General features: G+C 42.8%; 103 protein-coding genes (1 of these 103 cut by a window edge). 62 read left to right on the top strand and 41 right to left on the bottom strand.

Annotation, left to right across the window (positions count from 1 at the left end; translation table 11 throughout):
• Window positions 1-38: 38 nt before the first annotated feature.
• The gene (locus DXK30_RS04530; protein WP_114700628.1) at window positions 39-752 is read left to right on the top strand and encodes a pirin family protein; all 714 of its coding nucleotides are present in this window, start codon (window positions 39-41) and stop codon (window positions 750-752) included.
• Between the two features lie 227 nt (window positions 753-979).
• Window positions 980-1591, top strand: a complete 612-nt coding sequence (locus tag DXK30_RS04525; RefSeq protein WP_114700627.1) for a nitroreductase family protein — start codon at window positions 980-982, stop codon at window positions 1589-1591.
• A gap of 197 nt (window positions 1592-1788) precedes the next feature.
• On the opposite strand, the gene DXK30_RS04520 is transcribed toward DXK30_RS04525, so the two are convergent.
• The 3 genes from DXK30_RS04520 to nadR all read right to left on the bottom strand — a co-directional run bounded on the left by DXK30_RS04520 (window position 1789) and on the right by nadR (window position 4363).
• Complete coding sequence (locus DXK30_RS04520) at window positions 1789-2223, bottom strand: Mpo1 family 2-hydroxy fatty acid dioxygenase (protein ID WP_114700626.1); 435 nt, start codon at window positions 2221-2223, stop codon at window positions 1789-1791.
• A 222-nt stretch (window positions 2224-2445) separates the two neighbouring features.
• Window positions 2446-3177 carry a nicotinamide riboside transporter PnuC gene (gene pnuC, locus DXK30_RS04515; RefSeq protein ID WP_114700625.1) on the bottom strand — a complete coding sequence of 244 codons (732 nt, stop codon included), beginning with the start codon at window positions 3175-3177 and terminating at the stop codon, window positions 2446-2448.
• Between the two features lie 127 nt (window positions 3178-3304).
• A complete protein-coding gene (gene nadR, locus DXK30_RS04510; protein WP_114700624.1) occupies window positions 3305-4363 on the bottom strand; it encodes a multifunctional transcriptional regulator/nicotinamide-nucleotide adenylyltransferase/ribosylnicotinamide kinase NadR in 1059 nt (352 codons plus the stop codon).
• Window positions 4364-5108: 745 nt separating this feature from the next.
• On the opposite strand from nadR, the gene DXK30_RS04505 reads away from it, so the two are divergent.
• The 4 genes from DXK30_RS04505 to DXK30_RS04490 all read left to right on the top strand — a co-directional run bounded on the left by DXK30_RS04505 (window position 5109) and on the right by DXK30_RS04490 (window position 9489).
• Window positions 5109-5321 carry a PspC domain-containing protein gene (locus DXK30_RS04505; RefSeq protein ID WP_057761485.1) on the top strand — a complete coding sequence of 71 codons (213 nt, stop codon included), beginning with the start codon at window positions 5109-5111 and terminating at the stop codon, window positions 5319-5321.
• 475 nt (window positions 5322-5796) lie between these two features.
• Window positions 5797-6798: a glycine--tRNA ligase subunit alpha gene (gene glyQ / locus DXK30_RS04500; protein WP_114700702.1), complete on the top strand. Its 1002-nt coding sequence runs from the start codon at window positions 5797-5799 to the stop codon at window positions 6796-6798.
• A gap of 9 nt (window positions 6799-6807) precedes the next feature.
• The gene (gene glyS, locus DXK30_RS04495) at window positions 6808-8901 is read left to right on the top strand and encodes a glycine--tRNA ligase subunit beta (RefSeq protein WP_114700623.1); all 2094 of its coding nucleotides are present in this window, start codon (window positions 6808-6810) and stop codon (window positions 8899-8901) included.
• Window positions 8902-9198: 297 nt separating this feature from the next.
• Window positions 9199-9489 carry a hypothetical protein gene (locus DXK30_RS04490; protein ID WP_227670816.1) on the top strand — a complete coding sequence of 97 codons (291 nt, stop codon included), beginning with the start codon at window positions 9199-9201 and terminating at the stop codon, window positions 9487-9489.
• A gap of 77 nt (window positions 9490-9566) precedes the next feature.
• Here DXK30_RS04490 and DXK30_RS04485 read toward each other — a convergent pair whose 3' ends face one another.
• Both DXK30_RS04485 and DXK30_RS04480 read right to left on the bottom strand, forming a co-directional pair.
• Window positions 9567-10028, bottom strand: a complete 462-nt coding sequence (locus DXK30_RS04485; protein WP_114700622.1) for a cell division protein ZapA — start codon at window positions 10026-10028, stop codon at window positions 9567-9569.
• A 108-nt stretch (window positions 10029-10136) separates the two neighbouring features.
• Window positions 10137-10577, bottom strand: coding sequence for a hypothetical protein (locus tag DXK30_RS04480; protein ID WP_114700621.1), 441 nt, complete (start codon window positions 10575-10577; stop codon window positions 10137-10139).
• A 212-nt stretch (window positions 10578-10789) separates the two neighbouring features.
• On the opposite strand from DXK30_RS04480, the gene DXK30_RS04475 reads away from it, so the two are divergent.
• The 3 genes from DXK30_RS04475 to DXK30_RS04465 all read left to right on the top strand — a co-directional run bounded on the left by DXK30_RS04475 (window position 10790) and on the right by DXK30_RS04465 (window position 13655).
• Window positions 10790-11443, top strand: a complete 654-nt coding sequence (locus tag DXK30_RS04475) for a UPF0149 family protein (protein WP_057761477.1) — start codon at window positions 10790-10792, stop codon at window positions 11441-11443.
• 48 nt (window positions 11444-11491) lie between these two features.
• On the top strand, window positions 11492-12760 hold the full coding sequence (argE, locus tag DXK30_RS04470) for an acetylornithine deacetylase (RefSeq protein ID WP_227670817.1): 1269 nt from the start codon (window positions 11492-11494) through the stop codon (window positions 12758-12760).
• Window positions 12761-12929: 169 nt separating this feature from the next.
• Entirely contained in the window at window positions 12930-13655 is a 726-nt protein-coding gene (locus DXK30_RS04465; RefSeq protein WP_114700620.1) for a LysE family translocator, read from the top strand.
• A 202-nt stretch (window positions 13656-13857) separates the two neighbouring features.
• On the opposite strand, the gene miaB is transcribed toward DXK30_RS04465, so the two are convergent.
• Window positions 13858-15351 carry a tRNA (N6-isopentenyl adenosine(37)-C2)-methylthiotransferase MiaB gene (miaB, locus tag DXK30_RS04460; RefSeq protein WP_114700619.1) on the bottom strand — a complete coding sequence of 498 codons (1494 nt, stop codon included), beginning with the start codon at window positions 15349-15351 and terminating at the stop codon, window positions 13858-13860.
• Between the two features lie 347 nt (window positions 15352-15698).
• Here miaB and DXK30_RS04455 point away from each other — a divergent pair, with 347 nt between their 5' ends.
• From DXK30_RS04455 to DXK30_RS04440, 4 genes are all read left to right on the top strand, one after another.
• Entirely contained in the window at window positions 15699-17831 is a 2133-nt protein-coding gene (locus tag DXK30_RS04455; protein ID WP_114700618.1) for a lytic transglycosylase domain-containing protein, read from the top strand.
• Window positions 17832-18325: 494 nt separating this feature from the next.
• A complete protein-coding gene (locus DXK30_RS04450) occupies window positions 18326-19006 on the top strand; it encodes a T2 family ribonuclease (RefSeq protein ID WP_227670818.1) in 681 nt (226 codons plus the stop codon).
• A 368-nt stretch (window positions 19007-19374) separates the two neighbouring features.
• Window positions 19375-20364, top strand: coding sequence for a malate dehydrogenase (locus DXK30_RS04445; protein WP_179797575.1), 990 nt, complete (start codon window positions 19375-19377; stop codon window positions 20362-20364).
• 294 nt (window positions 20365-20658) lie between these two features.
• The gene (locus tag DXK30_RS04440) at window positions 20659-20898 is read left to right on the top strand and encodes a DUF2789 domain-containing protein (protein WP_114700617.1); all 240 of its coding nucleotides are present in this window, start codon (window positions 20659-20661) and stop codon (window positions 20896-20898) included.
• Window positions 20899-20976: 78 nt separating this feature from the next.
• Here the strand turns inward: DXK30_RS04440 and ribF are convergent, their stop codons facing one another.
• Complete coding sequence (gene ribF / locus DXK30_RS04435; RefSeq protein ID WP_114700616.1) at window positions 20977-22044, bottom strand: riboflavin biosynthesis protein RibF; 1068 nt, start codon at window positions 22042-22044, stop codon at window positions 20977-20979.
• Window positions 22045-22259: 215 nt separating this feature from the next.
• Here ribF and DXK30_RS04430 point away from each other — a divergent pair, with 215 nt between their 5' ends.
• Window positions 22260-22880, top strand: a complete 621-nt coding sequence (locus DXK30_RS04430) for a GNAT family N-acetyltransferase (protein WP_114700615.1) — start codon at window positions 22260-22262, stop codon at window positions 22878-22880.
• Window positions 22881-22891: 11 nt separating this feature from the next.
• On the opposite strand, the gene DXK30_RS04425 is transcribed toward DXK30_RS04430, so the two are convergent.
• The 3 genes from DXK30_RS04425 to ampD form a co-directional block, all read right to left on the bottom strand.
• Window positions 22892-23515 carry a hypothetical protein gene (locus tag DXK30_RS04425; protein ID WP_114700614.1) on the bottom strand — a complete coding sequence of 208 codons (624 nt, stop codon included), beginning with the start codon at window positions 23513-23515 and terminating at the stop codon, window positions 22892-22894.
• A gap of 129 nt (window positions 23516-23644) precedes the next feature.
• The gene (murJ, locus tag DXK30_RS04420) at window positions 23645-25195 is read right to left on the bottom strand and encodes a murein biosynthesis integral membrane protein MurJ (protein WP_057761456.1); all 1551 of its coding nucleotides are present in this window, start codon (window positions 25193-25195) and stop codon (window positions 23645-23647) included.
• 112 nt (window positions 25196-25307) lie between these two features.
• A complete protein-coding gene (gene ampD, locus DXK30_RS04415; protein WP_114700613.1) occupies window positions 25308-25937 on the bottom strand; it encodes a 1,6-anhydro-N-acetylmuramyl-L-alanine amidase AmpD in 630 nt (209 codons plus the stop codon).
• 151 nt (window positions 25938-26088) lie between these two features.
• Here ampD and DXK30_RS04410 point away from each other — a divergent pair, with 151 nt between their 5' ends.
• From DXK30_RS04410 to lpxC, 12 genes are all read left to right on the top strand, one after another.
• Window positions 26089-28257: an Lnb N-terminal periplasmic domain-containing protein gene (locus DXK30_RS04410; RefSeq protein ID WP_114700612.1), complete on the top strand. Its 2169-nt coding sequence runs from the start codon at window positions 26089-26091 to the stop codon at window positions 28255-28257.
• A gap of 125 nt (window positions 28258-28382) precedes the next feature.
• On the top strand, window positions 28383-29222 hold the full coding sequence (locus tag DXK30_RS04405; protein ID WP_114700611.1) for an SDR family oxidoreductase: 840 nt from the start codon (window positions 28383-28385) through the stop codon (window positions 29220-29222).
• An 80-nt stretch (window positions 29223-29302) separates the two neighbouring features.
• Window positions 29303-30337: a hypothetical protein gene (locus tag DXK30_RS04400; protein ID WP_114700610.1), complete on the top strand. Its 1035-nt coding sequence runs from the start codon at window positions 29303-29305 to the stop codon at window positions 30335-30337.
• Between the two features lie 62 nt (window positions 30338-30399).
• Entirely contained in the window at window positions 30400-31113 is a 714-nt protein-coding gene (pyrE, locus tag DXK30_RS04395; RefSeq protein ID WP_114700609.1) for an orotate phosphoribosyltransferase, read from the top strand.
• Window positions 31114-31178: 65 nt separating this feature from the next.
• Window positions 31179-32150, top strand: a complete 972-nt coding sequence (gshB, locus tag DXK30_RS04390; protein ID WP_114700608.1) for a glutathione synthase — start codon at window positions 31179-31181, stop codon at window positions 32148-32150.
• A gap of 296 nt (window positions 32151-32446) precedes the next feature.
• Complete coding sequence (murG, locus tag DXK30_RS04385; RefSeq protein WP_114700607.1) at window positions 32447-33532, top strand: undecaprenyldiphospho-muramoylpentapeptide beta-N-acetylglucosaminyltransferase; 1086 nt, start codon at window positions 32447-32449, stop codon at window positions 33530-33532.
• A 66-nt stretch (window positions 33533-33598) separates the two neighbouring features.
• Complete coding sequence (gene murC / locus DXK30_RS04380) at window positions 33599-35038, top strand: UDP-N-acetylmuramate--L-alanine ligase (protein ID WP_101205772.1); 1440 nt, start codon at window positions 33599-33601, stop codon at window positions 35036-35038.
• Between the two features lie 23 nt (window positions 35039-35061).
• A complete protein-coding gene (locus DXK30_RS04375; protein WP_227670819.1) occupies window positions 35062-36066 on the top strand; it encodes a D-alanine--D-alanine ligase in 1005 nt (334 codons plus the stop codon).
• Between the two features lie 369 nt (window positions 36067-36435).
• The gene (locus DXK30_RS04370) at window positions 36436-37224 is read left to right on the top strand and encodes a cell division protein FtsQ/DivIB (RefSeq protein WP_114700606.1); all 789 of its coding nucleotides are present in this window, start codon (window positions 36436-36438) and stop codon (window positions 37222-37224) included.
• Window positions 37225-37388: 164 nt separating this feature from the next.
• Window positions 37389-38681, top strand: coding sequence for a cell division protein FtsA (gene ftsA / locus DXK30_RS04365; protein ID WP_114700605.1), 1293 nt, complete (start codon window positions 37389-37391; stop codon window positions 38679-38681).
• Window positions 38682-38947: 266 nt separating this feature from the next.
• The gene (gene ftsZ, locus DXK30_RS04360; RefSeq protein WP_114700697.1) at window positions 38948-40153 is read left to right on the top strand and encodes a cell division protein FtsZ; all 1206 of its coding nucleotides are present in this window, start codon (window positions 38948-38950) and stop codon (window positions 40151-40153) included.
• Window positions 40154-40477: 324 nt separating this feature from the next.
• On the top strand, window positions 40478-41395 hold the full coding sequence (lpxC, locus tag DXK30_RS04355) for a UDP-3-O-acyl-N-acetylglucosamine deacetylase (RefSeq protein WP_201507834.1): 918 nt from the start codon (window positions 40478-40480) through the stop codon (window positions 41393-41395).
• 297 nt (window positions 41396-41692) lie between these two features.
• Here the strand turns inward: lpxC and DXK30_RS04350 are convergent, their stop codons facing one another.
• The gene (locus DXK30_RS04350) at window positions 41693-42208 is read right to left on the bottom strand and encodes a hypothetical protein (RefSeq protein WP_114700603.1); all 516 of its coding nucleotides are present in this window, start codon (window positions 42206-42208) and stop codon (window positions 41693-41695) included.
• 248 nt (window positions 42209-42456) lie between these two features.
• Between DXK30_RS04350 and DXK30_RS04345 the strand changes: the two genes are divergently transcribed.
• Entirely contained in the window at window positions 42457-43185 is a 729-nt protein-coding gene (locus tag DXK30_RS04345) for a CHAP domain-containing protein (RefSeq protein WP_114700602.1), read from the top strand.
• 197 nt (window positions 43186-43382) lie between these two features.
• On the opposite strand, the gene DXK30_RS04340 is transcribed toward DXK30_RS04345, so the two are convergent.
• On the bottom strand, window positions 43383-44156 hold the full coding sequence (locus DXK30_RS04340) for a DOMON domain-containing protein (protein WP_114700601.1): 774 nt from the start codon (window positions 44154-44156) through the stop codon (window positions 43383-43385).
• Between the two features lie 216 nt (window positions 44157-44372).
• Window positions 44373-44684 carry a YhbY family RNA-binding protein gene (locus tag DXK30_RS04335; protein ID WP_057761426.1) on the bottom strand — a complete coding sequence of 104 codons (312 nt, stop codon included), beginning with the start codon at window positions 44682-44684 and terminating at the stop codon, window positions 44373-44375.
• A gap of 334 nt (window positions 44685-45018) precedes the next feature.
• Between DXK30_RS04335 and DXK30_RS04330 the strand changes: the two genes are divergently transcribed.
• From DXK30_RS04330 to DXK30_RS04305, 6 genes are all read left to right on the top strand, one after another.
• Entirely contained in the window at window positions 45019-45651 is a 633-nt protein-coding gene (locus tag DXK30_RS04330) for an RlmE family RNA methyltransferase (RefSeq protein ID WP_057761424.1), read from the top strand.
• Between the two features lie 401 nt (window positions 45652-46052).
• Window positions 46053-47948: an ATP-dependent zinc metalloprotease FtsH gene (gene ftsH, locus DXK30_RS04325; RefSeq protein ID WP_114700600.1), complete on the top strand. Its 1896-nt coding sequence runs from the start codon at window positions 46053-46055 to the stop codon at window positions 47946-47948.
• A gap of 165 nt (window positions 47949-48113) precedes the next feature.
• A complete protein-coding gene (folP, locus tag DXK30_RS04320; protein ID WP_114700599.1) occupies window positions 48114-49007 on the top strand; it encodes a dihydropteroate synthase in 894 nt (297 codons plus the stop codon).
• 127 nt (window positions 49008-49134) lie between these two features.
• Window positions 49135-49416 carry an FAD assembly factor SdhE gene (locus DXK30_RS04315; protein ID WP_057761419.1) on the top strand — a complete coding sequence of 94 codons (282 nt, stop codon included), beginning with the start codon at window positions 49135-49137 and terminating at the stop codon, window positions 49414-49416.
• Window positions 49417-49468: 52 nt separating this feature from the next.
• On the top strand, window positions 49469-49927 hold the full coding sequence (locus tag DXK30_RS04310; protein ID WP_114700598.1) for a hypothetical protein: 459 nt from the start codon (window positions 49469-49471) through the stop codon (window positions 49925-49927).
• Window positions 49928-50168: 241 nt separating this feature from the next.
• A complete protein-coding gene (locus tag DXK30_RS04305) occupies window positions 50169-50882 on the top strand; it encodes a YidB family protein (RefSeq protein ID WP_114700597.1) in 714 nt (237 codons plus the stop codon).
• A 203-nt stretch (window positions 50883-51085) separates the two neighbouring features.
• Here DXK30_RS04305 and DXK30_RS04300 read toward each other — a convergent pair whose 3' ends face one another.
• The 3 genes from DXK30_RS04300 to trmB all read right to left on the bottom strand — a co-directional run bounded on the left by DXK30_RS04300 (window position 51086) and on the right by trmB (window position 55168).
• The gene (locus DXK30_RS04300; RefSeq protein WP_114700596.1) at window positions 51086-52177 is read right to left on the bottom strand and encodes a RecX family transcriptional regulator; all 1092 of its coding nucleotides are present in this window, start codon (window positions 52175-52177) and stop codon (window positions 51086-51088) included.
• Between the two features lie 40 nt (window positions 52178-52217).
• Window positions 52218-53270, bottom strand: coding sequence for a recombinase RecA (gene recA, locus DXK30_RS04295; protein WP_101205782.1), 1053 nt, complete (start codon window positions 53268-53270; stop codon window positions 52218-52220).
• A 1058-nt stretch (window positions 53271-54328) separates the two neighbouring features.
• Window positions 54329-55168 (bottom strand): tRNA (guanosine(46)-N7)-methyltransferase TrmB, encoded by an 840-nt coding sequence (gene trmB / locus DXK30_RS04290; protein ID WP_114700595.1) that lies wholly within the window; start codon window positions 55166-55168, stop codon window positions 54329-54331.
• 201 nt (window positions 55169-55369) lie between these two features.
• On the opposite strand from trmB, the gene DXK30_RS04285 reads away from it, so the two are divergent.
• Window positions 55370-56299: a DUF2628 domain-containing protein gene (locus tag DXK30_RS04285; protein WP_114700594.1), complete on the top strand. Its 930-nt coding sequence runs from the start codon at window positions 55370-55372 to the stop codon at window positions 56297-56299.
• Between the two features lie 58 nt (window positions 56300-56357).
• On the opposite strand, the gene DXK30_RS04280 is transcribed toward DXK30_RS04285, so the two are convergent.
• From DXK30_RS04280 to gmk, 8 genes are all read right to left on the bottom strand, one after another.
• Window positions 56358-58244, bottom strand: a complete 1887-nt coding sequence (locus DXK30_RS04280; RefSeq protein ID WP_114700593.1) for a monovalent cation:proton antiporter-2 (CPA2) family protein — start codon at window positions 58242-58244, stop codon at window positions 56358-56360.
• 91 nt (window positions 58245-58335) lie between these two features.
• The gene (locus DXK30_RS04275; protein ID WP_114700592.1) at window positions 58336-59040 is read right to left on the bottom strand and encodes a hypothetical protein; all 705 of its coding nucleotides are present in this window, start codon (window positions 59038-59040) and stop codon (window positions 58336-58338) included.
• A gap of 306 nt (window positions 59041-59346) precedes the next feature.
• Entirely contained in the window at window positions 59347-60513 is a 1167-nt protein-coding gene (locus DXK30_RS04270; RefSeq protein ID WP_114700591.1) for a cation diffusion facilitator family transporter, read from the bottom strand.
• A 217-nt stretch (window positions 60514-60730) separates the two neighbouring features.
• Entirely contained in the window at window positions 60731-63019 is a 2289-nt protein-coding gene (locus tag DXK30_RS04265; protein WP_114700590.1) for a primosomal protein N', read from the bottom strand.
• 161 nt (window positions 63020-63180) lie between these two features.
• Entirely contained in the window at window positions 63181-63561 is a 381-nt protein-coding gene (locus DXK30_RS04260) for a RidA family protein (protein WP_057761400.1), read from the bottom strand.
• 109 nt (window positions 63562-63670) lie between these two features.
• Entirely contained in the window at window positions 63671-65869 is a 2199-nt protein-coding gene (locus DXK30_RS04255; protein ID WP_114700589.1) for a RelA/SpoT family protein, read from the bottom strand.
• Between the two features lie 339 nt (window positions 65870-66208).
• Window positions 66209-66469 (bottom strand): DNA-directed RNA polymerase subunit omega, encoded by a 261-nt coding sequence (gene rpoZ, locus DXK30_RS04250; protein WP_068403827.1) that lies wholly within the window; start codon window positions 66467-66469, stop codon window positions 66209-66211.
• A gap of 174 nt (window positions 66470-66643) precedes the next feature.
• Complete coding sequence (gene gmk, locus DXK30_RS04245) at window positions 66644-67270, bottom strand: guanylate kinase (RefSeq protein WP_114700588.1); 627 nt, start codon at window positions 67268-67270, stop codon at window positions 66644-66646.
• Window positions 67271-67643: 373 nt separating this feature from the next.
• Between gmk and ispH the strand changes: the two genes are divergently transcribed.
• From ispH to DXK30_RS04190, 11 genes are all read left to right on the top strand, one after another.
• A complete protein-coding gene (gene ispH / locus DXK30_RS04240) occupies window positions 67644-68600 on the top strand; it encodes a 4-hydroxy-3-methylbut-2-enyl diphosphate reductase (protein ID WP_114700587.1) in 957 nt (318 codons plus the stop codon).
• A gap of 53 nt (window positions 68601-68653) precedes the next feature.
• Complete coding sequence (locus tag DXK30_RS04235; RefSeq protein ID WP_114700586.1) at window positions 68654-68902, top strand: hypothetical protein; 249 nt, start codon at window positions 68654-68656, stop codon at window positions 68900-68902.
• 54 nt (window positions 68903-68956) lie between these two features.
• On the top strand, window positions 68957-69772 hold the full coding sequence (locus DXK30_RS04230) for a thioesterase family protein (RefSeq protein WP_114700585.1): 816 nt from the start codon (window positions 68957-68959) through the stop codon (window positions 69770-69772).
• A gap of 534 nt (window positions 69773-70306) precedes the next feature.
• The gene (gene htpG, locus DXK30_RS04225; RefSeq protein WP_114700584.1) at window positions 70307-72268 is read left to right on the top strand and encodes a molecular chaperone HtpG; all 1962 of its coding nucleotides are present in this window, start codon (window positions 70307-70309) and stop codon (window positions 72266-72268) included.
• A 320-nt stretch (window positions 72269-72588) separates the two neighbouring features.
• Window positions 72589-74070 (top strand): C13 family peptidase, encoded by a 1482-nt coding sequence (locus DXK30_RS04220; RefSeq protein WP_114700583.1) that lies wholly within the window; start codon window positions 72589-72591, stop codon window positions 74068-74070.
• A gap of 112 nt (window positions 74071-74182) precedes the next feature.
• A complete protein-coding gene (gene fghA / locus DXK30_RS04215) occupies window positions 74183-75073 on the top strand; it encodes an S-formylglutathione hydrolase (RefSeq protein ID WP_114700582.1) in 891 nt (296 codons plus the stop codon).
• A 229-nt stretch (window positions 75074-75302) separates the two neighbouring features.
• Complete coding sequence (locus DXK30_RS12900) at window positions 75303-75584, top strand: TIGR03643 family protein (RefSeq protein ID WP_390178022.1); 282 nt, start codon at window positions 75303-75305, stop codon at window positions 75582-75584.
• A 114-nt stretch (window positions 75585-75698) separates the two neighbouring features.
• Entirely contained in the window at window positions 75699-76388 is a 690-nt protein-coding gene (rpe, locus tag DXK30_RS04205; RefSeq protein WP_057761380.1) for a ribulose-phosphate 3-epimerase, read from the top strand.
• A gap of 211 nt (window positions 76389-76599) precedes the next feature.
• Window positions 76600-76998, top strand: coding sequence for a hypothetical protein (locus tag DXK30_RS04200; protein ID WP_227670810.1), 399 nt, complete (start codon window positions 76600-76602; stop codon window positions 76996-76998).
• Between the two features lie 124 nt (window positions 76999-77122).
• Window positions 77123-77434 (top strand): hypothetical protein, encoded by a 312-nt coding sequence (locus DXK30_RS04195; protein WP_057761376.1) that lies wholly within the window; start codon window positions 77123-77125, stop codon window positions 77432-77434.
• Window positions 77435-77656: 222 nt separating this feature from the next.
• The gene (locus DXK30_RS04190; RefSeq protein ID WP_101205798.1) at window positions 77657-77968 is read left to right on the top strand and encodes a hypothetical protein; all 312 of its coding nucleotides are present in this window, start codon (window positions 77657-77659) and stop codon (window positions 77966-77968) included.
• Window positions 77969-78153: 185 nt separating this feature from the next.
• Here the strand turns inward: DXK30_RS04190 and rpmG are convergent, their stop codons facing one another.
• Window positions 78154-78309: a 50S ribosomal protein L33 gene (rpmG, locus tag DXK30_RS04185; protein ID WP_010201403.1), complete on the bottom strand. Its 156-nt coding sequence runs from the start codon at window positions 78307-78309 to the stop codon at window positions 78154-78156.
• 128 nt (window positions 78310-78437) lie between these two features.
• Window positions 78438-78674 (bottom strand): 50S ribosomal protein L28, encoded by a 237-nt coding sequence (gene rpmB, locus DXK30_RS04180; protein ID WP_057761372.1) that lies wholly within the window; start codon window positions 78672-78674, stop codon window positions 78438-78440.
• A gap of 484 nt (window positions 78675-79158) precedes the next feature.
• Here rpmB and DXK30_RS04175 point away from each other — a divergent pair, with 484 nt between their 5' ends.
• Both DXK30_RS04175 and purU read left to right on the top strand, forming a co-directional pair.
• Window positions 79159-81288, top strand: coding sequence for an Ig-like domain-containing protein (locus tag DXK30_RS04175; RefSeq protein WP_162799510.1), 2130 nt, complete (start codon window positions 79159-79161; stop codon window positions 81286-81288).
• Between the two features lie 204 nt (window positions 81289-81492).
• Window positions 81493-82413: a formyltetrahydrofolate deformylase gene (gene purU / locus DXK30_RS04170; RefSeq protein WP_227670811.1), complete on the top strand. Its 921-nt coding sequence runs from the start codon at window positions 81493-81495 to the stop codon at window positions 82411-82413.
• Window positions 82414-82498: 85 nt separating this feature from the next.
• On the opposite strand, the gene DXK30_RS04165 is transcribed toward purU, so the two are convergent.
• A complete protein-coding gene (locus DXK30_RS04165; RefSeq protein WP_201507838.1) occupies window positions 82499-83290 on the bottom strand; it encodes a cytochrome C assembly family protein in 792 nt (263 codons plus the stop codon).
• Between the two features lie 425 nt (window positions 83291-83715).
• Between DXK30_RS04165 and ffh the strand changes: the two genes are divergently transcribed.
• The 7 genes from ffh (at window position 83716) to DXK30_RS04130 (ending at window position 90275) form a co-directional block, all read left to right on the top strand.
• On the top strand, window positions 83716-85269 hold the full coding sequence (ffh, locus tag DXK30_RS04160) for a signal recognition particle protein (RefSeq protein ID WP_114700580.1): 1554 nt from the start codon (window positions 83716-83718) through the stop codon (window positions 85267-85269).
• 270 nt (window positions 85270-85539) lie between these two features.
• Window positions 85540-86241: a tRNA (adenosine(37)-N6)-threonylcarbamoyltransferase complex dimerization subunit type 1 TsaB gene (tsaB, locus tag DXK30_RS04155; RefSeq protein WP_114700579.1), complete on the top strand. Its 702-nt coding sequence runs from the start codon at window positions 85540-85542 to the stop codon at window positions 86239-86241.
• Between the two features lie 158 nt (window positions 86242-86399).
• Window positions 86400-87242 carry an undecaprenyl-diphosphate phosphatase gene (locus DXK30_RS04150; protein WP_114700578.1) on the top strand — a complete coding sequence of 281 codons (843 nt, stop codon included), beginning with the start codon at window positions 86400-86402 and terminating at the stop codon, window positions 87240-87242.
• A gap of 100 nt (window positions 87243-87342) precedes the next feature.
• The gene (locus DXK30_RS04145) at window positions 87343-88224 is read left to right on the top strand and encodes a class I SAM-dependent methyltransferase (protein ID WP_390178021.1); all 882 of its coding nucleotides are present in this window, start codon (window positions 87343-87345) and stop codon (window positions 88222-88224) included.
• Between the two features lie 91 nt (window positions 88225-88315).
• Complete coding sequence (locus DXK30_RS04140) at window positions 88316-88558, top strand: hypothetical protein (protein WP_114700576.1); 243 nt, start codon at window positions 88316-88318, stop codon at window positions 88556-88558.
• 129 nt (window positions 88559-88687) lie between these two features.
• Entirely contained in the window at window positions 88688-89605 is a 918-nt protein-coding gene (gene ubiA / locus DXK30_RS04135; RefSeq protein WP_114700575.1) for a 4-hydroxybenzoate octaprenyltransferase, read from the top strand.
• The gene (locus DXK30_RS04130; RefSeq protein ID WP_114700574.1) at window positions 89598-90275 is read left to right on the top strand and encodes a DUF4112 domain-containing protein; all 678 of its coding nucleotides are present in this window, start codon (window positions 89598-89600) and stop codon (window positions 90273-90275) included. The genes ubiA and DXK30_RS04130 overlap by 8 nt, the downstream gene beginning before the upstream one ends.
• Window positions 90276-90425: 150 nt before the next feature.
• Here the strand turns inward: DXK30_RS04130 and DXK30_RS04125 are convergent, their stop codons facing one another.
• The 6 genes from DXK30_RS04125 to ispZ all read right to left on the bottom strand — a co-directional run bounded on the left by DXK30_RS04125 (window position 90426) and on the right by ispZ (window position 95293).
• On the bottom strand, window positions 90426-91070 hold the full coding sequence (locus DXK30_RS04125; protein WP_114700573.1) for a hypothetical protein: 645 nt from the start codon (window positions 91068-91070) through the stop codon (window positions 90426-90428).
• An 82-nt stretch (window positions 91071-91152) separates the two neighbouring features.
• On the bottom strand, window positions 91153-91587 hold the full coding sequence (locus tag DXK30_RS04120) for a secondary thiamine-phosphate synthase enzyme YjbQ (RefSeq protein WP_114700572.1): 435 nt from the start codon (window positions 91585-91587) through the stop codon (window positions 91153-91155).
• Between the two features lie 101 nt (window positions 91588-91688).
• On the bottom strand, window positions 91689-93740 hold the full coding sequence (mnmD, locus tag DXK30_RS04115; RefSeq protein WP_114700571.1) for a tRNA (5-methylaminomethyl-2-thiouridine)(34)-methyltransferase MnmD: 2052 nt from the start codon (window positions 93738-93740) through the stop codon (window positions 91689-91691).
• Between the two features lie 124 nt (window positions 93741-93864).
• Window positions 93865-94314, bottom strand: a complete 450-nt coding sequence (locus tag DXK30_RS04110; protein WP_227670812.1) for a hypothetical protein — start codon at window positions 94312-94314, stop codon at window positions 93865-93867.
• Window positions 94311-94637 carry a YciI family protein gene (locus tag DXK30_RS04105; RefSeq protein WP_057761353.1) on the bottom strand — a complete coding sequence of 109 codons (327 nt, stop codon included), beginning with the start codon at window positions 94635-94637 and terminating at the stop codon, window positions 94311-94313. The genes DXK30_RS04110 and DXK30_RS04105 overlap by 4 nt, the downstream gene beginning before the upstream one ends.
• Window positions 94638-94741: 104 nt before the next feature.
• Window positions 94742-95293, bottom strand: a complete 552-nt coding sequence (gene ispZ / locus DXK30_RS04100; protein ID WP_101205812.1) for a septation protein IspZ — start codon at window positions 95291-95293, stop codon at window positions 94742-94744.
• Between the two features lie 291 nt (window positions 95294-95584).
• Here ispZ and DXK30_RS04095 point away from each other — a divergent pair, with 291 nt between their 5' ends.
• On the top strand, window positions 95585-96493 hold the full coding sequence (locus DXK30_RS04095) for a PHP domain-containing protein (RefSeq protein ID WP_114700569.1): 909 nt from the start codon (window positions 95585-95587) through the stop codon (window positions 96491-96493).
• Between the two features lie 253 nt (window positions 96494-96746).
• Complete coding sequence (locus DXK30_RS04090; protein ID WP_114700568.1) at window positions 96747-98201, top strand: GGDEF domain-containing protein; 1455 nt, start codon at window positions 96747-96749, stop codon at window positions 98199-98201.
• A gap of 56 nt (window positions 98202-98257) precedes the next feature.
• On the opposite strand, the gene truD is transcribed toward DXK30_RS04090, so the two are convergent.
• Window positions 98258-99568, bottom strand: a complete 1311-nt coding sequence (gene truD / locus DXK30_RS04085) for a tRNA pseudouridine(13) synthase TruD (RefSeq protein ID WP_114700567.1) — start codon at window positions 99566-99568, stop codon at window positions 98258-98260.
• Between the two features lie 246 nt (window positions 99569-99814).
• On the opposite strand from truD, the gene DXK30_RS04080 reads away from it, so the two are divergent.
• On the top strand, window positions 99815-101464 hold the full coding sequence (locus DXK30_RS04080; protein WP_227670813.1) for an FAD-dependent oxidoreductase: 1650 nt from the start codon (window positions 99815-99817) through the stop codon (window positions 101462-101464).
• Between the two features lie 267 nt (window positions 101465-101731).
• Window positions 101732-102355 (top strand): GNAT family N-acetyltransferase, encoded by a 624-nt coding sequence (locus DXK30_RS04075; protein ID WP_114700565.1) that lies wholly within the window; start codon window positions 101732-101734, stop codon window positions 102353-102355.
• Between the two features lie 44 nt (window positions 102356-102399).
• Here DXK30_RS04075 and DXK30_RS04070 read toward each other — a convergent pair whose 3' ends face one another.
• From DXK30_RS04070 to DXK30_RS04055, 4 genes are all read right to left on the bottom strand, one after another.
• Window positions 102400-102561: a hypothetical protein gene (locus DXK30_RS04070; RefSeq protein ID WP_227670814.1), complete on the bottom strand. Its 162-nt coding sequence runs from the start codon at window positions 102559-102561 to the stop codon at window positions 102400-102402.
• A gap of 300 nt (window positions 102562-102861) precedes the next feature.
• Entirely contained in the window at window positions 102862-104226 is a 1365-nt protein-coding gene (gene gorA / locus DXK30_RS04065; RefSeq protein ID WP_114700564.1) for a glutathione-disulfide reductase, read from the bottom strand.
• 174 nt (window positions 104227-104400) lie between these two features.
• Window positions 104401-104853, bottom strand: coding sequence for a threonine/serine exporter family protein (locus DXK30_RS04060; RefSeq protein ID WP_114700563.1), 453 nt, complete (start codon window positions 104851-104853; stop codon window positions 104401-104403).
• A gap of 1 nt (window position 104854) precedes the next feature.
• A complete protein-coding gene (locus DXK30_RS04055; protein WP_114700692.1) occupies window positions 104855-105643 on the bottom strand; it encodes a threonine/serine exporter family protein in 789 nt (262 codons plus the stop codon).
• 264 nt (window positions 105644-105907) lie between these two features.
• Here DXK30_RS04055 and DXK30_RS04050 point away from each other — a divergent pair, with 264 nt between their 5' ends.
• Entirely contained in the window at window positions 105908-106189 is a 282-nt protein-coding gene (locus tag DXK30_RS04050; protein ID WP_114700562.1) for a DUF503 domain-containing protein, read from the top strand.
• A 26-nt stretch (window positions 106190-106215) separates the two neighbouring features.
• Here the strand turns inward: DXK30_RS04050 and DXK30_RS04045 are convergent, their stop codons facing one another.
• The 3 genes from DXK30_RS04045 to uvrA all read right to left on the bottom strand — a co-directional run bounded on the left by DXK30_RS04045 (window position 106216) and on the right by uvrA (window position 111616).
• Window positions 106216-107994, bottom strand: coding sequence for a P-loop NTPase family protein (locus DXK30_RS04045; protein ID WP_114700561.1), 1779 nt, complete (start codon window positions 107992-107994; stop codon window positions 106216-106218).
• Between the two features lie 127 nt (window positions 107995-108121).
• Window positions 108122-108397: a hypothetical protein gene (locus tag DXK30_RS04040; protein WP_114700560.1), complete on the bottom strand. Its 276-nt coding sequence runs from the start codon at window positions 108395-108397 to the stop codon at window positions 108122-108124.
• A gap of 312 nt (window positions 108398-108709) precedes the next feature.
• A complete protein-coding gene (uvrA, locus tag DXK30_RS04035; RefSeq protein WP_114700559.1) occupies window positions 108710-111616 on the bottom strand; it encodes an excinuclease ABC subunit UvrA in 2907 nt (968 codons plus the stop codon).
• Between the two features lie 668 nt (window positions 111617-112284).
• On the opposite strand from uvrA, the gene DXK30_RS04030 reads away from it, so the two are divergent.
• From DXK30_RS04030 to ssb, 3 genes are all read left to right on the top strand, one after another.
• Window positions 112285-113649: an MFS transporter gene (locus DXK30_RS04030; RefSeq protein ID WP_114700558.1), complete on the top strand. Its 1365-nt coding sequence runs from the start codon at window positions 112285-112287 to the stop codon at window positions 113647-113649.
• A 141-nt stretch (window positions 113650-113790) separates the two neighbouring features.
• The gene (locus tag DXK30_RS04025) at window positions 113791-114402 is read left to right on the top strand and encodes a DUF3833 domain-containing protein (protein WP_114700557.1); all 612 of its coding nucleotides are present in this window, start codon (window positions 113791-113793) and stop codon (window positions 114400-114402) included.
• Window positions 114403-114742: 340 nt separating this feature from the next.
• Window positions 114743-115343, top strand: partial view of a single-stranded DNA-binding protein gene (gene ssb / locus DXK30_RS04020; protein WP_101204383.1) — the 5' portion only. 23 nt of this gene lie beyond the right edge of the window; only the first 601 of its 624 coding nucleotides appear in the window; the start codon lies at window positions 114743-114745; its stop codon lies beyond the right edge, outside the window.

Genomic DNA, 115343 nt, shown 5'->3' with positions numbered 1-115343 from the left:
TTATAGGTAATTGGCTTATTAAACACTGAGGATAAGTTATGAAAGCGATCTATCATGCAGCAGACTCACGTGGCGATGCCAATCATGGCTGGCTTAAAAGCAGGCATACCTTTAGCTTTGCTAATTACCATAATCCTGAGCGCATGGGCTTTGGTGCCTTACGCGTTATTAATGATGATTTTGTCATTGGCGGTCAAGGGTTTGGCAATCACTCGCACCGAAACATGGAAATCATCAGTATTCCTCTATCCGGCAAGCTCGCTCACGGCGATAGTATCGGTAATGAGGGCGTCATAGAAACTGGTGAAATTCAAGTGATGTCAGCGGGTACAGGCATTACTCATAGTGAAATGAATGGTGACGATGCAGAGGCTGTGAGGTTTCTGCAGATTTGGGTAATACCAAACAAAATGAATGTCGCACCGCGTTATCAGCAAGTGCATATGGGCGATATCATGCGACCTAACGAGTTTAGCCAAGTGCTATCACCTGATGCTGATGATGCAGGGGTTTGGATTCATCAAAATGCTTGGTTTAGTATAGGTGATTTTGATAAAGGTATGTCGCCAACTTATGAGCTGAATAATCCTAATAATGGTGTCTATCTATTCGTTATTAGTGGTGAAGTAGTTGTAAATAATAATGTTTTATCCGTACGTGATGGCCTTGGTATTTGGGATATTAAAAATTTCAGCATGAAGGTAGAAGAAAGTGCGAAAATCTTAGTAATGGAGGTGCCGCTCTCTTTATAGTGACATTTCACAGTATGTTGTACCGGTCATAAGTTGCGATGAAACAACTGGTACTGCTACATGTTCTTTTAATAGAACATATAGCAGTACCACTAAAAATGTTGGTCCACTTTTTTTGATAACAGTCTTATGGCATTGTGTATTGATCATTATATGAAAGATGGGTAGTAAACTGCCTAGAGCACAGAAAATGTAAATTATTCCTAATAATAACCCGGAGAAGTATTATGTCAAATCTAAAAACACTACAGCAATTAGCAGAAAAGCGTCGCTCTATCTACGTGTTAAACAATCAGTTGCCAGTTGCTAACGAAGAAGTGGTCAATTTGGTTGAGCATGCTATCTTGCACACACCGTCTTCATTTAACTCACAATCAACACGCATTGTTGTATTGTTTGGAGATGATCACAAAAAATTGTGGGACATGACGGAAGATACATTGCGTGCGATCGTTGGTGATGAAGAAAAATTTGTTTCTACCAAAGAGAAGATTGGTAGCTTCCGCCACGGTGCTGGAACAGTGCTATTTTTCGAAGATCAAGCTGTGGTTCGAGGCATGCAAGAAGCGGCGCCGTTATATGCTGATAATTTCCCAACATGGGCAAGCCAGAGCAATGCTATGCATCAGTATGTTATTTGGACTGCGTTAGCTAGTATTGAGGTAGGTGCTAATCTACAACACTATAATCCAGTCATTGATCAAAAAGTGGCAAGCACTTGGAATATTGATCAAGATTGGGAATTGATGGCACAAATGGTCTTTGGCGGAATAGAGCAGCCAGCGGGCGATAAAGAGTTCAAGCCAGTTGAAGAGCGTATGAAAGTTTTTGGTGCTTAATATAGGGTAGTCTATTCTATATAGTCCTAAAAACTAAATAGCTCGAAAGCTTACGTAAAACAAAAAGGGCCACTCAGTAATTTCTGGGTGGCGCTTTTTTATTGGTGATATTTTCTTGTTGAGGGTGAGAATTGTAGATTTTATCAATATCCTACAGCTAAGTTAAGCTCCTGAGAAAATTACGCAAGAATTGACAGCTATTTACGCTGCATTAAACTATTAGCAACCCATGCTGGACCAATGAGTAAAAACTGTAAATCTTTAAAGAAAGAAGGTTTTTTGCCCTCGATTTTATGACCGATGAACTGGCCAATCCATGCCACGACAAATACCGCTGCCCACGCTTTAAAGCCCCACGGCATCGCTGCCATTACTGACAAACAAATAAGAATAAACATTCCCATTGCTAAAAACAGCGGCGTAGATAAGCGTAAATAAAACAATAATACCAATGCGCTTAGTACCAAGGTAAACCACACGGATAATGACATGCCCATACCTAACAGGCTGACAAAGATGGTTGGCACACATAGCCAATGGATTTTTTTATTGACCAAGTTTTGATGACTGACAGAGTACTCACTAAGCCATTGCTCTAGCGTACGTTTGGACATTTTAGGTTGACGAGACATACTAACCTCCCTGTTAGTAAATAAAATGAGTAACTCATACTAGCTAATGGACTCGCTACTGATCTCAGTATGAATATGATTGTTAACATCAGTTGTAGCACTAATTGCGCCTGTCTACCATGTTATCTGATAGACGGCACAGTCAATTTCACTCGTACTATCGATGCTATATCAGCAAGATTTTATTCAAATTCGCAAGGGTTATTTTCTACAAGAGACACGTTATCCTTGCTCACTACGGTACCATTCATAAAGGCCGATAAATGCGTTTACTTGATACACCATAGTCTGAATAGCAAAAATATAGTTACCAGACATGAGGTTCACAATGAGCCAGACAAAGTTAACAATGATCCACAGCCACCAGTTAAATGAGTAACGCAGAATCATAGCTGCCTGAGCCGTGATAGATAGCACAAAAGCAATCACGTTGATCCAAAAGAAAGAAATAAACCCTAAAAACAGACTGTTATCATCTTCTACGACCGCATAACCATAGCTCGCCAGTAGATCATTGACGGTTGGGAAAAGGGCGAGGCCTACAATAATAAATGCAGCAGTGATTAACCAGACAGCCTTACTCGCTGATTTGGGTATCATGTCGCCATCAGGATCGGTGTGCTTCGACCAATAAAAGATACCGTAGACATGGGTAAAAAAGTTAAATAGTGGAGCAAGCATCAAACCAACTGCACCAGACGTTGCCTGTACGATGACTTCGCCAGCCGTTGCTCCCATACCAAAGCCATTGCCCATGACGTTTTTGCGGAATGACAATGACACCACGCAAACCAAACCAATAAACGAGACCGCTAAATAAAACCAATCAAGCGTAGTATGGTCTGTGGTGAGCCAAAAACCTGCGGACAAGGCAATAACACCGCAAATAAACCAAATGATAATCCATTGCATCGCCCATTTTCCGGTGATGTTGTCCAATAGTTGGATACGCATAGTTTCTTCCTCTAAAGTAAATACTGATGTCAATATAGTGCTAACTGTCATGCGCTAGTTGAATAACATGTGCTAGTTGAATAACATATGCTAGTGAATAAATTATTATAAATATGCTTAGTACAGTTTATGATTTTTTGCCATAGACATATTGATCAATCAATAGTAATGCTTGCTGATAGCGAGCATCATAGTCGGGCTGATCGATCATATACGGCGTAATATCGTGACGCGCAAAAATATCTATCAAACGCTGCTCAAAGCGTCCACGAGCTTCAGGCGTGCCCAAAGATCGCATACCATCATCAATCCATGGCGTATTGTTGTCTAGTATGATGGTGTGGTCTAAACGAAACTCATCAATACAAGCAGCCACAAAAGGGTGCGTGCGACCCTCGTATTCTTCACAAAATGCTTGCGTAGTGACAAAGTCAGTATCAACGATAGTAATAGGGGCCGTTGCATTGGCTTTAGCTTCTCGGATTGCCTCAGCATGATCAAGACATATAGGGCCATAATCACTGTACTGTAATCCAACCTCGCTACCGCCCAAATCCGTACCGACATACAGACGACCCATTTCTAGGGCAAAGCTGGCACCGTAATAATTGGCAAGCTTATGGACTAGCGTCGTCTTGCCTGAGCTTTCACCGCCGACGATAGCGACAGTCTTGGTATAGTCGACGCGCGCTTGCGGATGAAGTGCTGACCAGTGGGCAACTGGATCACGCGCAATCGCATAAGAGTCAAACTCAGACTGTAGCGGCGTAGTAACGACTGGCAAAAGCAACTGCTCTTGTATGTCATTGTGAGTGAGCGGATGGTTGTCCGCCATAAACAATACAGTCTCTGCTGACAGTGATAATGCGTCTATTAAACGTTGCAATTTGGCATTACTAGCAGCGACATCAATACTGACATCCTCATTAGCATTGTAGAGGTGTTCGTGCAGCGGCAGCTCGATCTCATGAGTGGTGTGAATATGAATAAAGGGTAAATCGGCACAGGCCATCTGTAGCCAACGCGCTTTGTCTTGTAAGGTAATGGTAAAATCTGGATGCGGCGCTGGATGCGCCATAATAACGATATGTAAGGTTTTGGCTTGTCCTGCTGCATCCAATATGCTGCGCATCTGCCCTAAATGTAGGGGCTCGAAATGTCCAATCATCAATCCAGTGTCGTACATAGTTATCCTTATTATTTTTTTATTCTAATCTCAGTGTTCCATGTCTATTCCAAAAAATACGGTCGATGCTGTCTAAGTTGAATGATCCAAACTAGACATCTATCAAGATCCAAATCAGCAATCTATTAAGAACAGTAATACCAACCACGTTCTTTACTTCTACTATTCTTCGTAAAGGTATTTTTATCTAATAGTTGAGCGGCGTCCTAGTTTTTATTATAGAACGTCTGAAAACCTAAGTTGTTTATCAGCATGGTATAAAGGTTTTAGATGATTTGCAGGTGGGTTATTGTAAAAATACGGTATATCGCACGTACACGGAATCGCAGGTTTTTTAATTGAGGATTTTTTAACTGAGCAAAGTTGGTTAGCTAAAAGGTTATTCAGACTATCAAAATTTTGACTCGATTTTAGCGTTGTAAAGCAAGCTTATCTCTTTGATTAAATTAAAAATAACAAGATATGTGAGGCTAGATTGCAAGGTTGTAGCAACAAAGATGGTTTTGAAACATTTTGAAATAACTATTTAAAATCAGGGGTTTGCGTGGTGTTTTGACAGGTTAGGGTAAGCTTGAGTAGCATAAACTCACAAAGTACTGCTATACCTTCAACAGATAAATCCTGAATTATTGATATACTGATTCGTAAGTTAGCAAAGCAAGATAATGTTTTAGCTGAATACTTAAGATAACTAGAAATATAGAATAAAAAATAAACAAGAATAGAAAATAGAGAGGTATTTGATTTGGCTAAGTTAGCAAAATTACATCGCTCACCAAACAATCGCATGATAGCAGGTGTGATGGGTGGCATTGCAGAATATGCTGGTTGGTCGCCAACATGGGTGAGAGTATTATTCGTAATCATCTCATCGTTAAGCGCAGCAGTACCAGGTATTTTGATTTATATCATCTTATGGATAATTATGCCAAAAGCCAATAGTCAGTCTTATCAATAATGGGAGCCTGATAGTTATTTCTAAAATCAGATTTTTTAAAATTAGGTTTTTTGAACCAGTTAAAGAGTCAAGTTTAAGTTAGACGTAGCTGCTAAAAACAGTAGACCTCCAAAAAATAAAAAGCCTGATCAATCAGGATGCCCAAGATACAATTTTCCTCCTGCCCGAATGCTAGCGCATTTGGGTATTTTTTTATTCATTATATTAGTGCGAATTCTATGATGATTTGCCTGCAAATACGCTATACAACCGAGGTTTTGTGCCCACTATGCAAATTTAGTTGATGTAAATATGGATAAAATAGTCAATTTTTAGTAAGGTGAGCAGGCAGATAGAGTCGTTGCCGAATAGGTCGCGCGTGCGCTATCAGAGATTTATTTAATAATACTCATTTCACAGTGGCTTTACTATGAAAACCGAAACTATGACATCCCAAGCGATAACCCCGATGACACAAGATAAAGACTCTCAACCGATGACTTTTCAAGATTTAATCTTAACTTTGCAAAATTATTGGGCCGATAAAGGCTGCGTTGTATTGCAGCCCTACGACATGGAGGTCGGTGCAGGTACTTTTCATACCGCGACTTTTTTGCGCTCACTAGGTCCTGAGCGCTGGAATGCGGCCTATGTTCAGCCATCACGTCGTCCCACTGACGGGCGCTATGGTGATAACCCTAACCGCCTGCAGCATTATTATCAGTTCCAAGTCGTGCTAAAGCCAAATCCACCGAACATCCAAGAGCTGTATTTGGACTCACTACGAGCCATTGGTATTGATCCGTTAGTGCATGATGTGCGCTTTGTAGAAGACAACTGGGAATCGCCAACGCTTGGTGCGTGGGGACTTGGTTGGGAGATTTGGCTAAACGGTATGGAAGTCACGCAGTTCACGTACTTCCAGCAAGTCGGTGGTATCGAGTGCTTCCCAGTCACTGGCGAAATCACTTACGGACTTGAGCGTTTGGCCATGTATGTACAGGGCGTCGATAGCGTTTATGATTTGGTCTGGGCAGATGGTGAGTTTGGCCGTGTCACCTATGGCGATGTCTTTCATCAAAACGAAGTCGAGCAGTCTACCTACAACTTTGAGCACGCTGATGTGCCAATGATGGGCGAGATGTTTGATTTTTATGAGCAACAAGCAGACAAATTGGTCGATGCAGGATTGCCGTTACCAGCTTATGAGATGGTATTAAAAGCATCTCATGCGTTTAACTTGCTTGATGCACGTGGCGCTATTTCAGTGACTGAACGTCAGCGTTTTATCCTGCGTGTGCGTACGCTTGCTCGTAAGGTTGCTTTTGGTTATGTCGAAGCTCGTGCCAAATTGGGCTTTCCGTTGGCTGATGAAGAGCATCGCCAAGCCGCGCTCGATAAGTATTTACCAAAAGAAGACGTGGCAGCAGACAGCTTAGCAGCAGACGGCATAGCAAAAGAAACTACTGACACTAACCAATCTACTAACTATAAATAGGAGCATCCCATGAGTATTATTCTATTTGAACTGGGGTGTGAAGAGCTACCTCCAAAAAGCCTAAAACCACTACGTGATGCGCTACAAGCCAGTGTTACTGAGCAATTAACTACAGCAGATATAACCTTTGATAGTATCAAAGCCTTTGCTGCTCCGCGACGTTTGGCAATTCAGATTCAAGGTATTAGCGATAAGCAGCCTGATCGTACAGAACAAAAACGTGGCCCTGCGATCAAAGCGGCGTTTGATGCAGAGGGCAATCCAACACGTGCGGCCATGGGTTTTGCCAAAGGCTTAGGTATTGAAGCTAGCGAGCTTACGACGATTAATACCGACAAAGGTGACTATGTCGGTTTTGAGCAGACTATCCGTGGTCAAGCGACCACTGAGTTACTGCCTGCTATTTTTCAGACCGCGCTAGATAATTTGCCAATTGCTAAGCGTATGCGCTCAGGCGCTAGCCGCAACGAGTTTGTACGTCCAGTACAGTGGGCAGTATTGATGCAGGATGATACTGTCATCGATGCCACTATCCAAGGTCATCAGACTGGTACGCAAACGCGTGGTCATCGCTTCCACAGCCCTGACTACCATAACATTGCTCATGCCAATGACTATGAAGAATTACTAAGTGGTTTAAAAGTAGTGGCAGATTTTGATAAGCGTCAAATGCTGATCAAAAACCAAGTAAAAGCATTGGCAGATGAAGTTAATTCTGATGCCATCGTACCGCAAGATTTATTAGACGAAGTCACCGCATTGGTTGATTTCCCAATTGCGCTACGAGCAAGCTTTGAAGCGCGCTTTTTACAAGTACCGCAAGAAGCGCTTATCTCGACCATGCAAGCGGATCAAAAGTATTTTTGCTTGACGGATAAGAATGGCAAGCTGCAGCCGTATTTCATTTTTATTACCAATATTGAATCAAAAGACCCTAATCAGATTATCGAAGGTAATGAAAAAGTTGTACGTCCACGTTTGGCTGATGCAGAGTTTTTCTTCTTGCAAGATCAAAAGCAGCCATTGTTTGCACTCACAGAGAGCCTAAAAAATCGCGTATTCCAAGACAAATTGGGGACGATTTGGGAGAAGTCTGAGCGTATTGCCAAGCTGGCAGCATTCATCGCCACGTTGATGCAGCAGCAAGGCCACGATATAAATGTTGATGAAACCGTACGTGCAGGCATTTTGTCTAAAGCAGATTTGGCCAGCTCACTCGTTGGTGAATATCCTGAACTGCAAGGTATCGCAGGCACTTATTATGCACGCCTAAATGATGAGCCAGCAGCGGTCGCCGCCAGTTTGGAGGAGCAATATCTGCCTAAGTTCAGTGGCGATTTGCTACCACAAACGCCGATTGGTATTTGCTTAGCGTTAGCTGATCGTTTAGATACATTGGTTGGGATTTTTGCGATTGACCAAGCGCCAACGGGTTCAAAGGATCCGTTTAGCTTACGTCGTTCTGCTATTGGTATCTTGCGTATTTTGATTGAAAAGCAGTTGCCGATTAATTTGGTTGCGCTTGTTGAGCAAGCGATTAAAGGCTATAGTGATGCTGAAGGTAGCAAGATTGCCAAAATGGGTGATACCTTTACCCAAGTCATGGCATTCCTAAACTCGCGCTACCGTGCGATGTATACAGAGCAGGGCGTTAACGTCGATACGATTCAGGCAGTGCAAGCGATTAACCCGCATATGCCGCTTGATTTTGATCAGCGTATCCGTGCAGTGCAAGCATTTAGCGAGCTATCACAAGCGTCGATGTTGGCTGACTCAAACAAGCGCGTTTCTAATATATTGGCCAAGTCAGAAGTGAGCGTGGCTGATACAGTCGATGAAGCGCTACTGTCTGAATCTGCTGAGCAAAACTTATATGCAAATGTGCAGCAAGCACAGACAGTGGTACAACCATTGCTTGAGCAAGCGGACTATACGCAAGTATTGCAAACGCTTGCTAGCTTAGATGAGCCGTTGACACAGTTCTTTGATCAAGTAATGGTCAACAGCGAAGATGCTGCACTTAAAAACAATCGTTTGGCATTGCTAAAGCAGGTTCGCGCCTTGTTCTTGACGGTAGCCGATATCAGTGAGCTACAGCTGTAATCCTGTTAAAGCCTGATCGTTACTTTAACCTGATTAGTGCTTTAACTTGACGGTTACTTTTAATAAAAAACCTGGCTTATCGAGGCCAGGTTTTTTGTTATACAGTTGACTGGTTTGCTAGTACAGTTATCCAGTAGGTATAACTCGTCCGTTAGCGCAATTAGCAATTAAACGGCAAAGGCATTGTATTGTTACTATTATTGACGGTAAAATTTATGCTATCAAAACGTATTAAATAATCTTATTTAGTAGATTTCGTTATTTCTCACGTTTACCCGTAATCGAAGGAGCACTGCCGTGTTTGCTGTTATTATTGTCATCCTTATTATTTGGGCTTCAATGTGGGCTTTTTATAAGTTTATGTACCCGCGTGCGCCTAAGAGTATGATGCCAAAAGAAGGGGATGTGACCACTCCGCGTCAGTGCAATTTCTGTGGCAACAGCTTGGCTGAATATCGCGGCGTACTTGAAACCAAACCAAGTACAGCTACCGATGGCAGCGTTGAAGCGAACCAAGAGTTATTCTTTTGCAATTATGAGCATCAGGCAGACTTTCACGCAGGCAAGACCTACACGCCTTATGCATAAATAGATAAATAATTGACCAAAAAAAGCGCCTAACTTTATTAGCTAGGCGCTTATGTGTTTAATACAGTACGATGCATCTATAGAATAGAATGAGCATCTTTCATAATTTTATTGAGCAATGCCTCGGACTGTTTGTCTTTCTGCAAGCGATCTTCATCACTTCTTTGATTGGCATGGATTTTTTCATACAAGTTTAAGCAGCACAGTACCAGTATGCTTTCTTGACTGAGGCTTGGCGCATCTCTTTTTAGATCGAGCGCATAGTTGTTGATATACGAAACCGCTGACAGTAGCTCTTCTTGCTCATGTACAGGACAAAATATCGGATAAGTAACCCCAGCAATCGCAATATCTACTTTTTTGATTTGTGGTTCTGGCGCTTTAGGTGTTTTGGTATTAGATTGTGCCATGGCGCTTGATATATCTGATGCTGCTGGTGTCGTTTTTTGCGCTGGTACTGGCGCACTTGTTACTGGTGCACTTGGCGCTTGAGTATTTTTTGGTTGTTTTTCTATCGATTTGCTTTGGTCATCGGTCATGATAAATCCTACAATGTTTGGTCAGTGAAATGAGTGATATCAGATTTTACAAATAGCATTTGGCAGTTTAATAAGCAGTACGTCTTTGCTATCTGCTACAAGAAAACGTTAGACTTCTGCTTGATCGATACGGGTTAGGCGCTGTAATACGACTTGCGTACGCTCGGCTGCCAATTGGTTCTTCTTTTGTAGTTCACTGTTTTGTTGTTTGATATCGCTATACTGCTGTTTTAGCTCATTATTGTGTTGTTGCAGCTCGCTGTTTTGTTGTTGTAATTGACTGATCTGTTTTTGCAGTTTGTCTTGTTCTTCACCGATCATATGGTGCGCTTCTGCAAGACTTTGATAGCGCTTGTCGAGATCGTTCAGTTGTTTTTTGGCACCGTCACGTTCGTTATGACTGTTATCTAATTTGGTTTTTAGGGCGGCAAATTCTTTGGAATCAGTAACAGGGTGTTGTTTTAAGCTGCTAAGTTCAGCACTGACAAGCTGATACTGTTTTTTGATGTCGAGTACCATTTTTTCTAATATTCTAAGTTGATCATACATAGTCAGTTTTTATCCTTAACAAGTAAGCGTGAATGAATTTTGTTCGCTGCATTTAATAATGCCATAGGTGACCGCATAATATCTATATCAACAAAGTAATTACAAGCATCAGGCTTTGTCTTTTCACTTTTATTTATCGATGATTTGTCCATGACATTTTATCGCGACTATTTTTATTTTATGAGCAGTAATCAATTACTAGGACATCTATTATGAATGATAATATCTCTGGCTGGAATACTTGGCTGACTGCGTTTGATGATTGGACTGACGTGTCTATCAGCGAAGTGCATGGCATGATGACAGGGCTTATGACGGCTTGTAATGCACCCGACGAAGCAACTTGGGCTAAGGTGTTTGAAGAGCTCAGCTTTGCCCCGCTACCAGAGCCTGCATTGACCTTGCTGACAGAAGAAGCGGAAGACATCGTGTTTCAGCTAAAAGACAAAGATGATGCCTACGCGTATATGCCGCTCATCCCCGATGATGAACATGATTTATACGAGCGCGTGATGGCGTTGAAACAGTGGGCAAACGGTTTTATGACCGGTTTTGGTATTACTGATTGTGGTTTGACCAGCGAAGAAAACGAGATGCTATCTGATTTGGCTAAGATTGGCGCAATTCGTCTCGAAGATGATGAGGATTTTGAAGGTGGTGAAGAGTCTTATCTTTATATCTATGAATTTGCTCGTATGGTACCAGTAAGCTTTGCCACGCGTAAACGTAAGGCTGTCAAAGATATCGCGCTCATCGCGGGTTTATCTATCGATGCCAAAACAACCAAAGAGCTACAAGCAGAAGGTAAGCTACCAAAACCAATGCCGCCAGTGGTTGATGTGATGAATCATAACAATCCATCGTAAGGCAGCTCTGTCACAGCATAGTTCTGAAAATTGTAGTAAGGATATTTTATGATCCAAATTAACAGTAGTAATAGCGATAATGTGAATAGTAGCAGCGATGTCCAGCTGAAAAGTGTCGAACATCCTACTCAAAGCCTTGATTGGCTAACACGTCTCATCGCCTTTGATACGGTCAGTCGTCACTCTAATTTGGCTTTGATTAATGATGTAAAGTCGTACTGTGAGCAGTTAGGTTTGACGGTAGATTTGACCTTTAATGAGGCTAAAACCAAAGCCAATTTGTTTGTGACCGTACCAGCTGGTGAGAATGCTGATACTATCAATAACGGTCTGGTCTTATCAGGTCATACTGACGTTGTGCCAGTTGATGGACAAGCGTGGTCTTCAGAGCCATTTACCGCGACGATACGTGGTGATAAGCTATATGGTCGCGGTGCGTGTGATATGAAGGGCTTTATCGCTTGTGCGCTAACAGTATTGCCACAAGCCGTGCAGTTATCGAACAGCGGTCAGCTACGTCGTCCATTACATTTAGCATTGTCGTTCGATGAAGAGGTTGGCTGTTTGGGTGCGCCATTGATTTTGGCTGACCTAAAAGCACGTGGTATCACGCCTGATTATTGTATCGTTGGTGAGCCGACCAATATGGCTATGGTAGTTGCACACAAAGGCATCGCAGTTTATCGTTGCCGTGTACATGGCAAGTCGGCGCATTCTTCATTAATTGCACAAGGTGTCAATGCTATTAGCTATGCTAGCAGATTGGTCGGCTACGTAGATACGCTTGCTGAAGAGCTGAGCGCTCGTGATGATAACGATGCCTTATTTACGGTGCCATATTCGACATTGTCAGTAGGTACCATACATGGTGGCACAGCGACCAATATCGTGCCCAACTTATGCGAGTTTACTTTCGACTATCGTAACCTGCCGCACATGACGCAAGACGATATACTAGCGCCCATTCAGGCAAAAGTTGCTGAGCTAAATGCGCAAATGCAAGCACGTGCACCTGAAACGGGCATCGAGCTGATGCAAGAAGAGAGCGTTCCTGCCATGATGGATAATGACAGCGCTGAGCTACAGTCATTAATAGCGGCGCTGACTGGTGACGACGAGCGTCATAAAGTCGCTTACGCGACTGAAGGCGGTCAGTTTACCAATGCAGGTATCCCAACGATTATCTGTGGCCCTGGTAGTATTGAACAGGCACACAAAGCGGATGAGTATGTGGAGCTTAGCGAAATTGAACGCTGCGATGCGTTCTTAAAGAAGTTGTTAGATAGCTGTACGACTCAGCCGTCCATGCAGTCATAATTATTCAGAAGAATGCGTGTCGTTCCTTTAACAACTTTTGCGAGACTTTTTGATATATAGGTATAAATAACACCGTCTCAATGGCGGTGTTTATTTTTTAGTCGCATATTTAAGTCGTATAGCCTTTCGTATTAGAACCATTTACACATGACAAAGTAGGGGTGGGTTGATGTCTTGGCATCTGTTTGCAGTGTTTTTCGCAAGTACGTTTTTTATCTCGGCGACCCCTGGTCCTAATATGCTGCTGGCATTTCAGTACGGCATGAACTATGGTGTCAAACGAACCTTATGGACGCTAGCAGGTCTGAGCCTTGGTTTGTTTGTATTACTGCTATCGACACTGCTTGGTTTGGACGTAATTAGTCGCCAGTCACCTTGGCTACTGACCATTATCAAAGCCGTGGGTGCGGCATATTTAATCTATCTAGGTATCAGCTCATGGCGCGATGCTGACGACGGTAGCTTGATGAGTGATGCCAAAGAGTTAAGTGCCGAGGTAGCAGCAGACTATGCTGCTACTGATGGAGCGCCTACATCGCAGCCGCGTTCGCTCTCTAGTGCTGCTACTAAAATAGCGCCGAGCAATACTACCTTGTTTCGTACTGGCGTTTGGGTGTCACTATCTAATCCGAAAGCCATTTTGTTCTTTGCGGCCTTTTTTCCTAAATTTATCAATTTTAGCGCGCCACTATGGCCACAATATGTCCTATTGACCATCGGCTTGTTTTTGAGTGAAACCATTTGGCAAATCGTATATACACTAGGTGGCAAAAAGCTAGCAAGTTGGCTTGATGTTGGTAATCGCTTAGCGTGGCTCAATCGTGGTTGCGGGGTGATATTTATAATTATTGCTGCCGCTTTATTGGCTGAAGTGATAAATAGTTTTATGGTATAAAAGGTGGTATTCACGAAAAAAAAGATATCGATATTGTCCGAAAAAAACATCGTCGCGAGACCAAGCAAAAATTGCGACGGACAGATTGGTTATCAGAATAGTGATAGTTAATATTCACGCACAAAAAAGCCGTTCGCTATACTAGTGAACGGCTTTTTTATTCTTACTCAAAATTATAACTTAACTACTGTTACCTTAACCACTATGCTAATACTTCGATTAGCTCACCTTTCACCATGTGCGGGCTGACAAAATCAGTAATACGTACGCTCACAAGTTTACCTAATAGCTCATCCATTTTCTCGACATCATGAGGGAACATAACGGTACGAGTGTTATCTGCCGTACCGATTAAGCAATCAGGATGACGGTTGGCAACTTGTTCAACCAAGACGCGTGTCGTCGTACCGACCATTTCATGCGTTTTAGCAAGTGTTGAGTCAATGATGACTTTCTGAAATTCAGCCAAGCGGGCTTTTTTGGTCGTGAAGCTTACATCATCTGGCAACTCAGCGGCTGGCGTACCTGGACGCTTCGAGTAGATAAAGCTGTAAGAGTGATCGAAATTCAATTCTTTTGCCAAGTTCAAGGTATCTTGGAAGTCTTGTTCGGTCTCACCTGGGAAGCCAATAATAAAGTCGCTCGATAAGTGAATATCAGGACGAATGGCTTTAAGCTTATTGATCTGATTGATATACACATCAATCGTATGGTTGCGCTTCATCGCTGCCAAGATAGCGTTTGAGCCACTCTGAACAGGTAAATGTAAGTGTGAAACCAGCTCTGGCAATTGTGCATACGCATCAATGATGTCATCAGTGAACTCTAGCGGATGGCTAGTCGTATAGCGAATACGCTCAACACCGTCGACATGTGATACATAGTGCAATAGCTCAGAGAAACGGCAAATGCTGCCATCGTCTTTTTCACCGCGATAACCGTTGACGTTTTGACCTAATAGGTTGATTTCACGGATACCTTGAGCGGCAAGGCTGTCAATCTCAGCCAATACGTCATCAAGTGGACGCGATAATTCTTCACCGCGCGTATAAGGAACGACGCAGAATGAGCAATACTTTGAACAGCCTTCCATAATAGAGACAAATGCTTTGTAGCCTTCTACTCTTGGCTCTGGCAAAAAGTCAAACTTCTCGATGCTAGGGAATGACACATCAATCGTACCGATACGGTTTTTAGGCGCGATTTCACGCTGTTCGTTTGATTGATCGTACAGCTCTGGCAGGCGATGCAAAGTTTGCGGGCCAAATACCATGTCGACATAAGGCGCACGTTTTTGAATATTATCGCCTTCTTGTGAAGCCACACAGCCACCAACACCAATGACGAGGTCAGGGCGTTTTTCTTTTAGCTTGCGCCAGCGACCCAATTCTGAAAAGACTTTCTCTTGCGCTTTTTCGCGGATAGAGCAGGTGTTCATCAGTAGTACATCGGCCTCATCGATATCATGAGTCACTTCCATACCATGTGAGTCGCCTAGCACGTCTAGCATTTTGCCAGAGTCATAGACATTCATCTGACAGCCTTGGGTGGTGACAAAAACCTTTTTTGTCGCTGCTTTTTCGACAGGCGCTTGGGCTGAACTTGCTTCTTTGAGTGCAGTGACAGCACGTGCGGTGACAGTCGTCTCAGCAACAGCATCGTCATCGATGCGGGGATTGAATACAGTAACACTCATAAGGATAAGTCCATGATTGACCAAAAATATAGCGGAGTAGCCGATTAACAGGTGGCGTATTTTATCACAACCCTGTGCCAATGTGAAAAATTAGCACGAGCGATAGGTCCTCAATATGATAAATAATTCATAGCAGTATCAATTATTTACTGTCGTTCATATTACTATTCATAGAAACTGCGGCTCATTATCACTTCTATGTTACACCGTGCTGTCCTATTTATTAACAAAAGGTAAAGGAGATAGTTGAAAGCACAATGAGTATAGTATGATGATTGCTATACCCTTGGCGGTACTTAGCGAACCGTTATTCACATATTTGTAGAGATATCATAAAGAGAGTCAGTATGACAAAGTTGCGTGTTGCGCATAGCATCAAGGATGAAGAGTCTATCAGTCAAAAACACGCGTCAAAGCGAATCACAGTAGGTACGCTACGGTTGAGCGCGTTGAGCGTGGCAACAGCGGTAAGTGCACTTGGTGTGTCACAGGTCGCTTGTGCCGAGTTGACGTGGGGCGATGAGGAAAGCTACCAACAAGAAAATAACTATCAACAAGATTATCAGCAAGACAGTAGTATTGACTCATTTATGGCAGCCGCTATCGCCGCAGATCGCGGTGATGTGAGCGCACTTTATAACTATGAGCAAGTCATGAGTGGCGGCTTGTTTGCGATGTATCCGACTTATTGGCGTATGAGTCTAGATCTTAATTCACAGAGTTCAGCGGCGGTCTCGCAGTTTGTGCGTCAGTATCCAGATACGGTTATGGCTGAGAAATTGGTTGCGGATTTTGCGGAGACCAAAGCGGGGTCAAATGATTATGCATCAGTACGTCAAGTCGCGAATTTAATTACCAATGCGGATGCCAGTGAGCGCTGTGCCGTTGCGCTTGGGTTTAATAATGGCGGTGATACTATGCGTGCCATTGCAGCCAAATCTGATGTTTGGCTAACCACTAAAAAGCAACCAGCATTATGCGATCAGCTAGCGATGGAAATGAACAACAATGCACTGATTAGTAACCAAGATCGTGCGGCTCGTCTCAAGCGTATGCTACGTAAAGGCAAGACCGGTGATATTATGGCATTGTCATCACGCCTTGGTACGCCAATTGCTTATTCGGCGCTCAGTGAAATTCAGCTAAACCCATCTTCTTTCTTTAGCCGTTTTGGTCGTGAGCCTGCTAGCCAAACCAATCAATACCTATATATGTACGCAATCGGCCGTATGGCTGACAAGTCTTATCGTGAGGCGGCGTTACAGTTAGATTTTGATATCAAACAAGATAATCAGCGCGCGGTCAAATTGTTGAATGACGAAACCCGGCGCTATGCTTATCGTACGCTTGGCGTACAGCGTATGAATCACAACACTGACGATGGCTTTAACGCTGAAGCAGTCGATTGGTTCCGCAATAGTTTGGACAATGACTTTAATTTTGAAGAAGCTGAAGACTACGCTATGGCAGCGATTCGTTTCGGTCGTTGGGATGATGTGGTAGAAGCTATCTCAAAAATGGATGGTGAAACCCAAAAAGAAGCCCAGTGGCAGTATTGGCTAGCTCGTGCGTATGAGCAGTCAAGCGATAGTAGCAAGCGCAATACGTCTAAAAAAATGTATCAGAACTTAGCAAAAAGTAATGACTACTATGGCCTGATGGCAAAAGATAAAATAGGGCAGCGTTTTGATGCTAGCCGTTTAGGCGGCAGTAATTTGCCTAATGTTAGTACCGCTGATCGCGCGCGCGTCATGCAAGACGCCAATTTTGCTCGTGCGTTTGCGTTATATAACTCTGAGGCTAGTCGTGCTTATGCCAACCGCGAGTGGAACTGGGCAGTTAAGCAAGCTCGTGATAATCGTGATGACAATTTGATTATTGCCGCTGCTCGTCAAGCCTATGATATGGGCTGGCTCGATCGAGCGATTTATGCGGTTGATAATACTGATAGAGTGGATAGCTTAGCACTTTCGCATCCAATGCCGCATCAAAGCGCAGTTGTGCGTTATAGTGAGTCAGCAGGTATTGATCCAGCATGGGCGTACGGTATTATGCGTCAAGAAAGCCGTTTTGTATCCTCTGCGCGCTCAAACGTGGGCGCAAGTGGACTGATGCAAGTCATGCCTGATACCGCAAAATATATCGCTCGTAACCTAGGCGAGACTTATAGTGCGAGCCGTGCTAATAGTGGTGATACCAATATTCGCTATGGTACGTGGTATATGGGTGATATTTTGGGCAAACTCAATTATCAGCCAGTATTGGCAACCGCAGGCTATAACGCTGGTCCTAATAACGCCAAACGCTGGCAGCCAGTTTATGGCTCACTTGCTGCAGATCAGTATGTAGAGTCGATTGCATTTCCTGAGACACGTAACTATGTCAAACACGTAATGGAAAACGCCACTATTTATAGCAGTCTGTTGGGTCGTGGTCAGCCGATTACTCAGCGTATGGGTACAGTGCCAGCTGGTTTTTAATCACTGAACTTGTATTTGATAAACCACTAATGATTTATTGTTAGTGGTTTATTTTTATCTGCTGGTTTGTTTAGCTAATTGTCAATTGATCAAATCTGATTTGCCAAAGCAGAACTCATCTGGCTAAGGTAGGTTTTGAAGCCATTATTTTCGATATTTTATCGACATTTATCGATCTTCCTGACGATATCGTCAACGTTTACGTTTTTGCTATAGATTAAAAAAAATGTTTTGTTACCATTGCCTTAATGTAGAACACTTTTTTTCAGTCTTGCTCTTAGGTCAATACGTGTTTCATGTATCGCGTCTAATGATTTAAGTTATAGCCTATGTCTTATCATTGCTAACTAACTGCCTTCAGTCCTATGATCAAAAAATATTTTAGTTTGTCTACGTCACCAAAAACCAAATATTCGTTATCTAATCGGATATGCTCTTTATCGAAGGTAAATACAAAGATAGCGACAAACCTGAGCAATAAGGTCGCTAACTCTATGATGCAATTGCGTTCAGGTTTGGCTAGCAAACATAGCGTAGGTAGTATCAAAGCAACGATGAGTTTCGGCGCTTTACTGCTGTTGCAAGGCGTTGTGCTGCTGCCAGCACAGGCGGCTAGTACAGTTAAGACTGGTCAGCGGGTATTGATGATTGAGATGACACCAGCATTATGTAATATGCAGCCAACGCGGGCACGTATGCGTCAGTGTTTAGAAGGTTATTCATTGACCGTATCTGGTCTAGATATGGGGTATAGTGAACGCTGCGGTCGTGGCAGTGAGCCACGCCTTACACCGCTACAGTTAAAAGTCGTCAACCGCATCATGCCTGACACAACGGTACGTAGCCAAACATGGCAACGCTACGGTGTCTGTAGCCCGCTCAGTGCCAGCAGTTATTTTCGCCAAATTACCAACTATGCAGGTGGATTAAAATTACCGAACGAGCTGAATACTGGCAATAGCTATACGGTTTCTAAATCCCGCTTCATCAGTCAGATGACACGCCTTAATAGTGGCATGTCTTCTAATAGTGTGGATCTTATCTGTCAAAAAGGCAGTCGTCGCCAATCAATATTAACTGATATACATATATGTTATGAAGGTAACGATTTTGGCAATTGTCATGACATTGTAGACAGCTGTGGTAGTAAATTTATTATTTCAGGTGGACAATAACCTTTATTTGATCACCTTATCAGAATTTTTTTAGCGTCATTTCCAGCATTATTTAGTCCAATCTAATAGTGCAAATTGCCTATTTTGCCCATTATATCTACGTATAACACAGTGATAAAGTGCTTTAGTTATCACGTTATAAAATCCTCTAACGCTTTATTCATCAGCGCTTAGCCTCTATAGAGCCCCTCTCGTATAAAATGTAACAATATAATCCCTGACGGGTCTATGACTGTATCTAGACGGTCACTGCGATGAAGTGCTACACTAGCTCTCGGTTTATACATGCTGCTATGCGGCAAACAAGTCGATATCTAAAATGATAATCGTTCATTAGAATTATCTAATAATTAATTAGGGAGTATTCAATGTCAATGAAACAGCCTTTACGTGTTGCCGTCACTGGTGCCGCTGGTAATATCAGCTACGCGATGCTATTTCGTATTGCATCTGGCGAGATGCTAGGTAAAGATCAGCCAGTTATTTTGCAATTACTTGAAATTACGCCAGCTCTTGACGCCCTAAAGGGTGTGGTCATGGAACTAGAAGACTGTGCATTCCCATTGTTGGCTGGTATCGTCCAAACTGATGATGCTAATGTCGCATTCAAAGATATCGACTATGCTTTACTGGTTGGTGCACGTCCTCGTGGCCCAGGTATGGAGCGTAAAGATTTGCTAGAAGCCAACGCTGCGATTTTCTCAGCACAAGGTAAAGCATTGAACGAAGTCGCTAGCCGCGATGTAAAAGTATTGGTAGTCGGTAACCCTGCCAACACCAATGCACTTATCGCTCAGCGCAATGCACCAGATCTTGATCCACGCAACTTCACTGCAATGACTCGTCTAGACCATAACCGTGCTATGGCGCAGTTGGCTGGTAAGACTGACAGCACTGTAAATGACGTGAAAAAAATGATCATCTGGGGCAACCATTCGTCAACTCAGTATCCAGATTTAACTGCTTGTACGGTAAACGGCAAGCCTGCTCTAGATTTAGTTGATCGCGAATGGTACGAAGCAACTTATATCCCAGAAGTACAACAGCGCGGTGCTGCAATCATTAAAGCTCGCGGTGCATCATCTGCGGCTTCTGCTGCCAACGCTGCTATCGCACATATGCGTACGTGGGCACTAGGTACTGATGAGAACGATTGGGTATCTATGGGCGTTTACTCAAACGGCGAATACGGTATTGCTGAAGGTTTGATCTACTCATTCCCATGCACATGCACTAACGGCGACTGGTCTATCGTAGACGGCGTTGACGTATCATCAGATTTCTCTAAAGAGAAAATGGCTGCCACTGAGCAAGAGCTTAGTGAAGAGCGTGATGCAGTAGCACATTTACTACCGTAAATCTAAGCTGCTATCCAGTAAGGTATGATTTAAGTAGTAAAGATAAGTAGTATAAAAAAGCCCTCTTAAATGTGAGGGCTTTTTTATGGCTATGAGAAATAGGCAAATGAAAGCAATTTAGCTTACTGTCTTAAATGAATAAAAGCAATTTACCGTTAATACAATTGATAACGTTAGATAAACGTTGATTAACAGCTATTAAAATAAAGCTTGCTACAATGAATGTGTCAATTTGAATAATAAGCACATTAAACAATAAGTACGACTATATTCGTATCATTTAAGGAGAAAGTTATGTTGGGTGAACCAGAATACAGTATGAATGAGTTATTTGCTCAGTTAGGTCTAGACAGCTCTGATGAAGCAATTGATAATTTTATTGCAGCAAACCAACTAGCTAGCGAAGAAAAACTGATAGAGGCTAGTATTTGGACGGATAATCAGCGCATGTTCTTACAAGAAGAATGGCAAAAAGATGCAGCATGGGTAGAAACCATCGATGAGTTAAATGTCCGTTTGCATCCTGATGCATAAATATTTATAGACATATTTAAAAACCCCGCGATAGTATCAATATCGCGGGTTTTTTTATATCTGAAGTAACACTAAATTTTAAACTTGCTTTTCGCGCCATTCGAGTAAGTCAGCAACGTCTTGATGAATACCCGCTTTTAATGCTTCTAGTCCATCATAGCGACGTTCACCATGCAAGAAGTGTAGGAAACTTACGTGTAAGTTCAATCCGTATAAATCGGCTTGCAACTGCGGAAAATGGACTTCTAGTCGCCAGTCATCACCTTTATCAACAGAAGGTCTTTTGCCAATATTAGCCGTGCCAAACAAACTATGCGGACGTAAGCCAGCAACACCTGTATGACCATCGGTGGCAAGCGCAGTCAAACCATCAGCGATCACATCACCATTGTCATCTAAGCTCACCGCATCGACTGCAAAAATACCATGTAGGGCAGGTTTTATTCGTTGCAAATCGATATTTGCGGTAGGGAAGTCTATCGTACGACCTATCTGGTCGCCGCGCACAACCACTCCTGTGATTGCATAGTCACGACCCAGTAATCTGTTGGCTGCTTGAAGATCACCTGCCAATAGTAAATCACGCACACGAGTAGAGCTGATACGGGCAGCGTCGTTATCGGTCGTATCAACACTGCCGCTATCAGTACTATTATCAGTGACCGTATGCAGGTTGGTCACATCCAAGCCATAATCACGCAAAAACTGACTGTCGCCAGTACGATCATGGCCGAAGCGGAAGTCATCGCCCAGCACCAATGCTTTGACGTTCAAACGCTTGGCTAATATATCAGCAAATGCTTGTGCTGATAGCGATCGAAATTCTGTATCAAAACCTGCTACGATCAATGTTTCAACACCATATTCTGCTAGCAGTGCTTGCTTCTCTGCCAGATTTGTCAGACGCGCAGGCGCTTTGGCAGGTGCAAAAAACTCGCGTGGCTGCGGCTCAAATATCATGACCGCCGCACCCAAATTTTGGGTATGCGCAATTTCACGAACTTGGGCTAGCATGGCTTGATGACCAAGGTGCACACCGTCGAAATTGCCGATAGTGAGCACGCAAGATGCCAACTCTACTGGGACAGTGTCCGGAGATGAAGTGTGTGGCGACGAAATCAGTTGCTCAAGAAAATAGGTTTTCATAAGTTTTCAGCTATGATGAGACCAAATAAAAAACGAAAAAACACATCTATGCTTAAAATTGATGTGTCTAAAACCAGCCATTATAAAGTAAAATAGCCACACTAACATCCTATAGTCTACGTGTAATGCAAGTATGGCACGTAGGGTAGCTATTCTTTATTGCGAATGATGATAATAGTAATCCTAACAACAATCCCGACAACGATGGAGATCTTATGTCTGCTGCTGCTTTAAATACTATACCAACCGACCTATCGACATATCAGCTTACCGATCAGTTCGTTGTGCAGCGTGCAAATAAAGAAGATTTAGCAGAAGTTTTAGCCATTTATAATCAAAGCATACCGGGCAAACAAGCAACAGCCAATCTTGCATTGGTTACGCTAGAGGAGCGTGCTGCTTGGTTTAATAAACATTTGGATAGCACAACCAGACCGATATATGTGGTCAAAGTACTACCATCAGATGATGGAGCTCAGACAAAGGCGCCAATAGTCGCATGGGGCAGCTTTAGTGATTTGTACGCACGTACGGCCTATCATATCAGTACCGAGATTAGCATTTATCTAAATCAAGATTATCAAGGCAAAGGATTAGGCAGTTTGCTGACCCGTTGGATGTTGACGCAAGCACCAAGCCTAGGTATTCGAAATATCATCGCCCTTGTCTTTGCTCATAACCATCCAAGCTTAGGATTATTTCGTAAGCTTGGCTTTGAACAATGGGGTTATATGCCCGAAGTTTGCGATATGGAAGGGTTCATCGCTGATGTCGTGATGCTTGGTAAATCAGTGACATCAGACGATATCTCAGATAAAGCGCCTGAGGCAATCTAACTTAAGATGCTCTAACCTAAAATCTTCCATTGACCTTCTATCTTCTGTAGCTGGTAGGTCAATGGTGCAGGTTCGCTCTGTCCTTTTAGCATCAGCTCGCCAGTAATGGTGGCACGAGTTTTGTCATCATTGTATTTGGTATTAGTAATCGTAACGCCATCCACCGTTTGTTGAAATGCAGACTGGGTGTTGGCAAGCTCTTCTTCAAAGTTTGCCATGTCGACTTGGTAATATGACGCCGCATCCTTCACGTCACCATAATATAAGCTGTTTAGGGCTTGCTTGACAGTATCCTCTGGCGTACCGACTTGAGTTGGATTGGTTACTAAGCTTTTCTGTTTGGTCGCATCGGTGACTGGATTAACATTGTCACTATCAATCGCTGTCTTATCTTCAGCGCTATCTGTAATTTCGTCAGTCCCGCTAGCACTGTCCTCATTCATCGCTTGGTCAGTTGTATCATTGTCTAATGTGACGTCTTCTGAGGTATCAACGGTCGCTGCCACATCTTCATTATCGGTAGCAGTTTCAGCCGTTTCATTATTGCTACAGCCGCTAATAAGGAGTCCAGTGCTTAGTACACCAGTTGCCAGCAAAATTGGTAAGCGCTGAAAGATTGGCTGTTTCGTTGTCATATTAAACCTCAAATGTCATTTATTCATTAGTGATCTATTATGACAATTATTAGCAGCGTGCAGTGTCATTTCTCATAACAGGCTTGTTTTGGTTTCGTAAGCCCGTCATAAGTTTGCCTATACGTTACCCTAACCGTGCTTTAGCTGACGCGGACGGAACCCTGTCGCTAGCAATACCACACCGTAAACCAGCGCCCCGACGGCACACATAATAATCAGCGCGACGATACGCTGCCACTGAGCCTGATCGGTAGGGAAGTAAGGGAGCATAAAATAAAGCACGCCAATCATAGAGCCAGTCGAGATAGCAAACTGCGTAAACAGCTTTTTCCAATGAGGACCAAAACGGAAAATATCACGCTTGTGCAAGAAGTAATATAGCAAGCCTGCGTTTACAAAAGCAGCGCCAGTCGTAGCCAATGCCAGACCACCATGTAACGGTATCTCTAAGAAATAGAATATCCCGATAAAAATAACGCTAAAGATCATATTGGCGATGACAGAGATGATGCCGATTTTGACAGGGGTTCTGGTATCTTGCCGCGCAAAGAATGCAGGAGCAAAGATCTTAATAAGCATAAATCCTAAGATACCACCTGCCATACTACGTAGGGCCAGTGAGCTCATCTGGGCATCACGTAAGGTAAACTCACCGCGTAAAAATAGTGCTTGCATCAATACATCTGCCAGTACAAATAGGGCAGCCGAGGCGGGCACACCGACTAAGATGATAAGGCGTGCTGCCCAGTCGATGGTTTTTTTGAAACTGACGTCGTCTTTTTGAGCTTCGCTTTTTGATAGGCTTGGTAATATGACGGTACCAATCGCCACACCAATCAGACCCAACGGCAGCTCGCTCATACGTTCAGCTGCGTAGAGCCAAGAGACGGAACCGCCAATCATTAACGAGGCAAAGATGGTGTTTAATAGTAAATTAATCTGAGTAACAGAAACACCAAAGATAGCAGGTAACATCAGTTTCAAAATCCGACGAACGCCTTCGTGCTGAAAATCAATCTTTGGTGCGACAAGCAGCTTTTGTTGCCAGAGCTGCGGCAGTTGAATCAAAAACTGTAGCAAACCTGCGATAGCAACGGCATAGCCAAGCGCCATGATGGGTGTATCAAACATTGGCGCAAAAATCAGCGCCCCACCAATCATACACAGGTTCAATAACACGGGCGCAAAGGCGGGTGCGGCAAAACGACCGTAGCTTTGCAGAATACCACTCGCAAAGGCTGTCATAGAGATGAATAGCAAATACGGAAAGGTAAGACGCAGTAATTCAGCAGTGATGGCAAATTTGTTGGGTTGATCGGCAAACCCAGGGGCAAACAACGTCACCACCCAAGGTGCGATTAAGATGACGACTACCGTAAGCATCGATAGCACTAGCAATAATGCGCCCGAGGTTCGACTGACCAAAATCTGCACTTGCTGTAAGCTGTACTTTTCTTTGTATTCGGACAGTACTGGCACGAAAGCTTGGCTAAACGCACCTTCTGCAAACAATCGTCGTAAGAAGTTTGGAATTTTGAAGGCGACCAAAAAGGCATCCATCAAACCACCTGCACCGAAAACCCCTAGCAATACAACATCACGTACCAAACCTAAAATACGCGATAACATGGTCATACTGCTGACCACCATGGTTGAACGAAATAACCGACTTTTTGCCATGAGAACCTATCTTGCTAAGTTGTATATTGAGTTATGTGCTGATGTGATATGGATAAAAAACTGACGAATTATATCACTTTCACCATTGAGATAAATGGATTGAGTGTGGAAATCACTTATGCGAGGGTGTATCGTTTTTCGTTGCATCAGCCACTAACTGGCGCAACCTTGCCCATTCAAAATAATCACCAGGGTCAGTCTTACGCCCAGGCGCGATATCGCTATGGCCTGTTAAGTGGCGACGTGTTTTGGGATAGGCCTTATAGATGGCGGCAATTACTTCGGCTAGCTGCTCATATTGAGCAGAGGTGAAGGACACAAAATCCGACCCTTCAAGCTCGATACCAATGCTATAATCATTACATTCAGGTCGACCCAAATAGCTAGACCGCCCAGCATGCCACGCCCGTTCGTTGAAATTGACAAACTGAGTGATAGCGCCATCACGTTCGATAAACAAGTGCGCTGATACTTCTGCGCCTTTAATTGTTTGAAAGTAAGGATGATCATCCCAGTCTAATTGATTGGTAAATAATGCTTTTACATAATGCGTGCCACTAGTGTCGCAGGCGCCAAATTCATTCGGTGGTAGGCTGATATTGTGTACGACGATGGCGTCAATACTTAAACCTTTTGGCCTTACATTGTAATTAGGTGAGGCTAGCCAAGTGGCTGCTGATAGTAGACCATCTTTGATAGTCATTGGCGACGTAGATGATGAGTTTGGCAATGATGCAGGCATAATGCTCTCTTTTTATACTAGTATTGATAATGGTGCGATAGACAATCTATCTAAATAGCTAAACGATAGTGGACGACGTGTTTAATTTTTTGACCCAGAAACTTTAATAACGCTGATAGCGTATGAATAATAACGTGCGAGATTTTAACTCATGTCTATAAAACTGACGTCCATACCTATCGATTGTACGCTAATGACCATTGGCCTGCGAGCACGTCTACCACTGGCTATAGCAGGGCTGTTACTCTCAGCTCAAACGCAGGCATTTCTACCAACGCCGCTGTCTGTCCTTGAATCAGATGCATTGTCACCTGACGCATCTAGCACAGCACCTACTTATTCTAATTCAGATGCATTATCTGAGCCGGACAATATTAATAGTACTGAACCTAATATTCAAAATAGTACTGAACCTAACATTCAAAATAGTACTTTATCTGAATCAAGCTTAGCGACAGAGCAGCTGCTATCAACATGGCGTCAACAAGTAAAAGCAGACAAGTTGGCACAGCATACAACATGGCGACGCTTATTGTATTTTTACGATAATAAAAACAGTGTATTCGGTAAAAAGAAAACCGAGAGTTTGGTTGATGATCCGAGCTTTTTTTTAAGTAAAAATGGTCAACGAGATTCAGGTGCAGAGTTAGACGCGATGCTCGTAGCACTTGCGCAAGAGTTGGCATCATCAGCGACTGATAACGACCAAGCCAAAACTGATACCAATAATAATTCTGTCTTATGTCGTTTTCCAGCACGAGTGGCGTGGTTAGCAGAGGTGCTAGCGATCGATGCTGCAAGTCTATCTGCTGAGTGTCCAGAATTGGATGAGTGGATGCAGACCATTGCACCTGAGCAGCTATCTATTATGTTTGCGCAGGAGTACTTGGACAACCCGCTCTCTGCATTTGCTCATACGCTGCTACGCATTGACTCAAAAGTGAGTATCGCTGATCCAAATCAAATCGATAAGGCTTATGCGCTGAACTATACGGTAGACGGTGATCCAAACGACAGCTTCCCGATATATGCTACTAAGTCAATGATTGGTAGTTACAACAGCGCTATCGAAATTGACCCATATCCAGAGATGCTAGCGAAATACCTGCAAGATGATGAACGTGATACGTGGACATATCAGTTGAGTCTGACGCCCGCGGAAGTGCAGCAGATTATGCGCCACGTTTGGGAAACCAAATCGTTAAAGATGCCTTATTATTTCACCACGGATAATTGTGCTTCTGAGATTCTACGTCTTATTGATGTGGTCCGTCCGCAGCAAAACTTACTGAGCCAATTGTCTTACGCAGTCGTGCCTTCTGATGTGATTCAACTATTAAATGATGAGCAGTTGCTGGCAAGTACCATTTATACGCCTGCTGATAATACCGTACGTCAAGCTCAGCTTAATGAGAAAAAACAACAGCGTGCGCAGTTGGGCTATCATAATAGTGCTAAACAAACCTTGAATGAGATCAAGTCTGCGCAGCTTAACCCTCTATCGAGCATGTCAGCCGATGGGCAAACACTACTCAAGCGTCAAATCGACGTATCGGATAATAATCCAATAGACAGGCATCCGCTACAATTGGGCACGATAGGTATAGGGCAGCGTGGCGACGATGACTATATGGATATTGGGTTTCGAGCGGGGTTTCATGATACGCTTGACCACGCCTCAGGGTATCCACAATTCTTTAACTTAGAAGGGCTGGCTGCGACATTACGACTGTATGACACAGATGACAGTAAGCCCAACCAGCCAGACAGTGTGGTCTTGCAAAATGTCACTTTGATTCGAGGCCGCTCTTTTAATCCAGTCAATGCAGCCAAAAAAGGCAATACTTGGGGCGCTAGTATCGAGGCGAGGCGAGTAAACGATGGATCGCAAGAGGCAGGTACGGATCATTTGGTCGGTAGCGTGGGTTACGAAAAAGGCTGGTCATGGGCATTTGGTACACCAGCCGCAGGTACTGGTGAGATACCGCCGCAACTGTGCTATACGTTTTTGGCAGGTACAGGGCAAGTAGGACGAGGTATCAATAAAGGTTTTCGTCTAGGCGCAGGCATCAATGCTGGCTGCCGTTATCAGATTAACAATCAGTTACGCGCGCAAGCTGAATTGCAATTGCCATATTGGTATCATGGCAGCAGCGATGAAACCAACGTCCGTGGCCATTATTGGCAACCAATCTCAAGCTTAGGGCTGCAATACGACATTGATAAAAAACAAGCCCTACGTATTAATGCAAATTACGAATGGCAAGAACGTATCGATGCCAACGATGATATACAGCTATCGTACAGACGGTATTTTTAGGCACTGATTTAGATATTGGTTTAGACACTGATTTAGCCGTTGATTTAGGCATTAATTTATACAAAATGGCTTCTAAGTGCTGTAATGGTTGTATAAAGGAAGTTGTATAAAGGAAGACATGCTTTATGAGTACGCAAAATTTACTAATTATTGGGCAAGGTGATATTGGCCTGCCAGTGACCAATAAACTTGCCCAAGATGGCTATTGTGTGACTGGGCTGGCTCGTAGTGAGCGCCACCACTATGAGTTGCTAGATAGCGCCGATTTTGTGCAGGCTGATGCGTTGACGCTGACGACTGAGCAACTGCAAGCATTTACTCATATTGCTGTTATCGTCACCCCTGACGAGTATTCGACCAGCGGTTATCACAATAGTTATCTAGCGATTATTCAGCATTTGGCAACGCTTGCTCCACAGCTTACCAAACTTGACCGTGTGGTATTCATTTCTTCTACTGGTGTCTATGGTCAAGACAATGGTGAGTGGATTGATGAGCATACTTCACCTGTCACGCCAGCGCGCGCTGCGTCAAAGGTCATATTGCAAGCGGAACAAGCGCTGCAACAAGGCTTTGATGATAAAGCTATTATTATTCGCCCTAGTGGTATCTACGGTCGCGAGCGCTTAATGCGGCTACGCAAGGCTCGTGAGTCAAATAAAGAGCCAGTGCCAGCTGAGCATTGGAGCAATCGCATTATGGATCGCGACTTGGTCAATATCATCACTAAAGTGTTGACGATAGAGACACCAAAGTCTGTCTATCTAGCGACGGACTATCGACCTGTTACTACGTTTGAGCTAGGGGTTTGGCTCAGTGAGCAGGTTGGCGAGACACCTCCTACTATTGATAATACAAAAACTTCAGTGACAGGAAAACGCTTGCACAGCAACATTCCGTTAGCTTGGCTTGATTATGCTGATTGGCAGACAGGCTACCGAGATATCTTAAATCAACAAGAGTAAGCCTTTATAGTTAAGCCCTACAGAGTAAAATAGCCCTTGGTGTAATCGTTTTTATTTGTTTTATAGTTTATGGAGATTTCATGTCCCAGCCTTCTACTTCTGATGACCGTTTGTCTCATGCTAATCTGGCAACAGAAGGCGGGCAGCTGGCAGAAGGTCATGTCCAAAAAAAGGCTGAGCAATCGTCTAGATTAGCTGATTCGCAGCAACCTGCGATCGTACATCCTAACTTTGATCCCAAACAATCTCCTCTTGACCCTGCCAGACCATTAAGTGATATTCCTGAGCCTGCTCGTCGCCTGAATGGTCAATTGCGCAGGCTTTATGGTAACTCTACGCGGTTCTATCAGCCCAATGCAGACAGCTTATCGAAATGGTCGCTGATTGCTTCAGAAGCACTGGCTGAGCATTTATCATTGCTTAATGCGGCACAGCTTATCGAATTGCCGGATAGCTTTTATCAGAATCATAGTGAGCAGCCACTAATACCGACATTATCGGATATGACATTGTTAGACATGTCGGATATTCAACAGGCAATTCGGGCTTATCCAAAACTGAACCGTTATGGGTTTTTGCCGACTGATAGCGCTACAGGGGTTGAGTCAAACAACGATTCAGATAATGACTCAAATAATGACAGCAAAGCTCAAAATCCTGCATCATCTATGCGCGCATTGACCAAACGTTATAATCCTGATGAGCTGCTCAATAGTCTGTATGCCGACGATTGGCAAGTGATACTACAACCGCAGCAGTTTGAAACAGGCGAGGGCAGTTTGGCCACGGATATCATGGCATGTAGTGTGGCCGTCCATGTGCTGAAGCAATGTAGTACCCGTAAGAGTATCAATCATAGTTATAGCGCCGCAGAAATATGTCAGCATATGCGTAGCTATTTGCTCAGTCAGATCATTTGTGAGCCGTCACAGCGCCACGCATATCGTCAGATTCGACTATTTGCTGGTCATATTATTGTTGCCGCTTATCATTTGGGCTGGGAGATACAAGTCCGAGCAGATGGACAAAGCTATTTTAATATCTCATCGCGTAGTGGTTTGCTGAATCGCTATGCCAATATGCAGGATTATGAGATCAATGGTTGGTCAAGCTGATCAATAATGCGTACAATAATGCAAATTTTTTGTCCCCTCTTTTTGCTGATAGGAATGTCATAATGTCTCATGTAACACGCCCTCAAGACCCTACGTTTTCATCTCATCAATTTATTCAACTGGCTCTCGACAACCAAGTACTTAAATTCGGTGAGTTTGTCCTCAAGTCTGGTCGTATCAGTCCGTATTTTTTTAATGCAGGTTTGCTTGCGACGGGCGAGATGCTGTCGTTACTAGCGCGTGGTTATGCAGATGCCTTAGCTGAACAAATGGGTGCAAATAATGGCGATAATGAGCAAGAGCTGGTCATCTTTGGTGCGGCTTACAAAGGTATCCCTTTTGTCGCAGCGACAGCGCAAGCGTTATGGCTACATCATGGCATTAATGCCAAATGGGGCTATAACCGTAAAGAAGCCAAAACCCACGGCGAAGGCGGCAATTTGGTAGGTGCTGACGTAACCGGCAAAGCAGTTTGGGTACTTGATGACGTCATCACAGCGGGTACAGCCATGCGCGAAGTGGTCGAGATTTTAGAGCAAGCAGGCGCAAGCGTTGCTGGTATTATCGTCGCACTTGATCGTAAAGAAAAAGGTCAAGCAGAGCACTCTGCTATTCAAGAGCTTGCCGCGACACTAGAAGTGCCCGTACGTGCATTGGTCGATATTGATGATTTAATCAGTTATTTGGCCGATGACCATGGTGCACAAAACGGCCAGCATAAAGACGCGACCCAGTTAGCCAAAATGCAACACTACCGTGAGCAGTACGGCGTATAGTTGGGCACTGATGTTGTTTAATAGGTGTATTTCATATCAACAATATAACGTAAGTGAGTCTTATCATGAGCCAACGAAAACAAGAAAAATCGCTAAAAATACTCGTTATTATGGATCCTATCGAGCGAGTCAATTATAAAAAAGACACCAGTCTCGCTATGATGTGGGCCGCTCAAGACCGTGGCCATCAGCTTGGTTACTGTCAGATTCATGACTTGTGGTTGAACCGTGGTCAGTTGATGGTTGATACGCAGCCACTGACAGTAAAGCGTGATCCTGCAGATTTCTATACGTTGGGTGAGAAAGGCACAGGGCCAGTCAGCGACTATGACGTGATTTTGATGCGCAAAGATCCACCGTTTGATATGCGCTTTATTTATGCCACTTATATGCTAGACCATGCCAAAGCAGCAGGCATACTCGTGGTCAATGACCCACAGGCGATTCGCGACTGCAATGAAAAGTTATTTGCGACGTGGTTTAGCGGTTATATGAGCCCAACGATTGTGACTAGCAAACAAGCACACATTCGTAAATTCATCGCTGAACATCAGGACGTCATCGTCAAGCCATTAGATGGTATGGGCGGCACTGGCATCTTTCGTTTAACTGCTGATAGCCCAAACATCGGAGTGACGTTAGAGATACTGACTGAGCTTGAGACTCTGCCCATCATGGCGCAGCGTTATTTGCCAGAAATCAAAGAGGGCGATAAACGCGTATTGATCGTCGATGGAGTCGTGGTAGATTATAGTTTGGCTCGTATTCCAACCAAAGGCGAGACCCGTGGTAATCTAGCAGCTGGTGGTAGCGGTGTTGCCATGCCATTGACTGATATTGAACGTCAAGTAGCAGAAGTTGTGGCACTAATCGTCAAAGAAAAAGGCCTAATGTTCGTTGGTCTAGACTTGATCGGTGGACGTATCACTGAGATTAACGTCACTAGCCCAACGTGCGTACGTGAGATTGATGACCAGTGCGGTACAGATATCGCGACCGACTTTATCATGGCGATTGAGAATAAATTTACTGCGTAGCTTTCGCTATGTTCAGGAAAGTTTTGAGTTCAGGAATATTTTGACTACGTAAAACCCATATTTTGAGGTATTGTTAGTCATTGATTTTCCTTACCGTTTATTAGCATTACACGACGCCAAGCCGTGACCGATCATGGCTTGGATTTTTGTTATTTTTGCTGCATAAAGTACTGTATATAAGACAATGATTTCCTCTATACTATGCGGGCTTTGGCTAGGTCATTATTTTTCATAATTGTTACCGCCGCAGTGAGATAAACCCTTCATATAAATAAAGTAAAGATAGGCAGGCGTTCATGAAAACACCGCACATATTGATGATGGCAGCTGGTACGGGCGGGCATGTTTTTCCAGCGCTTGCAGTGAGCGACGAGCTGACCCAGCGCGGTGCGGTGATTCATTGGTTAGGAACGCCAAACGGTATGGAAAACGGTTTGGTTGAGCCGACGGGCTATCCTTTTCATGCTATTAATATGCAAGGGCTTCGTGGTAAAGGCGTTGGTCGACTATTAAAGCTACCAATGACTCTGTTATCCGCAACGATGGCAGCCGTAAAAGTGATTCGTAGTAATCAGATTGATGTGGTCGTTGGATTCGGTGGTTATGTCACTGCACCCGGCGGTATCGCTGCACGTATGACTAATACCCCGTTGATTATCCATGAGCAAAATGCCATCGCTGGCATGAGCAACCGCTACCTATCTAAACTGTCGACCAAAACATTACAAGCGTTCGAGAATACCTTTGCTAATAGTCAGCAAGATGCCAAGCTTGAGACAGTGGGCAATCCTGTGCGTAACGCCATTACTGGTGTCGCAGAGCCAACGGTACGCTACGATGTAAATGACAGTTCACCGCTTAAGCTGTTGGTAGTCGGCGGTTCACTTGGCGCTCAGGTATTAAATGATACAGTACCAAAGGCATTGGCATTACTAGATCAGCCATTTGAAGTCCTACACCAGTGCGGACGCAACAATGAAGCAGCCACGCAAGCGGCTTATAGCGAGCAAAACCTAAACAACCATCAGTTTACTGTACAGCCCTTTATTAATGATATGGCTGCGGCGTATAACTGGGCAGACATCATCGTTTGCCGCGCAGGTGCATTGACCGTGACCGAAATTCAAAACGTCGGCATCGCCGCTATTTTTGTACCGCTACCGCATGCAGTGGATGACCATCAGACGGCCAATGCCCGCACGCTGACCTCACATGATGCTGCAATTCTATCACCGCAGTCAGAGCTAACTGCCAAGAGTCTAAGTGATGAGCTTGGCGCACTCAATCGAGAGAAATGCTTAGCCATGGCAAAAAAAGGCCACGCATTGGCCAACCGTAGTGCGAGTAAACAAGTTGCTGATATCATTTGGCAAGCGCTATAGTCTGTCGCTCATACCCCTTATTTGAATTTACTAAGTTTTATTGACCTTTAATAAAGAGAGATCCTTATGCCTACCTCTGCGAAAGCTCTACCTAAGCGTTTGATTGAAATACCAGAAATGCGCCGCATTCAGCATTTGCATTTCATCGGTATTGGTGGCTCAGGCATGTGCGGTATCGCTGAGGTGATGAATAATCAAGGCTATCAGGTCAGTGGTTCTGACATCGCAGAAAGCTTGGTGACTAAACGATTACAGCAGATTGGTATTGAGATATCGATTGGCCATGACTCCAAAAATATTGCCAATGCCGATGTTATCGTTGTCTCATCAGCGATTGATCGTAGCAACCCTGAGGTAAAAGCAGCGCTTGAAGCTCGTCTGCCGGTGGTACGCCGCGCCGATATGCTTGGTGAGCTAATGCGCTATCGTCATGGTATTGCGGTTGCGGGCGCGCATGGCAAAACGACAACGACAAGTTTGCTCACCACCATGATGGCAGAAGGACAATTAGATCCGACGTATGTCATCGGCGGTAAGTTAAATGCGTCAGGCAAAAATGCGGCATTGGGTAGCAGCCGTTTCTTGGTAGCAGAGGCTGATGAGTCTGATGCATCGTTTTTGTCATTGCATCCGATGGCCGCGATTGTGACCAACATCGACCAAGACCATATGGAAACCTACGAAAACAGCTTTGATAAATTAAAAGCCGCTTATATCCAGTTTTTACAAAACATGCCGTTTTACGGTTTGGCAGTGGTCTGCGGTGATGACCCTGAGCTGTATGCAATGATTGATGATATCGGTCGTCCAGTATTGACCTTTGGTCTTGAGCCGTTCAATGACGTACAGGCTGTAGACTTAGTGACAGAAGGAACCAAAACTCACTTTACCGTATTGCGCCGTGACCGTGAACCATTACGCCTGACGTTGAACATACCTGGTACACATAACGTCTATAATGCTCTTGCTGCAATTACGATGGCGACCGATGAAGGCGTTGATGATGCAGCTATTGAGCGTGCCTTGCAAAAATTTGAAGGCGTGGGCCGTCGTTTTGAGCAGCACGCTTCTGTCGACATTGATGATGGCAATGTCTTACTGATTGATGATTATGGTCATCATCCAAAAGAAGTTGATGCGACCATTAAAGCCGCTCGCCAAAGTTTCCCTGATCGTCGTTTAGTGATGCTATTTCAGCCGCATCGTTATAGCCGTACCCGTGATTGCTACGATGATTTTGTAGAAGTGCTATCGAGTGTTGATGAGCTATTATTATTAGATGTTTATTCAGCAGGTGAGAGTCCGATTACGGGCGCTGATACCAAGTCACTAGCGCGCAGTATCCGTTTGCGCGGTGAAGTTGAACCGACTATTATTGATAAAGACAATCTAGCCCCTGTTATGCAGCGTTTGTTAAAAGCCAACGACATGCTGATTACCCAAGGCGCTGGTAATGTCGGGCAAATTGCTATCGATTTGGCTGCCAATAACCTTTATATTAAGTAAGCTAAAATTTAGGGACGATCCTCATGACAACTGATAATAAAGACAATAATAGCACTCAAAATACAGCTACCAATGATACATCTTTAGACACGACGACTCATGCAAAAGACGCCAGTCAGTTTGGCAAAGTAGCCGTTATTTATGGTGGCAGTAGCAATGAGCGTAGCGTGTCTTTGGACAGTGGTGCGGCAGTATTGCAAGCGCTTCAAAACCAAGGCGTTGATGCCACTCACTTTGATCCAAAGCATCAAGACATTACTGAGCTACGCAAATATGATCGCGTGTTTAATGTTTTACATGGTCGTGGCGGCGAAGATGGCTTGTTGCAAGGCGTATTACAGTGGTTTGATATACCTCAGACAGGCTCAGGTATTCTAGCTTCTGCACTAGGTATGGACAAAGTACGTACCAAGCAACTGTGGCAAGGCTGTGGCCTCTCAACTGCACCGTTCTCATTGCTGACAGCTGATACTGACTGGCAGCAAGTAGTTAACATGTTAGGTCTGCCGCTTATCATTAAGCCAGTTCATGAAGGTTCAAGTATTGGCATGACAAAGGTCAATCACCTTGACGAGCTGCCTGCTGCTTATTCAACTGCAGTGGAATGTGGTGATGCGGTGATGGCTGAGCGCTGGATTACAGGACGTGAATTTACGATTGTGATTATCGATGACGAAGCCTATCCAGTTATTCGTCTCGAACCAGCTGACATTACTAATTTCTATGATTTTGAAGCCAAGTATAATCGTAACGATACCAGTTACTACATCCCCTGTGGATTGAGCGCTGCTGATGAAAAGCACTTGCAAGACTTAAGCCTTGCGGCATTTCGTGCAGTAGATGCAAAAGGGTGGGGGCGTATCGATGCCATGCAAGACGAAGCAGGTAATTTTTGGTTACTCGAAATCAATACCGTACCAGGTATGACCAGTCACAGTTTGGTTCCGATGGCAGCCAAAGCTCGTGGATTGGATTTTGACGCGCTATGCTGGCATATTTTAGCGCAAACGTTGCAGCTATTAGATTGATTGTATTCAATTGAGAAATGATTATATTTGTGTCAGTAGAGCTTCTATAACACAGCTTCCTGTAAACTTGTGTAAATTCACTGCTGCTCGCTAGCGATAGGCTATTGTTTCACCACAAAATACGTTAATATTGTAAGAATAAGTCTATTTTGGTGCTATTGATTTCTTTTCCATATATAACTGATAACTTATTCATGATTTAAGAAAAGTGTTACGTTTAAATGGGTGTCGCAACGGTATATAAGCCATATTTTTAATAAAATTTGATAAGATACCGACTTAATTAGCTTCTGCTAAAAGTGAGCAGATTTATATCAATAAATAGCATGATCGGTTTTATGCATATCATATATAGGGACAAAGGTCGTTATGGCTCAAACTGTCAACGAGGTAACTGACTTGATGAGTGATAAAGCCGGTCGCCCAAAGTCTAATCTCCAAGTACCGGCAACGGTAAAGTATCTATTTATGATACTAGTCTTAGGTTTGTTAGTGCTAATATTAATGATGGGCGGCAAAGCATTGCGTGATGCACCGCCAGCAAACATTTATGTGAGTAATCAAGGTTTGTCTGCTGCTCAGTATCGCTCATTGCAAGAAGTGATGGAACAACAACAAATAAGTAGCTTCTTTACTTCTGATTTGCAGGCATTGCGAGACATTACGATGGGCTTAGCTTGGGTAGACCAAGTGAGCATCTCTCGTGATTGGCAACGTGGTATCGTCGTCAACGCACTGCCAAAACAAGCAGTTGCTAATTTTGGTACAGAACGTTTGGTCGATGCAAAAGGGGCTGTATTTGTTCCTGCTGATAGCAGAGATTTAACACAAGAACGTTTTGCGACCTTACAGGGCGAGATGTCTCAAGCGCCAGTTATTATGCAACAGATGCAGCAAGTTAATGATTGGTATGCACCGCTTGGTATGCAGGTCGAAGATATCATTCTGTCACCGAGAATGACTTGGCTAATTCGCTTTGATAATGGATTACGTGTGATTGTAGACAATGAAAACACGGCACAAAAACTGCTGAATTTAAGCCAACTGCTTGGCAATCAGTTAAGTACGCGTCGAGATGAAATGCAGTCTGTAGATCTACGATACAAAAATGGCTTTACCATCGCTTGGAATGTGACACAGAGTGCTGAATCAGAATAGCCTAAGTAAGCACTACATCTATGAATAATCGATGTGAGCTAATATGGTTTATTTAGTTTGAAGAAAATATGTACAACATCATAGCGTATTAGTAACGCTTTTTTTAATGATTTAATAGAAGGGCATCACTTGCTCTTCTGTTTAGCGATAATTTGTCTGGTACCATGAAAAATAATGAAAATCTGGTTGTTGTCCATCTAAGTGCCACGGCAGTGTATGTCGTCATAGGCAATGTTGTCTCTGCAAAAGACATTCGTATTTTAGGCGTAGGACAAGTTAAAAACAGCGATTTTTATCAAGGTCAAATAAAGCATCGTGAACGTCTGCAAGGTGCTATCAAGCAAGCCATTCAAGAAGCAGAAGACACCGCTAACTGCCGTGTGCATAGTGTTTGGTTAACGCTTGCAACCCCTGAGCTATCTAGCAAAAACAGTGCTGGAGAGGTTAAAGTAGAAGATGAAGTTGTACGTGCCAAAGATATGGTACAAGCATTGGCCAATGCAAAATCGCGTGATTTATCATCTGACTATTATTTGATGCATTGCTGTCAGCAAGGTATCTATGTCGATGAGCAAGATTTTATGGTGGATGATGTCATCGAGATGATGGCACACAATATCACCGTGATGTACCACATGATGATGATGCCTGTTGCTAGCCGTCAGAATATCCAGAAACTATTGCAAAGTTGTGACGTCGGCATTGATCATATTGTCTTTGATGCAGTGACTAGTGCTGAGTATAGTTTGATGACTGAGGAACGCCAGCAAGGGGTTTGCTTGGTAGATATTGGTGCTAGTACGACCAGCATTTGTGTGTATAAAGAGAATAAACTGATTTTTACACATTGTATAGCAACAGGCAGTCATGAAGTGACGATGGATATTTCAGCTGATTTTGGTATCTCTATGATTGAAGCTGAAAAACTGAAGAAGTCTCATGGTACAGTTGATGTCAATAGTGTGGATCCAAGTGCATTCTTTTTGTTCAAACCTCAAGGATCGGGCGACGAAATTAATATTGGCATCTATAACTTGGCACGCATCATTGAGGCTCGTTACGTTCAGATATTTACTGAAGTAGCGCGTCAATTACACGAAGCAGGTTTGATAGGCTATATCGATAAAGGGATTGTGTTGACTGGCGGCGGTAGTACGATTAAAGGTATGATACCCTTTGCCAAAAAGCTACTAAAAATGCCTGTCGTACTGACCAACACTCATCCTGCTATCAGCGCTTATAATCATTTTGATAATGATGAGTCGTTTAAGCTACTAAACAGTCAAGTGAATGATCGCGCTTATCAGACGGCTTTTGGTACACTATTATACAGTCAGAGTGAGCAATTCCGCCGTAGCGAAAAAAGCGAACCCGAAGCGATTCAAAACAATCGAGTATCAGGCGTATTTCGGAGTGCGGGTCAACGGTTTGCAAATGTTTTAAAGAAAATATTATAGACCTGTTTAACGTTGTATCTAGAGTATCCATACATTATGGAGTGTCTCTAAGTTGGTTAAACAAGAAAATAAAGTAACGTTGCGAATAAATTAGTTTTAAAAATAAAGTATTAAGTGATAATGACATATTATTGTCTATACTGATCGATTTTAGCCATACCCTGTTTTATTTAAATACATTTATATATAGTATGTCGATAGCGCGCCACATGAGTGCGTTACTATGTATCGACTTACACGCTATCTGCAACTGGAGAATCTTTTTTATGTCAAAATACACCATGCCAGATGATAATCAGCTTCAAAACAATGGCCAAGCAAGCTTCACTGTATTCGGTGTTGGTGGCGGCGGCGGTAATGCAGTTGAACATATGGTACAGCAAGGCATCAGAGGTGTAACGTTCGTTTGTGCCAATACAGATAAACAAGCGCTAGATCGTCTTACTGCACCGCACAAACTGCAACTGGGTGCAAAAACGAACCGTGGTCTAGGGGCAGGGGCAAATCCAGAAGTGGGTCGTGAAGCAGCAGAGAGCGAAGAAGAAGCGATTCGCGCATTGCTTGAGCATTCAGATATGGTATTTATTACTGCTGGTATGGGCGGCGGTACTGGTACAGGTGCAGCGCCAGTTGTTGCTCGTATTGCGAAAGAAATGGAAGTGCTAACAGTTGCGGTTGTGACCACGCCATTCAAATTCGAAGGTGGTAAACGTATCAAAGCTGCTAAAGCAGGTATTGAGCAGCTGACTAACTTCGTTGACTCAATTATCACGATTCCGAATGATAAGTTGATGAGTGTATACGGCAACATCTCTATGCAAGATGCGTTTAAAAAAGCAGATGATGTATTGCTGCATGCCGTTCAAGGTATTGCGGAAACCATCGCTAGCGAAGGTATGATCAACATTGACTTTAACGATATCCGTACGGCAATGACTGCTAAAGGTCATGCGATGATGGGTATTGGCCGTGCCAGCGGTGATGATCGTGCGCGTCAAGCGACTGAAAAAGCCATAAGATCACCACTACTTGATGATTTGCGTTTAGAAAATGCAAAAGGTCTACTGGTTAACGTTATTTCTTCAGAGTCATTGTCACTAGATGAGATGAGCAAAATCAGTGCAATAGTCGAAGAAATTACTGATATCGACGACGCTCACATTTTCTACGGTTCTGTCATCGATGAAAAAATGGGTGACGACTTACATGTAACCGTCATCGCAACTGGCTTAACGTTAGATGAAAATGCAGGTCAAGAGCCAGAAGTAGTAGAGCAGCCAGTACCTTCTGTTAATAGCACGCAACCTGTCGATCCTAACGTGCATACCAGCGCTTTAAACAGTCAGAAGCAGTCACAAGCTCAGCAGTATCAAGATAGCGTTGTACGTCCTAGCGCAAGCGCACCTCAAGAGCAGCCTAAGACTAAAACAAACAGTATCCAAGACTATTTAAAGCGTCAACAGAATAAATAGTACTTCTAAATTACTGTGAGTAAGAAAAAGCCAGCGTTTTAACGCTGGTTTTTTTGTGTTTAAAGAAAGTGAGTCGTTTCCTATAAGAAAAATTATGACAATCTTATATGTGATTTAAGTATTTATAGTTTTCCAAAGTTTATATGATGCTCGTTGTTTTATAGCATTAGATAGGTCATATAGAGTAAAAATCAGTAATATAATATTGACGATAAGTGTTATCAATCAAAGAGATAAGAGAATTAGCGCTTTTTATATATAGCGAATAAGGGGTCGGTAATGGTACACTATGTCAATTGTAACAAAATATGTGAGAAGACAGCCATGAACCAAAGAACCATAAAAACAGCAATAGCCGTTACGGGTACTGGTCTACATAGTGGTCAGCCTGTTGACTTGGAGTTTCATCCACAGCCGATTGACACTGGTATTGTTTTCGAGCGCTCTGATATAGAAGGTAGTCAACCAATTCCAGCGAGTGCGTTTTTAGTACAAGACACGATGATGTCATCGAACCTAGTGTTTGGTGGTACACGAGTGGGCACCGTTGAGCATCTGCTCAGTGCCATCGCTGGTCTAGGGGTAGACAATCTGTTAATTCGTGTTTCTGCTTCAGAGATACCAATTATGGATGGTAGCGCTGCGCCTTTTGTTGCGCTCTTACTTGATGCAGGATTTTGTGAGCAAGAAGCGGCCAAGAAATTTATTAAAATCATACGTCCTGTACGAGTAAAACTAGAAGATAAATGGGCAGAGTTACGTCCTTATGAAGGGTATGAATTAAATTTCGAAATTGATTTTGATCATCCTGCGTTCGATAAGAACTTTCAGCACGCACAGTTGCAGTTCTCTACACAAAACTTCATTGAACAGTTAAGTACTGCGCGTACTTTTGGATTTTTACGTGATATAGAGGCGCTACGTCAAAATAACCTAGCATTGGGCGGTAGTATGGAAAACGCCATCGTTATTGATGATGATAATATACTTAATGTAGAAGGCTTACGTTTTAACGATGAGTTTGTCCGTCATAAAATTTTAGATGCCTTAGGAGACTTGCATCTGATTGGCTATCCAATTTTAGGTCGTTTTAATGCCTATAAGTCTGGTCATGCTCTAAATAATTTATTAGTACGTGAAATACTATCTGACGAAGATAACTTTGAAATTGTAACTTTTGATGACAATGTAACTTGTCCAATTGAGTATTTACCATTAAATGGCTTAGTAGTTGAAGGATAAATACAGGAATATACACGAAGTATCGAAACATTTACGCAATATTACATAGAGACGTTATAGTTACATTTATATAATATTCTATATTATGAATATAAAGTCTATATTTTTTTACTACTTTGCTCTAGGCTAGAGCATATAAAAGCTTTAAACATTTTTTAAGTCATCCAACGTTTCTCTTTCTATAATGAATAGAGGCGCTGGATGATTTTTTTTGTCTATTGAATTACAAAAAGCTAGTATTCTCAATCTTATTTTAGGGTTTTGTTTACATAAGTTTACACTACAGTCTTCTTGTTTTTAGTGATTTATCAAACTCAAAAGGGCTTTTTTGAGATTTTCATCAGTGGTGACATGCTCAGCAGCCTGTGATATAGTCCGTTTTGTGTTCTGGCTAAGCGCCTGATTTTCATTGGCTTTACGAGAATTTGGTAAGTGCAGTAACGATGCTGATGATTGTTTAGATGAGTAATTATCAGTAGAGTTTTTAGTCACAACGACGCGAATTTGCTTGAGTTGTTTAAATGTAATTGACTGCTCTGTTAGTATTTGCAAATACGAGCTATGTAAATAGCGAATGTGATTTGCTGCTGTCATTGAGCTAACACTTAATATCAACTGCTCAGGTGTTAAGCCTACAACCCAACAGGTATTGAGTATTTCTTCAGGTAGACAGTCTACTAATAGCTCTTTTATCTCGCTGGTTGCTTCTATATATAGTCGCATGTTTTTAGCAAGGGTTTGAGGTAGCGCGCTACCAGCAAATGCTTGATGATCTATAAGCTGGGCAAGCCGATTAGGTTGTTTTTTTGACATCGTAAGTACTCATCTAATAGGTGACACACTCGATACTCATAACAGACATGCCAAAAGCAATATATAGCAGATGGCTTATAAGATAGTTGACTAGGTGAAGGTACTACTAGCACTAGTCACTATTTGCAAAGAATGAACCGTTGTAATAGGGATTTTATCACGTCTATTTGATGATTATATCCTCTAAATTAATTGATGCTTCGTTACGGATGACGAGCAGACTTGTATTAACAATAGGTAGTAAATTTATGAAACAAGCTTTATTAATTTTGTCAGTATTGGGAATGGGTATCGCACAGACGAGTGGTGCTGCCGAGACAACCTTTCAACCAAATAATACCTTGAGTCATACCATCACAAATATCTCTACTTCTGCCAACTATGGTTCTAGTCGCAACATCTATAGCACTAACAGTGGTGCACATGTATATAGCAATGATGAAATCAGTCAAGCCATTGACAACCTAAGTGCTCATGCGAAGCAAAAAGAATATCAGCTAGCCTCACTTACTAGCCGCTTATCATACGAGCAGCGTCAGCAGCAAGCAAGTCGTATCCCTGATAGTAATTCTGCACCTGCTATTGCTGCGGCACGCGCATCACGAGTGGCTTTGTCTAGAAGCTCTGGTTATTGTGCCCGTTATGTACGAAAAGCACTACAGTCAGCAGGTTATGAATTTACGCCTAACCCTTCAGCATATCAGTATGCTTCTCGTGGCACTCTTGCCCAAGCAGGTTTTACCAAGATCAGTAACGATATGTCACCGCAAGTTGGGGATGTTGTGGTCTATAACCGTAGTTCAAGCCGTCCACATGGCCATATACAGATCTTTGATGGCAATGGTTGGGTATCTGATTTCCGCCAAAATAGCATTAGTCCTTACAGTGGTGTTCATAGCTATACCACATGGCGTGATTCGCAATATGTTGATGATGCATCAGACCGTGGTATCTACCTTGCGATGGCTGACAAATAAACATCGGTTAAATGAAGTAAGCATCAGTTAAATAAGACTAAAGTTTTCTCCAAACTCAGTAATGCTCTTTATGACATTGCTGGGTTTTTTTTGTTTTAAACTGTGCTACCTAGTTTGAGTGATAGCTAAGACTGATATCACTAATATTCTTACACTTAATATTTGTCTAATAAACAGATAAAGCCTCTACAACCGAATCAAAGCTCAAAATTTGGCCAATAGTCACGATTGTGAAAATCAGGCGGGGAGGCATGGCCTGGGGCAAAGTATAAGTCAGTCTCGCCAAACCATAAGATGACACAAGGATGTATTTGTTCAATCCTCATGTTTGCAATAGTGTATTGTTGATTCTGTAATTGAGTTATAGGAAGGCTAAAGCTACGCTCATAATGAGCAGGTGTCTGTACTACCATTGGAGTTTTAGATAAATGGCTCTCCCCTGATGTATCTGCTAGCTCTTTACAGTTAAGCCAACCAACAGATGTGCGTGTGGTTCCATCGGTCTCATACAACGGTACTGGCGGTAGTATCGAAGGATTGCGATAGCTCTCAAACTGATAAACAGCGTAACGACCATCAGGGCTAGCATTAATCTCTATATAAGCAGTTGCTTGCTGAAGTGGCATCTTGTGAGGTTCTGTCTGGTCAGATGCTACGACATCTTCATTATTAACCTTACTACCATCAATCTCACTGCCAGCAATAAAACATTCAAGGCAGGTTTCTTCCCATAGGTAGTTAGTGAAATTTACTTGGGTTTGTTGCCATGTTGGCCAATTGAGTTGGTTTGCTAAAGTTTGGCTAGGCAGAGTCACTTGATAGGTCAGCCCCAGTTGCAAAGCTGGTTGCTGGATGATCTCTGTACTTACTTTGATAGAGATATTCTCAAGCTCTTCTATAGACACTCCTAATTGCTGAGCGTCTTTCGCTATCGTCTCGGTGGCTATACAGAGGTTAAAAGATTGTTTCATTGTTGATAAGTCTCGGTAGTAATAAAGAGGTGATAGTGACAAGAGAAATCGTACTGATTAAGGATACTAATACTATACGGTAAGTATAACCAAGACTATCGGAAAACATAAAAGCCGCGAGCAAGATGCGTCGCGGCCTTTGTATTTCATTATCGTTTGGCTATGATATAAGTGAGTATAAAACCCAGTCACTTAAGTCTAGTCGGGCATGACATATTACTGTGCGTGACGTGCTAGGTTAGACAGTTTTGGATTGGCATTTGGGTTTTTGCGTAGTAATAATGCCATACGACCAATAGAATGAACCAAAGACGCATTAGCCGCTTTAGCAAGTTCAGCGCCAACGATGTCACGCTCTTCTTTCGTGCCAGCAGGCAATTTCACTTTGATAAGCTCATGATCTGTTAGCGCACGATCAATCTCTTCAGTAATGGTTGGGGTAATACCCTTGTTGCCGATCATAACGATAGGCTTTAGCTCGTGACCGATGCCTTTTAGACGTTTGATGGTAGCGTTATCGAGTTGCATAGAATTCCTAAGTGTTGGTAAAAATAAAAATGGTACTGTCAAAAACAGTTATTGATCATTATAGATAATCTGTGACCATCTTGCATGAGATCAGCAGGATTTTGCACGATTTTACGTGACGAAAATGTTAAACTGAATGTTTGGTACATTATAAACGCTACTGCCTTATAAAACAGTTATTTAACCAATAGAATTTGGTCAGTTTGCAACCAACCATGAATAAAAAATTTGATTAACACCGTATTTAGAATAATCCGCAACGGATTAATATCAGTTTGTAAGTGATAGAGCAATTAAAGCAGCTAGATTTAGTAAAGCAATAGGAGCAGGTATTTTGGCCACGCGTATCGAAAACAAAAAACTATCAAAGAGCAGCAGTGCTTGGATGAAAGAGCATATTGACGACCATTATGTACAAAAAGCTCAGAAAGATGGCTACCGTGCCCGTGCCGCTTATAAGTTATTAGAGATTAATGAAAAAACCAACCTGATCAAAAAAGGCATGACGGTCGTAGATTTGGGCAGTGCGCCTGGTAGCTGGTCACAAGTCGCTGGTCGATTGGTAGGTGATGATGGTATCTTGATTGCCTCTGATATTTTGGCGATGGATACCTTGCCTGATGTGACCTTTATTCAGGGTGATTTTCGTGAAGCTGAAGTGTTTGATGCCATTATGGCAGAAGTGGGTGATAGGCAAGTCGATGTCGTATTGTCTGACATGGCACCCAATACCGCTGGGAACAGTGCTATCGATCAGCCACGTATGATGTACTTATGTGAGTTAGCAGTAGACTTCGCGCTTGCAACCTTACCAGAAGGTGGCGCACTTATTATGAAAGTGTTTCAAGGCGAGGGTACACAAGAATTACGCAAGCAGATGCAGCAGGATTTTAGTAAGATTCGTAGTATAAAGCCAGGTGCGTCACGACCACGCTCAAAAGAGATGTTTTGGATAGCGATTAAATAGTTTTAACATCAATAGGTTGCTGCTCTTGTAAGCGTGAGGGTAAAACACCATAAAGTGTTATTATCGCGATATAAAAGCTGCGTCAATTGTTAAATGAATAATCGTGAAACCTGCTTGAATTATGCGGGTTAGCACCACATATCATGGTATATTACCTTTGTTTTTAGCATACGTTTTAGGCAAAGTCGTCTGATAATAAGCGTTTTACAAGCTCAATGATCGTATATCTATGTTTATCTCATACTGATTATTTATAAAAACAATTTTTAGGCTACCTATAAATCATATAAGTTTAATTTAGCAGTTTTTTATTATCGGGATATTCGTTAAAAATGAGCAATACGTTTATAGACGTCACGTGTTTAATAAACACACCAATAAGTAAGGGATGGGAATAACTAGTGAGCGACATGGTAAAAAATACCTTATTGTGGCTGGTGGTAATCGGCGTTTTGGTGCTGGTGTTTAGCGGCTTTGATCAATCTTCTGAGCCCGATAACCTTAACTACTCTGAGTTTGTGACCGCAGTGTCAGAAAACCAAGTAGCCAGTGTCGAGATCGACGGCGAACAGATCACCGGCGAAAAGAAAAATGGCTCATCCTTTGAGACCATTAGACCAGCTGTGTCAGATGACCAGCTCATGCCAATGCTACGTGAGAACCAAGTCGAAGTTCAAGGAACTGCACCAAAGCGCCAAAGCGTACTAATGCAACTACTGATAGCCAGCTTCCCAATTCTATTGATTATTGGTCTGTTCTTATTCTTTATGCGTAACATGCAGGGCGGCGCTGGCGGTAAAGGCGGCGGCCCAATGAGTTTTGGTAAATCAAAAGCGAAAATGCTGACCGAAGATCAAATCAACGTTAACTTTGAAGATGTGGCCGGTTGTGAAGAAGCCAAAGAAGAAGTCGTTGAAGTGGTTGAGTTCTTACGTGATCCAGATAAATTTACCAAACTGGGTGCAACGATTCCTCGTGGTATCTTGATGGTAGGTCCTCCAGGTACGGGTAAAACCTTACTAGCGAGAGCTATTGCTGGTGAAGCTAAAGTGCCGTTCTTCTCAATTTCAGGTTCTGATTTTGTTGAAATGTTCGTCGGTGTTGGTGCATCACGTGTCCGCGATATGTTTGAACAGGCGAAGAAAAGTGCTCCTTGTATCATCTTTATTGATGAGATTGATGCAGTTGGTCGTCATCGTGGTTCCGGTATGGGCGGCGGTAATGATGAGCGTGAGCAAACGCTTAACCAATTACTGGTTGAGATGGATGGTTTTGAAGGTAATGAAGGCGTTATTGTTATTGCCGCAACCAACCGTGCTGATGTGCTCGATAAAGCATTACTGCGTCCAGGTCGTTTTGACCGTCAGGTACAAGTAGGCTTGCCGGATATAAAAGGCCGTGAACAAATCCTAAAGGTTCATTTGAAGAAATTGCCAAACACGATTAGTGTAGACGCAAGTTCTCTTGCTCGTGGTACACCTGGATTCAGTGGTGCACAGCTTGCTAACCTTGTAAACGAAGCCGCATTATTTGCAGCACGTCGTAACAAGACCAGCGTCGATATGAATGACTTTGAAGATGCGAAAGACAAGTTGTATATGGGTCCAGAACGCAAGTCCATGGTGATACGCGAAGAAGAGCGCCGTGCGACTGCGTATCATGAAGCAGGTCATGCGTTAGTAGCTGAACTATTACCGGGTACAGATCCTGTGCATAAAGTCACTATTATGCCTCGTGGTTTTGCCCTTGGTGTCACTTGGCAGTTGCCTGAGCACGATCAGACCAGTATGTATAAATCGAAGATGTTGAGTGACATTGCTATTTTGTTCGGTGGTCGTATCGCTGAAGAAGTGTTTATCAATCAAATGTCGACGGGTGCTTCAAATGACTTTGAACGCGCTACCAAAATGGCACGTGCGATGGTCACGAAGTACGGTATGTCTGATGCACTTGGTATCATGGTGTACGAAGATGACGACAATTCACAAGGATATTTCGGCGGTGGTGGACGTACTATCTCAGAAGCCACGCAGCAGAAGGTCGATGAAGAAGTGCGTCGTATGCTAGAAGAGCAGTATGATATCGCTCGTGAATTGATTGAAGCCAACCAAGAAAAAATGCATGCGATGGTTGATGCACTCATGAACTGGGAAACTATTGATCGTGACCAACTGCAAGATATCCTAGCAGGTGAAGAACCACGTCCACCAAGAGTTTACCAGCATAACGAAGTAAACTTGTCGAAAAATGATGTTAAAACAACTGGAGCTACTCCGCCGCCATTACCAGCGATGTAAGTGCTAGTGTATCCATATTTGATAAAAAGCCCTTTATGATAGAGGGCTTTTTTTATTGTCATCATTTTATGAAGGGTTTAGAACCCTATAAGATTTACTGGTATCATAAGCGTAGATAACAATAATTAAAACTGCATTATAAACTTTACTTGTGATGGATTATCCATGTCATTATTCCAACCTTTACCCAGCTACCAAGTATTTAGCCGTGATAAAACCTTAGATTTGTCGCAGCCGCATGTCATGGGCATCTTGAACGTAACGCCAGATTCATTTTCAGACGGCGGGCAATTTAACGCAGTAGATAAGGCCGTCGCTCATTGTCAGCAGATGATAAATGAAGGCGCTACTATTATTGATATCGGTGGTGAATCTACTCGTCCAAATGCGCAAACTGTGGCGACTGATGATGAAATACAACGAGTTGTACCAGTGGTTCGAGCCATTCGTAAGTATTGTGGTGATGCTATTTGGTTATCGATTGATACTAGCAGCCCTGAAGTCATGCAGGCAGCGTTTAATGAAGGTGCTGACATTTGGAACGATGTACGAGCACTGAAACGTACTGGTGCGGCAGAGCTGGCAGCTAAGCTTGATATACCTGTTATGCTAATGCATATGCGCGGTGAGCCAACGACAATGAATAATCTGGCACAGTATAACGATGTGATCGATGAAGTGCGTACAGAGCTGCTCGACCGTATTAACGAAGTAGTCAGCATCGGTGTCAAACAAAGCAATATCATTATCGATCCAGGTTTTGGCTTTGCTAAGAACTATGAGCATCACTGTGCATTATTAAGCCAGCTGAGTAGCTTGCAAACATTAGGATTGCCAATGATGTTTGGCATTTCTCGTAAGCGTTTTTTAGCAGAAGTATTGACCAAAAGTGTGGCTGAAGCTGTGAGTACGACGCAAGCGGTAGAGCGTGATTCGGCAGGAACGGCAGCTGGGCTATTGGCCTTACAGCAAGGCGCAAGTATCATTCGTACGCATAATGTGGCGATGATGCAGCAAGCAGTGGCCTTATGGAGTCAACTGTCAGAATATCGTTGTTAATATCACTTTATAAACGCAAATGCGCAATAATATTCTTAGGCTTATAAATATTCTATACACTATGCTTAACGTCTATTTTTAAACTATCTAAACCAATAAAACTGTCTCAATTAATAAGAGTAAATCTATGACAAGTACAACTCAGCCAGAACCAACCAATGAGCAACGCCGTATTATCTATCAAGCTCGCCGCGGATTAAAAGAATTGGATTTTTATATTGATCCTTATGTTAAAGAGCTATATCTGACAGCAGATGCTACTGAACAAGCAACATTTGCAGAAATGCTCACTCATGAAGACCCAGACTTGCTTGATTACTTTACCAATCAAAATCGTCCAGAAGAGGACGACATCTGGGCATTGGTCAATAAGATAAAAACATGGCGCCACACCAAAGACTTGGTTTAGGTCTTAAGGAACGGGTCAGCACAATATCTAACGTTTCCCATGGTACGCTTATATGACGCTAGTAACCTCGCTACGTATTGATACAGCTATCACGCCTGTCAGTTATTTACGCGCGCTGCTGTATGTAGGCTTGACTGGGGTTATGATGATATTAGCATGGTTTGCATCTTTGGCTTTGTGGCAGTATTTACTAATCTTAATAGTCTCGGCAGCAGTTGCAAGTTATCTGATTATATCGAGACCAATACTATTACATATTAGTCAGCCATCGCTCAGTCAGCGTATTGATAAAGAATGGCAATTACTGATACGAATGGGCCGCGGCGATGAATTATGGCAAGCAGAGTTGGTCGATATAAATCGCTATCAGTGGGCGATGAGTGTCGAATTCAATATCGTTGAGCCTTATCAAAGAACGTTTTCAACCACTATATTTCGCGATCAAGTAAATTCTGAGCAATGGCGACAATTAAATATTTTAGCCAATACCAGTAAGGGTAATGCTAGATAACTGATTATTTATGGAGCTTAAGTTTTTCCTTTTATGATGAGAAAACTCTACACGTCATAACAAAATAGCTATCTCAAAGGACAAAGAGGTTTGTTATATTAAAATCTGTTATATTAAAAATAGAAAATAAAACTCATAAGTCTGCTGTCCTGTTATTAAAGCACATGTATGCAAATATGAGGTTTCATAAATTTTAGCAGCATTTTTGTACTAAACAATACGATAAAAAGAGGAATAGATAATGAGCTTATTAGGGAATTTAGTGAGCCAAGTGGCACGTAGTGCAATGAATCCAGACGACGCTCAACGCAATCCAGTTAACCAACGTACTGAAACACAGCAGACTGGCGGACTAGGTGATATTTTAGGTAGTGTGCTGGGCGGTGGCAGTCAGGCAGGTGGTTATAGCCCTCAACAAAATAGCCGTCAAGCAGATAATGGTTTTGGCTTAGATGATATCATTGGTGGTCTCACTGGCGGTAGTCAGCGCGGCGGTATGAGTTCAGGTGCTGGTGGACTAGGTGATATTTTAGGTAGTGTATTAGGTGGCCAGCGTACTAATAGTGGGTTTGGTGGTAAAGGTATGCTCGTTGCTGCATTGATGCCTATGGTACTTAGCTGGATCAAACGTAATGGTGGTTTGAGCGGTGCATTGTCAAAAATCACTGGTATGGGCTATGAAGGTCAAGCACGCTCTTGGATGAGTAATAACGAAGCAAACGATAATTTAGATCCAAATGAAATCAACCGTTTGTTTGATGAAAACGAAATTCAGCAAGTGGCTGCTCATACTGGTGCTAATGAAACTGAGGTAAGACAGGGACTTGCTGAGCTGTTGCCTGAAGTAATGAATCAGCTAACGCCTAATGGTAATCTGGATAATGAGTCTGAAGCCAATGAAGAGATAGATCAAATCATTAGCCAGCTATCTAGCCGTCTTGGCAATTTTAAGTAGTTTGACAGCTTTGAGCTTGGAAATTTCTAATCAAATACTTAAAAGTCATGTAGATTAAAATAATTGATAGTATTGATTAAAGGGCACGTTATATAACGTGCTCTTTTTTATGTCTATCACAAGATCATGACTGTCGGTAAATACTGCTTGGCAGGGGCAGGGGCAGGGGCAGGGGCAGTGATAGCGATAGCGATAGTAAGCCCTTAAAATCGCTCGTCTAGCGTCTCTGTAGTATGGTTAAGTGCGGCAAAGCAGATATCGGTATTAAACCCTCTATACTGTAAAAAACGTAACTGCTTGGCTTTTTCCTTTTGTTCAACTGGTATGTCATTACCGTACTTTTTGGTACGAGCTATCACCGCCAGTTTTAGCCAATCTACACCGTTTACTAAATTGTCTGCATCATCATCTACAAACTCACTAAATTCATCAGACTCAGTATTTGCCATATCGATTAGCTCATCGATGTTACCTGGCATAGCAATTTTCTTACGATAGAATTCTTGTTTGATCCGGCCACGTCCACGGCCTTTACGGATATTCTCACGTATCAGCATTAGGGTAGTGCGGTAATCACTTTGATAACCTTTTTCTTCAAACTCATCGAGCAGGGCATCAATTTTCTCTGGGTCTTGTTCTTTGTCGATCAGCTTTTGCTTTAGCTCAGCCTTACCGTATTCACGGCGTGATAAATAATAAAATGCGAGCCAACGCAATCGACTTTCTGCTTTGATCGCATCGATTTCTGCTTGTTTTTGTTCAGGGGTTCGTAAGTAAGCTTTGAGCGCGGCTGGTATGTTATCGTTTTGGCTGTCTGTTTCACTATCATTGATAGCAAAAAGTTCAGCTTCATTTTCTGAGTTTTTGGATGGCGGCTCAGTGCTACGACCCTTATCTGTTGCTAAGCTATTGTCAATTTCGTCATTATGAATGTCGAGTTTGACTTCTGCCAGCATCTCTTTGATGGTTTGCGCTTCAGGGGGTTGATATGTAGGGGTATCACTAGGCTCAGCGGTAAAATTAGCCGCTGGATGAAAACGATTTTTACGTTTTTTAGATTTAGAAGTCTTCTTTGATTTAGGACATGAGTCTTCAAAAAACGCTGTATCAATAGTAGCGTTATTCGTGACTGAATCATCTTTACTTGAACGGATAGTCCGTTTACTGGATTTCTCTCGTTTTTTAGGCTCTGTCGTACGAGAGTTTTTGGACAGTTTTTTTGGTTTATTATCAACAGAACTAGCTGAGTCGGCACCCGACTCAGCTAGGATTTCAGCTAAGGTTTTAATTTTCATAATGAATCATAGTTACTGACAACGGTTAATCATTAAACCATTATTGTACAGGTTCAGAAGCCTGTTCTGCTTCTTCAGTTTCGTCGGCTTTGCTATTTTTCTTTGTACCAAGCTTTTCGTCACGAATCTTATCTTCGATTTCTTGGGCAATGGCAGGGTTCTCTTTTAAGAAAAGCACAGAGTTGGCTTTACCTTGACCGATTTTTTCGTCGCCATAGCTGTACCAAGATCCTGCTTTACCAACCGCTCCAATCTCTACACCTAAGTCGATGACTTCGGCTAAGTGGTTAGTACCTTCACCATAAGTAATTTCAAACTCAGCTTGGCGGAAAGGTGGTGCCATTTTATTTTTAATGACTTTGACACGGGTCTGGTTACCGATGATTTCATCACCGTTTTTGACCGCACCAATACGGCGAATATCCATACGTACAGAAGCGTAAAATTTCAGCGCGTTACCACCAGTCGTCGTTTCAGGGCTACCGAACATAACACCGATTTTCATACGGATTTGGTTAATAAACACCACCATACAGTTAGAGCGTTTGGCGTTACCAGTGATTTTACGTAGGGCTTGGCTCATCAGACGCGCTTGCAGACCCATATGTGAGTCACCCATTTCGCCTTCAATCTCAGCACGCGGCGTCAAGGCAGCTACTGAGTCAATCACGATCATGTCGATTGCGCCTGAGCGTACCAACATATCGGTGATTTCAAGTGCTTGCTCGCCATTGTCAGGCTGCGAGAGCAATAAGTCATCAGTGTTTACCCCAAGCTTGCGTGCATAGACAGGGTCAAGCGCATGCTCAGCATCGATAAAGGCACAGGTCCCGCCTTGCTTTTGACATTCTGCAATAGCTTGCAGGGTCATGGTGGTTTTACCTGAGCTTTCTGGACCGTAAATTTCAACTATACGGCCTTTTGGTAGACCACCAATGCCAAGCGCAATGTCTAATCCTAGAGAGCCTGTAGAGACCACATCGACATCCATAATGGCCGAGTCATCGCCTAGATGCATGATGGTGTTTTTACCAAATTGCTTTTCGATTTGACCTAATGCCGCTTTAAGGGCTTTGGCTTTATTGTCGTCCATATTGGATTCCTTGTTTTCGGTAGTTAAGTTAATGCTATAAGTAAAATATTGGTACTGTTAAAACTTTTGGAAAACGCATATTGACTGTTATGTAGTCGGTCATTATTGTTTGGCTATTCTATCGAAAAATAGGTTGTCACTTGACTGGTATAGGTAGTAGTATCGAATTTATCGTTCTACTATACAGTAAAATTAAATAGCGAGAGAAGTAAAAATAAGTCCGTAATACACTGTCGTTATCGTTGTTTTTAAGTCAGACTTGGCGTGCTAATTACTTGACTCAACTTCTTAACGCTGTTGATTTGATAAGGTAATTATAACAAAAGCAGGGCACTATAATGAGCGTGGAGCGATACTAGACGACACTATCTGTCGTATGGTATGAGACTGAAAATCTATAGAAATGATGTTATAGCTCGCTATTGTTTTGAACCTGATAATGACTATGCTTGTCAATAGATTTAGGAGTTGTCCACAACAAATAAAAGGCTTATTTTTGCTAATTGTGAAACATCATGAATAATTAAATTATTTCAAAAATTATTTAAAATAATTTCTTATGTGTAAGAAATTAATATAAGTTGTTGATTTTAAATGGTTTATAAATTGTACAAAAAATGAACGATTTTACCTTATCCTTTAAGTTGCTTAGCTATAAACTTGTCAAGTGGTGACTTATACACAGGGTTATCCACAGCTTATGGGGAGAACTCTGTAAAGCCTTATAATACATAAGTTTACGTAGATAATTAGGATTAAAAACGGATTCCATATTCCGTTTTTAATAACTTTATAGGCGCTATTTTGTCTATAGACAGCATTATTAGTGCTATGTTTCACGAATTAAAAATTTATCTATTTTTATGCATAATCATACTATAGGCATTAAAAGTCAGAAGTATGACTTAAGATATACACCTAAGATGTCAGCAGACATAGTTATGCATACGATGTCTAGTATTTTTAGAGATATTTTCTATAGCCTATAGAAAGCCACAAAAAAGCGGCTATATCAGATAGCCGCTTTGTCAAAACACTTAAAAGTAAAGCTGTATTAATCAGTCCTTGATATAGATCAAATCCCACACACTATGCCCACGGTCGAGGCCACGACGCTCAAACTTAGTCATTGGACGAAAGTCAGGACGATCAGTGAAATTACCTGTACCTGCTTTGTTGGTCAGTCCAGCGAAACCATCCAATACTTCAACCATCCAAAATGCGTAATGCTCCCAGTCAGTTGCTGTATGGAACCAGCCGCCTTGTTTTAGACTGCGCGTAACAATGGTCATGCGTTCAGGACTGACAAAACGACGCTTATAGTGGCGTTTCTTTTGCCATGGGTCAGGGAAGTATAGCTGAATACGGTCGATATGGTTTTCTGGTAGTTGCTTGAGCAATTGAATGGCATCACCATTGATGATTTTTACGTTGCTCAAATCTTGGGTGCCAGCCATATAAGCACATTTACCAATACCAGGCTCATGCACTTCTACACCGACAAAGTTACGAGTAGGGTCAGCGGCTGCCATTTCAATAAATGAATCACCCAAGCCAAAACCAATCTCTACCGTAAGCGGCGCATCTGGACCGTTAGGGCTATCGGCGAATAACGTACGTAGGTTGTCAATACCGGTAAGATCGCCATCACCAAAACTGTTATTGACCAAATACTCAGAAAATTCTGGAGCAGTTAGTGCAAGCTCGGCATTTTTGTTCATGTGCGTACGGCGCTTCATAAACGTATTGACGATGCGAATATGCTTATCAGAGGTCGGTTCTATCTCTTGGCTGGTACTGTTATCGATATCGATAGGCTCGCTTGTGCTATTAAGGGTTTGCTCATCAGTAGTATCGGTACTATTGACGTTGTCATTGATATCAGAATGTTGACTCATAGGATTCGTAAGGCTTAATTAGGTGGGTGATGTTTGCTTATTATAAGTCAAATCCATACAACTGTGAACGGACAATCCTATTTTCGCATATTTGCTGGTCAGTGCTGTGGTTTCTCTATGTTACACACGGGTTTTAGCGTTATCATATAATGGTATTTTTCAAATGCTTTTTCTAAGAGTCAGCAAGTAGAGCGTGTTGCCATGTTATTTATCGAGACCGATTCACCGCCACCATTTTATCAAGAGTCGTTAACACCTGCTAAACGTAAGCAGTTAGACAAGTGGTTCATCGGTAATCGTACCCAGCGTTATTACCTTAAACGTTTTGAGCAGTTTGATCAGCAAGGTTATCTGTCGCCAAAATGGCATTGGGCTGCATTTTTTATCACCTTTCCTTGGCTGCTATATCGCAAGCGCTATATGGATGCGATCGTCTATAGTGTCGCAGGATGGTCTTTTATCCAGCTTAATGTGGCACTGGTGCTAGTCGCCTTTGAATTTATAGCGATGTCCTATGTACCAGACGCTTATCAAATGGCAACACGTATCGGTATTGCTGCCGTTATTTGGCTGTTTTGGTCGTTTATGGTGGCACGTTGGACAGATGCGTATTACTACCGAATGGCAAGGCGTGAAATCGCTGATGCGATAAATGATCATCCGCGAGATGAGGCAGCACAGAAGGCGCATCTGCAAAGAGAAGGTAGTGTTAGCTTATTTGGACTGGCATTAGGTTTTGGTTTCTTTGCGTTTTCGCTATTGGTGATTAAGGTGCAGTTCTTACCGATTATTGCCAAGCCAAAAGCAAACGAAGTTTTGTTTGATGCTTATGATATTGCAAAGAATGCCCAAAATCGAGTGGCGTTGATTTATCAGCAGACAGGGCAGTGCCCAGTAAATCTGCCACTTAGTACCGAGCAGCAGCAAATACGTATGCATGTCGATACGCAGGCCGCTGGCGTGACTAAAACCGACTGTGCGGTAGTGGCAACGATTCAAAACGTGACGTTTCCAATACGCTACTTAAACGAGCAGACGCTGGTCTTTTATCATATACCAGATAGTGATAACTGGGATTGCACCAGCTCACTGAATGAAAAACAAGCCCCTAAAAACTGCATAGCTGATTAGGGGCTGTATTTCACGAATGTTTGTAGATGATGCTAGTGCTGAGAGCTACTGTTTAGGGTTAATGCTTAGAGTCCGTTGCAGTATCATCTTTTTCCTCAACTGGTGTTGCTTGGCTCTTTAACGCCTCATAAAAATCGGTCAAATCCATTTTACGTGCTTTACCAATGTCTTCATCAAACAAGCTTTCAAGCTCAGCCATTGCTGATTGTGCGGATTCAATCATGCTAGCCTCATCATCATAGATAGCTTGTTGGCGTTCGATCAAGTCATCATCATAGTCACGGAATGTTTTTACTGTTTCTCGCGCTTTTTCTGGTGAGATACCTAATAACTGTAGCGATTCACGTGACATGTCCAAAGACGACAAATAAGTCTCACGCCAAATATGACGTACCCCAACTTCACGCAATCGGTAATAGTGCTGACGGTCGCGTGCTCTTGCCAATACAATCAGTTCAGGATAATTTTTACGTAAGTATTGAGCGGTCGTGATGGAGCGTTCTAAGTCATCGATAGCGAGAATAAACACCCGCGCTTTTTGAATGCCCGCAGCCCGCAGGATTTCAGGGTTTTTCGGATCGCCATAATAGACTTGGTTACCAAATTTTCTTACAAAATCTACTCGGTTTGCGGAGCGTTCGATGGCGGTAAATTCGATATTATGCATGCGCAGTACACGGCCAATAATCTGACCGACACGGCCAAAGCCCGCAATAATGACCTGATGCTCATGATCGGGAATGGTATCGTATTCGCGGCTCGGCTTGCTCTTGGCAAATAACGGTTCACCCACTTTTTCTAACAACAAGAATGCCAGAGGTGTCAGCGCCATCGAGATGGTAACCACAAGGTTAAGGGTGTTAGCAAGCTCAGGTCGTAAGACATTTTGGGCAGTGGCGACACTGAATAGGACAAAGGCAAACTCACCACCTTGAGCTAGGGTTACGCCCAATCGGATACTGGTCGGCCAGCGATTGCCCGATACTTTTGCAATACCTGCAATCACTGCAAACTTGATAAACATCAAGGCGAGGGCACAGCCAATGATAAAGATGGGCTCTGCCAGAATGAGTTTGACATCGGTAAGCATACCGACCGACATAAAGAAGAGACCTAATAACAATCCTTTAAAAGGTTCGATACTGGCCTCTAACTCATGGCGATACTCGGAATCTGCTAACAACACACCTGTCAAAAATGCACCTAATGCCATTGATAGGCCAATTTGGCCCATTAAGATAGACACGCCCATCACAATAAATAGCGCGACCGCTGTCAGTAGTTCTGAGGCACCACTAGAAGCCACAAATTTAAAGAAGGGTCGAACCACATATCGGCTGGCGAAAATCAGTCCGGCAAAGACAGCAAAAACCTTACCGAAATAAATCAAATCGTAGCTTTGTTCACGCACCCCTGATAAAAACGGAATGACTGCCAACAATGGAATGACCGCAATATCTTGGAATAATAAAATAGTAAAAGCTTCTCGACCATGCGTGCTCGAAAGCTGCTGTTTCTCAGTTAGTATCTGTAGTACAAACGCGGTAGAAGACAGGGCTAAACCGAAACCAACGATAAAGGCGGTATCTAGTTGTAAGGAGAAAAACTGATGTAGGAGCCACATCAGTAGCGTACCAGTCAAACCGACCTGCAAACCGCCCAATACAAATATAGAGCGGCGCAATGCCCAGAGCCGCGAAGGTTGGAGCTCAAGCCCGATAATAAATAGCAACATGACCACGCCAAACTCTGAAAAGTGCAATAGACTTTCAGCGTCGCCTGCTACATCCAAGCCACTTGGGCCCAATATGAGTCCAGTGATGAGGTAGCCTAAAACCGTTGCAATGCCGAAGCGCTTACCAAGGGGTACGAAGAGCAATGCTGCTCCCAAAAAGATAGTAGCTTGCAACATGAGATTTGGTGAGCCGGCGGCAGCAGCGAACATCTGGGCTCCTTAAAAATTTGAATAAAATACACAATATAAAATGGACGTGACTAAAATTAGTATGGCTAAAACGATATCGCGCTAGTATCTATTATTTTTTGCGATAAATTTTCCACACACCATTGTCTGCAAGCGGATTGTTATAAGCATCGTTGCGACGTTTACGTGGTGTCTGGCGACTATCTACAATCTTAAAATCAGGCAGAGCATGTACAATGAGACCAGTACGATAAAAGCGTACCCGCTCAGGCTCTAGCATCTCACCCTTGCTATTGCGACAAAAAACATAAGCACGCAAATCGATAAATTCACGATGCGCTACCAGTCGAGCTTCATCGTTATTGTCTAATATCGCTGTCATGCGCTCAATTTCATCATCCGTATATTGACCACACTTATCGGTCACAGCACCTACTGCCCCAAAGCTTTTGGACTCTTTAGCACGTGTCTTAGTCAAATGTAAGCGCTGAACATGATAGATAAATTGCGGTATTTCAAGACTGGCTGGAAGCGGTAGATAGTCAGGTGGCATGTTGGCCGCTGGATAAAAATCCTTTGCGCGCTCAAGCAGGTTTTGCCAACGTTGCTGATACGTTTGGACTTCGGTTAAGTTACCTTCATAAATAGGCATATCGCGGATTTGTCGCAAAATATCAGGTGGGAACTGTTCATTACGGAAGTTTGCAATGTCTTCTTGCAGCGTTGATAACAAAACTTTGGCGTGTTTTTTGCCATCTTTCGATGCAGGATCATCGATATAGTCTGGGGCGACAAAGGGTGCTGAGCGTCTAGACATAGTGTTGTATCATCAATAGATAGAGTGAAAATACCAAAAAGTATGATTATAAAAATTAACTGGGATGCTAAATAAAACTTTATAATAGTTATTATAACCACATAAGCTCATCTGGAATTGAGTTTTTTAGTTGAATAAAGCAAAAGTTTATCGAAAATCACAATTGTGTTAATTTGGCCAAAATTTGATTTTTAATTCCATCTAACTGTTGGTATCAACCAGTATGAGATAGCCTTGTCTATATTTTTCAGGTTTGGATTCGAGCTACTGGCCTCTTTATTCAATCACTTAGCTTATTGACTATCGTCAATGGTTATGACCAATATGACTATTGCCAGCAGGTAGCTGTCCCGAAATATCACATACCAATGCATCGCTATGTGAGATATTCTGTGGATGAGACGAGCTTTCAACCTGAATAGTAGCATGGTGAATGCCCAGCTCCAGCAGTCTTTGCTCGAGACTGGCAATTAGAGTATTTGACTCATGGATACTCATCTCACCATCGACTACCACGTGACAAGAGAGTGCATTAAGTCCGCTAGTAATACTCCAAACATGTAGGTCATGTACTTTTTGTACTTGGGCGTTTTTGAGTAATTTTTGCTCTACGTCGACTAGTGATATATTGGCGGGTGTCCCTTCCATTAATATATGCACAGAATCACGTACGACACGGTAGCCACTGATTAAAATAAGCACAGCAACGATTACTGATGCCACTGCGTCTGCCCATACCCAACCAAAACCCATCATAAGTAGTGCAGCGACAATCGCAGCCACTGAACCTAATAAATCGCTCAATACGTGCAAATAGGCACTTTGCATATTGAGGTTAACGGGTTCTGTATTATCAGATTTTTGTTCTGAGACTTTGGCATCATCCATGCCATGACTATCACTATGCTTATCGCCGTGTGTTTCGCCACTTTGACTGCCTCGGTGCATTAGCCAAGCGACCAAAATATTGATCAGCATACCGATAGTCGCCACAATAAGCATGCCTTGGGTCGCAATTTCTGGCGGTGAATTAAAGCGTTTAATCGCTTCATAAAAAATCATTAAAGCGATTATGATAAGTGTCGCGCCATTCACCGTAGCAACTAATATTTCAAAACGCTTGTAGCCGAAAGTTTTTTGGTGGGTAGCCGCTTTTTCGCCGATTTTAAATGCGACCAAAGTGGCGCCAAGCGCTATCGCATCGCTTAGCATATGCCCTGCATCAGATAGCAGAGCCAAACTACCGGTAAGCCACCCACCAATGGCTTCGATAAACATATAACCAGTAATGATAATAAAGCTGAACAGCAAGGTGCGCTGATAGCCTTTAGTATCTCGTGCTGTGGTTGTCTGTTCATGATGCTCATCATGATCGTGATGGCCTTGGTTTTCCTGAGTGTACTTAGACACATCAGTACTATCATGCTGCTGGTTATGATTATGCTCGCCAGAGTTTGGACTATTTGGATTCATAATAATACTCAAATTCGCTGATAGTTACGTTCGATAGATGATGCTTACTGATACGTGATGTTTGCTATGGGTAGAGTAGGCATAGAGCCTTGATCGTATGCCATTTGATCATTATAAAGTTAACATAGCCAAGCATAAGAAGCTGTAACGACGAAGTAAACATAAGACGGATATGAGCAGGAATATAGACGGTTATTGGTTAGATTTTAAGGTAAAACTACCAACCGACAGGATCAATGTCCAAAGTAAGCTTGAGGTATTTAGCGCTTGGTAGGGCAAGCACTGGCTGCCACCACTGTCCTAACACATGGTGCAATTGACGACGATCTTTAGCCAATAGCAAAAGCTGAGCATGATAGCGGCTGTTCTTTTTACTCATGGGCGCATCAATAGGACCGAGAACAGCAAGGTTATGAGCATTAGGCAAATGCGCAATAGCATCCTTGAGCGCTTGAGTGGTGGCTGCCAATGTTTTACCTTCACAACGTATCAATGCAGCATGTCGATGAGGAGGTAAGCCCATCATTTGACGCTCTTGCAGTAGTTCGCGTGCAAATGACAAGTAGCCGTCTTTGACCAGTTTTAATAGTAACTCGTTATCAGGCTGCAGGGTTTGAATCAATACGCGTCCAGCTTTGTCACCTCGACCAGCACGGCCAGCCACTTGAATCATGAGCTGTGCGGTATGCTCTGGTGAGCGAAAATCTGCGGATAAAAATCCGCGATCGGCATTGGGTAAGCAAACCAACGTAACGTTGGGGAAGTGATGACCTTTGGCAACCATCTGTGTACCGACTAATATGGCAGGGTTGCCTTTATTGATTTGCTCGTAAATGTTTTCCCAGCTGTCTTTGCGTCTTGTGGTATCACGGTCTATCTGAATAATTGGATAGAGTTCTTTGCTGGTCTGAGGATTGGCAAAGATTGCGTGTAGATTTTCGCTGAGCCTTGTCGTTCCCATACCTTTGGCGTCTAGGTTTTGACTACCACAATCAGGGCATACGGTAGGGATATAGGCTTGCCAATCGCAATGATGGCATTTCAAATAAGAGTTGCTTGAATAACTGCCCCGCTGAGATTGGCTATTATAGTGAACGGTCAGGTGAGCGTCACAGCGCGGACAATCTGCTTGCCAGCCACAAGCCTCGCACAATAGAACAGGTGCATAGCCACGACGGTTCAAAAATATTAGTACTTGATCACCGGCCTCTAGCGTTTGCCGTATCGCCCCGATCATGGCATCCGTCAGCCCTGTATCATAGCGCGCACCGTCATCTTGGGCTTGTTGATGGGTGCTTTGCAAGCGAGCATCGATCAGTTGCATGGTTGCAGGTTTGGCATTACCTGGACGAGTAAGCAGTTGGTATTCTGATAGCTTGCCATCATCGACCAGTTTTAAATGCTCAAGAGAAGGCGTTGCAGTACCAAGTATCACTGGGATTTTGTACTGCAAACCTCGATAGAGAGCGACATCAGCGGCATGATAACGTAATGTGTCTTGTTGCTTATACGAGCCATCATGCGCCTCATCAACGACAATCAAGCCTAAGTCTGCGAAAGGGTATAGCACAGCCGAACGTGTACCGATCACGATTTGTGCATGACCCGTGCGGCAGTCTTGCCAACCTTGCAAGCGGTGAGTATTGGTCATACCTGAATGTAATAGCACAATGTGGGCTGCGAACCGACTGGCAAACCTTGCACGTGTTTGTGGTGTGAGGCCAATCTCTGGTACTAAAATAAGAACCTGTTTGCCAGCCTCTAGTATGGCTTGCATTGCTTGCAGATAAACTTCGGTTTTACCACTACCAGTAATGCCGTTGAGCAAAAAACCAGTATAAGTATCGGACTCATGGGCAGCAATAATAGCGTCGACAGCAAGTTTCTGCTCATCATTAAGATCAAGTGGCATTTTTGCCAGTTTAACTGGAGTAGGTGCTTGTTTTGGTTGAATATAGCGTTCGACTAACCCTTTATCTTCTAGCGTCTTTAAAAAGGCTCGTTGCATCCCTTCTAGTAGCAATACATCTTCGCTTGCACCATGCTGTCCATGTAGCTTTAGTATATCGAACTGCTGCTTTTGTTTTTTAGCATTGGCCCGAAAATCCTCATCAGTGATATGAGGCAAAATGCGCCAATGGGTAATCAGCAAGTCTAATGGTTTGCCTTGACGGACAAGGCTTGGCAGGATAACTGCTAACACATCGCCAAGTGGATAGTGGTAATAGCGTGCCAGCCAATAGGCAAGCTTGAGCATGTCCGAGTCCAAAATAGGCTCAGCATCTAGAGATTTATTGATGGGTTTGATTTTGTTAACAGGTACGCTGCTATCGTCTTGTGAAATATGAGTAATCACAATGCCAATCAGAGTCTGACGACCGAATGAAACTTCGACACGGCTGCCAATTTGCGGTATCACACTGTTTGGCAAAGCAAGCATATCAGCTGGTAAGCTATAGTCAAACACCCGATAAAGGGGAACGGGCAGCGCAACTTGTACCAACATAAACGGCTTCGCAGTCTTATTAGGTGAATATGAGATCAGAATAATAGAATGGAGACCAATAAGCTTAGCATGATGCTAAGCTTATTGTGATATGACTTATAGGCTGTTGCTGAAATGAGCGCTTAACAATTAGCACTTAATATTAAGCATTCAATATCGTCTTATTCGATATAAAGAATAGACTCAATTTCTACCACACCACCTTTAGGTAGAGCAGCTACTTGGACGGCAGCGCGGGCAGGGTATGGCTCACTTAGATTGGCGACAAACACTTCGTTTAAGACGGCAAAATCACTTAAGTCAGTCAAAGATACATTGAATTTCACCACATCATTCAGACTGCCGCCAGCTGCTTCACAGATAGCTTTGATATTTTCAAACACTTGCTCAGCCTGCGCTTTAAAACCTTCTCTTAGCTCCATCGTGTCAGGATCAAAACCAAGCTGACCTGAGATATAGACAGTATTGCCGACTTTCACAGCTTGTGAATAGGTGCCGACAGCTGCAGGTGCTTTATCAGTTTGGATGGTTTGACGAGTCATGGGATATCCCTTTTATATTTTATGTGATTGATTGTTACTAGAATAGCAGTTCTATTTTAGCTATTTGCATCAGGACTACATAAGTGATGCAAATTATAAAATGGGCTTATTATAATTGATATAATCGTATGATGTTAGGAAAACCTAGCAACGATCGTAACTCACGAATGCCCTGTGCTAAATGATTACGACTACGTACTACAATATGAATGATAGTATCAGTATTGCGAACATCAACGGTCTCGACACCCATATGCAACTGGCGTAAATGATAGATAACTTCACTGATTTGTTCATCACTAAGCGCAATAGAGAGCTTTAAATAGGCAGGAAAACGAATCTTGCCGCTATTTTTTAGGTCATGCTCGCCGATGTCACCTTGTTTGATCGCATTATCATTACGCCAACGTAATTGGATCACCTGATAAGGGTTGTCTTTGCGGATATCGTCTAGTGAGAAACACTTATGTCGATGTACGACTAAACCATGACGTGATAAATGTCCCACAATAGGGTCGCCATATATCGGATGACAGCAATTGGCAAAATTAAGCTCAACGCCAGCAGCGTTTGCAATGAGCTGTTGCGGTTGGGTCATATCATCGCTATGTACTTGTGCCTGTAGATCGCTCAGCTCATCGCTAAATAATCGTGTCACGACTAATTGAGGAAGCAGCGTACCTGAACTTATTTGTTCAAATAAGGCATCTTTGGTAATTAATCCGCGCCATTCAGTGAGGTCTTTCCAGTCTGCTTCTGTTAAATCATCAAAACTTTTCTGATGAGTTTTGAGCGCGCGATCCAGTGCTTGCCTGCCATGGTGTTGTTTATCAGCAATAGATAGATCCTTAAACCAACGTAAGATCTCTTCACGTGCTTTATTGGTTACCACGAAGCCTAACCACTCAGCTTTTGGTTCTGAGTGGCTATTTACCTCTATCTCAACTGACTGGCCATTTTTTACCACGGTGCCAAGTTTTGCAGCTTTGCCATCAATATTTGCCCCAACGGCAACGTTACCAATCATAGGCCCGACCGCATAGGCGAAGTCTAGCGCCGTTGCACCCTGTGGAAGCTCGTAAGCACGCCCTTGAGGACTATAGCAAATAATTTTACTGGAGTGCAGATAATCCATTAGCTCATTAATGGTAGAAACTGCCGCTGAAAAATCAGGGCTGTTTTCATTCAGATTGTCTTCATCGACCAAGTCTTTCATGTTACGTAATGACGCTTGGATAACAGATTGACTAACATCAGATGCATGCTCAGCCCCGATGACACCAAGTCTTGCAGCACTCTGCATTTGCTTGGTCAATATAGTGACTTTTACCACATCATTATCACGCTCATAGATGAGAGTGAGGGATTGATTACCACCTGGTAGTGGCCGACGAATATTATCAGCAATATGGGTATCATCGATCTGATACTTTTTAATCAAATAATAAGCCAGTTTGTCACAAGCTTCGATATTGTCGAGGACGATCTCAAACGCATAGTGACGTAGTAGCGTGTTAATTTCACCGCGATTGCGGAAAAACTGACGATATATGACCACGCGATTGTCTAAGACTTTTACTAGGCCATTAAGGTCCAAATTATTTAGAACGATACTTAGGTAACGATGAATAGCTTCTCTTTGAAAGTTACGTCCAAGTCCATGCTGTAATAATTTGTCAGCCAGCTTATTGTACATATCAGAGTCTAGATTGCGATAACACAATACCTCGATATAGTCAGCAATATCGTTCAGACCCATTAATCGTGCAAATGGTACATAAAAATCTAAGGTCTCTTGAGCTGTTGTACGCTGTTTTTCAGGACGTACGGCATCAAGCGTAGACATATTATGCAGGCGGTCAGCAAGCTTAATAATCAATACGCGTGGGTCAGCGAGTGTGGCAGTCAAAATTTTATGGAAGGTGGCAGCTTTGTTCTGCTGCTTATTATGTGAAGAAGACTTTAGCTTGGTCACGCCATCAACCAGCCTTGATACTACCACGCCATAACGCTGTTTGATTTGTTCATCACTTACTTCCGTGTCTTCGACCGTATCATGCAGGATTGCTGCAATAATAGTATCTCGATCTAGACGAAAGCCAGCCAATATCTCAGCGACAGCGATTGGATGAGTGATATAAGGTTCCCCTGATTTGCGCTTGTCTTTAATGTGCGCAATGTCTCCGAACTCACAAGCATCAACAATATCTCGGCGCTCAGCAGCAGTAAGATAACCCACTGAACGTAGCAAGTTATATTGAGCGTCATCGACGAGATGATGACTGAGTTTGGGTAGGGTTTGACTCATAAACTAATGATCCTATTTTCCATGAACTACTTACTAGGCAGTTTACCGAAATAAATGGCTGCTAAATAACAGCCTAACATACAAAATTTAAGGATAAGTATGCCACTCTCTAATTAATCGCAAATTGCTTTCAATGTCAACTAATAAGCGTGTAGGCGGTGAAAAAAGTTAACTCAGTGGTCTATTTCGTGGACAAGTGATTGCCAAAATAGCCAATACATTATTATTACAACCAAAAAACCACAGCCTATGCTGTGGTCTCTAGAGTTGATCAAGATGTGTGCTTATTTTATAAAAACGCTACTGGCTTTATAAAATACATCTTATCAAAATAGCTTATTAGAAGCTGTGGTCGCCTGACAATGCTAAATCTAATGAGCTAGTAGCAAAATTATGCTCTGGCTGATTTAGAATGTCGCGTGTGATTTTGCCAGCGGCAATTTCACGTAGTGCCAATACTGTAGGTTTGTCGTTATCAACGTCAACCATTGGTTCAGCAATACCTTTGGCCAATTGGCGGGCGCGTTTGCTTGCGACCAAAATTAGCTCAAAGCGATTATCAACATTATCCAAACAATCTTCAATCGTCACTCGTGCCATAAATAGCTACCTCGGTTGTTTTTATTAGTAACGGACCTTGCCCGCCACTCAATAAAAATGATATCAAATACATAAAGGGGGATAGCTAAATATTATATCATTTTTTGCTGAGTGGCGTAGTTGCTTTTTATATCTACTTATTAGATAAGCATCTGACGAACGTTGCAGCCTAGTTTACTCTTCTACTTGCTTATTTAGCAAGTTGCTAATCGTGCGATGATAGCGTTGCTGCTGACGACTAAGTGTTTGTCTATCTGCCACGATAATCGCTTTAAGCTCAGCTAAGGCTACATCAAAATTATCATTGATCACTACATAGTCAGCATTCACATATTGTGCCATTTCGGTGACCGCGCCAGCTAGACGGCGCTCTATAACTTCTACAGAATCCTGCGCACGGGTTGAGAGACGTTGACGTAATGTCGCAATGCTGGGTGGTAGAATAAAAACCATAATGGCATCGGGAAAGATATTTCTGATTTGCGTCGCCCCTTGCCAGTCAATCTCCAAAATAACGTCAATACCCGCCGCTAGCTGGGTACGTACACTTTCCTCTGACGTGCCATAATAGTTACCAAATACTTCAGCATGCTCTAGAAATAGACCCGCATTGATACCATTGGTAAAACTATCGGTATCTGTGAAATGATAGTGCTGACCATCAATCTCGCCCGGGCGCGGGGTGCGAGTCGTATGTGAGATACTGACCGTTAAGTCGTTGGTCGTAGCAAGCAACTGTTTAACCAGTGAGGTCTTGCCAGTACCTGAAGCGGCAGTAACAATGAATAATGAACCTGTCATACAATTTATCCTAATAGAAGGTGTCTTGGTAACTCGTAAAATGTATCGTAATAAATGCGTGTTGATAAAAAATTAAGCAGTGCCTCAGCCAAAAATAAAGACTGGAAAAAATAAAAAACGCCATCATGTATGGCGATAGAAATTATAATAGATGCGTTATTATAAACTGCTTTTATACAAGTTAAAGCTGGTTTTGCAATATGTCATTAGTATGCTGAGGTTTGCCCACAAAATATTGCTATAAGTAGACAGCTATTTTAGAGAGCGATAAAAGCAAATTATGCTAAAGTAGAGCATTGGTTTTGCCCCAACTTTTGAATGAAAACATTCAAAATACGTTTTAACTATAAATTATCCAATGATAGGCCTTTTTATGCAAATTTATCTTGCTAATCCTCGTGGATTTTGTGCTGGTGTGGACCGTGCAATTGCAATTGTTAATGAAGCACTGACACGTTTCGAGCCGCCCATTTATGTCCGTCATGAAGTTGTGCATAATAAGTTCGTGGTGTCGGACTTGGCCAATCGTGGTGCGGTGTTCGTTGAAGAGCTTCACGAAGTACCAGACGGATCTGTTGTTATCTTTTCTGCTCATGGGGTCTCTAAAGCGGTTGAAGATGAGGCTGGTCGCCGTGATATTACAGTGTTTGATGCGACATGCCCATTGGTTACTAAAGTACATATTGAAGTGGCAAAGTTTGCGCAAGATGGGATGGATGCAGTGTTGATAGGACATGCAGGGCATCCGGAAGTCGAAGGTACTATGGGGCGTTTCAATCGTCGCCATGGCGGACAAATTCATCTAGTCGAAGATGAGAGTGATGTGGCCGCATTGACTGTACAAGATGCCGAACGCTTGGCATTTGTGACTCAGACAACCTTATCGATGGATGATACTGCTCGCGTTATCGATGCACTGCGTGAAAAATTCCCTAGTATCCAAGGCCCTCGCAAAGACGACATTTGCTATGCCACTCAGAACCGCCAAGATGCGGTAAAAGATTTGGCCAGTCGCTGTGAAGTAGTCTTGGTAGTCGGTTCGCCAAATTCATCAAACTCTAATCGCTTACGAGAGCTGGCTGAGCGTATGAATTGCCGAGCGTATCTAATCGATAATGCCAGTGAGATGGATAAGCGTTGGTTAGATGGCGTCCAAAGTATTGGCGTGACCGCTGGTGCATCCGCGCCTGAGGTGCTGATCCAAGAAGTACTGCAGCAGTTGCAAGATTGGGGTGGTGATTTGCCCAGTGAGCTATCCGGTATTGAAGAAAACGTAACGTTTAGTCTACCGAAAGCGTTGCGGATTCCTGTCACTCAGGTTGGTAAGTAACTAGTGTTTACGTTTGTATTTGTATGAATCATCATTTATATGGATAAGGTCGCATGAAAGAACCAAAAGCCCGCTTTGTATTGTCAGAGGCCACGCTCGCTGAAGTCAACAAACAACTGAAACTTAACATGCTAGTGATGGCAGCAGTGGTCTTCGTATTGTTTATGAATATTATGAAGTTTATGGCAGAAAAAAGCTTTTTTTACGCGATGCTCGCAGTAGTCATGATTTGTTTATTGTTTTTCATACAAAAAGCTCGTCGGATTCTCACGCTAAGAAAACAAGAGCTTATCCATAAATAGAAAGTACAAGCATAAATAAAAAATACAGGTGAAAGTGCCAAATATAGGATAGCTATGACTGCTTATTACAAATTTATTAAACGAGAATTACAAGAAGACGGTGTCAGTGTGGCGTATTATCAGCCAACCAAGCATGCTCAAGGTGCTTGGAATGAGCATGAGCAGCACATGGCGCCAGCAACAGGCCTATTAACAGCCGAGATTAATAGCTTTGCGCCACAACCTAATATTCGTATCGCACGTGTGAGTCTTGATATCTTGGGGCTAATACCGCTTGATGATTTTACTATTACTACTCGCTGTATTCGACCAGGTAAGACTATTGAGCTGATTGAAGCGGTCATGAGCAGCCGTGGCCGTGACGCCATTATAGCAAGAGCGTGGCGACTGATTACTCAAGATACCAGTGAGATTGCCGGACTTGAAGATCAACCAGCAGAATACAAACCTGAAGAATTGCCAGTTTGGGAAGGTATGAAAGGCTGGCCGGGCGGCTTTATCGAAAGCGTACGTCTAGTAGCGACAGAAGACCGTCGTGCTGGTCGCGGTATGGTATGGATTACCAATGATCTAGACATGGTAGAAGGTAAGCCGACTGATGACTTGGTGCATCTGTTAGGTATGGTCGATACTGCCAACGGTGTTGTACCAAGATTGGGTCTTGGTTTATCTAAGTTAGAGTGGATGTTTCCCAATACTGATTTGCAAATCCATATGCATCGCTCGCCAAAAGGTCGCTGGCTCGGTATCGAGGCTGTACAACAATATGGCGATGATGGTATCGGACTGACCAGTGCAGTATTGCACGATGTACAAGGGCCTTTTGGTCGTAGTGAGCAAATCCTTACTATTCGCCCGATGCCACGTTAAAAAACTAAGAGTCAGTCATTTTATAGTTTTGAAAAATGAAACGATAAATTGTAATCAATTAATTATACAAATAATAGAGAAATGGTTTTAATAGTAGCTAACAAGACGATATTACTAAAAAGATAATATTACTAACAAGTCAATGTTAATCGACATAGAGGTTACTATGAAAACCTACACTCAATTTTCAAAAAAGCTGACGACTCTCTGGGATATATTGATAGAAGCATATTCAGAATAGTTGCTGTTGTTTGCACTTTGATTGCTACATCAAAAAATGACTGAGCAATTAAATAACCGAGTAAGCAAAAACCGAGCAAGCAAATAACTGATACCAGAACACCGCCTTGGTAAACAAGCGCGGTGTTTTTTGTTGAATAGGGCTTTTGAGCTTGAATTTTTTCTCAATGCCCCTATTAGTATAGACAGTTTAACGGTATTGCATACGGCGGGTTCTCTAACATTATGAGAGCATCTTTAGTGAGTGTATCGTTATCTGATAATAGGTCTTTCATAGAATTTAAAGGAGTTTTTATGAGTGAAGCAACTCAAGCTGAAGGTCTGAATCCAGAATTAAAAAAACATACGTTTGAAGCAGAAGTGGCGCAGCTACTGCATTTGGTAACGCATTCACTATATTCTAACGCTGATATTTTTGTCCGCGAGTTGGTATCTAACGCCTCTGATGCCTGTGATAAGTTGCGCTTTGAAGGTACAAATGATGATAGCCTTTATGAAGATGATGGCGAATTAAAAATCCGCATCGCTGTTGATGAAGCTGCTAAAACTATTACCTTTACCGACAACGGTATTGGTATGAACGAAGCCGATGCAATCGAAAACTTAGGTACGATTGCTAAATCAGGTACCAAAGCATTTTTGGACAAATTGTCTGAATCACAGAAACAAGACGGTCAATTGATTGGTCAGTTCGGTGTTGGTTTTTACTCGGGTTTTATCGTGGCTGATACCATCAGTGTCGAATCACGCAAAGCGGGCGAGCCTGCGGATAAAGGCGTACGCTGGGTATCAGATGGTACTGGTAGTTTTACTGTTGAACCTATTACCAAAGACACGCGCGGTACGGCGATTACTTTGCATCTAAAAGAAGAATATAGCGAGGGCGAAGATAACTACTTGGATCGCACCAAAATCAAGCGCTTGGTTAATAAATATTCTGACCATATCAGCCTGCCGATTCAGATGCGTAAAGAGATCTGGCAAGAAGATGTAAAAGAAGACGAGAACGACGACACGCCTGCTGGTGGCCAGATGGTGCTCACTGATGAGTGGGAAACAATCAACAAAGCCAGTGCACTATGGACTCGCTCAAGCTCTGAAATTGAAGATGATGAGTATGTCGATTTTTATAAGAATATTTCTTATGACATGGATGCGCCGCTTACTTGGACGCATAACCGTGTAGAGGGTCGCGTACAGTATACGCAGCTACTATATATCCCTAAAAAAGCGCCAGTCGATCTATATACTCGTGAGCAGCAGCATGGTCTAAAGCTTTATGTGAAGCGCGTCTTTATCATGGACGAAGCTGAGCAACTGCTACCGATGTATTTGCGTTTTGTGAAAGGTGTGATTGATTCAGCAGATTTACCATTGAACGTGAGTCGTGAGCTACTACAAGAGTCACGTGATGTAAAATCTATCCGTGATGGTAACGCTCGCCGTATCTTAACCTTACTCGCAAGCCTTGCGAATAGCGAAGACAGTGATAAGCAAGAGAAGTTTGCCCAGTTCTATGCAGAGTTTGGTGATGTCATCAAAGAAGGCCTAGGCGAAGACGCAGGCAATCAAGAACGTATTGCTAAGCTATTGCGTTATGCTACCAGCACCCAAGACGGTTTGGTAACAAGCTTCGAAGATTATAAAGGTCGTATGAAAGATGGCCAAAAAGCCATCTACTACCTCACCGCTGATAACCTAGCCGCTGCGAAAAACAGCCCGCAACTTGAGCTATTTAAGAAAAAAGGCATTGAAGTTATCTTGATGACCAGCCGTGTTGATGAATGGGCAATGAACTTCTTGACCTCATTCGATGAGACACCGCTGCAAAACATCGCCAAAGGCGCAGTAGACCTAGGCGACTTGCAAGATGATGAAGAAAAAGCGGAAGCGGAGAAAGCCCAAGAAACGCTAAAGCCTGTTGTTGATAAATTAAAGGCTGCATTGGGCGAGCGTGCCAAAGACGTCAAAGTGTCTACTCGTTTAGTCGATAGTCCAGCTTGCTTGGTTGTTGGTGAAGGTGAGCTATCGCCACAAATGATTCAGATGCTACAGCAAATGGGTCAGGACGTACCAGCAAGTAAGCCAACGCTAGAAGTAAATCCTGATCATCCACTCATCAAGAAGCTTGAAAGTAGTGATCAGTTTGATGATCTGGCGCAAGTCATTTTTGATCAAGCATTATTGGCAGATGGCGGTCAGCTAGACGATCCAGCCGCTTACCTAAAACGCGTCAATGAGCTATTGATGAGATAATGTTTAGTAATTAGCAAAAAAGGGAGGCTTTATATAAGAGGCCTCCTTTTTTATTTGAATTTTTAGCCGAATTTGAGTGAATTTTACAAATCAGCCTTATCCTCTTAACCGACAATCCGTTACAATCGCGATAGATTAGCGAGCTAAAATATTAGGCAATGCTAGTCATCTTCTATAATCACTCCATCGTGAATTCAATATAAATCGATGTCTGCATGCTGTACAAAAAATCGTCAATTGATTGCACCGCGCGGCTGTTACATTAAGATAATTATCATTGAGTCATTTTATTTTTCTCGACTGGCTAGAGGTCTAAGTCTTTGTCACTTACGTCGTTAAAAACCGTCTCGCTTCAGCGTTTTTCGCTCAATTTCGCTGCCAATATTATTGCAACCTTGTGGATGCTAGTGGGCTCAACACGGGCTTTTTCTTGGGTTAAACCCACTTTTGTACAGTTTGCCGTATTTGCGCTATTGGCGCTTGGTAGTAATGTCTTATTTTCATGGTTAGCTGCTGAAAGTGGCAGCATATTTAATGAGCAAGGATTGGTTAGTTATTTGATCTGGCCGATGATTATTTTGCTTGGTGGTATCATTTTGGCTCGGCGAGCGAGCAACCAAGCATTGGTATTTGTACCAGTAGTACTATGGTTGGTCGCTGATACATTATCAGCCCTATTACAGAGCTTGGTGCAGTTTTTTGGTAGCTATGGTTGGTTGCCAAATTGGAGTTATTCGTTCTTACCAGTACTGTTTTTAGTATTGTTCTTATGGCAAACGCTAGCTTTACTTTGGATTTTCTCCCGTCGTCTGCGTATACCATGGTGGGAGCGAATCATTGTATTGGTCGGTGCGGTAGCATTGCTGACTATCTGGCAGCGTAATGTCGCAGATCAGCCAATTTTTAAGCAAATACCTGTAGAGCCTGTATTAGAAGAGGCGGCACTGTATCAGCAGCCACGTCTATTACAGCAAGCATTGGATAGTATAGACCCAAGTATCGATGGCAAAACCGACTGGTACTTTATGGGAGTCGCAGGATTCTCTGATCAAAACGTCTTTCGCTCTGAGATTAACAAGGTGCGCGAGCTGTTTGATGTGCGCTTTGGTACCAGTGGGCATTCACTATCGCTGATTAACAATACTTATAGCTGGTTAGACGAACCAATTGCTACTAAGACCAGTATTTTGCGCGGCTTAAAGAAAATCGGTCAGCAGATGAATGCTGATGAAGATGTATTGTTCCTGACGTTGTCTTCACATGGTAATCAGGATATCGTTCAGCTGGCAAATCCGCCGCTTGCGATGGATAATTTAGATGCTACCTGGTTGCGTGACGCGCTAGACGCATCTGGTATTCGCTGGCGTGTGATTGTGGTGTCTGCTTGCTACTCAGGTTCGTTTATTGACGAATTGGCATCGCCAACCACGGTAGTTATTACTGCATCAGCCGCTGACAAAGCATCATTTGGCTGCACAAATACAGCTGAGATGACCTATTTTGGCCAAGCATTTTTTGCTGAAAGTTTACGAGGGAATACCAGTTTTGAGTCGGCCTTCAAAGATGCCAGTATACGGGTCAATGAGCGTGAGAGCGCCATGGGCTTTGAGCCATCAGAGCCGCAAATGGTCATTGGTAGCTTAATGGAGACAGCATTGCCTGCGTTTGAGCAAGTATTGTTTGATAAGGCGCGCCCATCCGTTGCTAGTATTACAAATAGTGCTACTTCTACAACGGTTAATATTTTACCTGACAGTGCTACTAATCTATCGGTAGACGAAGTAGAAATAGCCGTTGAATAAGCACAAAGTAAGATTTGGCATTTAATAAATTCCAATATTAGATTTACTATTAGATGATGAGCATTTATTAAACATCACCATTGGTTCTATTTTGAATAAAAGGATATCACTCATGCAAAATTCCTATAGTCATAGTTTATCTAACAATAAACAGCTTACCCAAAAAAGTGTGAATCGCTGTTTCAACGGTGAGCAGCATTATTATAGTCACGAGTCGACGTCTACCAAAACCTCTATGACGTTTAGCATTTATCTACCTGACGAAGCTCTGGCTGGACGACGTTGTCCTGCGATATTGTACCTATCAGGTTTGACATGTAATGCCGATAATGTCACTCATAAAGCGCATTTTCAGCAAAAATGCAGCGAGCTTGGTATGATACTTATCGCACCTGATACTTCGCCCAGAAGTAGTGAAGACAGCGATGTGCCAAATGATGAGCGCTATTTTGTCGGTCAAGGTGCAAGCTATTATGTTGACGCGACCCAAGCGCCTTGGTCAGACAACTTCAATATGCAAAGCTACATCGTTGATGAGCTATATGACTTACTACGTTCAGAGTTTCCCATCCACAGTATCGGTGTCACAGGACATTCAATGGGTGGTCATGGCGCGTTATTGCTAGGGTTTAAGTTCCCCAGTAAGTTTGTCAGCGTATCGGCTTTATCGCCAGTATGTGCGGCTAGTGAGTCTGCATGGGGGCAAGCTGCCTATACAGAGTACTTTGGTGATGATAAGTCTCTATGGGCGCAAGCCGATGCCTCACAAATGATTGAAAAGGTCGGTCAGCAGTATTCGAGCATCTTAGTTGATCAAGGCGCAGCTGATAACTTCTTAGCAGAAGGTCAGCTACAGACTTCTAAACTACAAGATGCTTGTGCAAAAGCCAAACAGCCCTTAACATTACGTTATCAAGCGGGGCATGACCACAGCTATTATTTTATCCAAACGGTGATTAATGATCATATCGAACATCATTGGCATATGGCTCAAATGAGCTAAGATGTCCTGCAGATGACCGTGATACATTTTTCGATATTCCATTCATGCTCAACAGGTGATTTTTATGGCAAGTTATCAAGATTTGACAGCTTCTAATTTAAAGAATAAGTCAGCAGATACGAGCTCTACAAAAGCGACTATGCAGGCTGATATGGATGCTGCTCTACAAAAAAAACAACGTAGCAATGATTGTAATGATGAAGTGTCTCAAGCTAAGTCAGACGAGCTGATTGCAAAAACCGTCAACGACGCTGGCGATAGAGTACTTGATGATGTGCAAATATCTCGCGTGATAGAGATGGCGTGGGAAGATAGAACGCCGTTTGGTGCTATAGAGCATAGCTACGGTCTCGATGAGACTGGGGTTATCAAACTCATGCGCCAAGAGCTAAAGCCGTCATCTTTTCGCTTATGGCGTCAGAGAGTGAGCAATCGCTCTACCAAGCATGAGGCAAAGCGCTCTTTTGAAGTTGGCCGTGCTTATTGCAAAACTCAATATAAGCAGCGTTAAATAATTAAGTATTTAACATCAATATATAGAAGGCTCTCAGCATATGTGAGACGCTTGGAATTTTCTTTTTAATTTATCAATATCTTATATAAACATGAATTAGGTAGCTCAATTATGAACAGTCCTGCTAAACCTTATCTTATTGCCCCGTCGATACTCTCAGCTGATTTCGCGCGGTTGGGCGAAGAAGTGGAGAAGGTACTAGAGTCGGGTGCCGATGTGATTCATTTTGATGTAATGGACAATCATTACGTACCCAATTTGACGTTTGGTAGCATGATTTGTAAGGCATTGCGCGACTATGGTGTTGAAGCGCCAATTGATGTACATCTGATGGTTTCACCTGTCGATAGTATGATTGAGCAGTTTTTGGAAGCGGGTGCTAGTATCATTACCTTCCATCCAGAAGCCAGCGCTCATATCGATCGCTCACTTCAACTGATCAAAGATGGCGGTGCAGAATGCGGTTTGGTATTGAACCCAGCGACCCCGCTGCATTATCTTGATTATGTTATGGATAAAGTAGATCAGATTTTATTAATGAGTGTGAACCCGGGCTATGGTGGACAGTCGTTTATCGATAGTACTTTGGATAAAGTCCGTCAGGTGCGTCAGCGTATCATTACTAGTGGTCGAGATATTCGATTGGAAGTTGATGGCGGTATCAAAGCCAGTAATATACGTGCGATTGCTGAAGCGGGCGCTGATATGTTTGTCGCGGGTTCTGCGATTTTTAATCAAGAAGATTATAAAGCGGCTATCGATGAGATGCGCGCAGAGTTGCTATTAGCCAACAACAGCTAGCAAGTGTTATATGGTTAATAAACGCTATTAGCCATACAATAATAATATTAGAATGTGTTGTATAACTTATGACTATATAGTTAATACTCCATTAAAGAGCTATAGCGTTAACCGCGCTTGAAGTATCGCATATACATCTGCACTCAGTTGCCTTGTATCTCTTTTAAATTGAGTCAGCTATATATAACGGTCAGTCACGTAAAGGTGAAATATGGACACAAACAATTCTACCAGTTTAACAGAACCTTCTGAGCAAGTAAAATCTCATGAAACGTTGAACCAGCAGGCTAAGCAATCACTTGATAGTGAAACACCGCAGCGCAGTTTGGTACCTAGAGGCATTACCATTGGCTTAGCGATGTTTGCACTTGTACTTAGTTTGGCAGGTTATGGCTTTCGCCTGATGGTAGGTGATGACGTTGAAACCGTACTGCGTCATGCTGCGGTCATTGTGCCTGCATTTATGCTAGGCATTCCGCTGTTTTTTTGGGTAGGCTCTCGCATACTCAATAAAGTTAAAGGCCTGCATATCGAAAGTTGGAATGCGATTAGTTTGGGCTATTTGACTTCTTGTATATCGATGCTATGGCTGATGGGTACTTACAGTTAAGTAGTTTCGCTGTAAATATATTGTTTCTTCAGGCCTATATTATTTATTCGCGCCTACATAAAATCGTAATATTTTATATTTTTAATCATTAAGCCATGTTCTACAAGCATGACTGGAATTTTATATGAGAATCGTACCAGCCAGTATTGCTAAAATTATCTATCCTAAAGACTTACCAAATGGCTTATTTACCAGCTTAATTATCGCTTGTTTGTTAATGGGATTGGCGTCATTACGTCACGGAACCGACTTACAAGGTTGGCTAAATGTCATTGAGAATTGGCTGCTTATGCTGCTGATATTGCCCACTGCGACGGCCACCGTTGCACTGCCATTTAAGTATCGTGATCCTAGCCTTGAGTTAAAGCTGGTTTATTACCTTGGAATGTTTGTGGCCTTCTTATTTACATTAGGAAAGTTGCGTTATTGGCACTAATATATACAAATGACATGGCATTTAAGTTTGCTTTTATAGCGAAGACTTATGTGACAGCCCTTGAATTTCAATGTTAAAGCGTCCATTGTATGAGTAAGACAGATTTACCCGCGTTACTGTAAGACGATAGATTTGCCGAATGAGTTTGTTTTTTAAGAAATGACTGCTTTGCAATGACTAGTTTCTCTAACAGTACTAAACGGGATAATAAGGAACACATTAATGCCATACGATATCGATAATGATATAGAAGTAGATAACGAGAGTAGCGATCAGTTTGCAGGATTTGCCAAAGAAACCACGTTAGAATTGGTGGAAGCAGATGATGGTAGATTGTTGTTGCGTGATGCTGAACAAGACGAAGCGCCGCTGATGACTATTGATTTTTCTGACAAGCTAAAAGAGCTACTTGGTAGTGACACTCAAGCCATTGGTCAACATATGATTCATGCTGCGATTCAGGTTATTATGCAAAAGCAAATGAGTAAATGGCATGCGCATGTATATGATAAAGAACCAACACACTACAGCTAATCTTTGGTTATTTTTGAGCACCAGTTAAACCAAATACCAGTCAAAGCAAATAATTGAAGATATAGCTTAGTAACATCAAGCTACAGCCATAAAAAAAGGGTTTATCAATTGATAAACCCTTTTTTTGTTCAAATAACTTCTTTATAGAAAGTATTTATAAAAATGCCTTCTACAAATGATGGCAGTTATTTGATTTTAGCTTCTTTAAAGATCACATGCTGGCGTACTTTTGGATCAAACTTTTTGATTTCCATTTTGCCAGGCATAGTGCGCTTGTTTTTAGTAGTGGTGTAGTAATACCCAGTACCAGCTGTTGATACTAATTTAATTTTATCTCTCATGATAGCTTTCCTGTAAATGAGGGGTCTTCAAACGATAGGTACGTGTCTCAAAGAGTGAGTTGCCACAATTAATGTAGCAAAACAGCAGCTTAAATGATGAGAGTCATCATCCAGCTGCTATTTTTAACTTAAACTTTTTGACCTTGTGCGCGTAGATCCGCTAACACTTTATCGATACCAAGTTTGTCAATGATGCGCATACCTTTGGTAGACACACGTAGACGTACAAAGCGGTTTTCAGACTCTACCCAAAAACGATGGTTGTGAAGGTTTGGTAGAAAGCGACGACGGGTTTTGTTGTTTGCATGCGAAACATTATTACCCACCATAGGGCGCTTTCCAGTCACTTGGCAAACTCGAGACATGGCGAACTCCTAATCTATGAGGTATGAGTTTTTCTCATACCAGTCTGGGCAAGTTGCACGTTTTTGCGGCATGGACACAGCAAGCGGCAGCTTTGCACCAAACAAAACTATATGAAGGTTGAGCTGGTTTTGCTGCTATCTAAAGGCAAATAACAGGCTGACCAATTCAGAAAATTTTAAAGCCGACATTTATACCATAAAACAGATGAATACTCAAATATTTTTACAATAACTGTCGAATTAAAGGAGGGCTATTATACCCTGAAATGAGCGCTCTATGTTGTTGATTGTTTAATAGTAAAGATTAATTTTTAGTTGTAAGTTATAACAAAAGTCAGTAAAGTTGCTGTTATATATTTAATACAATCTGTTAATACACCAGTATTACTGTAAATCTATGTATCATTACCAATCTATTTTGATTCTGGGTAATGATTTTTTGCTTATTTGCTCAGATAAATTACTGCTCATGCGGAGTCAAAACATGTCATATACATCATCACCTACTTCCAAGCTATTTCAGTTAACAGCGCTCACATTATCATTAGCTCTAGCAGGTTGTGGCGGTGGTGATGGCACTGATACGATTGCGCCAGAGCCTGATTTGGGTATAGAACAGCCTGATGTAGATAATGGCGATGACGGCGGTACTGAAGAGCCGATAGGTGCTTTAAATATCAGTAGCAGTCAGTTAGTCGATGTAGATGATAATACGATAACCTCTATCGGGCTAGAAGGTGCTTACTATGAAGTGGTAGTCACTGATGATAATGGTCAACCTCTTGCCAATACAAAAGTAACTTTCTCAATTGATGCACTAGGCGTTGACTTATCACAAACGACATCAGGTGCTACTTTGACCAACAGTGATGGCGAAGCTCGTATATTTTTGAAGCCGAATGCACCTGACGTATCTGGCGCTTATGTTATTACTGCAAACGCTAGTAATGATGACAATACCGCTATTAGCAATTTAACTTTTTTGGTACAAGCTACCAATGTGAATCTAAGTGCATTACAGATTACTGACTCACAGCTGACTGCAGGTGGACAGACGGCGGTATCTTTAAAAACCACTGATACGAGTGGTAACGCCATTAGTGGTGTACTGGTCAACTTAAATGCTCCTTGCGGTCAGCTACCTGAACAAGTTACCTCCGATGAAAATGGCATGATTGATTTTGTGTACAAAGCCATTAACGTCGATAATACTTTGTGCAGTGGTGCTGTGCGAATATCAGCCAGTACTGGTGGCGTTACTCAATCAGCTAGCGTTTCTATACAGGCTCCTGAAGCAACATCCATTGTCTATACTGCCAACGATCTAACACTAGGCATTCAAGGTAGTGGTTCTTCTGCAACAGGCGCAGTTGAGTTCACAGTATTTTCAAATAGAACGCCACTTGCTAATTCAGAAGTTATCTTATCATTAGAAAAATCACCTTTAGGCTTAACTTTTGGTGTGTTAGGTAATAACCAACAGTTTAGAGCTAGAACTGATGAGAACGGTCAAGTCTCAGTCAATATCTACCCGGGTACAACACCAGGTCCAGTAGAAATAAAAGCCACCTTAGCCAGTGATACTCGCATCAATGCGTTATCGAAGGGTATTTCTATTGCCAGCTCTAGAGTAACCCAAGACGGCATTAGTTTATCCTTTGGAAAGAACGTATTAGATTGGAGCTTAGACGGTGATAGTACGCCAGTAGTAGCAAGACTGGTAGACCGTAATGGTAATGCCGTGCCAGATGGTACGGTAGTTAACTTCACCGCTGAGGGTGGCAAAGTATCACCTGCTAGCTGTAACACCGATGACGGAGAGTGTAGCGTCACATTTTCAACACAAAATCCGCGTCCTGGTGATGGTCGTGTGAGTCTATTAGCGGTAGCTGAAGGTGAGAAAGCGTACATCGATCAAAATGAAAATAATGCATGGGATCAAGGCGTCGATACCTTGGTTCATAATATAGGTGATACTTTCCGCGATGACAATGAGAATGGCACTTTTGAGATTGGCGAATTTACTTATCCTCTAACCACCCAAGCCAATCAAGCTTGTGAAAACAATGTTCGTCAGTTCATACAGTTAAAATTTCCGTCTTCTAGTGAACAAATAAAAGAGGCATTCGAAAACAACTTTATTAATAACTTTGTGTCTCCAAATAAACCGATGACTTGTAACACAGAGCTTGATGCTATCGTTCGCTATGAGCGTATTCAGTTATTATCAAATGGTAGTAACCCTACTTTTACTCTATTAAATAATATAGGCATTCCTTTACAATCCCAGGTTATCACTGAAGGAAGTACTCGAGTTAATATTCGTATAAACAGTGGTGGTTTTTATGAGTTGAATCCAATGCCATCTGGTACAACGATTTCTGGCTCTGTTGTTGACAAAACCGATGGAGAGGATAGTGGGAGTTGTACGGTAGAAATGATCGGAGGACCTGAAGAAGTGCCAGCAATAGTGTCTACTGGCAGTCCTGGAGATAATACAGGGACCATTAATACTTATGCCTTAGATCAATGTGAGGCTGGGGATTTCTTTAGAGTATCTGTCACTAGCCCTAATAGTGTTACTACTGCAGTAACCTATACTATCGTCGAGTAGAGTCAATAGAGTAGTAAAGCAAAACCCCCAACCCTATGTTGGGGGTTTTTGTGTTATATCTACTCAAACATATAAATCACCTTAAATAACCAAAAACAATCAACTCGCTCAGCAAAGTATTGCAAAAAAGATTAAAATAACCGGTTTACTACGCTGTCAGCAATTTTTCAGCGATAAGTCATCATTTTTTATATTGGGCGAATTATGTCAGACAACACTAAAACGGTTTCATTATCGACCATAGCTTCTCAGAGCAAACAGACACCTAGTGCTATCGATACAGCCACGTTGCTCATCAAATGCAAAGATCAGGCAGGTATCGTACAGGCAGTCTCTGAATTTATTCATCGTTATGGCGCTAATATCATTACACTTGATCAGTATTCAACGGCGCATGAAGGCGGTCAATATTTCATGCGTTTAGAGTTTGCCTTGGCAGGATTAAGCGATATTATCGAGAATTTTGAAGCCAGCTTTGCGCATACGGTTGCCAAGCGTCACGATATGGATTGGCGTCTACATAATAATGCAACGAAGACCAAGGTCGGTATTTTGGTATCTAAGTTTGATCATGCATTGTTAGATCTATTATGGCGACATCAGCGTGGACTGCTCGATTGCGAGATTACTTGCGTGGTCAGCAACCATCCTGATTTAAAGCAAGCAGTACAGAATTTTGGCATTACTTTCCATCATGTGCCAGTGACCAAAGACAATAAGGCAGAGGCAGAAGAGCAGATTCATAAGTTAATGGCAGGTAACGACTTGCTAGTATTGGCGCGCTATATGCAGATTTTGTCATCAGATTTTGTCAAACGTTGGCCGATGCAGATTATTAATATTCATCATTCATTCTTACCTGCGTTTGTGGGTGCAGATCCTTATCGTCAAGCTTATGACAAAGGTGTTAAGCTTATCGGCGCAACTGCGCACTATGTCACAGCTGAGCTTGATCAAGGGCCTATCATCGAGCAGGACGTACACCGTGTGACGCATCGCCAAGGAGTGACCGAGCTGCGTGCTATCGGCCGTGATATCGAACGCAACGTATTAGCACGTGCCGTAAACTGGCATGTGCAAAACCGTGTGATTGTGGCGGGCAATAAGACAGTCGTATTTAACTAAGAAAAATGAGTAGTGAGTCGGCTAATAATATAAAAACGGCGGTCAGTAGCAACAGTTACTGACCGCCTTTTTATGATGTGATATTTTATAGGAGCATTTCTAAGACGAACTTGCTACCAACAAAGCCAATCGCTAATAGGATAAAGGCATAAATAGTGATGTTGGCCGCACGTTTGCCTCGCCAGCCTGCACGCCAGTTACCGAATAGTAGTACACCAAATAATAACCACGACAGTAGACTAAAAACAGTCTTATGCACAATATGTTGTGCCATCAAATCTTGCACATATATAAATCCAATCCCCAGTGCGATACTGAGCAATACAAAGCCTACTAACAGCATATCGAATAATAAACTCTCCATACTTTGCAAGGAGGGTAGTTTATTGACCCAAAAGCGATGAATGGTATGATGCTTGAGCTCACGTATTTGTAGACGTAGAAATAGCGCTTGTACCGCAGCCATCAACAGCACACAATAGGCAGCCAATGATAATATGATATGGATTTCAAGCCCGATACTGACATCCGTTAGTGGTTGATAAGGGGCGCGGCCGACATAACCGACCGTCATACCTATTAGCGCAGTGGGTGCAGCCAAAATACCAAGACTAAGAATAGGGCGGTATAAACAGAACAACAGATAAAAGAATAAGAAAAATAAACTGGTCAGACTGATTATATTGAATAAGTTGAAATTCAAACCATACAGCGTCACAACATATGGATATAGCAGTGCCGCATGTGCCGCCATACCGATGAGCAACAAGCCCAAACTGAGGCTTTTGTGGATAGGTTTGTCCTGAACCAGCGCCCAACCAATATGGATGCTGACTAAGATATAAGCCATGCTAGCAAGTAAGAATGCAAGGTGCACAGATAAAAAGCCTCATCTTATACTGAGCATAAACTGCCGCTCAATGTGTCGCTAAAGTGGTATTATCAGAATGATTAGAATAATCGTCCAATTTATCATAAAATGGGTGCCAATTGAGCACCATCTTGCTTATAACTTATAAATGATCGGTAGTGCTGCATAGCGCAAAACATAAAATATGTCATCTGTAAAAAGTTAACTACAATTATAAGCGCTGTGTCCTTTGCGAAACGACTATAAGTTTTGAGCCATGTTAATGCTATAGTATTGATAATATAATTCTTTTATCATGTCCCTTGTCATGCAATATCCTAATATCTTATAGCGTATCCTAATATTATTTACGAACCATTTTAATGGTTTGATTTAGAGTTATTTTAATTGCGTATTATTTAATTGAAAACCATTTTAATTGAGAGTTATTTATGTTTGATACCTTAACAGAACGCTTATCGTCGAGCCTACGTAACATCGTCGGTACCGGACAGTTGACCGAAGACAATATCAAAGACACGTTACGTGAAGTGCGTATGGCGTTGTTAGAAGCCGATGTAGCACTACCTGTCACTCGTGATTTTGTAAAACGCGTAAAAGAACAAGCGCTTGGTGCTGAGGTGCTAAAAGAGTTAGCGCCAGGTCAAGCGTTTGTCAAAATCGTACACGACGAGCTGACCGAAATGATGGGCAGCGCCAATCAGCAGCTAGAGATGACAGGTAAACCACCCGTTGTCTATTTGCTAGCAGGTTTGCAAGGTGCGGGTAAAACGACTACAGCAGGTAAGTTGGCCAAATATTTACAAGAGCGTCAAAAGAAAAAAGTCATGCTAGTCTCTGCCGACGTTTATCGTCCAGCAGCTATCAAACAGCTTGAGCAAGTAGCCGGTCAGGTGAATGCTAAGTTTGTGAACTCAAGCACAGATGAGAATCCAATCGATATCGCAAAGCGTGCGATTGAAGAAGCCAAAATCCAATATCAAGATATTCTGATCATTGATACCGCTGGTCGTCTACATATCGACGACACCATGATGGATGAGATTAAGGCGCTAACTGCTGCGGTTAACCCATCTGAGACGCTATTCGTCGTCGATGCAATGACGGGTCAAGATGCCGCCAATACCGCAAAAGCCTTTAATGATGCGTTGCCATTGACGGGTGTTATCTTAACCAAGACTGATGGTGATGCTCGCGGCGGTGCGGCGCTTTCTGTACGCGCTATCACCGGTAAGCCAATTAAGTTCTTGGGCCGCGGTGAAAAACTAGACGAGCTAGAGCTGTTCCACCCTGAGCGTATCGCGCAGCGTATCCTTGGTATGGGTGACGTACTGAGTCTAGTCGAAGAAGTTGAGCAGAAAATTGACCGTGATAAAGCCGAAAAAATGGCGAAAAAGATGCAAAAGGGCGGTGACTTCGACCTTGAGGATCTATTGACTCAGTTCCAGCAGATGAAGAGCATGGGCGGTATGGCAGGCTTTTTAGACAAAATGCCTGGTATGGGCGGATCAGATATGCAAAAAGCCGTCGAAGACGCCAAACCAGAAGAAAAAGTACGTGAAATGGAAGCATTGATCAATTCAATGACGCCGTTTGAGCGTAAAAACCCTGACAAGATTAATCCAAGTCGTAAGCGCCGTATCGCTGCAGGTTCAGGCCGTGAGATTCAAGATGTTAACCGTCTGCTCAAGCAACACAAGCAGATGGCAAAAATGATGAAAATGATCTCAAAGCCTGAAGGCATCAGTAAAATGATGAAATCTATGCAAGGGTTGATGGGCGGCGGCGGCGGAGCAGGCGGTGGTGGTCCATTATTTGGCGGTGGCGGTGGCGGTCAGCAAGGCGGCGCTAAAGACGTGAATCCAGAACAAATGGCTAAGCAGATGGGACTGGATCCGAATAACATGCCGAGCACCGAAGAGATGCAAAAGCAAATGCAAGAAATGCAAAACCAAGCACCAAAGAAGTTCAAAACCCGCTTTTAGATAACGACTAGTTATTTTTGAGAAGTTTGATCAAAGCCCCGAAGCCAATGAAGCTTTGGGGCTTTTTATCGTTAGCAGTTGTAGATAAACACTGATGGATAAAGTGTGAAAAATATAGAAATTAATAAAATTCGTGTACCCTAAATGCTATGATAGGCGCTGCTCCATTCTGTCAGTATTCTGATAGTGCATGAACGATAGATCGTTATAAAAAATTAGTAAAATCTGACAAACCCATTTAGAACGCCAAAAGTAAAAGCCGAGGTTGTGATGTTTTTAGCAATGGATACCGTGTTCGACCAGTGTTCGATCGCGATTTTAGATTCGAGCGGACAGGTATTGTCGAGCCATACCGAAACAGGTAAGCGTCAGCAGACTCAACAGATTTTACCGATGATTGATGCTGCATTATCCGAGGCGCAGTTACGTCTTGCTGATATACAGGCTTTGATATTCAATCGAGGGCCAGGTGCGTTTAGTGGTATTCGCATCAATACTGCAGTGGTACAGGCTCTGTCTGTAGCGCATGATTTGCCTTGTGTTGGCGTCTCAAGCCTGCAAGCAATCGCACAATGCGCGTATCAGAAGTATGGGCTGACACATCTATACAGCGCCCTTGATGCTCGTATGCAGCAAGTCTATTTCGGACAGTATGAGTTGGTAACTGACGACCAATTAGGTCAAAGCATTATGCAGCCAGTCTTGGCTGCTGGTAGCGATAGCACTGAGCAGCTATTAGATTATGATAGCCAAACAGAGCTCAACCTGCCTATCGTTGGTAATGGCGCGCCGCTATTGGCACGACATGATCAGCAAGACTGTCATGAAGATGTTTGGCCAGATGCGGTTGTCATCGGACAGCTTGGTATTGCTCAGTTTGCAAACGATGGTGGTACAGAAGCGTCACAGGCATTACCAAAATATCTACGTAATCAAGCTTGGAAAACACTTAAAGAGCAAGGCAAAGCATAGCTTTATAAATATGCTTTTTGCAGCGTCAATTGATAGCAGCCAGCTTTCTAGTGTTTAGCAAGCGCATACCAATATAAAATCAACGTTAATATAGGACAGCCAATCGGTCTGTTTCTAGGCCAGTTTTTTTAGGCCAGTCTGTTTCTAGGAAAGTCACTGTGGATATAGTTTTATTTGTTCAAGCTGTCATCATGGGTATCGTTGAAGGTATCACTGAATTTTTACCCATCTCTAGTACGGGATATTTGATCTTATCAGCAGATGTGATGGGTTTCTGGACTAAAGAAAAAGTTGATTTATTTGTTGTTGTTGTGCAGCTTGGTGCTATTTTGGCAGTGATTTATGACTATTGGGGTAGGTTGTGGCAAGCGCTGATGGGCTTGCTGACTGGCAAAGCAGAGGGCATGACCAATCCTAGACAGCTGGGACTGAGTCTGATTGTCTCTACTATCCCTGTGATGATTGTTGGCTTTACCTTTGCCGATGAAATCAAAGCTTATTTGTTTAATCCTATTGTCGTTGCCATTATGCTCATCATCGGCGGTCTACTGATATTTTACGTGGAAAAGCGTCCTAAAACGGTCATTGCAAAAGAAGCGGAAGATGTCAGTATAAAAACTGCGTTAATGATTGGGCTATTCCAATGTTTAGCTCTAATACCAGGGACATCACGCTCAGGTGCCACGATTATTGGTGCGCTGTGGTTAGGTGTCTCACGTAAGGCTTCTGCTGAGTTTTCTTTCTTTTTGGGTATTCCGGTTATTGTAGGGGCAGCACTGTTGGATTTAGTCAAACATGGTGACGTACTGACCAACAGTGAAGACTGGCTGGTGCTAGGTATTGGAACCATCGTATCATTTGTGGTGGCGCTACTTTGTATCCGCTTACTTGTGGCATGGGTAAGTCGTCGCGACTTTACTATTTTTGCTTGGTTGCGCATTATCACGGGTGTTATCGTGTTGGTCGCCGCTTGGGGCTTTGGTTATCAAATGGCTGGCTAGATTTAGACTGTAGTTTATAATGCTAATGATTTAACAAGCCAGTAATTTATAGTGAAAATAAGCAGCAAATAGGATGATGGTTATGACCGATGTGCCCCAAATGTATGACGAGACAGGTGCTGTTGTACATTGTCAGTTACTCTACGTCAATGACAGCCAGCAAGCACAGGTTGAGAGTCTACAGGCATTGATAGCTGAGCATACATTACCAATCATTTTAGATATTAAAGTCGCTACAGAGAAATTAACTCAAAAGCGCCGTCAGCAATTGAGCCAAGCATCTACTCAGCCCATTCTATTATTAGATGATAAAGATAAGCTATCATGGCTAAGTGATGGGCTTAGTGTGGCACCTGAGTGGGACAAGTTGCAGCGCCGTGTAGTGAGTGCTGGCCGTAAGTCTGAGCTGCTATTACAAGCGGCCAAAATCACATTAGATAGTCATGTTATTGATGCAACCGCTGGCTTTGGGCATGATAGTTTAATATTGGCAAGTACTGGTGCCCAAGTCACTATGCTTGAGCAGCAGCCTTTGATGGCATTGCTGTTACTTGTAGAGCAGCAGCGTATGAGTGCGCTACCCAATTGGCAAAAGCTCATGAGCCGTCTACAGATTATTAATGCTGATGCGCTCAGTTATTTTGCGAATCTAGAAGCAAGCAATGTAATGGATAATGCTACGGCAATCGATGTCGTCTATTTGGATCCGATGTTCCCAGAGGATAGCTATCAAGATAGTAAGACAGGTAAAGGGGCAAAAGTCGGTAAGCATATGCAAGCACTGCATCAACTGGCTCGTCCACCAACGTTAGATGAAGAGCGACAGCTGCTAAGTAGTGCACAGACCGTTGTCAAACAAAGTACGCAAGGTCAAGGTCGCGTGGTCGTAAAGCGTCCACAGTATGCACCGCTGCTTGCTGGTGAGCCTGCGAGTGAAAGCTGGCATAATGAAGCCGTACGCTTTGATGGGTATTTTGTCTGACAGCTGCTGTTTGCGATAACGAATGTACGAGTATAAATGTACGCAAGTTATCAGCTTATATGTTCAAAGTTAATGGATTTAGGAGCAAGGAATGTCAGCGTTAATCATTTGGGTTATGGGTGCAATTCTATTGTTGATTAATATCATGCTGCGTACTCGCATTCTTCGGCTTGAGGCACGGTTAAAAGAGCTGAGCAATCCACAAGAGCAACTGGCATTTTTACGTCAGCAAGCTAAACAAAAAGACAAAGTCCCAGCACTAAAAGCTTTGCGCAAGCAATATCCTGAGCTATCACTGATCGAAGCGAATAAATTGTGGCAACAAATTCAGTAACCAGACCATTAAACTTAGTAATTAGTCCATTAAAACTAAGCAACCAACCCACTCAAAAATTAATTTAGTTGCTCTGAGTTAAATATATAAGCGCGCATAAAAAGTATTCAACAATGATAATAAAAAGCCATGACATTTAAAGACAAGCTACAAGCATACATCCAACTAACCCGTTTTGATAAGCCAGTCGGCATTGAGCTGCTCTTATGGCCAACATTATGGGGCGTACTACTCGCTGCAATGGGTCAAGCGCAGCAGCAAGGAATGACAGCAGCGTTGCCAAGTATCAAAGTATTTGCGATATTTGCCCTTGGTGCAATATTTATGCGAGCGGCTGGTTGTGCGATCAATGACTTTGCGGATCGCAAAGTAGATGGTCATGTGACTCGTACTAAAGGCCGCCCGTTAGCAGATGGACGCTTATCTGGCAAAGAAGCCGTCGCTGCATTCTTAGTACTGGTGCTGTTAAGTGCCAGTCTGCTATTTTTCCTGCCTATAGCTGTATTTTACTGGTCGCTTGGTGCCGTTGTATTGGCGTTTGTTTATCCATTTATGAAACGCTATACCCATCTGCCGCAAGTATTTTTAGCAGCTGCTTTTGGATGGGCGATACCGATGTCTTATGTGGCGGTGCAGGGCGCTCCCGATATTTGGTGCTGGCTGCTATTCTTTGCTTATATGTGCTGGACGGTGGCCTATGATACGCAGTACGCGATGGCCGACCGTGAGGATGATCTCAAGATTGGCGTCAAATCAACAGCGATATTATTTGGCCGCTATGATGTGATTATTATCTCAATCCTACAAATGCTATTTTTGCTCATGATGGGCGCAGCTATGTGGCATTACTTTGCCCCAACAACGCTAGGCGTGACACCCGTATTCGGATTGGCGCTAGTTGCGATGATGTTTACCAAACAAAACAGCGCTTGTGCCAGTCGTAACCCTTTGGCTTGCTTTCAGGCGTTCTTGGCCAATATCTGGGTAGGGCGCTATGTCTTTGCGCTCATCGCAGTTACTTGCATATGGACGACGCTAAATGGATAAGTTCGATAAATTTCCGAAATTCAAATCAAAGAAACCGCCTGATACGAATGCGTCAGTTACGGACTATCAAGCAAAACTTGCCGAACATGGGCTGACTCGCGAGCAAGTTATCGCAACTGAGCGTAAACTGGCAAAATTTGCTAACACCATGGATTCACTAGTACGAGTGCCTTTTACCAAGCAAGGAATGGGTGCGGATGCGGCGCTTTCGACCATCCCACTAGCAGGAGATTTGGCAGGATTGGCATTAACCAGTTATGCATTTATATTAGGACGTCAGTTGGGTGTGCCCGCTCATAAAATGACGCCAGCGGTTAGATTGGCACTTATTGATATGGTCGTTGGTATCGTACCTGGCATTGGTACGCTATTAGATATTTTCATTCGTCCTAGCCGTAAGACACTGGGTATCGTGCACGAGCATCTACACCATGAATATGGTATTACCGAAACCATGCATATGGATCGACCGTTTTTGCACCAGTCACTAGAAGACAAACAACAGCAAAGCCGCTTCGGGTTTTTTTGGCGCAATCCAATCGTTGCTTGGCTGTATTTGCATATCCCTGATTTTCTTGGCCTGCTAGTCATTGTGTTTGTCGGTTGGGGGCTGTGGGCATTGATAAGCTGGTTGGTCGGTATGTTTGGGCAATCGACTGGGTTTGGTTAAATACAATCACTCATAACCCATTAGACAGCTTAGTAGAGACAAGTCAGTAGAGAATAATACACAGAAACGAAAAAGGCGGCAATGATAATAACGTTTGCCGCCTTTTTTATGATTTTAAATCGCGTATTGAAACAAAGGCGACCTCAGACTTTATTCAGTGATGACTTCTGCTTCAGCACTGACGGCATCAAAGCTAGTCACTTTATTATTTCGGATAAGGTCGATAGTGCCGCCACCAGCATGACTGACGAGTTGGATACTGCCGTCAGCTGATTGATAGGTAGGATTATTGCCTTGGCCTTCGGGTGCACTTAATGTCATTTTTGGCTGGTTAGGACGAGTAATGATAGCGTTAAGCATACCAACTGCCGACGTCTCAAAGACCACGGACAAACTCTCACCTGCTGCACTTTTATAACGGACATCAGTGATTTGTGCGCCTTTAATAGCTTGCTCTGGACTAGGTTTTTCAGTGCTATCATTTGCAGTGAGCGTAGTATCACTAAGATCTTTATTTAACTCTGTTAAGCTCATATCAAGTTCTGAATCAGTATCGGTCTGCGCTACATTTTGAGCATCATCTGCATTGCTATTTTCAGATTCATCAACGTTGATATTGGTCGTTACTGGCGTGGTTTGCGTTGAGGTCTCAGCTGTAGTTGTATCAGTTGCTTCAGGTTCTGGATCTTTTTGACAAGCAGTAAGTAGCAACAGACTGAAGAAAATAGCAGGAGCCGTACGATAAAGCAGTTCAGATTTTCTTAAGTCTAGTATTGTTGGGAGAGAAGTATTCATAATCAGCTTTATCCGTTAATAGCGCTCTACGTAGATGTAGCAATTTGCAAGGGTCAACCTGCTATTTATTGACAGTATATTATTACGTATTTACCGTAATCACCAGCTTACGCTGTCCACCATATTCTTGCAGGTTTCTATGCTCACATAAATAAATCCCTTGCCACGTACCCAGTCCTAACTCACCATCGACAAGCGGTATAGTCAAGCTTACCCCAAGCATCATGCTTTTGAGATGCGCTGGCAAGTCGTCTGATCCTTCTAAGGTATGGCGATACTCTGGCTGATCTTCTGGTGCGATTTTATTAAGCCAATCCTCTGTATCTAGTCTGACATCTGGATCAGCATTTTCATTGATTGCAAGACTGGCTGACGTATGCAGCAAAAACAGATGAACCAACCCTACCTTGGCAGAGTGAGGTAGCAGCTGAGAAATCGCTTTTTCAACCTTCGGGGTAATGATATGAATGCCGCGCGCATAGGCGGGTAGAGTAAGGGTGGTTTGGTGATAGCTCATGGGGTATATCTCATTATTAGAGTCGACATCAAATTAAGATATCATAAGACAGTATGAACTATGGGAATCATTGCTGTTATTTACACAAGAGCCATTTATTCTTAAATAAGCGGCGTCTGTAAACGTGTACGATTGGGTGATAAGCGTGCGAGCATCGTCTCTGACAGTGGTGCAAACGATCCTAGCATCATATCTGCTAATGCTTCAGCACAAATAGGTGCTAATGCATAACCTTTTGCGCCCATCGCACTCATTGTCCATATCCGCTGACTATTTGCCAATTGTCCAACGATAGGGTGGTAATCAGGTGTTTGGGTGCGAATGCCGGCTCGGCCTTGCCATAGACTCGTATCTGCCGGAATGACAGATGCCATCTCAGGAATGGCAGTGATGAGCTTATCACGGCTAATATGATGTTCCTCGTCACGTATATCAGTAATTGTGTCATTGCGGATAAAACTCGCGCCAAGCAATAAATAGGGCTTGTCAGCGACGACTGTATTTAACTCGTCATCTCCAGTCTGTGCGTTGAATAGCGCGCAGTAACCACTATATTTAAGCGGTATTTTAGGCAGTTTTGCAAGTTGCTCAACCGTAGGCGTAAACCAAGACAACTGCCCACGAATTTTACGGCAATCAAAAACACGCTCATCCAATTGATGACTCTCAAAAGCCGCGCAAATGACGATATTATCAACAGTCATAGTGACAGTGTTAAGGTTTTCATCAATACCTTCGATACGAACTTGCTGCTCAGTCTCGTTGATTTTAGTCACTTCTAACTGCTGGAAGTGAATGAGCGGATGAGTCAGTATGATGTCTTTTAGTGCTTTTGGATTGACCAGACCAGACTGAGGTAAGTATAAGTTCTCTGATAAGTCCTGGTCTTTTAGGCCACTAGTAATCTGTGCTTGCTCATGCGATAGAGTGGTCGCCATCTCATCAGGATAGTTGGCAATTTGTTCCGTACCGATATTGGCTTTTATAAGTAAATCAAGGGCGCCAGTCAGTTCAAGTACTGGTTCTGTATTAAGCTGTACGGCTGTTTGATTAAGGTCTCGATATAGCCTGCTGCTATGGAGATAGCCGATGGTATGCAGATGCTCATCGACATGGTGAATCGGCGTCATTTTGGGCGCAAGTAACGCTCTAGGATTGCCCGATGCACCTGCCAAGGGCGCTGATTTATCTAATAAGATGACGGTAATACCGCGACTGGCAAGCGACCAAGCTGTGAGCAACCCTGAGACGCCTGCACCAATGACGACAGTATTATCGAATGTGCTGTAAGTCTTTTCCTTCTTCGCATTGTGACTGTTGTTATCGTCAGTAAGGTCACTACTTTCCGCATTGGTCATAATGGCCGTTAGCATTTCTCGCTTTCGACCAAAACCTCTGACTTTTTTAATTTGAAAGCCATGTTGTTTTAGTCCACGCTTGACGATACCTGCACAGCTATAAGTAGCGGCAGTCGTATGAGGGTGGGATAGGCGCTGCATTTGTGCAAAGATACTGTCAGCCCACAAGGTACTGTTACAAGAAGGCGCAAAACCATCTAAAAACCAAGCATCAATATAAGGCGTATGCTGGTTAGAGTGGTCTAATACCAGTTTACTTAGACTTTCTGCTGCATCACCAAGCCACATATCGACAGTTAAGTTATCATGAGAAAAACTTAAACGATGACAGCCTGAAATCAGCGGCGGATATGCAGCCAAAAGTGGCTTAATAAATGCCATTAGCTCAGGCGCGCGCTCACCCCATAGCGCAAGTATCTGCGTCAAATCTGCTAGTGGTATGGGGAATTTTTCAGTAGTAATAAAGTGCAGCCGAGCCGTTGCTAATTGAGGATTGGTTTCACGTAGTTGTCGCCACAATTGCCACGTTGCTAGTAGATTAAGCCCAGTTCCAAAGCCTAGCTCAGCAATCGTAAAGCATTGCTTTGGTGCAAGGTGTGCTAAACGTTCTGGTAACTGATTGTGCTCTAGAAACACGTGACGCGTCTCTGCCAAACCATCCGCATGAGAAAAGTAAACATCCCCAAACTCACCTGATACTGGCACCATATTGCCAGTATCATCCGTTTGCCAGTCAATCTTGGCAGGTGTGATAACGTTTAAATGTTCAGGGTTTTGATGGTTAGCGGTAGACATGAGGCACTTCTTAGAAATATCAGTAACGGTAGCTCAACGATCAATTGTGACGGATCAATGATATCGACATTTGGTCAGACGCAGCGAAGTAGAGTAATGCAAGTCAGTGCGAGCACAGCATATGCTACCAGCGCTCACGACGGACAAATACTAACCACGAGACAAAAATACCGACTAACAAGCTGAGCAAAACGGTAAACGCACCGTATAGAAACAACTGTCCTTTACTTTCGTAGACCAAGACATTTACTTGAGTCTGTAAATCGTTCACTTGGCGCTGCAGTTGCGCATTACGGCTAAGCAGCTCTTGATTGGCAGCTGACAATGCTTTAGTAGATGGTTGTAACTGTGCCGCCAAGGTATCATTGATATCTAGCGCTGAGTTTTTCGTTGGCAAAGCGCGCGCCGCTACTGGGCCAGTCAACGGCATCATTGCTGTCGGATCGGTTGCCTCGACAGCAGGTGTTATGGACGCAGCGGGTGCAGCCTGTGCTGAAACGGCTGTCGCTAACATGAGACCAATCAGGGCATTTTTGTAGAAGCAGGCATGTGAAAAAGAGACTCTCTGGATCACGATGCAGCTACTTGATTGTTGCTATCAGTTGGTGCTGGCAATGCTTGCACAAATGGTTTGATATCGACATGACTATACACGCCATCACGTAAGTAAGGCTCATCGTTTGCCCAAGCCTGAGCCGCTTCGATAGAGTCAAAATCCGCAATGATTAAGCTGCCTGACATATCACTTTTGCCATGTTCGATAGGCGTTGGACCTGCGATAACGAGGCGTCCCTCTTGGTGCAATGCTTTTAGGCGTTCAATATGTTCAGTACGAGTGATCAGACGTTGTGCACTGCTATTAGCCACGTCATGACCAATGATGGCAAATAAAGACATGAGACTTCCTTAGTGAATAATAAAAAAATAGTGATGAGCTTATATGGGCTTAGTATAAACGTCATAACGACAAAGTGATTGCTGCTACGACAAGGCAACAGAAACTATTTAGTGGCTTTGTCCGTCAGCGCAGGGTTGAGGTGCTTTTTTAGTACAGCAAATTGAGCCACGACAAACACCAGCATAATCGGAATCCAGCCATAGGTCTTAAAGTTGATCCATGCTTCATCTGACATTGTGAACGCTGTGATATAATGTAGTACAGCCATTAGGGCAAAAAACAATGCCCAAGCAACGGTCAGCTTTTTCCAGCCGCTAAGCGTCAGGGTAAATACCTCTTTCATAGCAAGCTGCATCAATGGCTTATTAATAGCGGCACTGACGAATAGCGTCAATGCAAAAATACCATTGATAATGGGCGATTTCCAACGCAAATAAATATCATCACGCAGCAGTAATGTGCCGCCGCAGAATAAAATCGTTAATAATAAGACAACCCATTGCTGCTTATCAAACTTACCTTTTTGACGAATAAAATGAATGGCGTAAACGATAATAGTGGCGACGAGCAAAGCCCCTGCCGCTGCTAAAATACCGTTATAACGCGCCGCGATAAAAAAGGCAATTAAGGGAATAAAGTCTAATAATGCTTTCATAGCAAAGGGTATATCCAACAAAAACGTATGGGGTAGTTTACACGTCTACCGCACCAAAAAAAAGCAATCAACACGATAATCATGCGATATACGCAACCTACAGAGTAATACTTTCTTATTGCGGCTGATGACCATGCCACTGGCCAAATATAAACACGAATACAGCACCGATAACGGCTAAATCTACAGAATGAGCAAGACAAATCACAATACTCATAGTCGTAACAATGACTGTCTGCTACCTAACTTTTATTCTACTTTTATTTTATTTAACACTTTAAGGCTCAGCTTATGAAAATTGACTTACATTGCCATAGTACTTGTTCAGATGGTACCTATGCACCGACCGAGGTCATACAACGTGCCCATGCAGCGGGCATCAACGTATTGGCATTGACTGACCATGACACGCTGGCAGGGATTGACGAGGCAAGGGTCGCTGCTAGTGCCTGCGATATGCAGATTATTAATGGTGTTGAAATCAGTTGTGAGCATACGTTAAGCGGTGGTTACGGAAAGAATAAATCCACCAATAAAATCATTCATGTACTTGGACTAGACTTTACTGATCGCGAAAAAATGCACGCAACGCTACAGCAACTGCAAGACAGTCGAGCCACTCGTGGTCAGCGTATCGCTGAAAAATTGAGTGAATTATTAGATATTAATTATGATGAGCTATGGCAAGCAGTGCTCGATAAAGCAGGCGGTAATCCACAAGCAGTCGGACGTGCTCATATTGGACAGGTGTTGTTTGAGCGAGGTGAAGTCAAAACCGTTCAAAAGGCCTTTGATAAATACTTAGCGGATAATAAACCTGCCTATGTATCAATCGAGGCGTTGACGATGCAGCATGGTATTGAATTGATTCATGCCTGTGGCGGCAAGGCCGTGCTTGCGCATCCTACGCGATATCAACTATCAGCGACACGCGTGCGTAAATTAATCGAAGAGTTTGCGCAGCTTGGCGGAGATGCTTGTGAACTCCCAGCCAATAGTGAGCCGATTAGTACCCGCAGAATGGTTGATCGTAGCATTACTGAGCATAGTCTTGCGGCATCTATTGGTAGTGATTTTCATGGTAGTAACATGCCTTGGCGACGTTTGGGCGATGTTCCTACTTTAAATGATGATCAGCAAGGGGTTTGGGAGTCTTTTGAAATAGGGTCAAAATTTGATAAATTTGTCTCTTCCCTGTAATTATTCTCGTTGCTAGTTGCGTTTATCTGGCATCTATTTGGATTGATTAGCAGTAATTGATGTTTATAGAAAAATGTTAGTGCATTCATAAGACAAGTATTAATAAATAAATGTGCAAATCAGATTGATAATAAGAGCAGAACTTGTAACACTTAGGATGACTATAACTATTTGCACTAAATAGTCTATTTTTTTGAGTTGACTTTAATGTCTTTATACTTAATGCATTTACATTTTTTGCGGTAATCCTTCTATGGCTGTATCAATCTCTAATCTAGGATACAAAAAGCTCTCTCAAATGATCTTTGAGTGGCAAGCTGCTGATAGAACATCACTGATGGCACTATTCATCGTGATGGAAGTGGCATTGCACTGGTTATGGTGCTTTTTTGTGTGGTGGCAACAAGATGTCCTTTATAATTATATAAATATGCATTATCTATACCCGTTATGGTTAGGTGTCAGCGTAGTGGGCTTGTTTTTTTTATGCATGGTCAAATGTTTGTTTCATTCTAAGAGTAATGAGGCCTTGGACAAATGGCAAATAGTCCTAATTACGATTTATACGCTTTATATTGCCACTGTTATTGTGATGATAGGCTATAGCAGTTTGTTTGCTGGAGTCTCGGTGGTGGGCGGTGCGATGTTGGGAATGATGCTAATTAAACGGCGCAACGCTTGGCGCATGTTTTGGTTGCAGTTGATCCTTATGTTACTGGCTATTATGTTGCCTTATTTTGGTGTCAGTCTACCGAATTTGCGCCAATTGACAATTATTCATCCGATGCTTGATGGGCAAAATTATCTAACTTATAACGAGATAATAGCTGCTGAAAATATGGTGAGTGCTTTGGCCTTTGAAAACAATGTACTAAATTGGGATGATATTAACGAGGTACAGCGTTCATCTGCATTTTTTTGGCGGTCAACCCATTTGTTTTTAGCGTTACCTAAAGCAATTTTTATTGTCTATATGTTTCGTGCGTTGCTTTTAATTTTAGATGACAGTCGGCAAGAAACCATCAGACATGCCAATCAAGATGAGCTTACTCAATTAAAGAATCGCCGTTACGGTCTCAAAAAAATGAAGTATGCCTTGTCACAAATAAAAGAAAACCAAGACCTGAGCATCATATTGTTGGATTTGGACTGGTTCAAAAGTATTAATGATAACTACGGTCACGAAATGGGCGATCAAGTTTTGGTTGAAATATCACAGACGCTCGCACAATCGTTTTCGGATGAAACGATCATCACTCGTTATGGTGGTGAGGAATTTTTGATTGTACTACCCAATACTAAACACGACAGTGCTATGGTGATTGCTGAGCAACTACGCTCAAGCATTGCTGAACAAGTCATCAACGTTGAGGGAGTGATTGACTTTAATGTGACGGCAAGCTTTGGTTTGTATACCTTAACTTATGAGGAAAGAGCTTGTATTGCCCAAAAATACAAAACTATTTTGAAAGAAAGAGCAGTGTCTGAATCAGGGTCATTACCTATTATTAAGCCTATCGTTGCTTATCGCGCTGAAAGTCATCTATCGTCAATGCAAAAAATGCCTAGTGATATTTGCCAACGTTTGATCAGTACTGCAGATAAAGCCTTGTATGAAGCCAAGCACCGCGGTCGCAATCAGGTGGTGAGTGCTAACAAAATGTTTGCTGAACAAGATGACTGTGCGCATTCGCTCTATAGAAGTTGATAGCAGCCACTACTGTCCAAGCAGTGGCTATATTCTTTTCTTGCTATAAAACCCAATTACGATTCCAGCTGCTGAACTAAGCTTGCGAGCACACTTGTGGCAAAGCTACCTGTAGTTAAAGTAAAGTTTAACACCAGCGTCTGATCGTCCGACCATTCCCAGCTTAACGCCTCAAGCGGTAGACGTAGCGCTCGTCTTTGCGCCTTAATATCGCGCTGCTCTAATCCAGTTGCTAGTTGCATGAGTAGGGGGCTGTGTTGTACTACCTCGGTCTCTAAATCTGCAGCGCTACCGGTGACTTTATCGTTACCCGTGCCCCATAGCACAGCAGTTGGATGAATATCGCCACTGTCAATACGAGCATGCAACGTATCATCTAGTGTCTCACTAGTGAATATCGATCCTGAACCATCTAAATTAAACACTTCACCTGCTAGGCCAGTGTTCCAGCTGCCATTACGCACTCGCGCTGCCAATATCTCATTAAATATCAAGCTACGTGCAGCAGACAATTCCATCGTATTTTGCTCGCGCGGGGCACCTTTGCGTTTGCTCTTTTTTGGTTGCGGGCGAGGCTCTCGCGGTGGACGAGCAAACAGTGATAAAGCCTCTCTGACGTTATTACCTTGACGCCCAAAACGCTGGGGACCAAAATAATTGGGTACGCCGTTTCTACCAATGCGCGTTAGATGCTGCTCGACGACCTCTTTTGCAGGTAGTAGTTGCTCGGGTGATACGTTATTTCCGTCACTAGCGCTCGCAAACTGAATATCACGTAAAGTAATAACAAACTGATTGGCACGGTGCGTACCGCGATTGAGTTTTTTATTGTGCCAGTGCTGCGCAAGGATAGTGACAGTCTCGTTTTCTCCAATGTCTACTGGTGCAAATTCAGTAGGCGGCAATTGTTTTTTTGGTATGCGCAAACTAAACCACTGGGTCGTCAATGCATGACGATCTTTCAACCCTGAGTAGCCGACATCACGTAACGGAATGTCTGCCCACTCTGACAACAATTTTGCCAGATAAGCGGTATTCATACCTGATTTTTCGATGTGTAACCATAAATGCTCACCTTCACCAGTGAAGTCTAACGGTAATAGCTCATTAACGATAAAATCAGTCGCATTAGCCTTGTAAGTCGCTTGCTGTATCGGCTGCAAACTTGGCTGTGGCAAATTTGCAGTGTCAGTAAGGGCGGCGATATCAATATGAGCTAGGTCAATTTTCTCACTGGCTGTTTTCTCACTGGCTGTTTGTTCATTGACGTTTTGATCATTAGCTGTTGGATCTATAGTAGCAGCTTGGCTATCTAAACTGTCTTGAGCAGTAGTAGTTATATCGTTTTGGTTGTCTTGAGAAGTCATAAGGTCGTCTTTTATTTTGTTTATTAATAATAATGATGAGAAGTAAAAAGAGTGCGGAAAACAAAGTTACATAATTACGTTTTGCAACGCAGCAAACATACAAAAAAACATCGTGTGCGAGGCGCTCTTGCTACTATCAATGCATCGCATATTAAAAATAATAGGATAAGTTGAATTTGTCTGGTTGGTTACGGTCATTTTCAACCTGCTGTCATTAGACATCATTATAACTGTTAAGGAAGCATTATGACCGACGCAACGATCAACACAGTCACTATCAGTAAAGCGGATATCCTAAGCGGTGGCATGAAATCATATAAGCAAGAAGACGATAGTATCATTTTAATCACTCGCGATGACGATGAGTTCCGTGCATTCGATGGCAAATGCCCACATGCGGGCGCAGATTTGGGTAATGGATTACGCTGTGGCAATCGGGTAGTTTGTCCTTGGCATCATGCAACTTTTGATAGTCGCGATGGCTCACTATTAGAGCCGATAGCGACAAAAGGCTTGACCCAGTATGAGCTGACTCATGATGGTGATAACTTGACAGTCGATACCTCAGCTCAGGTAACGGGGCAAGTCGAAAATGATAAATTGACTGATACCCATACTATTATCGTTGGTGGTGGCGGTGCAGGATTTATGACGGCCGACCAGTTGCGTCAGGGTGGTTATGGCGGCAAGATTACGTTGATTAGTAAAGATGACAAAGCTCCTTACAATCGTCCTTTATTATCCAAAGCATTTTTGGCAGGCAAGATGGACGAGGATAAGCTGCTATTGGGTGGTGCTGACTGGGCGGATAACAACAATATTGAGTTACACCTCAACCAAACGGTTAGCGAAGTGCTGCCTAATGAGGCGACCATCGTCATAGAGGATAATGATGGCAACAGCGAGCGCCAAACTGCAGACTTCTTGGTTGTCGCCACTGGTGCTAAACCAAACTTACCACCTATCAAAGGTGCTGAGATAGATGGCGTATATACGCTACGCAGCATGAATGATGCCAAATTAATTAAAGCGGCCAGTCATGATCAGCGTGTGGTGATCATTGGTACAGGTTTTATCGGTATGGAGACCGCTTCGGCGTTAGCACAAGCAGGTACGACAGCTTCTATCACAGTGATTGGGCAAGGTAGCCGTGTGATGGGCAATATTGTCTCTGAAACGGTGAGTAACGCCTTAATTAAGTTACATGAAGAGAAGGGCATTAACTTTGTGTTTGACGCAACCGTCAATGAAATTACTAAGGTTGATCGTCAAGTGGACAAGGATGGAGATAACAAGAACCAAGCTTTTTCAGATGTAGGCGGTGTCACGCTGGCGAGTGGTGAGCATATTGACGCCGATATCGTGATATTGGGTACTGGCGTGTCTCCACGTACAGAGATATTGAGCGGAGTTAACGATCCAGACGGTGTACAAGTCGATGCGCATCTACAGCTGCGCGATGGCGTCTATGCGCTGGGTGATATCGCTAAAGCCACCAATCAAATGGGTCGCATGCGTATTGAGCATTGGCGCGTGGCTCTGCAGCATGGCATGGTCACAGCAGCTGCAATCCTAAATGATGACAGTGTCGACTCATTAGAGGCGCGTATACCGTTCTTTTGGACCATGCAATACGGCAAGAGCCTACGCTATAGCGGTCATGCCGGGACACCAGAGCACAATATCCTATTTGGTACACCAGATACGCATGATTATATCGAATACTACTTTGATGATGAAGGCGAGGATACACGGGCTAGTGCAGCAAGTACGCTTGGACGTGATAAAGAGTTGGTCGCCTTCTCTGAGCTATTACGCCGTGGTCATGCGCCGACACGTGCGCAGCTTAATGCAGGGTTTGATATTATTGAGCAAGCGCATGCATTATCGCGCTAGTACTATAGACTGATAAGTATTAGTATCTGGGGCAGTTTTTTCCTCGTTTATCTACAATTTTTCTCATTTTAAGCCTCATAATCTAATTAATGACCTGCCCTAGACTGGCTTAGTGATCTAAGTCAGTTTTTTATATGGCTAAATCCACATAAATCCGCTACATCGTCACCCTCATTAAGTATACTAATGTATCACTTGCACTCGGTTTTCTTGTATCGAAATTATTTGAATGCAACTATACATAGACGGAAAAGGAAAAATTATAATATGAGCGAAAACAATATAAATAGCAGCAATATAAACACAGACCCCTTTAATAAAGAGTCGGTATTTCTACGTGAAGCGACATTAGAGGATATTGGCGCACTTGAGCAGTTATTGAACTGCTGCTATCGTGAGACGGCAGGTTGGACCAATGAGGCCGACTTGATCGGTGGTATCAGGACTACATCAGCGGAGCTCGCTGCTGTAATCAATGATCCTAATCACTATTATTTCGTCTATCCAAAAACCACGACAGGCGACCGTGAAGGAGATGAGACGGGTGAAATACTTGGCTGTATTGCTGTCGATATCAAAACCGATGCTGCCTCAAATAAAAAAGCCTATATCGGTATGTTTGCGGTACATCCTGTGCTACAAGGGAAGGGTGTTGGTAATGTAATACTACAAGCGGCTGAGACCTTTGCAGATCGCCATTTACAGTCACTGAATCAGCCTAGCCGTCTGACCATGTCTATCTTAAGTCACCGTCCTGAGCTTTTGGCTTACTATCAGCGCCGTGGTTATCAGTTCAATGGTAATAAAATGCCGTTTCCAAACGATGGCAATAATGGCGAGCCAAAGCGTGATGATTTAGAGTTATTAGAACTAGAAAAAATCGTTAGCTAATCAAATTGGCTTAGTAAAAAGCATTAAAAAATGTTCTATCTCGCTCAACCCCAAAAATGACCAAAAGTCATAAACAGACCAATACTCAGCAGCACAAATGCCACGATGATTAAGCGCTTGAACCAGTTAAATGCTGGCAAGCGCGTGGCATTGTCATCTGACATTAGATAAGCAAACAAAAACAATAGGCTTGCTGCCAAGGTCATTATCCCAAGCCCAATCGGTAATATGAATAAGTACACCTGCCACACAGTCATCTCTCAACAGTCAGTATTAATCGCATCATAACAGCATCAGGATTGCGCTGTCAGTATGCCTTGCTTTAAATTTTTCAAAGCGAATAAATTATAGAAAGTACAGTAGTCATCAGTGCGATATAAAAGTAATGAGTCAGTTTTAGACCTACGAAGCTATATGCTTACGTCACGACTGACAATAAAAAAGGACGCTCAAATGGCATCCTTTTTTATAATAGTTAAGAATAAGAGAAACGTTAAACAGTGAGCTTAACGCATCGTCACAAACTCTTCCGAGCCAGTTGGATGAATGGCAACAGTATTGTCAAAATCAGCCTTAGTCGCGCCCATTTTGATAGCGACTGCAAAGCCCTGAATCATCTCATCGACGCCAAAACCAATGCCATGCAAGCCAATAATTTTTTCATCATCGCCCAAGCATACTAGCTTCATGGTGCATTTTTGACGATGTTGAGTGACCGCGCTATACATATCGGTAAAGCTTGAGGTATAACACTTGATATTTTCTTTGCCATAGCGTTCCACCGCGTCGATTTCAGACAGCCCAATCGTACCGATAGCCGGATGAGTAAAAATCACGGTCGGTATCAACGTATAGTCTAAGTGCTCGTTAGGTTTGTTGTTAAACAAACGCTCAGATAAGCGGCGACCAGCAGCAATCGCTACAGGCGTTAGATCTACGCTGTTCTCGATAATATCACCGACTGCATAAATACCATCGACATTGGTGTTTTGGAACTGATCGACTTTGATTTTACCCGTCTCGGTTGTCTCGACCCCTGTCACTTGCAGATTGATACCATCAGTCGATGGCGCGCGACCAATCGCCCAGATCAAGCAATCGACAGTATCGATACAGTCTTCACCGCCATCATTGGTGGTCAAATCAAGGCTGTCATTGTCATTTTTATTGACTTCATTGATCACCGTGTTGGTGTGTAATGTGATGCCAGCTTGTTCCATTTCTATCAGCAAAGTCTCTACGATAGTATGGTCAAATGTACGGAGTGGCGAGTGTTTACGTACATACAAATGCACCTCGGCACCCAGACTGTTTAACACGCCTGCGATCTCGACAGCGATATAGCCAGCACCTACAATCGCCACGCGTTTTGGCAGATGGTTTAAGGCAAAGAATCCATCAGAGTCGATGCCGTATTCTGCACCTTTGATATCTGGCTGAATAGGATGACCGCCCGTAGCAATCAAAATATGGTCAGCGGTAATCAGCTCGCCATTTACTTCTACGGTATTGGTATCGACAAATTTGGCAAAGCCTTTGATCACTTCGACGCCGTTTTTGGCCAAGTTATTGTCATAAGCGCGATGAATGTTTTCGATGTATTGTTGGCGGCTCTGTACCAGTTTTTGAAAGTCAAAACCTTTAACATCGACATCAAAGCCATAGTCTGGCGCATATTTATGGATGGCTTCAGCCACTTGCGCGCCATACCACATTACCTTTTTGGGAACACAGCCCAAATTCACACACGTGCCGCCCAATTGGTTGGCTTCGATAATGGCGCATTTTTTGCCATAGCTGGCTGCACGGTTGAGTGACGCGATGCCGCCGCTACCGCCGCCAATAGAGATATAGTCATAATGTTTGGTCATAATACGGTCTCTTTATTAAATTGTTATTGGTGCTATTTTCGACTCTACTGTAATGGGTCTTATCATCCATCTTACAAGTTTTTTACGGTTAAGATGTGTTGAATCACTTGACTATAAACGGTGGTTGGTTAAGAAAAGCCTAGCATCTAGATATTTAAATCTACCCATAACCACTTATACAATAGGACGACGTCTATAAAATAACAGCCCTGGAATAGACAAGCCAAGTACCAATCCCGAGGTGACAAACAGCGCTTCAAACAAGTACACCATCATTTGGCTAAATAACTCGTCTGAAAAGCCGAAATAACCAATCTGCACCATACTGACCATCGCCTTATAGGCGGCGATACCGGGCATCATACAAATGACACTGGGCGAGATGAGCGCTTTAGGTGGCAAGGTATATTTCTTAGAAAAGTACACACCTAAGAAGCTGGCAAGCATCGCGCCAAAAAAACTGGCAACCACAATATGTAGGTTCTGATGAACAAGGGCAGTTTTTAATCCAAAGCCAAAAGCAGTCATCAGTAGACACGGCAAAATATAGCGTTTGGGTACGCTAAACATTAGCGTCCAACCAAGGGTAATGATACAAGCCAGTACGACGGTCTCAATGAACCACATCTCAAAACCCCCAGTGCTGTATGCGAAGCAAAACCAGCGCCATCACGATACCAACGCACGCAGATAAGGTCAGCATATAGGTAAAGACCGCACGCCCAACCCCAATATTGACATAGCCTTTTAGGATGTCTGAGAACGAGTTAATCAAAGGAAAGCTGGGCACCAGTAGCAACACGCTAGAGGCAACAGCGATATCGGCATTATTACCAATATCAAAATAATAGGTCGTCGCCCCAATGAGGGAGGCAATAAAAGCCGTCACAATGACCGTGATAAAAGGGTTAAAGTGGTGCTTGGATAAATAAATACGGGTCAGCATCGCCACCATACCCGCGATGAAAGTCACCGCCGTAATCGACCAGCTGCCACCATTTAGATAAGCAAACGCCGCACATGAGGCACCAACAAACACGCTCACTAACCACGTTGGATACACGGTCTTATCCAACTCATCAAAGGCAAGGGTAGTGTGGTCAATCAAGTCATTATGATCGATAGTGGCTTCGGTTTTATTGACGATTTGCTGGATTTGTACCAATAAATTGACATTGATACTCTGATTGATCGTATCTCTGGTAGTGGTGATACAGCGCTCGTCACAGATAGTCGTCAGGGTAATGGCGTTAAAGTTCAGCGAACATTCGACGCTGTTCATCCCCAAGGCAAGCCCCAAGCGTTTGGACAAGTCCACCACCACGGCAGACTCAGCGCCATACTGCATAAGGAGTAATCCGCAGCGCACGCATAGTCGAGTAATGCGCTGCTGCTTTACGTAGCTGATAGAGGTCATGGGTGAAATACGCAGGTTGGTTGGTATTGATACACTATTATAAAGGGTCTGGGAGTGGATAGGGTAGCGATACGAATATAGCAAGGTAACCATATAGTCAATCCTCTATAAAAGAGTGATAGCGTTAACCTCGTCTGAAGTATCACAGTTACATCTACACTCGGTTGCCTTGTATCTCTTTTAAACTGAATCAACGATAGCATCACTCACAGTGCTGATTTGCTACTATTATAAAGCGTAAACTCTTATCGCAAGGAGCACAAAATGCATATCGCTATTGTGACATTGACGTTTTCATTGCCTGGCTGTGGCTCGCTAAAAGAGAAACGCCACCGTATGGGCGGCTTGCATGCCCGCTTTGGCAATACGCCAAGTATCGCGGTCTGTGAAAGCGGTGAGCGCGATCGACATGATGCTAGCGAGTGGACGTTTGTGATCGTTGGATTGTCTAAGCGTGAGGTCGAGTCGCAATGTAGTCAAATTGGAGAAAAGCTAGAACGTACGGTAGATGCAAGGGTGATGAATATTGAGAGGGAGTTTGTTTAGGTCGTGCGCTTCGACTAGCCTACGAGCTAAGTTAGGTTTTCTTTCAAATTATTAGTATTATCTAACCACATTTTTATAGAAGGTTCGTTGTTCGGATTATCAATAATGTTTTCTCGCAGTAGATCCAGTATCCATAGCCTAATCTCTTCACGTTTACCATTAATATCTCCTAGACATGGGTGTAATAAAACTGAATGGATAAATAACTTACGGTATCTTTCGTTGCTTTCTATATCTGCCCAAATTACCTGTCTCAAAATATCTTTATCAATTAGCTTTAGGAGGTCTTTATCACTACTATTCCAAGCTCTACGATTATGTTTATGAAAATCTAAAAATATTGAAAGTATCTTATTAGAGCTAAAACTGTTAGTTCTGAAGCTCGCTATTGAATTAACAGTAAAATTGTAGAAGCGATCTTCAGGTTTTCTTCCAAAAAAATAGAAGTCATCTATAGACATATGACTTTTAGATGACCTAATTGATTGTTCAATATATCTTTTAATATGATCTTCAAGTTGAGCAGCCAAATCTGACCTATTGCTAGTTTCGAGAATATCACAGTAAAAGCTTAAATTACTTAATTGTTCTGAAGATAGACTGCTACAAGCTACATAGTATAGTCGTTCGGGAAATTTCGGTTTCATATCCAAGTTATGAAACTCTTGTAACACTTGGATTTTCAGTCTGCTATCTTCTAAGATTCTTTCATTAATAGTATCTTTTTCATTTAGAAGTTTCGCCATATCACTGTTTAGGTCTAAATCTCTAACCAATGAAACAACGAAGTGACCCCATCCCGAAATGATGAAGTTTGAAATAAATGGGTCGATAATAGTTCGAATTTCATTAAGTTTTTCAAACTGTTTGAGAGTGTGTAGGTCTTCCTTAGATGATGTTTCACTAGAAGATGATTTTAAGTCGATTAGCCGATCTGAAAAAACTGGATTTTTCTCATCGAGAATTGTTATAAAAGATTCAAAATCTATCTCTGAACCTAATAATTTAGGCATATCATGAGCAAACATAATTACTAAAAGAAACTCTAATATTTGTTTCTTACTTACTAAAGATAGTTCACTGTCTGAGTTGTCTATTATAATCTTGAAAGTGCTCTGAACACGTTGATAAAATCTTAAATTCTTGATATTTAATGTCTGATAGAAGAGCTCGTATACAGGAAATAGGTCATCGTCATCAACTATATCTTTTTTAATAATGGTGATCGATTCACTCAGTGTTAGGACTTCATCAAATACTTTTTCTTTGTATTCATGAAATTTTTTATCAGCTTCCCCTTCATGCAGCAAAACAATAACTTTACATTTTTTTTCTAAATTCAAATGATTAACTAGCCCCATTACGTCTTTGATATCTAATTTGTCTGATATTCGCTCAATATCGTCTATACATATTAATGTTTCATTAACCATATTAGATATAGTGCTAGTAATCATACTTTTACTAAGAGATAGAGCAATACCACTGCCTTCAATCTTAGGCAGATCAACTGCCTCGATTGTATTTTGAAAAACTTTCTTTATTCCAGATAAGTTATCACTACTCTGTGATGTAGAGTAAGATTTAATAGCTATTTCAAGTTTTAAGGCATCTAGTGAATCAATGCCAAACAAGGATACATAAGCAATTTTATTAACCATGAAATTTTCACGATGTTTTTCACAGAAAATTTTCCAGAAATATGTTTTTCCAATGCCCCATTCACCGGTGAGGGCAATAGCAAAAGAGTCTTCAGTATTGATAATCTCTAAAAGTTTCTTTTCAAGATTCGCTACACTTGCCATTACTCATTACCTTACATATATTCTTAGGATAGCAGTTATATTAACATCAAAATAAAAAATCGACCCAGCAAAAAAGGCCACTCCCTAAAGAGTAGCCTTTCATCATCAGTCATCTAAAAATTACTAGTTATTGCGGACGGCCTTGACCATGTCCTTCAGGTTTTTTATACCCTTTAGCACTCATACACGCTTCCATCTTTTTCATATCACTTTTACTTGGACGACTTTCTTTAGATATTTTCACGCCAGCTCGTTGAGCACAATCATCCATGGCTTGCTTCATATCCGCTGAAATTGCAGGTCTTTGATGATTGCGATCGCTTGTGCCATTTGATGTGCCGCTTGATGCGCAGGCGCTAACGCCAACAGTAGATGCTAAGACAATAAATAGTAATTTTTTCATAAGAAGTCCTTAAGAGTTTCAGAGGTCATGCAGGAGTGAGTAATGTCAATTTGTGTTGGCTATATCGTTATTAACCAGTTGTTTCTATATCGTATATGTCTACGCGTCATATCTAACCATTTGAATATTAATACATTTAACTTTTAAGTATCTTTAATAAATATTAAGAAAGGTAACGTAGCGAAGTAACTTAAGTCTTAGTTTATATATCAATTTCCATTAATAGCTTACAGTTTGCGCTTTGCCTTATACCAGCAAATAAAAAAGGCCACCCTATAAAGAGTGGCCTTTTATCAATCATGACTAAAGGTATTAGCTGACTTCTTTCATGCCTTGCTCGAGCATTGGCTTTAAGAATATACCCGTATACGATTCTTTGACTTCAGCCACTTCCTCAGGCGTGCCTTCAGCGATGATCATACCACCACCTTTACCGCCTTCAGGGCCTAGGTCAATCACCCAGTCTGCCGTTTTGATAACATCTAAGTTATGCTCGATGACCACGATAGTATTACCTTTATCGCGTAGGGCATGCAGGATATTGAGCAGCTTATCGATATCGTGGAAATGCAAACCAGTGGTTGGCTCATCCAAGATATACAGCGTCTGTCCCGTATCACGTTTGGCAAGCTCACGCGCCAGTTTGACACGCTGCGCCTCACCACCTGATAGTGTTGGCGCAGACTGACCCAAGCGAATATAGCTCAGACCGACATCCATCAATGCCTGCAGACGACGATAGATCGCTGGTATCGCTGAGAAGAACTCAACGGCATCTTCAACAGTCATATCAAGCACATCAGCGATGGTTTTGCCTTTATAGTGAATCTCTAGTGTCTCGCGGTTGTAGCGTTTGCCTTCACAGGTATCACACGGCACATACATATCAGGCAAGAAATGCATCTCAACTTTGATGAGACCATCACCTTGGCACATCTCACAGCGTCCGCCTTTTACGTTGAAACTAAAGCGGCCAGGCTTATAACCACGGGCACGTGCTTCTTGGGTCTGGGCAAACATCTCACGCACAGGGGTAAACACGCCAGTATAAGTCGCTGGGTTTGAACGCGGTGTACGACCAATTGGGCTTTGATCGATATCGACCATTTTATCCAAATGCTCAAGACCGCTAATGCTCTCAAACTTATCGGCAATCAGCGTTGAGGCATTGTTTAACTGAGTCGCTGCCAATGGCATAAGGGTACGGTTAATCAAAGTTGATTTACCCGAACCTGAGACACCAGTCACACAAGTCATGATACCAACAGGAATGGTCAAATCCACATCATGTAGGTTGTTTCCTGACGCACCTTTTAGCTCGATGGTCATCGGTACTTTTTTGGCTTTAGCTTTACCTTTGACTTCGACGTCGATGGTTTTGGCTTTATGACGCACAGTCGGAATCTCTATTTTTTTCTTACCAGACATATATTGTCCAGTCAGCGATTCTTTGTTTGCCATGATGTCATCGACCGTACCTTGAGCGATAATATGACCGCCATGTACGCCTGCACCGATACCGATATCGATGACGTAATCTGCTTGGCGAATCGCATCTTCATCATGCTCAACGACCAGTACTGTATTGCCCAAGTCACGCAAGCGGGTTAGGGTTTTTAGCAGACGATCATTGTCACGCTGATGCAAACCGATGGATGGCTCATCAAGTACGTACATGACGCCCATCAAACCTGCACCGATTTGGCTAGCCAGACGAATACGCTGTGCTTCACCACCCGATAGTGTCTCGGCAGAGCGGGCAAGGGTTAAATAATCAAGCCCGACGCTGACGAGGAAGTTTAAGCGCTCATTAATCTCTTTAAAGATTTTTTCGGCGACTTCACCTTTATGACCGCCAATCTTTAGTGTTTTATAATAATCCGCCGCATCACCGATAGACAGCTTAACAATTTCTGCAATGGTCTGATCATCGACACGGACATTGCGTGAGATTTCATTCAAACGTGCGCCATCGCAGACGTTACAAGTGGTATCTGCCAGATATTTGGCTAGCTCATCACGGACGAGGTTACTTTGCGTCTTAGCATAACGACGCTCTAGGTAGGGAAGGACACCTTCAAACGGTACAGTCTTATTCGTCTTGCGACCGCGTTCATCGGTAAAGTTAAAGGTCAGTTTTTCTTTACCAGAGCCGTGCATGATAAGGTCTTGCTGCTCTTTTGACAGATCTTGCCACGGCGCATCCATATCGATTTTGAAATGCTTACAGACAGTGCTAAGCAAACCAAAGTAGTACGCATGACGCTTGTCCCAACCATTGATTGCGCCTTGGTTAAGTGACTTCTCATGATGAGTAATCAGTTTTTCAGCAGCGAAATATTGGCGTTTACCAAGACCATCACAGCTTGGGCATGCGCCATATGGATTGTTAAAACTAAACATACGTGGCTCAAGCTCAGGCACCGCGCGATCACAGACAGGGCATGAATGCTTGGCTGACATCACTTGGTTTTCATCACCGCCTTCTTTTGGATTACCATCCATAAAGTGTAGCGTGACTAGTCCTTGGCCTAGACGTAACGCCGTCTCTAAGCTCTCAGCGACACGGTTGCCCAAGTCATCACGAACTTTAAAGCGATCGACCACCACTTCGATGGTATGTTTTTTCTTCTTATCCAACGTCGGTAGCTCGTCGGTGTCATAGACATCACCGTCGACGCGCACACGGACAAAACCTTGTCCAATCAGCTGCTCAAGCAAGACGGTATGCTCACCTTTACGGTCACGAATGACCGGTGCCAAGATCATAATCTTAGTATCATCTGGCAAAGCCATGACTTGATCGACCATCTCAGTGACCGACTGCGCGACCATTGGCTCACCGTGCTCAGGGCAATATGGCGTACCGATGCGTGCATAGAGCAGACGTAGATAGTCATAAATTTCGGTAATCGTACCGACGGTCGAGCGCGGGTTATGGTTGGTGGACTTCTGCTCGATAGCAATTGCAGGGGATAGACCCTCGATACTATCGACGTCAGGTTTCTCCATTTGCGAGAGGAACTGACGAGCGTATGCCGATAAGCTTTCGACATAACGACGTTGCCCTTCGGCATACAAAGTGTCAAATGCCAACGAAGATTTACCAGAGCCAGATAGGCCAGTGATTACCACGAATTTATCTCGTGGAATGTCTAAATCGATGTTTTTTAAATTATGAGTACGTGCGCCGCGTATTGCGATATGGTCATGTGCCATCGGTTACAGGTTTCCTATTTGCTAAAAGGGGATTGGGAAATATCTCAAGCTAAAAAGTAAATACAGATCAGTAAAATGGTTGGTTAAAACGTGAATAATTCTAAATTTAGGTGTTGTTATAAGTAGTGTCGTTATAAAGGGTACATATATGTATAAGGTAAAAGTTATGTCAGCCTAGTTATTCATTTTCTATTGTTGTTTGGCTTTATATTGTTTGTCGTTCCTACGACTATTTGTTATAGGACTAAGCAAATCTAAATCAAATCAGTGTTAAGTAACAGGCATCGTTTGTTATGGTTTTGACCAAAAATGTCATTTTATAGAAGCATTCGTCATTACGTAGATATAGTGAGTTAGCCATTAATTGTGCTGACAACGTTTTACTTTATTGTCACGGTGACAGCATTATTCAAGGCAGGACTGTGCATCTGATGCACTTGGTAACAAAATAATCTCGTAATATGAATGGCTTGGGTTGAGGGTGCATACGTTACTGCACCAGTAAGACAAAAGTCTCGGCAACCAAACGGCGAATGTCTTATACTAGGGGGCTTGATTTATAGGCCAATGCCTTGATAAACCAGTAGTGATAAATCATGGTATGGCGCAAGTGTTAGTCATGAAAGATAGCAATGAGCAACCAGCAATGATCAACCAGTGAGGCAAGTATGAATAGCGTAGAGAAACGGGCAATCCTCGGAGTCGGTGGCATCTTTGCCTTACGTATGATTGGCTTGTTTATGATTGTGCCGGTATTTTCTGTCTACGGTGACAATTATGCACACGCGACGCCGTTTTTGATTGGTTTGGCCGTTGGTATTTATGGCTTAGGGCAGGCTATATTTCAGATACCGATGAGTTTGGCTGCTGATAAATTTCCGCGTAAGCCTATTATCTTTCTGGGGTTGATACTGTTCGCTGTCGGCGGCATGATTGCAGCAAATGCGACGGATATTTATGAAGTGATCATTGGTCGGGCGCTGGCGGGTAGTGGTGCGGTCTCTGCTGTGCTTATGGCATTACTGGCTGATGTGACTCGTGAAGAGATGCGTACCAAAGCGATGGCCACGATGGGTCTGACGATTGCGACCTCTATTATGCTGGCCTTTGCTTTTGGTCCATTGTTAGTCGGCTCGCTCGGTATCTCTGGACTGTTTTGGTTGACTTCAGGGTTTGCTATTTTGGCGATGCTGCTATTGGTGGTAGTACCGACGCCTATGCGCGTGCTCAAGCATAACTTAGATAATAAAACCATCGGTCAACAGTTGGCTACTGTCCTTAAGATTGGCGATCTTAACCGCTTACATATCGGTATATTTGCGCTACATCTGACGATGACGGCGATATTTGTGATATTGCCGCACCAGCTCAGTAACGTACTTGGCTTGTCAGTACGTCAGCAAGGCATGGTGTATTTGCCACTATTGTTTATTGGTTTCGCCATCGCGATACCTTTTATTATCATCGCTGAAAAGAAACGCAAAATGCGTCAGGTCTTTTTGGGTGCGATTGCATTGATGACCGCCGCTTTAGCATTGTTAGCGCTTGGCAGTCAGGTCGGTGTTGGTATCATATTGGGTTTGCTGCTTTATTTTATGGGCTTTAACCTGCTTGAGGCGACGATTCCCTCATGGATATCTAAGCGTGCACCAGTGGCTAACAAAGCGACCGCGATGGGGCTTAACTCTTCTAGTCAGTTTTTAGGAGCGTTCGTTGGCGGTGCGATGGGCGGGCTGCTATTAAATCAGTCCAATTTGCTGGCATGGGGGCTATTGGCACTTGTCATGGGCATCGCACTGCTGCTGATTATACCCATTGCCCAGCCACCTTATCTGTCGAGCACGACAGTTACTATTCCTCAAGATATCAATATCCAAGACTGGTCACGACAAATGCTGGCAGTAGATGGTGTTGATGAGTTGGTCGTAATGGCAAAAGAGCAAGTCGCCTATTTAAAGTTAGATAAGACACAGTTGACGGACGATTCACGTCAGCAGCTATCGAGTTTGGCGCAGAGTCCGCTAGATATTTAATACGATATATAACAGCTTTAGGCTTATGTTTTTATATAGAAACAAAGCCAAATAGCAAAGATTGCACAGACAGCAATCTTATAAACCATCAGTATCAATAAGTAGAAACTAACTATTTATCTCTATTTAAAAGGAATTAATATGAGTAAATTTAAGATGTTGTCTGGTAGTGTCATTGAGGGTAAAAAGAAGGCGCATCGCTTAATAGCTAAGTTAACAGTAGGTCTTGGTTTATCAGCTATGCTATTAACTTCTGGTTGTGCTACGCAAAATATTCAGGCATATCAGAACACCACACCAACGCTCGACATGCATGAGTTTTTTTCGGGTCAAATCGATGGTTGGGGCATGTTCCAAGGTCGAAATGGCGAAGTCAAAAAGCGTTTTTATGTTGATATTGATGCAACCCATGAGGGAGACGATGTCATTATCTTAAACGAGAAGTTCTCGTGGGCAGATGGCACGAAATCGCAGCGTATATGGCGTCTAACTGAGCAGACAGATGGCAGCTGGAAAGGTGTGGCAGGTGATGTTATTGGCGAGGCAACAGGGAAAGTGGTTGGCAATACGTTGCACTGGAATTACTTATTAGAGTTACCTGTCGAGGACAAAACCTACAAAGTGAATTTTGATGATTGGATGTATCTTATCAATGAGGATGTCATGCTCAATCGCTCAGTGATGAAAAAATTTGGCGTAGAGCTAGGTAGCGTGACGTTGAGCATGCATCGTAAGCCTTCTGATGTTAATTAAAAACGTCTAAATCATTTGATAATAAGTAAGGTGTTACGCAATATCGATAAAGGTAGACGGTGTTCTTTAGTAGCTTAAAATGGCAAAATAGCAGCTATTCACCTATTATCTATTAGCTATTGAGCTATTGAGCTATTGAGCTATTGAGCTATGACATATCGACTGATATACCAAGAAAGTCTATCCAAGCGACATAGACTGACGTGCATCATAGGTAGCCTATAGATATTTCGATAAAAATTGGTTAAAGTAAAATTATACAGTCGATAGTGCCAACTGACGCTATCGGATAACGATTAAAACAGTTTATTAAATTATTCATAAGTAAAAGGACGGTATCATGCGCGGAGTCAATAAAGTTATCATCATCGGTAACCTCGGAGCAGATCCTGAGGCACGCCAATTCAGCAATGGCGGTAGCGTAACCAATATCTCGGTTGCGACATCAGAGCAGTGGACAGACAAACAAAGCGGTGAAAAAAGAGAAGCGACAGAGTGGCATCGTATTGCACTTTTTAACCGTCTAGGTGAAATCGCAGCGCAATACCTGCGCAAAGGCAGCAAAGTCTATATCGAAGGTAGTTTGCGTACACGTAAATACCAAGACCAAAGTGGTCAAGACCGTTATATTACTGAGATTCGTGCTGAACAAATGCAAATGCTCGATGGTCAAACTGGCGGTGGTCAGGGTGGAGATAGCTTTGGTGGTCAGAACCAAGGTCAAAGTGGCGGCTATAATAATCAAGGTGGCCAAAACAACCAGAACAACTTTGGTCAGCAAGCAAATAACCAGATGGCACATCAAGGCGGCTACAATCAACCAGCAGCTCAAGGTGGTCAGAATAGCTTTAACAATCAAGCGCCTGCTCAGCAAAACCAGTTCAATCAACCAGCACAGAAACCTGCACAATCTAAACCTACAGCAATGCCAGATGGCCCTG

This window comes from Psychrobacter proteolyticus (assembly GCF_003350005.1).
Classification (GTDB): domain Bacteria; phylum Pseudomonadota; class Gammaproteobacteria; order Pseudomonadales; family Moraxellaceae; genus Psychrobacter; species Psychrobacter proteolyticus.
This window is presented reverse-complemented; position numbering and strand designations above follow the sequence as displayed.

Coding starts and splice junctions, on each gene's coding strand:
- folP (WP_114700599.1), top strand. CDS start 48,114: ATGTCATTATTCCAACCTTTACCCAGCTACCAAGTATTTAGCCGTGAT.
- ubiA (WP_114700575.1), top strand. CDS start 88,688: ATGACATTTAAAGACAAGCTACAAGCATACATCCAACTAACCCGTTTT.
- DXK30_RS04140 (WP_114700576.1), top strand. CDS start 88,316: ATGTCAGCGTTAATCATTTGGGTTATGGGTGCAATTCTATTGTTGATT.
- DXK30_RS04530 (WP_114700628.1), top strand. CDS start 39: ATGAAAGCGATCTATCATGCAGCAGACTCACGTGGCGATGCCAATCAT.
- DXK30_RS04025 (WP_114700557.1), top strand. CDS start 113,791: ATGAGTAAATTTAAGATGTTGTCTGGTAGTGTCATTGAGGGTAAAAAG.
- DXK30_RS04315 (WP_057761419.1), top strand. CDS start 49,135: ATGACAAGTACAACTCAGCCAGAACCAACCAATGAGCAACGCCGTATT.
- mnmD (WP_114700571.1), bottom strand. CDS start 93,740: ATGTCTACCGCTAACCATCAAAACCCTGAACATTTAAACGTTATCACA.
- DXK30_RS04235 (WP_114700586.1), top strand. CDS start 68,654: ATGAAAGAACCAAAAGCCCGCTTTGTATTGTCAGAGGCCACGCTCGCT.
- rpmG (WP_010201403.1), bottom strand. CDS start 78,309: ATGAGAGATAAAATTAAATTAGTATCAACAGCTGGTACTGGGTATTAC.
- DXK30_RS04525 (WP_114700627.1), top strand. CDS start 980: ATGTCAAATCTAAAAACACTACAGCAATTAGCAGAAAAGCGTCGCTCT.
- purU (WP_227670811.1), top strand. CDS start 81,493: ATGTCAGACAACACTAAAACGGTTTCATTATCGACCATAGCTTCTCAG.
- gorA (WP_114700564.1), bottom strand. CDS start 104,226: ATGACCAAACATTATGACTATATCTCTATTGGCGGCGGTAGCGGCGGC.
- DXK30_RS04410 (WP_114700612.1), top strand. CDS start 26,089: ATGTCTATAAAACTGACGTCCATACCTATCGATTGTACGCTAATGACC.
- DXK30_RS04370 (WP_114700606.1), top strand. CDS start 36,436: ATGGCTCAAACTGTCAACGAGGTAACTGACTTGATGAGTGATAAAGCC.
- DXK30_RS04045 (WP_114700561.1), bottom strand. CDS start 107,994: ATGGCAAGTGTAGCGAATCTTGAAAAGAAACTTTTAGAGATTATCAAT.
- truD (WP_114700567.1), bottom strand. CDS start 99,568: ATGACTTCTCAAGACAACCAAAACGATATAACTACTACTGCTCAAGAC.
- DXK30_RS04425 (WP_114700614.1), bottom strand. CDS start 23,515: ATGACAACGAAACAGCCAATCTTTCAGCGCTTACCAATTTTGCTGGCA.
- ffh (WP_114700580.1), top strand. CDS start 83,716: ATGTTTGATACCTTAACAGAACGCTTATCGTCGAGCCTACGTAACATC.
- DXK30_RS04405 (WP_114700611.1), top strand. CDS start 28,383: ATGAGTACGCAAAATTTACTAATTATTGGGCAAGGTGATATTGGCCTG.
- DXK30_RS04130 (WP_114700574.1), top strand. CDS start 89,598: ATGGATAAGTTCGATAAATTTCCGAAATTCAAATCAAAGAAACCGCCT.
- DXK30_RS04440 (WP_114700617.1), top strand. CDS start 20,659: ATGTTGGGTGAACCAGAATACAGTATGAATGAGTTATTTGCTCAGTTA.
- ftsZ (WP_114700697.1), top strand. CDS start 38,948: ATGTCAAAATACACCATGCCAGATGATAATCAGCTTCAAAACAATGGC.
- trmB (WP_114700595.1), bottom strand. CDS start 55,168: ATGAGTCAACATTCTGATATCAATGACAACGTCAATAGTACCGATACT.
- recA (WP_101205782.1), bottom strand. CDS start 53,270: ATGGACGACAATAAAGCCAAAGCCCTTAAAGCGGCATTAGGTCAAATC.
- gmk (WP_114700588.1), bottom strand. CDS start 67,270: ATGACAGGTTCATTATTCATTGTTACTGCCGCTTCAGGTACTGGCAAG.
- DXK30_RS04375 (WP_227670819.1), top strand. CDS start 35,062: ATGACAACTGATAATAAAGACAATAATAGCACTCAAAATACAGCTACC.
- DXK30_RS04280 (WP_114700593.1), bottom strand. CDS start 58,244: ATGTTCGCTGCTGCCGCCGGCTCACCAAATCTCATGTTGCAAGCTACT.
- DXK30_RS04070 (WP_227670814.1), bottom strand. CDS start 102,561: ATGACCTTGGCAGCAAGCCTATTGTTTTTGTTTGCTTATCTAATGTCA.
- DXK30_RS04105 (WP_057761353.1), bottom strand. CDS start 94,637: ATGTCTTTATTTGCCATCATTGGTCATGACGTGGCTAATAGCAGTGCA.
- rpmB (WP_057761372.1), bottom strand. CDS start 78,674: ATGTCTCGAGTTTGCCAAGTGACTGGAAAGCGCCCTATGGTGGGTAAT.
- DXK30_RS04090 (WP_114700568.1), top strand. CDS start 96,747: ATGGCTGTATCAATCTCTAATCTAGGATACAAAAAGCTCTCTCAAATG.
- fghA (WP_114700582.1), top strand. CDS start 74,183: ATGCAAAATTCCTATAGTCATAGTTTATCTAACAATAAACAGCTTACC.
- ispZ (WP_101205812.1), bottom strand. CDS start 95,293: ATGAAAGCATTATTAGACTTTATTCCCTTAATTGCCTTTTTTATCGCG.
- DXK30_RS04285 (WP_114700594.1), top strand. CDS start 55,370: ATGTTATTTATCGAGACCGATTCACCGCCACCATTTTATCAAGAGTCG.
- DXK30_RS04335 (WP_057761426.1), bottom strand. CDS start 44,684: ATGCAACTCGATAACGCTACCATCAAACGTCTAAAAGGCATCGGTCAC.
- DXK30_RS04480 (WP_114700621.1), bottom strand. CDS start 10,577: ATGTATGATCAACTTAGAATATTAGAAAAAATGGTACTCGACATCAAA.
- glyQ (WP_114700702.1), top strand. CDS start 5,797: ATGACTTTTCAAGATTTAATCTTAACTTTGCAAAATTATTGGGCCGAT.
- murG (WP_114700607.1), top strand. CDS start 32,447: ATGAAAACACCGCACATATTGATGATGGCAGCTGGTACGGGCGGGCAT.
- argE (WP_227670817.1), top strand. CDS start 11,492: ATGATCCAAATTAACAGTAGTAATAGCGATAATGTGAATAGTAGCAGC.
- htpG (WP_114700584.1), top strand. CDS start 70,307: ATGAGTGAAGCAACTCAAGCTGAAGGTCTGAATCCAGAATTAAAAAAA.
- DXK30_RS04400 (WP_114700610.1), top strand. CDS start 29,303: ATGTCCCAGCCTTCTACTTCTGATGACCGTTTGTCTCATGCTAATCTG.
- DXK30_RS04350 (WP_114700603.1), bottom strand. CDS start 42,208: ATGTCAAAAAAACAACCTAATCGGCTTGCCCAGCTTATAGATCATCAA.
- tsaB (WP_114700579.1), top strand. CDS start 85,540: ATGTTTTTAGCAATGGATACCGTGTTCGACCAGTGTTCGATCGCGATT.
- ftsA (WP_114700605.1), top strand. CDS start 37,389: ATGAAAAATAATGAAAATCTGGTTGTTGTCCATCTAAGTGCCACGGCA.
- uvrA (WP_114700559.1), bottom strand. CDS start 111,616: ATGGCACATGACCATATCGCAATACGCGGCGCACGTACTCATAATTTA.
- DXK30_RS04450 (WP_227670818.1), top strand. CDS start 18,326: ATGATGCAATTGCGTTCAGGTTTGGCTAGCAAACATAGCGTAGGTAGT.
- DXK30_RS04430 (WP_114700615.1), top strand. CDS start 22,260: ATGTCTGCTGCTGCTTTAAATACTATACCAACCGACCTATCGACATAT.
- lpxC (WP_201507834.1), top strand. CDS start 40,478: ATGAACCAAAGAACCATAAAAACAGCAATAGCCGTTACGGGTACTGGT.
- DXK30_RS04305 (WP_114700597.1), top strand. CDS start 50,169: ATGAGCTTATTAGGGAATTTAGTGAGCCAAGTGGCACGTAGTGCAATG.
- DXK30_RS04475 (WP_057761477.1), top strand. CDS start 10,790: ATGAATGATAATATCTCTGGCTGGAATACTTGGCTGACTGCGTTTGAT.
- DXK30_RS04455 (WP_114700618.1), top strand. CDS start 15,699: ATGACAAAGTTGCGTGTTGCGCATAGCATCAAGGATGAAGAGTCTATC.
- DXK30_RS04520 (WP_114700626.1), bottom strand. CDS start 2,223: ATGTCTCGTCAACCTAAAATGTCCAAACGTACGCTAGAGCAATGGCTT.
- ampD (WP_114700613.1), bottom strand. CDS start 25,937: ATGCCTGCATCATTGCCAAACTCATCATCTACGTCGCCAATGACTATC.
- rpoZ (WP_068403827.1), bottom strand. CDS start 66,469: ATGGCACGAGTGACGATTGAAGATTGTTTGGATAATGTTGATAATCGC.
- glyS (WP_114700623.1), top strand. CDS start 6,808: ATGAGTATTATTCTATTTGAACTGGGGTGTGAAGAGCTACCTCCAAAA.
- ispH (WP_114700587.1), top strand. CDS start 67,644: ATGCAAATTTATCTTGCTAATCCTCGTGGATTTTGTGCTGGTGTGGAC.
- DXK30_RS04055 (WP_114700692.1), bottom strand. CDS start 105,643: ATGACCTCTATCAGCTACGTAAAGCAGCAGCGCATTACTCGACTATGC.
- DXK30_RS04465 (WP_114700620.1), top strand. CDS start 12,930: ATGTCTTGGCATCTGTTTGCAGTGTTTTTCGCAAGTACGTTTTTTATC.
- DXK30_RS04300 (WP_114700596.1), bottom strand. CDS start 52,177: ATGAAAATTAAAACCTTAGCTGAAATCCTAGCTGAGTCGGGTGCCGAC.
- DXK30_RS04030 (WP_114700558.1), top strand. CDS start 112,285: ATGAATAGCGTAGAGAAACGGGCAATCCTCGGAGTCGGTGGCATCTTT.
- DXK30_RS04190 (WP_101205798.1), top strand. CDS start 77,657: ATGCCATACGATATCGATAATGATATAGAAGTAGATAACGAGAGTAGC.
- gshB (WP_114700608.1), top strand. CDS start 31,179: ATGAGCCAACGAAAACAAGAAAAATCGCTAAAAATACTCGTTATTATG.
- DXK30_RS04265 (WP_114700590.1), bottom strand. CDS start 63,019: ATGTTGGTACAAGTTGCGCTGCCCGTTCCCCTTTATCGGGTGTTTGAC.
- DXK30_RS04080 (WP_227670813.1), top strand. CDS start 99,815: ATGACCGACGCAACGATCAACACAGTCACTATCAGTAAAGCGGATATC.
- murJ (WP_057761456.1), bottom strand. CDS start 25,195: ATGGCAAAAAGTCGGTTATTTCGTTCAACCATGGTGGTCAGCAGTATG.
- DXK30_RS04145 (WP_390178021.1), top strand. CDS start 87,343: ATGTATGACGAGACAGGTGCTGTTGTACATTGTCAGTTACTCTACGTC.
- DXK30_RS04060 (WP_114700563.1), bottom strand. CDS start 104,853: ATGTGGTTCATTGAGACCGTCGTACTGGCTTGTATCATTACCCTTGGT.
- pnuC (WP_114700625.1), bottom strand. CDS start 3,177: ATGCGTATCCAACTATTGGACAACATCACCGGAAAATGGGCGATGCAA.
- pyrE (WP_114700609.1), top strand. CDS start 30,400: ATGTCTCATGTAACACGCCCTCAAGACCCTACGTTTTCATCTCATCAA.
- rpe (WP_057761380.1), top strand. CDS start 75,699: ATGAACAGTCCTGCTAAACCTTATCTTATTGCCCCGTCGATACTCTCA.
- DXK30_RS04175 (WP_162799510.1), top strand. CDS start 79,159: ATGTCATATACATCATCACCTACTTCCAAGCTATTTCAGTTAACAGCG.
- DXK30_RS04230 (WP_114700585.1), top strand. CDS start 68,957: ATGACTGCTTATTACAAATTTATTAAACGAGAATTACAAGAAGACGGT.
- ribF (WP_114700616.1), bottom strand. CDS start 22,044: ATGAAAACCTATTTTCTTGAGCAACTGATTTCGTCGCCACACACTTCA.
- DXK30_RS04040 (WP_114700560.1), bottom strand. CDS start 108,397: ATGAAAAAATTACTATTTATTGTCTTAGCATCTACTGTTGGCGTTAGC.
- murC (WP_101205772.1), top strand. CDS start 33,599: ATGCCTACCTCTGCGAAAGCTCTACCTAAGCGTTTGATTGAAATACCA.
- DXK30_RS04125 (WP_114700573.1), bottom strand. CDS start 91,070: ATGAATACTTCTCTCCCAACAATACTAGACTTAAGAAAATCTGAACTG.
- DXK30_RS04270 (WP_114700591.1), bottom strand. CDS start 60,513: ATGAATCCAAATAGTCCAAACTCTGGCGAGCATAATCATAACCAGCAG.
- DXK30_RS04275 (WP_114700592.1), bottom strand. CDS start 59,040: ATGTCTAGACGCTCAGCACCCTTTGTCGCCCCAGACTATATCGATGAT.
- nadR (WP_114700624.1), bottom strand. CDS start 4,363: ATGTACGACACTGGATTGATGATTGGACATTTCGAGCCCCTACATTTA.
- DXK30_RS04445 (WP_179797575.1), top strand. CDS start 19,375: ATGTCAATGAAACAGCCTTTACGTGTTGCCGTCACTGGTGCCGCTGGT.
- DXK30_RS04050 (WP_114700562.1), top strand. CDS start 105,908: ATGCATATCGCTATTGTGACATTGACGTTTTCATTGCCTGGCTGTGGC.
- DXK30_RS04075 (WP_114700565.1), top strand. CDS start 101,732: ATGAGCGAAAACAATATAAATAGCAGCAATATAAACACAGACCCCTTT.
- DXK30_RS04485 (WP_114700622.1), bottom strand. CDS start 10,028: ATGACCGATGACCAAAGCAAATCGATAGAAAAACAACCAAAAAATACT.
- DXK30_RS04345 (WP_114700602.1), top strand. CDS start 42,457: ATGAAACAAGCTTTATTAATTTTGTCAGTATTGGGAATGGGTATCGCA.
- DXK30_RS04120 (WP_114700572.1), bottom strand. CDS start 91,587: ATGAGCTATCACCAAACCACCCTTACTCTACCCGCCTATGCGCGCGGC.
- miaB (WP_114700619.1), bottom strand. CDS start 15,351: ATGAGTGTTACTGTATTCAATCCCCGCATCGATGACGATGCTGTTGCT.
- DXK30_RS04260 (WP_057761400.1), bottom strand. CDS start 63,561: ATGACTCGTCAAACCATCCAAACTGATAAAGCACCTGCAGCTGTCGGC.
- DXK30_RS04340 (WP_114700601.1), bottom strand. CDS start 44,156: ATGAAACAATCTTTTAACCTCTGTATAGCCACCGAGACGATAGCGAAA.
- DXK30_RS04095 (WP_114700569.1), top strand. CDS start 95,585: ATGAAAATTGACTTACATTGCCATAGTACTTGTTCAGATGGTACCTAT.
- DXK30_RS04200 (WP_227670810.1), top strand. CDS start 76,600: ATGGACACAAACAATTCTACCAGTTTAACAGAACCTTCTGAGCAAGTA.
- DXK30_RS04310 (WP_114700598.1), top strand. CDS start 49,469: ATGACGCTAGTAACCTCGCTACGTATTGATACAGCTATCACGCCTGTC.
- DXK30_RS04255 (WP_114700589.1), bottom strand. CDS start 65,869: ATGAGTCAAACCCTACCCAAACTCAGTCATCATCTCGTCGATGACGCT.
- DXK30_RS04195 (WP_057761376.1), top strand. CDS start 77,123: ATGAGAATCGTACCAGCCAGTATTGCTAAAATTATCTATCCTAAAGAC.